This window comes from Ruminococcus sp. RTP21484sp1_RTP21281st1_A8_RTP21281_210402 (assembly GCF_040914025.1).
GTDB classification, from domain to species: Bacteria; Bacillota; Clostridia; order Lachnospirales; family Lachnospiraceae; genus Blautia_A; species Blautia_A faecis.
Genome location: NZ_JBCPGE010000011.1, coordinates 1 through 107,128, shown reverse-complemented (window position 1 = coordinate 107,128; position 107,128 = coordinate 1). Strand labels below are relative to the sequence as shown.

The window sequence follows — 107,128 nt, the reverse complement described above, 5'->3', positions numbered from 1 at the left end:
CACGAAACAAAATCAAAAGACTTAGATATAGACTATACTCCGCCAAAACCAAAGAAGCCCCGCATTCCACCAATGAACCACCCCTGGCGTCGTCAACAGTTTGGAAAATTTGTCAAACAGCAAGAACACCACCAGAATGATCAAGATACAAAAATTGCCTGAGGAATGAAGCACATCAATATAACAAGCCCCAGCAAAAAGCCGGGGCTAATACTTCAATTATTTTAGGACATTTTCAAAAACGCTTGACACCAATTATAGCGACTATAGACTCTTTTTGTCGAATTATACCATAATTTATTCCAAATTCACCTTTTTCCCATTAGTTTTTCAAAGGGATTTTTTCGATATAAAATAATTGCGTGGTCAAATAATTGGTACATACTTATAGAATAAGGAGGCAGCTATGTGCAGAAAAGGTGAAAACATACGCAAACGCAAGGATGGGCGCTGGGAAGCCCGTTATATCAAATACCGCGATCCGGAGGGAAAAATCCACTACGGTTCCCTCTATGGCAAAACATATGGCGAAGTAAAGGACAAACGAAACAAAAAAATTGCAGAAGTGCCAGGCTATGGACATCTGGTGCGAAATCCTGGCATTTTAAATTACCAGGCTATCTTCGAAACAGCCGCAGAACATTGGAAGCAGGAAATCCGCTATACCATCAAGGACAGTACTTTTTCCAATTATGAAGCAATCCTGAAGAACCAGCTTCTTCCGGAGCTTGGCAGCACCCAGATACGGAAAATCAGCAATTCTCAGATCACGCAGCTTATTCATAAGAAAAAAGAGCTGGCATTGTCTGCAGGAACCATTCATGTAATTTTAAGCGTACTCCGCAGCATTTTGAACTTTGCAGCAAAGGGAGGCGTCTATACCAGTGAACCAATCCGCTACCCCCATTTGGCTGGCACCAGCCAGGAGGTGCAGATTATGAAGCTTGCAAACTATAACCAGCTGGAGAAATTTCTTATTGACAATATCAGCGATTTCCATTTCGGTCTGCTGCTTTGCATGCATACCGGCATCCGTGTAGGCGAACTCAGCGGCCTGCGCTGGGAAGATGTGGATTTCACCCAGCACAAAATCCGCATACAGCGTACTGTGATCCGCATCAAAAATCTAGATCAGACCGCTAATCCGGACACTGGAAAAATTCCAAAAACCATTCTGTATATCGGTCCGCCGAAGACAGAGCATTCCAACAGGGAAATTCCATTGCCAGACAAGCTGCTGTTTTATGCGAAACGTTTTCGCAAAGATGGCTCCGCATATATTTTGTCTGGAACTGCCAGATGCATGGAGCCACGGGTAATCCAGCGCAGATATGCAGCACTGCTGAAAACATGTGGAATTCCCCCTATTAAAATCCACGCTCTCCGGCATCAGTTTTCCTGTCGCTGGGTGGAACATGGCTTCGATACCAAGTCCCTGTCCGAAATACTTGGACATACTTCCGTGCGAACCACACTGGATCTGTATGTGCATATCCAAGCGGAAACGAAGCGACAGTATATGAATCAGATGATGGAGCAGGCAATATAACAGAATAAACAATTTCAGAAAAGGCAGTTATGCCAGAGAACTCTCTTTTGAGAGGTCTCTGGTGTGACTGTCTTTTTTTACTGTCTGGAAAAGGTGACCGGATACTGAAAAATTTCAATTTCTAAAATAAGGGGTCTTTATTCATGGTCGATAGTCCAAATTGTACTGATTTTCTGTGCGTTTGCAGCGCAAATACGCATTACTGAAATAATGCGACTTGGAGGTCATCTTCTTTTATTGTTTCCGGTTGGGTGGTGGGTTATGCAAATTTGCTTTTAAACTACCCATTTAACATAGTTAGGGCCGGGAACGATCAGGTAAGTGATGTCCCGGCCAGTTTTTTATTTTATTCCAAGTTCTTTCATGAGTTTTTCACCATACTTTTCATTTCTACACACTTGCAGGAATTCAGAAGTTCTATTTGCAAAATGAAATTTCACATATAACACAGTCATCCTATTCTGGGCTTCTTCAATTCCCATTTTATGTCCTCTGGATTCTCCAATTCTAATTCCATCATCCATCATCATTTGTTCTAATCTCGTCAAAACCATTACCTTATCTAATGCCAAGTTCTTTCATAAGATTATCACGGTAATCAGCATCTTTCGCAGCACGCAAACAATCATCAACTCGATTTGCGGTCAACAAAACATTTATCAAAGAATTCATTTTCTTCTGATTTTCTGCAATTCCTTCTTCACGTCCACGCAACTCTCCAATTCTAATCCCATCGTCCATTATCATCTGTCCCAGTCTCGTCATAACCATCGCCTCCTTAATCTCATCAAGCTCTATTCCATCCAGAAATTTATCTGCCAGAGTATACAACATAGCCATCACTTTATCCGCCATATCATTATGCTCTTCTTTCGCTATTAGAATTCCTTCTTTAATCTTATCCTTACAGCTCATCTGGCCACCCATAAGTGGTGTCATACTAAGCTGTGCGATGTCATCTTCTGTAAAATCCAAGAATGTAAACTCAGATTCACCCGCCTTTCCTTCTTCTATATCAACATTTTATCACAATGTAATATAAAAATCATCTTAAAAGTTTATAAATTCATCAAAAAAAGAAGCAAACCACGTTATATAATGATTTGCTTCTTTCTATATTTAGATTCCTCTCACCAGAGGAATCTCATTCTCTTTACTGCTGTGTAGTAGTATCAGCTGTGCCTTCGGTTGTAGTTCCGTCTGCTGCAGTGGTATCTGTCGCAGCCTGTGTCTCGGCTGCTACTGTACCTGGCTCGGTCACAGTTTCTGTGGAGGTGCTGTCAGTGCTTGTGCTTCCACTAACCGGTGAATCAGCCTCCTCCTGCGTTACCACCTCGCCGTTGCGAACCTTTTCCATAAGGCTCTTAGCCTTATCAACAGTGTTATAATCCGGAACCATAACATATGCCTTCTGGCTCATGGAATATGGCTTCTCAGTAGCACCGGTACCATTTACACTGTAGGAAACGATTGTCCAGTCGCCGCCGTTGGTAAGCTGCTGCTGAAGGATCTGTGCGATCTCTTCATATGTGATGTTAGTACCGAAGCATCCATCCAGACTGGAAAGAATGGAGGAATAGCTGGTAAGGATTTCCGGAGAAAGTGCCTTCTTCACAACACCACGGATAACCTCCATCTGGTTCTTACCACGCTGGCGGTCACCCTCCTGGAATGCGTAACGCTCTCTTGCAAAGATAAGCGCCTGCTCACCATTCACATAATTCTCACCCTTGTTAAAATGATAACCCAGAATATTCTTGGAATCAAAATCATAATCTGAATTAACGGTAATTCCGCCAAGTGCATCGATTACCTTCACAAATCCACCGAAGTTAATTCGGAAGTAATAATTAATGTCAATATCATACAGCATTCCCAGAGTATCCATACACACATCGATTCCATAAATACCGGCATGTGTCAGCTTATCCGGTGCACCTCCGGAAATAGAAAGCGGTACAAAGTAATCACGAGGTGTGGAAACCAGCAGGATCTCATGTGTATCTGTATTCACAGTGGCAATAATATTTACATCGCTTCGGCTCTTAGCTGTCATCTCACCTCTGGTATCAATACCACTGAGATAGATGGTGTAAACCTTACCGCCATTAGCAGTGGTGATCGGCTCTATAGGAGCGGACTCCTCTGCAGACTGAATTGTGGATTCAACATCTACCGTTCCAACCTCTTTTATCTTGGTGCTGAAATCTGTATATCCGTCCATATCCTCGTATACACTGAGATATCCGCTGTTCAGCAGCATGGCATTTACTTCACCGTTCAGGATTCCGTCAGCAAGCTCTGTCAGACCTGCGTATTCCTTAGTCTGTACTTCTGTACCAAACTGACTGTTCAGATGTGCTACAGCGCCATCTGTGTTCTCACGGTCAAGTGAGGAAAGAATACCATAAGTATATCCGGCAGTTGCTTCTACAGAATCAGCGGCATCATCGCTCTTTACGTAAACAGCCATCTGTGTGACCTCTGTAGTCTCACCGGAAATATTGCTGATGGCGGATCTTGTCTTATTAATATAGAAACCGCCGAATGCCAGAATGGCAATCATGATCACTGCCAAAACAGTTCCGCCAATAAAGCGGCCTGTGTATCTGGTATGCCATACCAGCAGCCAGATAATGGCTGCGATCACCGCAAGTACAATGCCGATGATCAGCATATAAATGGTCGGGATCATCTTGGTCATTGCCAGAAGTCCCATAAAAACAACAGAAAGCATAATGACGATGATGGTGATCACCGCGCCTGGTATCCAGTCGTTTCTTCTTCTCCTTCTACTCATCTTTTAGCTCCTTTTTTATTTCTTTTGTCATTAAGGGCTGCTGCTTACTTTATAGCCAGCCCATCAAAAGCATATCTTATATTTTATACGCTGACAACTGGAAAATCAAGTTAAATAGTGTTATAATACGAAAGATTTATAAAAAATTTTTTATGAAAACATTATAGCATGTTATGCAAATATCTTTTGAATGCGGTATTCTGCCAATTTAAGGAGGAATTACAATATGACAAAACAAGAGTTTCAGGAACTGACACAGAATATTGTTCTTCTGGACGGCGCTACAGGTTCCAACCTGATGGCTGCCGGCATGCCGAAGGGGGTATGCACAGAGGAATGGGTGCTGGCGCATAAGGATGTGATCCAGAATCTTCAGAGAGCTTATATCGAAGCGGGAAGCAATATTATCTACGCTCCTACTTTTGGCGGCAACCGTGTAAGCCTTACCATGCATGGTCTGCAGGACCGTATGGAGGAGATCAACCGCATTCTGGTTTCCTATTCAAGAGAAGTCGCTGATGCGGCAGACCATAAGGTTTACGTTGCTGCGGATATTACCACCAGTGGTAAAATGATGGCTCCTGCCGGGGAGATGACCTATGAGGCAGCTTTCGAAATGTATCAGGAGCAGATTGAAATTCTGAAGGATTCCGGCGTGGATCTGATCGTTGCTGAGACCATGATCAATATTGAAGAGACTCTGGCAGCTGTGGATGCGGCTTCTACAGTTTGCGAGCTGCCGATTATGTGTACCATGACGGTAGATGCAGATGGAAGTATTTTCAGCGGTGGAAATGCTATCGAGGCTGCAGTTTCCCTGGAGGCTGCAGGTGCAGATGCTGTGGGCGTGAACTGCTCTGTTGGTCCCGATCAGCTGGTTTCTGTTATCCGCAATATTAAGGAAAATGTCTCCATCCCGGTCATTGCCAAGCCGAATGCCGGTATGCCGTTCATTGATGATAATGGAAACGCCGTTTATTCCATGAAAGCGCCGGATTTTGCCAGACATGTGAAAGCTCTGATTGATGCAGGTGCCGGTATTGTAGGGGGCTGCTGCGGTACCACACCGGAATATATCAGGGAAGTAGCGAAGATGATCGGACGATAAAATACATAAGCCACTGTAGAACGTCACAACTTAGTTGACGCTCGGTAGTGGCTTTTCTTCTTTATCTCCGAAATTACTCTGATGTTTCTCCGATATTTTCTCCGATGTTTCTCCGATATTCCCTTCAGAGTATTTTACACTCACTTCACCTTAATCGCTTTCTTCGGGCACATTTCCTGACAGCAAAAGCATCGAATACACTTCTTATAATCATAAACAGGCGGATTATTTTTGCCATTTTGAAAATCTACCGCCTTGCCAGGCACAGGGCAGCTGTTTACACAGATTCCACAACGGATACATTTGTCAGGCTCAATGTATGGTTTCTTCTGGAAAATATTCAGAGCCTTGGCAAGCTTTGTCCAGACATTGTTTCGTACTTTCGTGCGGTCTACGTTGAAATTGGGATTGCCGTATTTTTCTATTAAGGCTTCCATCGAAATTACATTACAAACCACATCAATACCAATCTGCTTTTTATCTACAGAGACATTTGCATTCTGGTGTTGCTTCTCTCTCCCAGTTATTTCACTTCCTTCATCACGCACTGCTGATGCCGAAGGATTCTCCTCAACTACCACAACCTCAATATTTTCTTCCCTGCAATTTCCCAGTCCCATCTTCTCTCCATGGTAATTGGTAGGAACCATCTCCGGTTTCAGATAAACCAGTCTTGCAAACACACTGTCCAGTGCCACCGGATCTGTGGACATCAGAATCAGGTTCATGGCTACCGGATCTCCGGAGCCCGGTCCATTTCCCTCCATTGCAGTAATTCCATCCATAATATAAAATCTTGGCTTCACATACTGGTTCAGATCAATAAGCATCCGGGCGAAGCTGTCCGCACTGGGGTATTTGGTATGACCAATGGCCTTATTTTTCCCATATACAAATCCATAGCTGTTTTTCACTGCTCCTGTAATTCGCTCCAGAGCGTGGGTTTTCATTTTGGAAAGAGAAATCACACACTCTGCTTCCAGCAGTTCTTTCGGAAGGATAAATTCTTTCGCCTGGACACCATCCGGATTTTCCACACGCACGCCTTTCGTATAATCAATAGCCGGAATCTGGTATTTTTCCAGATAAGTGTCCATTCCGGTGCCCTGGATCACCTGTTTCGTAGTTCCGTGGCCACAGGAATCTGCAAGCACAATATTCTTATAACCTTCCTCACGTAGAATCCTGGCAAAGGCACCCACCACAACCGGATGCGTGATGACCGCTTTCTCCACTTCTGCTTTTTTCAAAAGGTTAGGCTTCAAAAGGATTTTTTCTTCTTTATTTATAAGGTTGTCCAGACCTCCCAGCTGAGACAGACCATTTTTCATAAGTGTATAAATTCGTTCTTCGTCGTAAGCTTCACAGGGAAGCACAATTACTTTGCTTTTTGTGTTCATGTTTCTACCCATATTTTCAAACATACAGCCTGTAATCTGTATCTGCATGTCTGGTGCTCTCGTTTTATTTTGTAATTATTCTGCAATTCTTCACACATACATGCACGCCTCAATACAGTCGCAGAAGATAAGCTAAGATCACATTTCTGCGATGCAAACCGCCCTCAGTGCCTTCCTCACTGGTAATATACATGCCGGTACCACAGACAATGCATCTACCCCCATCTGCAAAAATGTCTCCGTCAATCTGGTATCTGCCGCCAGTTCCCCACAGAGACATACTTTGCAATTCTGCGCGTGTCCTGCATCTACAATCATCTTTATCATTTTCAAAATTGCAGGATGATGATCATCATATTTCTTCTGTAAAAGCGGATTCTGACGATCCATGGCCAAGGTGTACTGAGTCAGGTCATTGGTTCCGATTCCCAGAAAATTCACCCGCTTCGCCAGTTCTTCCCCGATCATCACTGCTGCCGGAGTCTCCATCATAATTCCAGTCCGGATTTCCTTAAATGGTACACCTGCTGCCTTCAGCTCTTCTTTTACTTCCGTCACCAGAGCTTCAACCTCATCCATTTCCTCTTCCGAACAGATCATAGGGTACATCATCCCCAGATTGCCATACCAGCTCGCACGGTAAATGGCACGGATCTGGGTTTTAAACAGGTTCTTCCGATCCAGACTGAGACGGATTCCCCGATTACCCATAAGAGGGTTGGTTTCTACCGGAATTTCAAGATAGGAAGCCTGCTTATCAGCCCCGAGATCGGCGGTGCGGATAACTACCAGGCGGTCGCCCATAGTCTCAGCAGTTTTCTTATATGCCTGAAAAAGTTCTTCTTCCCCGGGATAATTCTCCCTGCCAAGATACTGGAACTCGCTTCGTAGCAGTCCGATTCCCTTTGCCCCATAATAAAGGGCGCTGTTTAAATCATCCAGACTGCCAATATTCGCGTAGATTCCCACTTCACGTCCATCTTTCGTAATATCGCCCTTGTCTTTCAGCTTCAAAAGGGATTCCCGCTCTACCAGATCTGCTTTTCGGCGAATCTCGTATTCTTTTCGTACCTCATTATCCGGTTCCAGATAGATGGTTCCCGTATATCCGTCAATAATGGCAATGCTGTCTTCCCACTCTTCTTCTGACTGTGGAATCCCAATACCTGTAACACAGGGAATATCCATATTTTTCGCAAGGATCGCAGCGTGAGAGGTAGCAGAACCTTTGCGGGTGACAATACCCAGAAGCTTCTCCTTATCCATTTCCATCAGTTCTGCAAGAGAAAGGGCATCTGCTGCCAGAATGATTGGTTCCTCTCCCAGATCAATTTTGTTCTCATCTTCCCCGAGAATTTCCAGAAGGAGACTGGAGATGCGGCTTACATTGTGGATTCGTTCCTTTATGGTCGGATCGTTCAGCCTGGAAAAAGTACTCTGCATCTCATCTCTTGTGGTCTGCACTGCATAAGCAGCAGTCACCTTTTCCCCTGTGATCATACTCTGTACCGCACGGAGAAAGCTGCCAGAGCCCAGAAGCTCTGCCTGCTCCAGGATCTGGTTTGTTCCATTTTCCCCATTCACTTTCACAATTCTATCCAAAGGTTGGGGTTCCATATCCAATTCAGGATCAGCTGTGTCCATTTGCTTTTCTGACATTCTGTCATACTCTTCCTTCAAGGTCTGCATCACATGCCGACGAGCCACATCAAAATTCTTCAGTTCCTTTTTTACATCATCTGCCTGATGCTGTCGGATCTGATATTCACCTTTCCGATAAAACCTGATTTTCCCAATGGCAATCCCCGCAAAGGCGGAAGCTCCCTTGTATATTTCCATTTTGTTTCTCCTCTAAAAAACTCATTTATTTCTGTAAATAATAATCACACACTGGCGAAACTTTGTCAATATCAGTGTTGTTTTCTCTGGCCCCGGAAACATATATGTGCAAGCATTCTCCACCTCCAGCGACCTCTCTCCTTTCTCCGCAGTGCAATCCTGCCCGGTAGGACTTTTCTATTACATAAAAAAAGAGCCTGCACAGTGATTTATCCGTTTTTCTCCCGAATGGTTCACTCACAGGCTCTTTCCTGATGTTATCCTTTTACTGAATTAATTCAATTAATCGCAGGCAGCCTTAAACTCAGTCCAGTTCTTATTATACTGTTCCTCAGCTTCCTGACTTACATTCTTAATACTCTCACCGCTTGTTACACTGTCCGGAACCACCAGGCTCTCGTCTACCAGCTCGTCTGCTGCCTTGTTGGTGCAGTAGTAACCGATATAATTGAAGCACTGTGCAGCAACCTCCGGTCTTAAAATGTAATCTACAAACTGGTAAGCTGCATCTGCATTGGGAGCCTCGCTTGGAATAAACATTCCCATAACACCGAAGCCAAGACCTTCCTCCGGATAAACCACTTTCAGATCCGGGTTCTCTGCCAGAGCTGCAGTTACCTGGGAGGTGTAAAGGAACGCTACAGAAGCCTCTCCGTTCAGCAGTGCATTCTGGGTGTTGTCATCCTGGATCATACGCACATTGGGTGCCAGCTCTACCAGCTTTTCACCAGCTTCTGCAATGGCATCCACATCTTCTTCATTCATACTCTTACCCATGGTGAGAAGAGTAATGCCGTTGATCACACGGTAGTTGCCAATCAGCGCTATGCTGTCCTCCAGAGACGGATCCCACAGATCAGAATAGCCCTTAATGTCAAGATCAACCTCCTCCGGATCGTATACGATCAGCGGAATACCTGCACCATATGGTACGGTGTACTCGTCCTTCTCATCATAAAACTGTCCCTGATAAAGAGGATTGATGTTTCCCCAATTGGAGATTTTGTCTTTGTCAAGCTTGGTGGCAAGACCCTCTTCCACGATTTTCTCGAGAATGTAGTCATCTGCGATTACCACATCATAGTCTCCGCCTTTTGCCATGGAAACTTTCTCCAGCATGGTTTCGTCAGTGTCAAAGTTGGAATATACGATCTTACAGCCGGTTTCTTCCTCAAATCCGTCCAGAACCTCCTGCGGGAACATTCCTTCCCAGGTATAAAGGACCAGCTCGGAGTCAGCTGCGTATACAGGTGACAGGCTGCCACAGATTGCTGCTGCAGCAAGAATTACCGCAAATACCTTTTTCTTCATAATCATTCTCCTCTTCTTCAAAAACACAGCCGGCTTCTGCCAGCCACGTTTCCGTTTTTATAAATTTCCATGTTTACTCTGCCTTGATCTTCGTCCACAGCTCCGCATATTTCTGCTTGATCTTCGGTTCCTGATAACGGAAGATCTCACTGTTTGGATTTTCGAAATCCGGAATGTAGGAGGAAACGCCCTCATACTCTCCGGTGATCATGGTTTCGTAAACACTCTTTACAGGAGAAGTATAACCTACTTCTTCCGTGTTGGAAAGAGCAGATTCTTCATTTAGCATAAAATTAATAAACTGATGGGCAAGCTCTGTCTCATTGCAGTCCCTTGTGATAACCATTGCATCATACCAGTTGTTGGTTCCCTGACTCGGTGTGAAGTAATCCATATTCGGATTTTCGCTTATAATATAAGAAGCATCTCCGGAATAAACAACTGCCATAGCCTTGTTTCCGGAAATCATATTGTCAATGACGTCATCACCTGCGTAAATCGGGTCCATGGTATTTCTCTGGTCAACCAGCCACTGGTAAGCTTCCTGAATCTGATTCTCATCTGTAGTATTCATGGAATATCCAAGAGCCTTCAGTGCTATCATAAAGGAATCCCGCTCAGAATCATACATGTAAATATTTCCTTTATATTTGGTATCCCTGAGAAGATCCCAGCCCTCCTGAAGATCTGCCGGATCAACCACAGTCGTATCATAAAGAATACCAACCGTTCCCCAGAAGTACGGGCAGGAATAACGATTTCCCGGATCATAACTTTTATTCATGACCTCATCCATCAGGCTGCCCTTATTCGGGATCAGATCCCAGTCAATATACTGTAAGTAATCCTCTTTAATCAGACGCTCGATCATGTAATCCGAAGGGATCAGCACGTCATAGGACTCACCGCCGGAAAGCTTGGTGTACATCATTTCGTTGGATTCGAAAGTTTCGTAAACTACAGTACAATTATATTCCTGCTCAAACTGTGTCAGAAGATCCAGATCCATATATTCTCCTGCATTATAAACCTTCAGGACATGGTTCTCCGCTGCACCGCCTCCGCACTTGATCAGTCCGAAGCCAAGAGCGAAAACCAGCAGAAGGGCGATCACACGCTGAATCTTTTTCGCATGCTTGCTGGCATGCTTTTCCAGGAGCTTTGGAAGCACGTTGGCAAAAACCATGACAAGCACAATGACCAGGATTACAATTGTAGACAGGGCGTTGATGGTAGGGTTGATTCGCTTGGTCATATTATAGACCACAATGGAAATATTCTTGACACCGTTTCCGGATACAAAGTACGAAATTACGAAATCGTCAAAGGACATGGTAAACGCCAGCAGCGCACCGGCGAAAATGCCATCCTTGATCATGGGCACGATTACCTTGGTCAATGCCTGGAACGGAGTTGCTCCAAGGTCCATGGCTGCATTTGCCAGGTTCGGATCAAGGCTTCGCACCTTGGGATAAACACTGGTGATCACATATGGCGTACAAAAAGAAATGTGCGCCAGCAGCATGGTAAAGTACCCTTTCCGGAAGCCCAGTGATGAAAACAGAAGCATCAGTCCGATTGCGGTAACAATATCCGGGTTCAAAATGGGCAGGTTGTTGATATTTAAAAGTGTTTCCTTTAACACCTTCCTGGACTTGGAAAGACCAATTGCAGTGATGGTTCCCAGCACTGTGGAGATCACAGTTGCCAGGATGGCGATGGTCACAGACACGTAAACCGCTTTGCTGACTTCTGTATTATGCAGCAGCTCTGTATACCATCTCATGGAAAATCCCGTAAACCTGGTCAGGGATTTGGAGGAATTAAAGGAAAAAATCATGGTCACCAGGATTGGCAGGTAAAAGAATACCAGACAGATGGCCACATAAAATCTCTGAAAAAAGCTTGTTTTTTTCTGCATGATATCCTCCTATTCTCCTTTTTCCTTGTCCATCCGCTTCATCAGACTCATGGAGATCAAAATAATCACCGCCAGAATCATGGAAATGGCACTTCCGAAATTCCAGTCTCCAACTGAGATAAACTGGGACTCGATCAGGTTTCCGATAAGCATGTACTGTCCGCCTCCCAGAAGCTTCGGGATAACGAAGGAGGAAATGGCAAGAAGGAAAACCATCATAATACCATTTACCACCCCTGGCAGGGACAGCTTCCAGATTACCTTCCAGAAGGTCTGGAAACGGTTGGCTCCCAGATCGTAGGCTGCCTCAATCAGGGATTTATCCATTTTATTTAAGGATGTATGGATAGGAATGATCATAAAGGGCATAAAGTTGCAGATCAGGCCTACCATTACGGAAAAATCCGTATACATCATACTGATAGGTCCCAGTCCGATTTTTGCCAGAAGGTTATTGATGATTCCGTTATCTGCAAGAAGATTCATCCACGCATAAGTACGAAGAAGCATGTTGATCCACATTGGAATGGTTACCAGCATAATGAGAAGTCCCTGGACTTTCTCAGAGCATCTCGCAATGATCAGGGCAAGGGGATAGCCAAGCACCAGACAGATAAAGGTGGTGAGAAGTCCCAGCCAGAAGGATTTCAGGATCACATTCAGGTAGGTAGCTTCCAGGAATTTGGCAAAATTCCCCCAGGTAAAGGAAAGTGTCATTACTTCATTTCCTTCTGTGGTGAACGCATACAGGGCAATGAGAAACAGTGGGATCACAAGGATAACAATTGCCCAGATAAAGTAAGGAATGATCAGGCGCTTAAACTGTTTCATCAATAAGCTCCCATTCTGTACATGACGTGAATGTCTTCCGGTCCGAATTTCAGTCCTACCTGGCGGCCCACTTCCGCATAATCGGTGGTCTGAACTTTATAGGTGCGCAGTTCTGTTTCTACGAGAATTTCGTAATGAACTCCCTTGAAGGTGACGTTTCGGACAACACCGTTGATTTTCGCCTGAGATGGTTCCACAATGTCAAGATCCTCAGGACGAAGCACAACCTCAATTTCTTCATTATCCTCAAAGCCTTTGTCCACGCATTCGAATTCAAATCCGTCGAACTGAACCAGATAATCTCTGATCATAATTCCTTCTATAATATTGGACTCTCCAATGAAGCTTGCTACGAAACGGTTTTCGGGCTCGTTGTAAATATCGGTAGGAGAACCGATCTGCTGAATTTCACCGTTATTCATAACGACCACAGTATCAGACATGGAAAGGGCTTCCTCCTGGTCATGGGTAACGTAAATGAAGGTAATTCCAACCTCCTGCTGGATCTTTTTCAGCTCAATCTGCATCTGTTTTCGTATTTTCGCATCCAGGGCGCCAAGAGGCTCGTCAAGAAGAAGGATTTTCGGCTCATTTACCAGCGCGCGGGCAATGGCAACTCGCTGCTGCTGTCCGCCGGAGAGCAGGGTGACATCTCTTTTTTCGAAACCCTCCAGACCTACCATTTTCAGCATTCTGGTGACTTTCTGGGCAATCACGTCCTTGTCCACTTTTTTCAGATTCAGACCGAATCCAATATTCTCTGCCACATTCAGATGGGGAAAAAGGGCATATTTCTGGAAAACGGTATTTACCTCTCTCTTATATGGAGGCAGCTTGGAAATCTCAATTCCGTTAAACAATACTTCGCCGCCGCTTGGCTCCTCGAAGCCTGCAATAATACGAAGGGTTGTGGTCTTTCCACAGCCACTTGGTCCCAGAAGGGTGAGAAACTCGTTCTCATAGATGTCCAGATTGATTCCGCGGAGAACCTGCTGGTCATCAAAATTTTTTGTGAGGTTTTTCAACTCTATGAGTTTGTTCATTCGTGTGCTCCTTTCCGTCCCTAAGTGGAAATATCCATATATTTCCTCATGCCGTGAAAAAACCGGCTTTTATCAGGTGATTTTTTTCGCTGATTCCTGTGAGCAGACTACTTATACTTCCTCTTTAACTTCTTTATAAGAGAGTAAACAAGAATGATCACCACTGTAAAAGCCAGCATAATCGTACACAGGGCATTGCTTTCCGGCGTGACACCGGTTTTGATCTGAGTGTACACCTTAATTGGCAAGGTAGACAATCTCGGACCGTTAATAAAAATACTGATTACCACGTCGTCCATGGACATGGCAAAGGCAAGCAATGAGCCGGACGCAACAGCTGGCATGATCAGTGGCAGCGTAACGTCAAGAAAGGCTCTCATGGAAGTAGCTCCAAGATCCCGGGCAGCTTCCTCAAGGGAAGGATCCAGGCCCACAAGTCTGGCTTTTACTTCCATCAATATATAAGGAATGCAAAATACCGTATGTCCGATCAGCAGAGTAAGCATTCCGAAGGGCAGGTTCAGCATATAGAAAAATGCCATCAGTACCATGCCCAGAATAATTTCCGGTATCATAAGGGGCAAAATGGAAATGTACTCCAATGCGCCTTTTGTTTTCCAGTGAAGCCGTGACAGGCCTACCGCTCCCATCGTTCCGATAACTGCTGAAACCGCGCAGCTGGCCACGCCAAGGATCAGGCTGTTTACCAGTGCTTCCATCATGGCACTGTCTGCGAAAAGCTTTTCGTACCACTGGAGGGAAAATCCGGTGAGACGGACAGGCAGCTTGGACTCATTGAAGGAGAAAATGATGACTACGGCTACTGGGAGGTACATTAAGAAGAAAATGATACCAAGGTATATCTTCTCAAAGCGGGTGCTCCGTTTCATGCCAGAGCCTGTATTTCTCTTCTTTCCAAACTTTTTAACTAATGTACCGTTTTTAGCCTCGGCGCCTTCACCTTGCATTTTCGGATCCAGCACTTCTATTTCATTATTTTGTGTTTTTATCATCCCAGCCCCTCCACTTCTTTCGCATTGGTGACCTTGCGGTATAGCAGGATCATCAAAGTGGTAAGGATCATCATGATCACTGCCAGAGCTGCCGCAAAGGGCCAGTTATTTCCCCGGGTCATCTGATCCTGGATCAGACTACCTACCAGCACAACTTTGTTTCCGCCCAGGATATCTGCTATGAAAAACAGTCCCATAGATGGAATAAAGGTAAGGATCACACCGGACAAAAGTCCTGGCAGGGTCAGCTTAAAGCTGACTGTCCAGAAGGCCTTTGCCTTACCTGCCCCCAGATCACGGGCGGCTTCTACCAGTGACCAGTCCAGTTTTTCCGCACTGGAATATACTGATAAAATCATAAATGGCAGCAGTACATATATCATACCAATGATGATTGCCGGGTAGCTGTACATGATTTTCAGCGACTTCTCGATCAGGCCAAGCTTTTTCAGCACAAAATTCAGAACGCCTTTTTTCTGAAGGATGATGATCCAGCCGTAAAGTCTGATCAGGGAATTTACCCAGAAGGGAAGCATAAGAAGAAGCATAGCTTTCTTTTTACCGCCTGCTGGTAATTTCGCCATAAAATAGCCAAACGGATACCCGATCAGGGTAATAAAAACAGTACTTGTAATGGCCAGCTGGAAGGACTGGACAAAGGTGTCCAGGTACACTGGTTCCAGGAGCTTCCGGTAATTATCCAAGGTAAAGATCCACTGCACGCCGTGGACTTCTCCAGGGGTGGCAAAGCTTAAGGCTACCATGTAGATAAGAGGGCATGCCACGAAGATCAAAGTGAAAATATATAATGGCAGGATCATCCAGATGGTGGCGCGGGTGTGCCTGGTGAATGCAGCGCTCTTGCTATTGCCGCTGATATTCTTTACAGGCGCAGATTCCTGGCTGTTGCCGTGGCTGTTCTTTACAGGTGCAGATTTTCGGCTGTTGCCACGGCTGTTACTGAGACCGCCCATCACTGATTTCCTCCTGACATATCAGCAGGCTCTTTCGTCTTAAACTCCCGATTTACTACAACTGCATTTCGCGGATCAAAATACCATTTTATCTGCTGTCCTGGCTGAATGTTTGCATTCATGCCAAACCGGCTGGCTGTGATTTCTGTGCCGTCAGACAAAGCAAGCAGAACTCGCAGCTGACCTGCAGCGAAATTCTTCTCCTTCACAGTTGCGTGAAGATGTATGCCAGTTCCCTCAGCTTCATTTTGCTCAACTACATTTTCCATTTCAGCTTCATCCAGCAGAATATTTTCGCTTCTCACAGCCAGGGTAAGCTGCTCTCCCACCTTTACAGTCTCTTCTGTATAAACGGAAACAGTGTCATTTCCTATTTCAACCTGTGCATAAGAACCATTTATTTCTGCAACTTTTCCTTTTAAAATATTGGCATTTCCCACAAAGGTTGCCACATAGCTTGTTTTCGGATGGTTGTAAATCTCATCCGGAGTGCCGATCTGCTCAAACTGCCCCTGATTCATTACCACGATCCGATCGGACATATTAATGGCCTCTTCCTGGTCGTGGGTGATATAGATAAAGGTAATTCCAAGCTTCTTCTGCAGTCGCTTCAGTTCCAATTGCATCGTCCGTCGAAGCTGTAGATCCAGAGCTCCGAGAGGCTCGTCCAGAAGCAGTACACGTGGATTATTTGCCAATGCTCTTGCAATGGCTACACGTTGCTTCTGTCCACCGGAGAGCTCCGCAGGTTTTCGTTTCTCGAAACCTTCCAGCTGAACCAGCTCCAGCATTTCCTTAACCTTTTTCTTTATATCCGCTTTTGATACTTTTCGTATTTTCAGACCATACCCGATGTTATCCGCCACGTTCATATGGGGAAAAAGGGCATAATTCTGAAATACCGTGTTCACATCTCTCTGGTTTGGCTCCAGATTCGTCACATCTTTCCCCTCCAGCCATACACTTCCGCTGTCCGGCTGCTCAAGTCCTGCGATGATGCGAAGAGTGGTCGTCTTGCCGCAGCCGGAAGCACCCAGCAAGGTGACGAATTCCCCCTGATCAATTTGCAGATTGATTCCCTGTAGAACATATTCTTCTGATGTAAAACTTTTTTTCAGATTTCTTAATTCAAGAAATGAGTCAGACATTTGTCTCCTCCTTTCTGGAGCGTGTTTGAAAATTATTCCTGCAGGCTTCCACAAATTGTGACACGCATTTTGAAGAAAGCCTTTTTTAACACGCTCTGCTGTAATGTTAAGTGAAGTACGAAAAAAATACGGGATACCCCTATAGCCATACATTCAGAAAATCTCTATATAAACACGGTGCATGTTTATATAGCGCCATTACTGTATATTGCTATATCGGTAACCCGTATTCCCATATAATTCTTCAAAAAAAGGTACAACTTTTCTAAAAAGCCTGGGGCGGAATAACCTGACATGTACCTCATCTCCTTTGTTTGCAATCAAGGTGTATTCTATCATAGAATGAATCATTTGAAAACAGTTATTTTCCCATTGATAACATATTTTTTCATTTTCATTTAACAGATCAGGAGCAGAACCAAATTGGCTCTGCTCCCTTGCAAAATGTTATCCAATATTATATTTTTTACGTATTTCTTCTTTATCTTCTTCAGAAATTTTAAGTGCATCCATAGCCTGATCCACAGACCAGTTCATTGTTTCTGTAAGAGTTTTAATTGAAGAAACCAAACTCTCGCAAACTCCTTTTTCATAATTTCTCTGTGCTACATCGTCAAGAACATGTCCCACATCTGTTACCTCACTTTCTAAATCCATTTCCATTTGGATTCCAAAATCGTCCTGCAAAATCATCCTTTTCTCTGAAGCATTCCGTTTATCTGAAAGTAAAACTTCCAACATTCGCAGGATGCCAGACGCTTCTTTATCATATGCATCCCCAAGGCATATAATCACATTTGTCAGAAGATCGTAATTTTCTTCTTTTTCATGTACATTTCCTATCATATTTTCCTCTTTTAGAGAATACCGATTAATTGTATTTTTTCGGTAATTTGGAGGATTTATACATATGAATACGTTATATACCTTCTTTATCTTTTCGTAATGTGAGTTTGTAAAAACCGTTCCATACTGTGAAGAAACCATCCTACAACAATAATAAATGCTACGCTTAATGATGGGATACCCAGGATAATAATTATTCTGAGGTTCCACATTAATGATCAGACTCAATCGATTGTCAGTGCCTGGTATCAATGCACTAAAGCGAATATCATAGGTTACTGTTCCTTCCGCTATGGTCGTATCTTCAGTAGATAGTCCTTTTATCAATTCGGGAGTTTCTTCATCCGGATATACTGGAATTTCAGAAACATACAAATCTCCTTCTATGTATTTCTCTGCAATTTCCTGTATTGCACACTCCCTGTACTCCTGCAGACAGCTTTTCATAATCCATGCAAGAATAATCTTGTTTGACAATAATTTCTTACATGCGTTATCATACGCTGCCTTTTCTCCTGCGGTAGAAAGCATTTTTGACAATTTGTTTGGTACTTTCATTCACCACAAGCCTTTCTTTATGAACTTTATCTACATTTTTATAATAACACATACTGCGTTCTTAAATCTATAAAACTTTTATTAAAAATATTAACTGCCTTTCTTTATTCACACTATCCATTTAAAGATATTTATTGAGCTTTTTCCAACACCATGATACAATAGCTTCAAGGGTTTTTACTACATTTGAGGAGGTTTACCATGAAAGAAATTACAGCTGTAAAAATTAATCCAACAGATTTTGCGCCCTTTGGCACCTACTGTTCCATGACTGAACCGGAAGGTTATCCTTTACAGGGCGAAATCCACAAATTTTATCCGGATCGTATCTCAGGTACCTGTATGGGAAGTATGGGATTTTCTCCCATTGCCGTACGCAAAGATGAGCGAATCGTTAAGATGGCAGAATACCACACAACCACCTGGGAAGGCATTGTAGCTCTGGATGATGATATGATCATTCATGTTGCTCCTGCATCTGCCGGTACGCCAGTCCCGGAACTTACAAAGGCCTTCCTTGTTCCCAAAGGATGTATGGTAAAGATCAATGCCGCTATCTGGCATTTATGTCCTCTGCCTGTAAACAACGATGTCCTTCATGCAATGATCATTTTACCGGAATGTACTTATGCCAATGACTGTACGGTAGTTGAGTTTGAGGAAAAAGACTGGTTTAAAATCGTATAATCAGAATTTTCACCCACGATAAATCAGAATTTTTACCCAAGATTTTCTTGACAAATGGCTGCTTATAACTTAAAATATCTTTTGTGTCTGATAAGTGTATAAATTTTTATACACTTATCATTCCATAAGCTGGAATAGCTCAGTCGGTAGAGCACTTCACTCGTAATGAAGGGGTCGTGAGTTCGAGTCTCATTTCCAGCTTTTTTTATTTGCATCAATCGGATATTTCTGATCTGCTTCGCTACTTGCTTATTGTAAAAAAATTCAAAAAGACTGCATTCCTCACATCTGAAATTCAGATATGTAAATACAGTCTTTTTTGCTATTTTATTACTTATTGGCTATTTATTTCTCATTTGCTATTTCTGTCTGCTTTGTTATTGTCATTTTTTACTGTGGCTCTTTTCTTCACTGTTTCTGCCTTTTTCTCTGCCTTGACAGCTTCTTCTACTTTCGTAGCTTTTTCTTCCTTTACTGACTTCTTTGCTGGAGTTTTTGCCTTCACAGTCCTTACCAGTTTTCCTGCAGTCTTATCTTTCGCAGTCTTATCTTTCGCAGTTTTCGCTGCGGTCACTTTCTTCCTGGCTGGGGCTTTCCCGGGAGTGCAGCTGTAGATGCTTACACCAAGTGCCGGCAGTTTCACCTTAATAGAGTGCTCACGTTCGTCGCACTCTTCTGCTTTTGCTGTCTTCACACGAGAATTTACTACACCCTCGCCGCCGAATTCTACTGCATCGCTATTAAAGATTTCTTTATATTTTCCTACAAAAGGCACGCCCACCTGGTAATTCTCGTAGGGTATTGCGGCGAAATTACAGATTACAAGCAGCGTTTCCTCTGGTTTCTCTGTCTTACGCAGGAAAGTGATCACATTCTCCTCGTATTTCATCAGCTGAACCCACTCAAATCCGTCATACTCATCATCCATCTGATAAAGAGCAGGCGAACTCTTATAAAGGGTATTCAACGCCTGAATGCATTTGGCAAGTCCCTCCGGCATATCAGTCCCCGGTGCCATCATTTTACAGCCAGGATGCACCATCATATAGGAATAAGCCTCTCTCACCTGTGCCAGCTTCTGCTTCTCATCTCCCGGAAGTTTCGCCATAAACTCATTCAGGCTTCCCACATCTCTGTTTCCAAGAGTCAGAATATAATGCTCAGAATATGCATATAAGGTGGACAAAGTCAGCTGGTCATGATAATTCTTCCGCAAAATCGGATCTACTGACAGATAGAATAGGAAATCTCTTGTCCATCCGCCACTCCACTTATAATCAAACCCAATGTGATCATTCTCCACACTGTCAGTCAGCTCCGGCCACAGACCATCCTCCTGTGCGATCAGAAGTGCTCCTGGATCACGCTTCTTCACAATGGAATTCAGATGCTTCAGAAATTCAATGGCAGGAAGGTTCTCATTGGAGCCATACATATTCGGCGTCCATCCATCCTTTCTTCCATAATCCAGATAAAGCATGGCATCCACATCATCCATACGAAGACCGTCCACATGGAAAACCTCCAGCCAGAAACAGGCATTGGAAATCAGGAAATCCATTACCATAGGGCTGTCATAATTATAAAGCATGGTGCCCCACATCGGGTGGACTGCCATTTCCGGATCTTTCACTTCATAAAGGGGCGTTCCGTCAAATTTCTCCAGACCACCTGCGTATCTCGGGAACTGAGCCGGTGACCAGTCAAGGATCACGCCTATTCCCACCTGATGAAGCTCATCTACCAGCGCTGCAAAATCTGCTGGTGTGCCATAACGTGTGCTGACTGCAAAGTATGCAGATGTAGGGTATCCGTCTGAGCCATCCTCCAGAAATTCCATAACCGGATGAAGTTCCACATGAGTATATCCCTTTTCTTTCGCAAAAGCCACCAGCTCTTTTCCTGATTTCCACTGTCCCAGACTTGTCGCATAAATGGAAACCGGCTGCCTGCGGTCATCGTATTTCTTACGTTCAGCCATCCAGCCGCTGTCGTTCCATGTAAAATCAGAAACATCTGCCACAACAGAATTCCACAACGGTGCAGGCTGGGTTCTGTTTCCATAAGGATCTGCCTTCTGAAGGAGCACATCCCCTTTCGCCTTAATTTCATAACGATAGGCATCTCCCGCCTTTACTCCCGGGATAAAAAGTTCAAAAAGGCCTGACATGGGCATCTTATGCATGGGGAGTGCTCTGCCATCCCAATTATTGAATTCGCCAACCACACTTACCCGAACTGCATTGGGTGCCCACACTGCGAAATGAGTGCCTGCTACCCCATTCATCACCATGGGATGTGCGCCCATTTTCTTATAGGCTTCATAATATACGCCGCCAAGGAAGGCTCTTTCATCCTCTTCTGTGAGAAGTCCGCCAAATGCGTAGGCATCCTTAAAGTTCTTCGTCTCCTTCTCAAACTCTACCTGAAATTCATAATCCGGAATTCTTCTGCCTGGGATCAGCACTGCATAATAGCCAGCCTCGTCCTCCAGCTCCATTTCATATTTCGTGCGCCCTGTAACCACTGCCGCAGCTCTGGCTTCCGGAAAAAAGCCCTGTATCAGCACACCATCCGGTGTCAGTCTCGGTCCCATCACATCTCTTGGCGCTGTCTCTTCCCCGTATACAACCGCTTCAATTTCTGGCCAGTCCATATAATCATATACTGTTTTGCTCATAAGTCTCTCCATTTCCCCGCCAATTTTCACGGACTGTCGGATTTCCGGAAAATATGTTAATATTGTTATAATTTTCCCGTCAATCCGACCATAATTTTGATATTTCTATTTTACCATTTTAAGCGGGAAAAAGAAAGAAATTTGTTTGACAAATACACCCCTCTGCGTTAAATTATTGGTATATGATTTTGAAAACACCTAAGGAGGATTTTTCAATGAGTAATCGAAACTACGACGTAACTGCACTTGGCGAGCTTCTCATCGATTTCACAGAGAATGGAACCAGCGCGCAGGGCAACCCGATCATGGAAGCGAACCCGGGCGGAGCTCCATGTAATGTTCTGGCTATGCTTGAGCGCCTTGGCAAGAAGACCGCTTTTATCGGAAAAGTTGGAAAGGATATGTTCGGAAACCAGCTGAAGGCTGCTGTTGAAGAAGTTGGAATTGATACAAGAGCTCTTATTATGGATGAAGAAGTACATACCACACTGGCATTTGTCCACACCTATCCGGATGGAGACAGAGACTTCTCTTTCTATCGTAATCCAGGTGCTGACATGATGCTGACTATGGATGAGGTTCCGGACGACCTGATCCGCGATTCCCGCATTTTCCATTTCGGAACTCTCTCTTCTACCCATGAGGGCGTACGTGAAGCTACACGTCATGCCATTGAGGTAGCAAAAGAAGCCGGCTGTATCATCACCTTTGACCCGAATCTGCGCCCGCCACTCTGGAAATCCCTTGAGGATGCCCGTGTCGAGATTGAGTACGGTCTTACCAAATGTGACGTTCTGAAGATTTCTGACAACGAAGTGGAATTCCTTTTCGATACCACAGACTACGACAAGGGTGCTGCACTGATCGAAGAGAAATATCACATTCCGCTGGTTCTTATCACCATGGGTAAAGACGGAAGCCGCGCTTATTACAAGGGACGCCGCGTAGAATGCGCTCCATTCCTTCAGGAGCACACCATTGAGACCACAGGTGCCGGAGACACCTTCTGTGCCAGCATCCTGAACTATGTTCTGGAGCACGGTCTTAAGGATCTTACAGATGAGAATCTTATGGAAATGCTTACCTTTGCTAACGCAGGCGCTTCCCTTATTACTACCCGCAAGGGTGCTCTCCGTGTCATGCCAACTCGCGAAGAAGTTAAGGAATTTATTGCAAAGAGCGGCAGATAAATATGTAGCTTTGAATCGCAATTTTTAATTAAAGCAAAAACAGGAATCGCTAATCTGAAATTTAGTGGTTCCTGTTTTATTATTAGAATATTTTATATATTATTGTTAAATTTCTCAGTTGTGTTCTTCTATCATAACTGTTATAATCATCGTATGGGTGTTGCCATAACGGTAGGCGGTTAGTCCTTCAACAGAGGGACTGTGACCCTCTGATTACATAGAAACCCTGAAAGGGAATTCAGTGGAAAGGAGGGCTAGGCCAATGAGTATTATTGACTTTATAGCAGTTGTAAGCTTCGGCTTAACCTGTTTTACAATAGGATACACATTGGGTAAAGATGTAAATAATACACAAAAATAGCCGCCCTGTCTGTAAACTAAGCGGCAATTTTTGCTAACAAGTATATGGACTAACCGTCTATCGGCAACACTCTTTTTCTATACTTATATTAACATTCTGTTGTCTTAATGTCAATTATCTGTATTTGAATTTATTTCACCACGCGAACCTTTGAAACACCTTCAATGGCCTTCAGCGCATCCAGTGCCTCTGCGGAAGCTGCACTCTCCAGATCGATCAGAGTATACGCATACTCACCTTTACTCTTGTTGGTCATGTCTGCAATGTTCAGGCCCTCAGCACCAAGAATCTTGGTCAGCTGGCTGATCATGTTAGGAATGTTCTTATGTGTAATGGCAATACGTCCAACCGCTACGCAGGTACCCATATCACAGTTCGGGAAGTTTACGGAGTTTTTGATATTACCATTCTCAAGGAAATCACGAACCTCCTTCACAGCCATAACTGCACAGTTCTCCTCAGATTCCTCTGTGGAGGCGCCAAGATGAGGAGTTACCAGAATGCCCTCATGACCTGCAACTGTATGGTTGGCAAAGTCTGTTACATACTTTTTCACCTTGCCGCTGTTCAGCGCCTCAATCAGCGCATCCTCGTCAACCAGAAGGTCACGGGCAAAGTTCAGAAGTACAACACCGTCTTTCATCTTATCAAAAGCCTCTTTGTTGATCATCTTCTTTGTGGAATCCAGAAGCGGTACATGTACAGTGATATAATCGCACTTGCTGTAAATCTCATCTAAGCTCTTGCTGTGCTTAATAGTACGGGAAAGGTTCCATGCTGCATCGATGGAAATGTATGGATCATATCCATAAACCTCCATCCCAAGGGAAGCTGCTGCATTTGCCACCATGCTTCCGATAGCACCAAGACCGATGATACCAAGCTTTTTGCCCATGATCTCACAGCCTGCAAACTGTTTCTTCTGTTTCTCAGCAAGCTTATCAATATCTTCCTGGTCTTTTTCTCTCTGTACCCACTCAATACCTCCCACAATGTCACGGGAAGCAAGAAGCATACCGGCAAGAACCAGCTCCTTTACACCATTTGCATTGGCTCCAGGAGTATTAAATACAACGATGCCTTTCTCTGCACACTCTTTCACCGGAATGTTATTGACTCCGGCTCCGGCACGTGCGATCACAGCAACACTCTCCGGCAGCTCCATGTCATGCATCTTGGCACTTCTTACAAGAACTGCCTGGCAGTCATCCAGAGTATCTGCTTTTTTATAATTATCATCAAAAATGTCCAGGCCTTTCTGGGCAATAGGATTCAGGCAATGATACTGAAACATCAGGCATTTTCCTCCTCAAACTTTTTCATGAATGCAACCAGCGCTTCCACACCAGCCTTTGGCATTGCGTTATAAATACTTGCTCTCATACCGCCAACAGTTCTGTGGCCTTTCAGGTTCACAAGACCTGCCTTGGCAGCCTCAGCAACGAATTTCGCATCCATCTCTTTATCTCCTGTTACAAAAGGAACATTCATAAGAGAACGGTCCTTCGGAACAACTGTGCCATGGAAAAGCTTGCTGGAATCAAGGAAATCGTAAAGGATCTTTGCTTTCTCCTCGTTGCGTTTCTTCATCTCTTCCAGACCGCCCATTTTCTTCAGCCATTTGAAAACTTTACCGCATACGTAGATGCAATATGCATTCGGTGTATTATAAAGGGAACCAGCGTCTGCATGTGTCTTATAGGTAAGCATGGTAGGTGTTCCCGGAAGAACATCCTCTGTGATCAGATCCTCGCGGATAATGGCGATTACCATACCTGCAGGTCCGATGTTCTTCTGAACGCCGCCATAAATAATACCGTATTTGCTCACATCAACCGGCTCGGAAAGGAAACAGGAGGATACATCTGCCACAAGTATTTTACCCTTTGTATTTGGAAGCTCTTTGAACTTGGTTCCATAAATGGTGTTGTTCTCACAGATATAAACATAGTCTGCATCCGGGCTGATCGGCAGATCGCTGCAATCCGGAATGTAGGAGAAGGTCTTATCCTCGGAAGAAGCAATCTTGTTCGCTTTTCCGTATTTCTGTGCTTCCTGGTATGCTTTCTTTGCCCACTGACCGGTTACAATGTAGTCAGCCACCTTATTTTTCATAAGGTTCATTGGGATCATGGCAAACTGCTGGGAAGCGCCGCCCTGAAGGAAAAGTACTTTATAGTTGTCCGGAATATTCATCAGCTCACGAAGGTCCTTCTCAGCTGTGTCGATGATTTCCTGGAATGCAGCACTTCTGTGGCTCATTTCCATAACGGACATGCCGGTACCATTGTAATCCATCATTTCATCTGCGACTTCTTTCAACACCTCTTCCGGAAGAACCGCCGGTCCTGCGGAAAAATTGTACACTCTGCTCATTTCTTCACATCCTCCTCATCAAATACCTCGTCTAAACTTGCTCCTGCAGGAACCATAGGATATACGCTTAAATCCTGGTCGATCCAGCAGTCGAGAACTACCGGGCCCTCTGATGAAAGCGCCATCTTAAGTGCAGGCTCTACTTCTTCCATCTTCGTAACGCGGATTGCTTTTGCTCCCATTGCTTCAGAAACTTTCACGAAGTCCACACCATCATTTAAGATGGTCTGAGAATATCTTTGTTCATAGAACAGAGTCTGCCACTGGCGTACCATTCCCAGAACATGATTGTTCAGAATGATCTGGACAAGAGGTTTGCCGCAGCGAACTGCCGTGGCAATCTCGTTCATGTTCATACGGAAACAGCCGTCTCCTGCTATATTTACCACGGTTTTGTCCGGGCAGCCCATCTTTGCTCCGATTGCTGCGCCAAGGCCGTAACCCATAGTACCAAGCCCTCCTGATGTCAGGAAGGTTCTCGGCTCCTTGAATTTGAAATACTGGGCAGCCCACATCTGGTGCTGTCCTACATCTGTGGAAACGATTGCATCTCCACCAGTCAGTTCATAAAGCTTCTGGATCACGTAGGGTCCGGTAAGCTGGGAATGATCGTAATTCAACGGATACTTAGCTTTCATATCCTGAATATGCTGTACCCATTCATCATGGCGCTTCTCCGGGATTTTCACAAGGAGAAGCTTCAGCACTTCCTTCAGATCTCCGATCACGGAAGCATCAACTGCAATATTCTTGTTGATCTCCGCTGCATCTACATCGATCTGCAGGATCTTTGCCTTCGGCGCGAAGGTCTTGGTATCTCCTGTCACACGGTCGCTGAAGCGTGCACCAAGAGTGATCAGAAGGTCACACTCGCACATTGCGTAGTTGGAAGTTTTGGTTCCATGCATTCCAACCGGACCTGTGTAAAGCTCATCCTCTCCGGAAAAAGCCCCTTTTCCCATAAGGCTGTCGCAGACCGGAGCCTGGATCTTGTGGGCAAGTGCACAGACTTCTTCAGATGCATCTGCGATCACAGCACCGCCGCCAACAAAAATAAATGGCTTTTTCGCTGCTGCGATCATCTGGGCTGCTGTATCCACATCCTTCGGACGGATGGTGTCAACCTTCGGCTCTACGGCTGTGATGGTGTGACGGATATATTCACATTTTGCTGCGGTTACGTCCTTTGGCACATCTACGAGTACCGGACCAGGACGACCGCTTTTGGCGATGATAAAAGCTTTGCGGATGGTGTCTGCAAGCTTTGTTACATCTTTGACAATATAGCTGTGTTTTGTCACAGGCATTACAATGCCTGCGATATCAACTTCCTGGAAGGAATCTTTTCCAAGAAGGGCAGTTCCAACATTACAGGTAATTGCTACCACAGGAACAGAGTCCATACACGCGGTGGCAATTCCGGTTACCAGGTTGGTTGCACCTGGGCCGGAAGTTGCCAGACACACTCCGACCTTTCCTGTCGCACGGGCGTAACCGTCTGCCGCGTGGGAAGCTCCCTGCTCATGGGAAGTAAGTACATGTTTAATTTTATCACTGTATCGGTAAAGGGCGTCATAAACGTTCAGAATAGCTCCGCCTGGATATCCGAAAACGGTATCCACACTTTGCTCCAGCAAACATTCTATGATGATCTCCGCTCCTGTAAGCTGCAATTTCATTTCCTCCTGGTATATTATACTGTAAAAATCCCGGACATTTGCTATGAAAGAACCATGCTTTCATGAACCATAATTCCATTCACATGTCCGGATAAGAATCTTATTATTTTGCTTTCGGAACCTCGAGGATCGCACCGCGGTTTCCGGAAGTAACCATTGCTGCATATCTTGCCAGGTATCCGGTTGTAACCTTCGGCTCTCTCGGCTGCCATTTTGTTTTTCTTGCTGCAAGCTCTTCATCCGAAACCTTCAGTTCCAGTTTCAGTTCCGGAATATTGATGCTGATGATATCCCCTTCCTCAACAAGGGCGATGGGACCGCCTACTGCTGCCTCCGGTGAAACATGTCCAATGGAAGCGCCTCTGGACGCACCGCTGAAACGTCCGTCTGTAATAAGTGCTACAGAAGAACCAAGTCCCATACCTGCGATTGCAGAAGTAGGATTCAGCATTTCTCTCATTCCAGGACCCCCCTTCGGTCCCTCATAACGGATGACAACAACGTCACCTTCTACGATCTTTCCGCCTTTGATTGCCGCAATCGCGTCTTCCTCGCAGTCAAATACTCTTGCAGGTCCTTCATGAACCATCATCTCAGCAACAACTGCGGAACGTTTCACAACACTTCCATCTGGTGCAAGGTTGCCCCGAAGTACAGCAAGTCCGCCTGTGGTGCTGTATGGATTGTCGATCGGGCGGATTACTTCCGGGTTCAGGTTTACACAGTCCTTGATATTCTCGCCTACTGTTTTTCCGGTTACAGTCATGCACTCTGTGTGAAGGAGTCCCTTCTTATTCAGCTCGTTCATAACTGCGTATACGCCGCCTGCTTCGTTCAGGTCTTCCATGTAGGTAGGGCCTGCAGGTGCAAGGTGGCAGATGTTCGGAGTCTTTGCACTGATTTCATTTGCAAAGCTGATATCGAAATCCCAGCCAATCTCATGTGCAATTGCCGGAAGATGAAGCATACTGTTGGTAGAACAGCCAAGTGCCATATCTACGGTAAGGGCATTTAAAATTGCCTCTTTGGTCATGATATCTCTTGGACGGATGTTGCGGCGGTACATTTCCATAACCTGCATTCCTGCATGCTTTGCAAGACGGATACGCTCGGAATATACAGCCGGGATGGTTCCGTTTCCTTTCAGTCCCATACCAAGAACCTCAGTAAGGCAGTTCATACTGTTTGCAGTGTACATACCGGAACAGGAACCGCAGGTCGGACATGTTTTGTTCTCACACTCAGTCAGGCCTTCCTCTGTAAGCTTGCCTGCTGCGTAAGCACCAACAGCCTCAAACATGCTGGAAAGACTTGTCTTGTGTCCGTTTAAGTGACCAGCCAGCATCGGGCCTCCGCTTACGAATACGGTAGGAACGTTGATTCTGGCTGCTGCCATCAGAAGTCCCGGTACGTTCTTGTCACAGTTCGGGATCATAACAAGAGCGTCAAACTGGTGAGCCAGTGCCATGGCCTCTGTAGAATCTGCGATCAGGTCTCTTGTTACAAGGGAATATTTCATACCGATATGTCCCATTGCAATACCATCACAGACAGCGATTGCAGGGAACATGACCGGAGTTCCTCCAGCCATTGCCACGCCAAGCTTTACAGCCTGTGCGATTTTATCCAGGTTCATGTGGCCTGGTACAATCTCATTGTAGGAACAAACGATTCCTACTAATGGACGCTCCATTTCTTCTTTTGTCATTCCAAGGGCATTGAACAGGGAACGGTGAGGTGCCTGCTGTGTGCCTGTTTTTACTGCGTCACTTCTCATAACTTGTATCTCCTTTTTGCTTCATAGCCGGGAAAAATGATCCATTTGCTTTTTGTTTATTTCGAATTCTAAATTTCCTTAGCGATCAGGTCACCCATCTCTTTCGTTCCAACCAGAGTGCATCCCTCAGACATAATGTCACCGGTACGGTATCCGGCAGTCAGAACCTTCTGTACAGCAGCCTCAACTGCATTTGCTTCCTCATCCAGATCCAGGGAAAAACGAAGCATCATGGCTGCGGAAAGGATGGTTGCGATCGGGTTGGCCTTATTCTGACCTGCAATATCAGGTGCAGAGCCATGGCTTGGCTCGTAAAGACCAAATCTGGTCTCGTTCAGGCTGGCAGAGGAAAGCATTCCGATAGAACCGGTAACCATACTTGCCTCATCAGAAAGAATATCACCGAACATATTCTCAGTGAGAATAACATCGAACTGCTTGGGATCTCTCACCAGCTGCATTGCACAGTTGTCAACCAGCATATGCTCAAGAGTAACTTCCGGGTAATCCTTCGCTACTTCTTCTACCACTTTTCTCCAAAGTCTGGAGGAATCCAGAACATTCGCCTTGTCAACGCTTGTTACTTTTTTGCGGCGTTTCATGGCAATGTCAAATGCTTTGATGGCAATTCTGCGAATCTCGTTTTCGTTGTAGGAAAGGGTATCGATGGCTTTCTTTACACCGTTCTCTTCTACTGTTTTTCTCTCGCCAAAATAAAGACCACCTGTAAGCTCTCGTACGATGATCATGTCAAATCCGTCTCCAATGATCTCATCGCGAAGAGGGCATGCTGCACGAAGTTCGTTGTATAAATATGCAGGGCGAAGGTTTGCAAAAAGATTCAGTGCCTTACGAATGGCAAGAAGTCCTGCCTCCGGGCGTTTGGATGGCTCCAGCTTATACCATGGGGATGTCTTGGCATCTCCACCGATAGAGCCCATAAGAACTGCATCAGAAGCTTTCGCTGTAGCGATTGCCTCGTCTGTAAGCGGTACTCCATGTACATCAATGGAAGCTCCGCCTAAAAGTACTTCAGAATAAGAAAAAGTATGTCCATATTTCTCACATACTTTGTCCAGAACTTTTTTTGCTTCTGCAACGATTTCCGGACCGATTCCGTCTCCAGGAATCAGTGAAATGTTGTAATTCATAATAATTTCCTCTCCTTCGTTTCTGAATGCCAGCGGAAAATCACCTCTCGCCTGACACCAATGGATAATTGTTATTATAATAACGCACTTTCTTTAATATTTCAACATGTTAAAGTAAAAAACTGTCAAAAAACTGCCTTTTTCCCATTCTCAAAACATTCACGGAAGAAAAAAGGCCCCATCCCTTTCTGGAATGAAGCCTGTTCTTAGTTTCTGTCATATTCGGATGAATCTGATTATGCAGAAGCCTGCTCTGCTTTCTCAACTTCGGCAATTGCCTGTTTCCTCATTGGGATACGGCAGTTCTTATTGTTACCGAACTCTACGATCACGTCTTCTTCTGTCATGTCGATGATGACACCGTAGAAGCCGCTTGTAGTTACAATACTGTCACCTACAGCCATATCGCTGAGCATCGCCTGTACTCTCTTCTGCTCTTTCTTCTGAGGTCTGATCATCAGAAAATACATAATACCGAAAAGTACAACCAGCCATACGATGGTAAATCCCATACTCATTCCGCTTGATGCGTCCATTTGCTATTCCTCCTGTATCTTACTATCACGCCCTGTCTTTTCACCAGCGCATTATAGTATATAATACACAAAATAATTTGATTCTTCAAGTATTTTTCCGATTTTTTATATTAATTTCATTTACTGTATCTGCTGTTAATTTTTCCCTCTTCAAAACCAGCCAGACGCATTTCTTTATATTCTGCAAAATTGCCCTGATCCAGTGCATCCCGGATTTCCTCCATCAGGTGATTGTAGAAGTAAAGATTGTGAAGCACGCAAAGGCGCATTCCCAGCATTTCTTTCGCTTTCAGAAGGTGGCGGATATAGGCTCTGCTATAATGCTGACAGGCAGGACACTGGCATCCCTCTTCGATTGGGGACGGATCCAATTCATATTTCGCATTAAACAGATTCAGCTTGCCGCGATTGGTGTAAACATGTCCATGACGTCCGTTACGGCTTGGATATACGCAGTCAAAGAAGTCGATTCCTCTTGCGACTCCTTCCAGAATATTGGCAGGAGTACCTACTCCCATCAGATAGGTAGGTTTGTTCTGCGGAAGGTGAGGCACGACTTCGTCCAAAATATGATACATCTGCTCATGAGTTTCCCCAACTGCAAGACCGCCAACTGCGTAGCCGTCCAGATCCAGTTTGGAAATGGTATCTGCATGTGCAATACGGATATCTGCATAGATAGCCCCCTGATTGATTCCAAAAAGCAGCTGTTCTTTATTCACTGTATCCGGCAGACCGTTCAATCTGGCCATCTCTGCCTTGCAGCGCTCCAGCCATCTGGTAGTGCGATCTACAGAAGCTTGTACATATTCTCTGCTTGCCACACTGCTTGGACATTCGTCAAATGCCATGGCAATGGTAGAGCCCAGATTAGACTGGATCTGCATACTCTCCTCCGGTCCCATAAAAATCTTATGACCGTCAATATGGGACTGGAAATAAACGCCCTCTTCCTTGATCTTACGAAGTCCTGCCAGGGAAAACACCTGAAAGCCGCCGGAATCAGTGAGAATCGGTCTGTCCCAGACCATAAATTTGTGAAGTCCGCCAAATTCCTTGATCAGCTTGTCTCCTGTTCTTACATGGAGATGATAGGTATTGGAAAGCTCAACCTGAGTTCCGATATCCTTCAGATCCATGGTGGATACTGCACCCTTGATGGCTCCAACAGTTCCTACGTTCATAAACACAGGTGTCTGGATGGTTCCATGTACTGTCTCAAACTGGGCACGCTTGGCACGGCCTTCTGTTTTCATAAGTGTATATTTTGCCATATGTGAATCCTTTCTTTTTTAAGTCTTTATCTTCAAAAAAATTTCTGTTTCTGCTGCCCTGCAAAGATATTTTTCTTTTTACACTTACAAAAGAGTGTAAAACCACGGCAGAAAACTTCATATATTATAGCCCGAAATAACCGAAAATTCAACACTTGTGCGAAGAATCCTTGTTAAACTTTTACATTGTCATTTAAGCCGGGGTATCGTATAATATTACGGAATATTTGCATTTGAATTTTTCACATATAAATAAGAAGATTTAAGGTTACTGTTCACTGGTAACATTCCGCGAGGTGTTTTTTGTGAACAAAGTTCACAGAAAACCCGAGAGTTGCGGCGCGAAATCATGCAAAGCATGATTTCTGTGCATCGCGAAGCGTGTTACTGTAAACGGAGTGAACAGTAACGATTTAAACACATATGCAACAGATGAGGAGGCATATTCTTTACATGAGCAACAAATATACATTAGGAATTGACATTGGTTCCACCACTGTCAAAATTGCAATACTTGATGAAAACGACACCCTACTTTTCGCAGATTACCAGCGTCATTTCGCCAACATCCAGGAAACACTGGCAGAGCTTCTGACGAAAGCTTATGGCAAACTTGGAGAGCTTACCCTTCATCCGGTGATCACAGGCTCCGGCGGACTTACCCTCGCCAACCACCTTGGCGTTCCTTTTGTACAGGAGGTAATTGCGGTATCCACTTCTCTTCAGAAGATTGCGCCCCAGACGGATGTTGCCATCGAGCTTGGCGGTGAGGATGCCAAGATCATCTACTTCGAAGGCGGCAATATTGAACAGCGTATGAATGGTATCTGTGCAGGAGGTACCGGTTCTTTCATCGATCAGATGGCATCCTTGCTTCAGACTGATGCTACCGGACTGAACGAATACGCGAAGAATTACAAAGCGCTTTACCCCATCGCAGCCCGCTGCGGCGTATTTGCCAAGACTGACATCCAGCCTCTGATCAACGATGGTGCCACCAAGGAGGATCTTTCCGCTTCCATTTTCCAGGCAGTTGTAAACCAGACCATTTCCGGTCTTGCCTGCGGCAAGCCGATCCGCGGTCATGTTGCATTTCTCGGCGGTCCCCTTCACTTTCTGGATCAGCTGAAGGCTGCCTTTATCCGTACCCTGAAGCTGGATGACGAGCACGCTATCACACCTGAGAATTCCCATCTTTTCGCAGCTATGGGTTCTGCTATGAATGCGAAGGATGAGGTAACCGTTTCCCTTACAGATATGACAAACCGCCTGAAGAACTCCATCAAACTGGATTTCGAGGTGGAACGTATGGAGCCTCTGTTTGCCACGGAGGAAGACTATGAGGCATTTAACAAGCGTCAGAGTGCCTATCAGGTAAAGAAGGGTGACCTTTCCCAGTATCACGGCAACTGCTATCTGGGTATTGATGCAGGTTCCACCACCACCAAGACTGCTCTTGTAGGTGAGGACGGAACCCTGCTTTACTCCTTCTACAGCAATAATAACGGAAGCCCGCTTAAGACAGCCATCCGTTCTATCCAGGAGATCTACAGCATTCTTCCGGAGGATGCACACATTACATTTTCCTGTTCCACAGGCTACGGCGAGGCTCTGATGAAGGCCGCTCTTCTGCTGGATGAGGGGGAAGTTGAGACCGTTTCCCATTACTATGCAGCAGCTTTCTTCGACCCGGAGGTTGACTGTATCGTCGATATCGGCGGACAGGATATGAAATGCATCAAGATCCGTAATCAGACCGTAGACAGCGTACAGCTGAACGAGGCATGTTCCTCCGGATGCGGTTCCTTTATCGAAACTTTCGCCAAGTCTCTGAACTACTCCGTACAGGACTTTGCTAAGGCCGCTCTTTTTGCGGAGCACCCCATTGACCTTGGAACAAGATGTACCGTATTTATGAACTCCAAGGTAAAGCAGGCCCAGAAGGAAGGTGCATCCGTAGCTGATATTTCCGCAGGTCTTGCATACTCTGTTATCAAGAATGCGCTTTACAAGGTTATCAAGGTTTCCGATGCCAAAGAGCTGGGACGTCATATTGTAGTACAGGGTGGAACCTTCTACAACGACGGTGTTCTTCGAAGCTTTGAGCGCATTGCAGGCTGTGAAGCTATTCGTCCTGACATTGCCGGTATTATGGGCGCTTTCGGTGCTGCCCTCATTGCCAAGGAGCGCTACCATGCAGAAGGCCGTGAGACCACCATGCTTTCCATTGAAAAGATCAACGAGCTGAAATATACCACCTCCATGGCCAACTGCCACGGATGTACCAATAACTGCCGTCTTACCATCAACAAATTCACTGGCGGGCGTCAGTTTGTAAGCGGCAACCGCTGTGAGCGCGGTATTGGTAAGGAGAAGAATAAGGATCATATCCCCAACCTTTACGAATACAAGTACAAACGGCTTTTCTCCTATCCTCCTCTTTCACCGGATAAGGCTACCCGGGGAAAAGTTGGTATTCCGCGAGTTTTAAATATGTTTGAGAATTATCCTTTCTGGTATACCTTCTTTACTGAGCTGAAATATCAGGTAGTGCTTTCTCCTACCTCCACCAGAAAGATTTATGAACTGGGCATTGAATCCATTCCAAGTGAATCCGAGTGCTATCCGGCCAAGCTTGCCCACGGACATGTGACCTGGCTGATCAAAAATGGTGTGAAATTCATTTTCTACCCGTGTATCCCTTACGAGCGAAATGAATTCCCGGATGCAGTCAACCACTACAACTGCCCTATCGTTACCTCTTATGCAGAGAATATTAAGAACAATGTGGACGAGCTTCACGATCCGTCCATTACCTTTATGAATCCGTTCCTGGCCCTGACCTCTGAAGAGATCGTTACAAAGAGACTGACTGAGATTTTCCCGGATATCCCGGAATCTGAGGTGAAGGAAGCCGCTCACAAGGCATGGGAGGAAATGGCTGCCGTACATAAGGACATTGAGAAAAAAGGTGAGGAGACACTTCAGTACCTGAAGGAGACAGGCCGCCGGGGCATCGTTCTGGCTGGTCGTCCTTACCATATTGACCCTGAAATCCATCACGGTATCCCGGATCTGATCAACAGCTATGGTGTGGCAGTCCTCACTGAGGATTCTGTTTCCCATCTGGTACCTGTTGAGCGCCCGATTCGTGTCAATGACCAGTGGATGTACCACTCCAGACTGTATGCAGCAGCAAACTTTGTGAAAACCCGTGATGATCTGGATCTGATCCAGCTGAACTCCTTTGGCTGCGGACTTGACGCGGTCACCACCGATGAGGTTTATGAAATTCTGGATGGCAGCGGCAAGATTTATACTTGCCTGAAAATTGATGAGGTTAACAACCTTGGTGCCGCAAGAATCCGTGTCAGATCCCTTCTTGCAGCCCTCCGTGCAAAGGATGCACAGAAAAGGGAGCGCACCATTAAACCGTCCTCTATTGAAAAGGTTGCGTTTACCAAGGAGATGCGCAAGGATTACACCATCCTCTGCCCGCAGATGTCACCGGTGCACTTCTCCTTACTTGAGGCTGCTTTTAATGCAAACGGTTATCATCTGGAGGTGCTTCCAAATGACAACAAGCACGCCGTAGACGTAGGTCTGAAATATGTAAATAATGATGCCTGCTATCCTTCCCTGATCGTTGTGGGACAGATTATGGACGCTCTTTTATCAGGTAAATACGACCTGAACAAGACTGCCGTTATCATGTCCCAGACAGGCGGCGGATGCCGTGCATCCAACTATATTGCTTTTATCCGCCGTGCCCTTAAGAAAGCGGGAATGGAACAGGTTCCGGTTATCTCCCTTAACCTTAGCGGTCTGGAGAGCAACCCTGGATTTAAGCTTACTCTTCCGCTGGTGAAGGCTGTTGTGTATGCCGCTGTGTTTGGTGATATTCTTATGAAATGTATTTACCGCATGCGCCCATATGAACTGGAGAAGGGCATTGTAAACCGTAAGCACAAGATCTGGGAAAAACGTGTGATTGCATTTCTTACCGGCAGCTCATTAAGCCACAGCCAGTTTAAGAAAATGTGCCGGGAAATGGTTCACGATTTTGATACCATCCCGATCAGTGATGAGAAGAAGCCTCGTGTTGGTATTGTAGGTGAGATCCTGGTTAAATTCCTTCCGGCTGCAAACAATCACCTTGCAGAGCTTCTGGAAGCGGAAGGAGCTGAGCCTGTGGTGCCGGATCTGATCGACTTTATGTCCTACTGCTTCTACAATCAGAATTTCAAGGTCGACAATCTTGGATTTAAGAAATCCAAGGCATTCTTTGGAAATATAGGTATTAAGGCAATCGACTGGGTTCGTAAGACTGCAAATGAGGCACTTGCGGAAAGCCGTCATTTCCATCCAACCGCCGATATTCGCGATCTGGCGAAGATGGCACGCCCCATTGTTTCCGAGGGTAACCAGACTGGTGAGGGATGGTTCCTGACCGGTGAAATGATGGAGCTGATCCATGATGATGTTCCGAATATTGTTTGTATCCAGCCGTTCGGCTGCCTGCCGAACCACATTGTTGGCAAAGGTGTTATCAAAGAAATCCGCCGTCAGTATCCGAAGGCGAATATTGCAGCCATCGACTACGACCCGGGTGCAAGTGAGGTAAACCAGCTGAACCGAATTAAATTAATGCTTTCTACTGCACAGAAGAATTTGAAGACAGAAGAGGCGAAAAATAACAACTAGCCTCGGTTCGTATTCCGAAAAAATACAAAAAGAAAGCCCTCAGAGTTGCCGCTCTGAGGGCTTTCGTGCTACATACATTGAACATATCGCTTCTTTCTTGCCGAATGGCATTATAACCTATGCATATCTAAAAGTCAATATATTATAATTTTAATAGCATATTTAAAAACCATGTTCTAAAACGGCAGTTTCCCTGCAATTTTCTTCAGGTAGGCTCCGCCTGGCATCATGGCAAACTGCTCATCAGATGGCTTGCTTACTGCCAGATATACAATAAAATAGGCAGCCATTCCAAGAACCACTGCGATTCCAAGGCTGATGAAATTGGAATGGATCAGCTTATAAATTCCATAATAGGAAAAGCCTGCCACTACAGCCATAGGCACGGATGCCAGAAGCGGATTCAGGTATGCGCTTCTCCATGGATTTTTGTACTGCATATACTGTTTCATCGCCCGCTCGTTCAGCAGACACATGACTACCGCATAAATAATCATTGCCACTACAATAGCGTATACACCAAGGTCAGTTGCAAACAGCAGGATTGCCATGGCGATCACATCCACCACCAGGGCAATTGCCGCATTGATCATGGGGATATTGGGCTTTCCGATTCCCTGAAGCACACCATTGGAAATATTGGAATTTCCATTGAGAATGATGGTAATGACACCAAGCATCATCAGCTGAGCTGCTGCTCCCTCTGTTCGCGGAAACAAAAGTCTTGTAATCGGGCCGGCAAGAACTGCAAGCCCAACTGCACATGGAATGGAAATAAACATACTGATCCAGGTTGCGCGGTCGATCTTATCTCTGGCACTGTCCATATTCCTCTTGGCATACTGGGCAGAAACCTCCGGAATCATGGATGTGGGTGCTGTACTTGCAAGCGTAAGGGGAATATTGATCAGGGTCATATAATAGCCATATTCCGCGTAGAGACTTGTAATGGTATCATGGTCAATTCCCTTAAAGCCCTGAATGCCGGAATACATATAACTGTTAATAAAGCCGTTTACATTGTAAATAAAAGAGCTGAGGATGATCGGCATTACGATGAGAACGATATTCTTCATAACCTCACCGGTGGCCTCATCACGAGAATGGGTATCCCTTGCCAGTCTCTTTTTGATATTCTTTCGGTTTACCCAATATACAAAAAGCATGAAAAGTAATGCTGATGCAACTCCGGCACCGGTTCCCATAGTAGCTCCGGCAGCCCCCCAGGCATTTCGTACAGATTCTTCCGCACTACTGAATTTATTCAGCATGACAGTCGACATCAGGATTGCAAAAACCGCTACAAAACACTGTTCCACAATCTGTGACAATGAGGTAGGGAGCATGTTTCGATATGCCTGAAAATAACCTCGGAAGGTACCAAGAATTCCTGACAGGAAAATGGTTGGTGCCAGCATTTTCAGTGCAAGTCTGGCTCCGGACATGGATTCCGGCACCAGAATGGACGAACCAAAGAGACAGAAAAGCGCTACTACGCCCCCCATAATGATGACATATAAAAGTGCACAGTGAAATACCTTCTGGGCGTCTCTGTAACGTTTAAAAGCCAGCTTTTCTGCCATAATCTTGGATACTGCCTGCGGAATGCTGAAGGAAGCGATCATCAGCAGGATAAAGTAAACATTCTGGGCATAATTGAAAAGGCCCATACTGTTGTTTCCAAGAGTATTGGAAAGCGGACTTTTATAAAGCATTCCGATGATCTTGGAGATCAATGCCGCGATCATCAGGAATGAAGCATTTTTTACAAGTGTGTTATCGTTCTTTTTCCCCATTTCTTATTGTTCCTTTTTGATATTTTCAATCTGCCAGTCAATGGGGGCAAGCCCGTTTTTCTCCAGAAATTCATTGGTCTGGCTGAAATGCCTGCATCCGAAAAATCCTCTTGACGCAGACAGCGGGCTTGGATGTGCAGCTGTGAGTACCAGCTGCTTCGGATTGTTCAGCATTGCTTTTTTCATCTGGGCAGGTCTTCCCCAGAGAAGATATACGATCGGGCGGTCCTGATCATTCAGGGTCTGGATAACCGCATCGGTAAACTGTTCCCAGCCGATTCCTCTGTGTGAAAACGCCTGGTGGGCGCGGACGGTCAATACTGTGTTCAGAAGAAATACGCCTTGTTTTGCCCATTTTTCCAGGCAGCCGTTGTCAGGAATATAGCAGCCCAGGTCGCTGTGGAGTTCTTTATAAATGTTTACCAGAGACGGGGGAATGTCTATATCTTCTCTTACAGAGAAGCAAAGGCCATTGGCCTGTCCATCGTTATGATAGGGATCCTGACCCAGAATAACTACTTTTACATCGTTTAACGGTGTGTATTCGAAAGCATTAAACATATCCTGGGGCGGTGGGAATACTTTTCTGGTGCGGTATTCTTCCATTATTGTTTTATATAGTTTGGCATAATAGGGCTGATGAAATTCATTCTTCAGCGCGACCTGCCAGTCTCCTGATATCTGGCCCATTTTAATTACCACCTCATCTTGCGTATTTTATCGTAACTAGAGCCTTTTTCAAACACGCTCTAGTGAACTACCTTCGCAGCTGCATCGCAAAATAACACCTGCTGAATAGTTATTTTCTATCGTCTTACCGGAACACCTTTTTCAGCCAGGTAATCCTTCACCTGAGAAATTTCCAGTTCTTTATAGTGGAACAGGGAAGCTGCCAGAACTGCATCGGCACCGCCGTCGGTAAGGCCTTCGTAGAAGTGTTCCAGGGTACCGGCACCACCGGAAGCGATAACCGGGATGGATACGGCATCAGATACTGCGCGGGTTAATGGGATGTCGTAGCCAGCCTTGGTACCATCACAGTCCATGCTGGTAAGGAGGATTTCTCCTGCACCAAGGGCTTCTGCTTGCTTCGCCCACTCAATGGCATCAATGCCTGTATCCAAACGACCGCCATGCTTATAGATGTTCCAGCCGCCGTCAGGACGACGCTTAGCGTCAATGGCAACTACTACACACTGGCTGCCGAATTTATCTGCTGCCTCACGGATTAATTCCGGACGGTCAATGGCTGCGGAGTTTACAGAAATCTTGTCTGCACCTTCGCGGAGCAGCTTCCGGAAATCATCTACAGTACGGATCCCGCCGCCAACTGTAAATGGAATGAATACGTTGGCTGCAACTTTTCGCACCATATCTACTACTGTGTCACGCTGTTCACAGGAGGCTGTAATGTCAAGAAATACCACTTCATCTGCTCCTGCTGCGTCGTATGCTTTCGCAATTTCCACAGGATCTCCTGCATCCTTCAGGTCTACGAAATTAACACCTTTCACTACTCGTCCATTATTTACATCCAGACAGGGAATAATTCGCTTTGTAAACATAATTATGCCTCCTTCCCAAGCTTCGCAAAATTCTCCAGTATTTTCAGACCGTACTTGCTGCTCTTCTCCGGGTGGAACTGGCAGGCAAATATGTTGTCCTTTTCAACGGAGGCATGAATAGTTACGCCATACTGCGCAGTCGCCTTCACGATTTCAGGTTCTTTTGCCTGAAGGTAGTAGGAATGAACAAAGTAGACGTAAGTCTCTTCCGGAATTCCTTTAAACAGGCGGCCATCATTCTGAAGGTGAAGAGAATTCCATCCCATGTGAGGAATTTTAAGTCCAGGAGCCGGGGGAATCTTCACGATCTTACCTTTCAAAATTCCAAGTCCCTCCACTCCCGGAGTTTCGTCACTGGATTCGAAAAGGAGCTGCAGACCCAGACAGATTCCAAGGAATGGAGTTCCTTTCTCTGTAAGCTCCCGGATCACAGGAACAAGTCCGAATTTATTCAGATTATTCATGGCATCTCCAAAGCTTCCAACACCTGGAAGAATTACTTTATCTGCACTCAGTAATACCTGAGGATCTCTGGAAACTACAGTTTCCTCTCCAAGGTAATGAAGGGCTTTTTCCACACTTTTTATATTGCCTGCATCATAGTCAATTATTGCTATCATTCGGGCTCCTCCTGTTGTCTGTTTTTCGTCAATACTGCGTCTATTGTGTGCAGCATTTTCTGCCATCATATAAATGCTTTTAATCAGCAAATACTGCCTTCCCAAAGCACAATATTGCTGAACATACACTTTCATATTCTTACAGTATAACGCAAAAACAGGCGGTTGCAAAGAGCTAATTCCATGCTGCCGCCTGTTTTGTTAGTTTGTATTGTCTTTCCAGATTAACACTGTTTTTTTTATGAAAAATTACAATTATCTTCTCTTTCAAGCACCAGATTTCCAGCCTGAAGATTGACTATTTTTACTTTATTTCCGATCCAGGGTAAACCAGAATTCCACCCCGTTATCAAAGTTCTGAACACCGTACTGCTGATTCATACCTTCCATAATAGCCTTTACAATAGAAAGTCCGATTCCGCTTCCGCCATACTCTCTGGTGCGGGCTTTGTCTACCTTGTAGAACTTGTTCCACAGATTCGGGAGATCGGCTTCCGGGATTGGGGTTCCGGTATTAAATACCGTTACTTTCACTCTGTTTTCCTGTTTCTGGACTTTGATCTCCACAATTTTTTCTCCATCCAGATGATGCAAGGCATTGCTTACATAATTCGTCACAACTTCTTCTGTCTTAAACTCATCTGCCCAGACATAAAGAGGCTCTGTCTCATTAAAAATCACCCGGGCTTCTTTCTGCCTGATCATGATATCCATGGTGGAAAGAACGCCTTTGATCAATGCAGTCAGGTCAAAACGCTCCATAACAGCTGCGTCTTTTCCGGATTCCAGCTGATTCAGCGTAAGAAGATTCTTTACCAGCTTATTCATCTTGGCAGCTTCATCAATAATGACGTCACAGTAAAAATCCATGCTTTCCGGATCATCATTAATGTTCTCCTTCAGACCTTCTGCATACCCCTGCACAAGAGCAATGGGTGTCTTCAGCTCATGGGAAACATTATCCAGAAACTCTTTTCGCATTTCATCGATTTTCACCTTATTCTCAATATCCTTCTGCAGCTCATTGTTTGCAGATTTCAGCTCGGAAATAGTATGCTCCAGCTGACTGGACATCTTGTTAAAATTATCTCCCAGCACATCAATTTCATTGCCGGCCTTGCTTTTATATCTGGCTTCAAAATCAAGATCTGTCATCTTACGGGAAAGCTCCGTCAGCTCGGAAATAGGTCTGGTCAGCTTTCTGGTTACTGCCATAATACACATTCCACTTATAACAATAATGACAATTCCTACAAAGAAATAAAACTTATTGGAAATATTTGCGCTTTCCTGGATACTTTCCAGAGGGCTTCGGATCAGGAAATAATTGCCATTGTCAAATTTCCCCCAGCACTCTACATAATCCATGCCCACGAAACGGTCATATACCTGCTGAACCACACAGTTATCCGTCTGTTTCAGAATTGTGCCTTTTCCGTTATCCATGTCAAGATCACTGGCATAACCAAAAAACAGCTTGCTTCTCAGCTGATCTTCATTCTCCGGCCAGCACAGATATTTCGTATTATCCTCATTGACAACCACCCAGGTCAGATTATTCCTGGAGCTTTCCTGAATGATCTCAGAAGACAATTCTTCCTGCTCGCTTTCCACATCGTCCTCTGTCATAGAATCCGTGTTGATCTGACTCAGCACTTCCCTTGCTTCCAGAAGAGTTTCCGTCTTTTTTGACACATAATATTTTTCCAGAAATGCTCCGTTGATCATGGAAATCGTGAGAATGGAAAGGAATAAAAGACCTATAAATGTAAACGTGATCTGGTGCTTTATGGAGCGGATTTTCTTTGGCTTCTTTGATTTCTTCATCACTCTACCTCAAACTTGTAACCCATTCCCCATACGGTCTTGATGTACTCACCTTTATCCCCCATTTTACTTCTTAATTTCTTCACATGTGTGTCAATGGTTCTGGCATCTCCGAAATAATCATAATTCCAAACAGAATTAAGGATTTTTTCCCTGGAAAGAGCAATTCCCTGATTTTCCAAAAAGTAAGTAAGAAGCTCAAATTCCTTAAAGCTAAGATCCATAGGCTTGTCATCGACTGTTGCAAGATGGGCAGCCTTATCGATCACAATTCCCCCTGCGCTGAGCACATCTTCCGCTCCGGTCTGTCCGGTACGGCGAAGGATAGCTTCTACTCTGGCTACCAAGATCTTCGGGCTGAATGGCTTGGAAATATACTCATCCACACCCAGGTCAAAACCAAGAAGCTCATCACGCTCATCTCCTCTTGCTGTCAGCATGATGATCGGTACTTTAGAATTCTTGCGCACCTCACGGCATACTTCCCAGCCGTCCATCTTTGGCATCATTACATCCAGGATGATCAGGGCAATATCTTTTTCCTTATAAAAGATATCCATGGCTTCCTCGCCATCTCCTGCTTCCAGCACCTGAAAATTCTTCTTTGTTAAAAAGTCTTTTACAAGCTTTCTCATTCGGCTTTCATCATCCACTACAAGGATTTTTAATGTATCCATATCTTGTCCTCCCTTTTTGGTCAACCTCATTTATCGCATGGTTTTTATACCTTTTTGTACGATTTACCTGTATCTTAACACAGGGGTATGATGATTTTGTGAACGCCAGCACATTTTCTTACAGATGACTTTTTTTCTGTTTTGTGCTATGCTAGAGCGTGTTTAAAAAAGGCTTTCTGCAAGATGTGCGTCACAATTTGTGGGAGATTTCGCTCGGATGAGGGCGCCGTAGCGGGCTACGGCAACCGAATTCGGGTGAAATCTCCCGCAAAGTGGGGCGTGCAGGTTGCGGGAATGATTTTTCAAACACGCTCTAAGTACAGTGTAAAATATAAATCAATTTTTGAAAAGAGGGAATTCACATGCGTCAGGAAAGTTTTAAAATGGAGCGTCCGGGACTGGTGAAACCGGGAGATAAGATTCAGATCACGGAATATCAGTCCTACATGAACTACAGCTATATCATTGAGCCTGCTGTAGCCATGTCCGGCTGCTATCCGAACTCACAGAGAATCAAGGCAAAGGAAGGAACCATTGTCAGTGTGGAAAAGGCACCGCTTAGTGGGTATGTGGTGATTGCGGAATTTGAGGAATAGCTACATTTAGTCAGGGACTCCCCAAAGGGGGCCCTGACTGATTTTCACTTTTTCTGAAATTTCTCAATCACACACTCCACACTCATGCGTCTTTGTTTACATCATATTTATTTAAATATTCTCTGTAAGAAAAATCCTCGACTACTTTTCAGTAGCCGGAGCACCTTGACAATTCACATATGATTGATTTGATTCGTTTGCACGACGTTCGATCTCAGCTTTGACAGTTTCGTTCCATGGCGCCAGAAGTTCTAATTCATCATCACTCATCCAATCATCAGGCAGTTTTTCCAGCAGATAGGTAAGATAATGATAGACGTTTACTCCATTGGCTTTTGCCATTTCTACCATTGTGTACACAATAGCGCTGGCCTGGGCTCCGCTTGGTGTGTCACAGAACAGCCAGTTTTTACGGTTATGTGCTTAAGAACATAACCGTAATTATGTGCCGAACTTAGTTATGTGCTCTTAACATATTTCAAGAAAAATGTCATAGTTAAAAGAAACTGTCGAAGAGCTGCATAAACAGTATTCACAGACTCAAGACACATGCTCACCTGTTGAAGAAGGTACTGATAATTCCAAATCGACCGAAGACACTGATAACCAAAAATAACCGTCATTACGATCGTTGTCACCTCCTTTCTCTCTTGGTTCGTTGTCAGTTGCAAACATCATTGACTTGTCTGCCATCTGCTGATTTGTATAACCAAATCTGGCTTGTTCCGCTTCTAAATTTCTAAACATCTCATTTCCTCCTTTCGCTTATTTGCGTTTTGCAAACTGAAATTATACTATAATTTCTATTTGCAAATTTATCAATACTTTTCTTTTCATTTTGCAAACTTTTCTGTTGACAGTTTTTTCAATATGCAACTATAATCGAATTATCAGGAGGTACCAATTATGGGTGACAATTTTAATGACAATTTAAAAGAAGCTCGCTTAAGATCTGGATTATCCCAGAAAGAAGTGGCAGAAAATATTGGCGTAGCAAAATCTACATATTCATTATATGAGAGTGGAAATAGAGAACCAAACGTAAATACAATAAAGAAAATTGCTGATTGCTTAAATGTTTCTGCTGATACTCTCCTCGGACTTAATGACGAACTTACCACTCTTGCCGCTCATTTTGATGGCAAAGAATACACCGAAGACGAATTGAATGAAATTCGCCAGTTTGCTGAATTTGTGAAAAACAAAAGGAAATAATCGGCATATCTGCCAGAATGTACATTGACAATATAATATATTTACCCAGGGAACTGTTGGGGTGTTATGTCAGCCGCCGGACACTTTTGTGAAAGGAGGCTGGTGCTGATGGTTACATACAGTGATTTATTTACTTTTGTAATTATGCTTTGTGCAGTCATAACTCTTGTTATTACTTTTTCGCATAAAAAATAGCGCCCCTGCTCTGGTAAAGTAAGGCGCTATTTTTAGCTGATGCTTTATCCGGCGGTCAGGTGTGCACTGACCAACGGTTCTCTTGTTAAATATATTATATGTCACTCCGAAATATTTGTCAATTTTCTTTTTGTGGAAGCAACTGTACAGATTTTTGTACACGTATTGAGATATACTAAAGCGGGAGGTGTTTACATGAGCACATATGAGGAATTACAAGACCAGACCTGCGCGGACGGTATAGACGTAATGGACTATAAATTTAATAGTCCAAACATAAAAGGCTTATATTGTAACAGCACTGTAACAATCAATAAGTCCATTTGAAGGAATGGTTATACCATTCCGTTTTCATGATCTCCGACACCCGTATGTCAAGCCCAAGACAAAAAATATAATTCTGAAAAGCAGAAATCCAAGCTACCAACATAGATTTGATAGCTTGAAATCGCTACTTTTTACTCACTATCTATACGAGTAGAACATAATAGGCAGAAACATTATTCTTCAAACAAAACACATATATTTTAATGAGAAAAATCAAAAAACAAATGATGTATGGTTATTTCCTGATTATCAAGATTCCGCATATGCTGTGAAGAGTACTGCGGTTCCATATAGCGTAACTCGCGGGACAAATTGCTTACTGGCGTAACTTTTGCAATTTCAGAAACAAGTTCGTTTACAATTTCTGGAATCTTGCCACTTAACACATACCCAATAATTGAAGATTCTGATGACTGTGAACCATACCGTCCTGAGATATAATTTTTAACTCCTGTCTCAACATATCTTTTGATTTTATCTTTCTTATGATTATATAGATTCTTGCATTCTGCGCCAAAATAACTGTTTGAAGTATCCCAATCACGAAAACAAAAATCAATGGTGGGCTTATATCCACGCTTCTTTTTTAATGTAGGATCTTGATATTGATGTACTGGGCCAATGCTGTTTATTCGTAGAATAGTAGCTCTATTTTCACTGGTCCATCGTAGCGATATTTTCCCATACCATTCCTGTGTAATATCATCTTCTTCAGTGTTTTCAGTGATGGTAATGCTTGTATCGGCAATCATGTCATGATACCCCTGCCATAGAGTCAATAATATTTCGTTGATACCAGCAGGACCAAGTCGCTTTGCCAAATCGTCCGGCACAGCTGAAGATGCTGTTATATTTCTTATACTGCTCATAAAATCACCTCCATGCTTTGGAAATATCTTCGAATATTTCATCTGCATCTCTGCAGGCAGCAGAATATGTCCAATATTTGCGTTGCGCTGGTTTAACAATGAAAATCTTTTCTCTCTGATAAATACGGAGGTTTCTTCTCACGAAAACCATTTGTTGATTATCGACCAATGAACGGTCCAAGTTTAGGAGTATTTCATTAAGCTGATCATTGTTGGTTATAACATTTAGATCCTTTGTGGTGGAATGCTCAACATTTAACACAAGAACAGATAGTGGAGCATTGCCAAAATATAGGTCGCCAGAAAAGCCCATGCCAGTTCCAAATGTCCTAGTCAGTATCCCTTTTAGAGAAGCGTAATATAGTTTGTAGTTATCAATGCTCGGTCTGAAAAAAGATACTGAACGATTTTTATTTTTAAAATAGTCGTAAACATAGTCAATAACATCATCTATTTGGTAGCACTCATATTCCTTTAAACGATACATATTTCGTGCAAACTGTTCCAACAGGTAATTCTCTTTTGGTGAGTTTACTAATTTATCAAAGATGTTACAAGCTTCTGTGAGTTCAGCATCGTTGGGTTTGGGGATTGGCGTCTGCCAAATGTCCCCGGCCTCTAACTCGTCCCGTTCTACTAGCCACTTTCTATTTGTAAGTATATGATAATACGAAAATACTCTTGAACCTATTATCACGCTCAAGTACTTAAGCTGTTCAATTTCACCGTGAATTCCCAAAAGGCTATGGTTAAACACAGCATCATAATCCAACACTTCTGAAAGAAATGTTCCATTTTTATGGCTCTGTTTAATTATCAAATGTGGAGCAGCAAAAATCTCTCTAGCATTTTTGACAACGCACTCAAAGTCATGGAAATCAACTATCGGAAGTTCGTCGGATGAAACATAATATGGTTTAAAGGATTTTGCTTCTATCAATGGAAGACCTGTGAAGTCATAACATTGATGTTTCCGATTTCCTCTTTTGAACCCTTCAGCAGTTGTCATGTGATTTTCTTCAATAAATGATGCCATAGGTGCAAAAGTACTTTGCATTTTTCCTATTAATTCAAGATCTCTAGGTGCTCCCCACATTGCAATTTTCCAGATTCTATCGTCATCAATAATGTCATGCGGAATTCTACATATATCGGTAGGATCAATAGAAAACTTCCTGGTATCTTCAATTGTATAAATTGGCTTTGGTGTACAATAAATTATTGGTTGCTTGAGCTCTTCCCTTTTGGGAGTATAGATAATGGCAGCAGCGGGTCCACTAGCGTGATCAAATAAAAATTTTCTATATACTGATAAATTTATAATCGCTAGAACATTGTTATCCGAAAAAAGATTTGCTCTATACATCCTACTTTTATCAGACCTATTAAAAAGCAATCCCTTACTAGGCATAAGGAGACAGATAATTCCGTTTTGTTTGCACAACTCTGAACACTTGATAGAAAATGCCTGTGCAATTTGCTTATCACCTATAACACGATTTACTTTCTTCAAGTACTCTTTCGTTTTTTCGGTAATGTTACTCTGCCAAGGTGGATTACCAACAATGACATCATATCTTTCTTTATTAAAAGACTTATCCTCATCGAAAAAATCACTTGAAATCAAGTTCTTACCTAATAGAGAAGGAAATGAAAGCTTATCCCAGATGCTTCGTGGGTCTAGGAAGTCACACATTGCTAAACTAAGGCTAAACGAGGCGACTCGAATTGCCTCTTCATTAATATCTACACCAAAAATACTATTTTTCAAGAGAAGATTTAGTCGATCACAGGTGATTGCTTGAACAGCGTTTTGTGACATCCATCTACAAACCAGTCTTCTATATGCTTCAACTAAAAAAATGCCCGAACCGCATGATGGATCAAAAAATGATATATCTTTATATTCGCCTTCCCAAGGATACACTTCATCCATGACCAAGTTGACAAGATGGAGAGGTGTATAATATGTTCCTTTCTCATCCTCTTCGTCTGACAAATGAAAAAATAACTCGTAGATACTACTGATTAACTGAATGGGGATAATGTCAAAACTATAAAGCGGCCATAAGGTAAGTTGTCTGCTCTCCAATTCGCTGTTACCTAAAATAAATGTGCGAAGCTCATCCAAATCATCTTGAGTAATGATCTCTGTTTCAATTTCTGAGACTTGCAGCGTATCACCATTAAATTTGTCTTTAAGTGTTAAAAATAAGTTATAAGTTGCTTCTTTACTGTTCAGCACATCAGTATACCATTTCGCTGACTCCATAAAATTGCAATAAAAATCTTGTGGAAATACGGTTTCTCCGTTTGAATCTTTTCGTTCTTCCAGATATTTAATAAAAATCGACCGGCTGAGCAAAGCGTGAACTACACCCGTAATTATTTCTTTGCTCTTATCGCATCTTTTACTGATTTGATTGATCAATGTTCTGCGCATTATTCTCAAATTTGATATTAGTGTGGCATCAACTCGATTTTGAGCATTAAACCTCGTCATGCTTTGACGCCAGTATTCGCCACTTTCAAGCAAGGAACGATGATACTTCTTTAAGGCAAGTTGCTGTGAAACCAATCCATCTGTTAAACTTAACGTTTCAATTATCCCTGCAGTAGGATCAAGATTTCCATTCTCAATGACTTGCGGTGTTTCATAGTTGTTATAAATCAAAATTTCATCTGGAGTCACCACGAATAACAACGGAGCCTCTCCGAGATTCCAAGAAAGACGATGTAACTCTGCGACTTGTTTCGCATCATATTTTTGAATAACGGAAAAATAGATAAGCGGAACTTTAGCAATTCCGTTTACATCGCGAAGAAAATATACAGCGTCAATTCCTATCTTTTCATGAACTTGTGTATAAAATAGTCTTTGAAAGGAAGTCATGCTCTGCAAATTGTCTTCTGTAGCCAAACCAGTACCGCTATTTATATCAAGGCATTCGAATATGCCATTTAGTAATTCACTCATATTTCTGCCTCCACATTATTTTTCCAACTAGTTACATGTTACTTGATTGATACTTGGTAAAGTAAATATAAAATCAAGACAAGTATATTCCCATATTCGATTTCTCGTGCTATTGTTTCTTTGCATAATTATATTATATTTTTTCAATGTAGCAAATGCCTTAGAAACTGAATTATATGATAAGTTTAAATGCTCTGCTGTAATAGGAATACTGGTAACAGGAGATACTTTAAGGTATTCATACACACTCCAAACACTTTTTGTTTTCGGTACTTTGGCTCTTAACTTTTCCTCATCTAGTTTAATTGTTTCTTCGTATTTTTTGAGCAGATCTACACTAGTTTGAGTTGCTTCATTGATAATCCGTATGAAATACTTGATCCAACGCACGTAACCGCCGCTGTATTGCGTTGAACTGAGTATATCAAAATACTCGTTTTTATTAAAGAATAGGTGCTCAGATAGACACAGCCCAGATAACGCTTTGCCTGCAATTTTTTTCAGTACCATGAATATTAGAATACGTCCAACAATTCCATTATATTTCTCAAATGGATGTATCATTTCAAATTGATAGTGTACTAACGCAGCTTGAATCAAAGGATCATCCTCACTGTCATAGAGGTAAGCAGAAATATCGGCCAATGATGGCAAAACATCTTCTGGAGCTGTTGGGTTATAGGTTTTTAAGTTTGATATTGCGCGTTGTAAAAATGTTTGGGTGTTGCGTATACTTATTTGTTGTTCTGCTTTATCACCATATAAAGCGAGGCTACATATTTTGCTATATTCCTGAGCTGCAAACTGCATATCTACGGCTGATTTATAAGCTGACATTAAATTTTTTATAGACTCTATATTACCCTTTCCAGCCTCTCTTTTAACTAATATATTTCTAAAATCTAATGCACCATAATAATCTATCATTTTGGAATAAGTGCATTCCTTTAAGAGCATCAATTCACAAAATGAGTTTTTATTTGGTGCATACTGAAGCAACCCTTCTAATAATCCAAGAGTGTGATATGTCTCAATCAAAAGCGCCATCAGTTCATCATCTATTTTGAAAAATGTATTACCTTTCAATGGACGCGGTGTGAAAGTATAGTATATAAAATTCAACTTTCCATTTTTTCTTTGTTCGGTGTAATCTCCTGTATATGGATGCATTTTTATCCCTCAGTATCTATTTTATTTATTTCAATTATAGCAGATAACTAAAAACAATAAAAGTGACATCACAGTATTAATTTCAATAATGCGCTAAAAAAATGAAATAAAATAACTAATTTAACTTTCATGACTTAGGCATTACTCTGCTTCGATCATGCACGCGATTGGTATTCTGGATCAGTACATTATGGCAAGAGGTGGATGGAAAACAGATACCGTTCTAAAGGCTGTATACAGAAATGTGATCAACGATGAGCAAAAGAAATTTACAGATAAAATTAATTCGCATTTCACAACTATGCAACACGAAAAAGAAAAAACGCCGTAAATACGGCGTTTTCACTATGGACCTGGCGGGAATTGAACCCGCGTCCGAAAGTCTATCCCTTGCGGCATCTCCCATCACAGTCGCTGTATTAACATTCCCTCCACAGCACGCCCACCGACAGGCTTACTGCTTCAGTAGCTTCATGATACATCTACCGGGGCAAAGCTTACCCGGCAAGGTTTCTCACAAGGTCGACACCAGACTCCTGAAGTGTGAGTGCAACAGGACTGACGGGCAGCACTTAGGCTGCCATTACTAACTGATCGTCAGCGTTTATATTTAGAATTTCCCGTTATTACGCAGTTCGGGAGACTGCGGATGGCTTCCACAACTTCAAAACCCCCGTCGAAACCAGTACAAGCCCTAATCGTATATAATAGGTATTGCTGGTGCGCAGACGAAGTTTGTGTAATTGTGCTTTCGCTGAGATATTATTATATGCATTTTTTGCAAAGTTGTCAAGATGGTGTTTTGCTATTTAGTGTGTTGGTCGTTATTCCGGACGCGATTTCACAATGTATATTCACCGCCGCGCGTCGCAACGTTCCGGCAAGCTAATGACTAACTACGACTAAGACGCTCAGGAAAGCCTTCGCGCCTAAGTCTCCGTAAGTCATGGATCTCGCCTCCACTAAAACCGCTCCTAAAATGCGCGGCTTGCGAATATACATTGCAAAATCGCTGGTTACTGGAAAGGGAAGAAAGAAACAGTAACGACAACAACGGGGGTGGGGTGAAGTAGTTGGTATCCCGCAACTATATTGTTTTTTCTAATCTATCGTTGTCAAGAAAGTGTAGGGAAACCAATCACTCCCCCTCCCCCTTCGTTAAAAGTTCTTACTAACCAGCAAGTCCCAGCCAGTACACAGCATTTGGGCAATGTGTATTACTCCAGCGAGCCATTTCAGGCGCGTTCTTAGCGTAAGCGAAATCCAGCGCTTACGAAGACTTATGCGTGAGGGCTCTCCCGAACGCATTAGTCGCAGTTAGCGATTAGTTCGCTGGAGCGTTGCGCCGGCGAGTGAGTAATACACATTGTCCAAATGCGTCCCTACTGAAGAACTTTTCAACACATTAAATAGCAAATTTCTAAAATTCCTGCTCCAACAGCTCCCCATCAATATATCTGGCCTTAATATTCCGGTCATCTCCGATGTAGCAGAAACGCTCCAGTTTCTCCTCTGCAGTCATTTTTGTCCATGGATCTTCCATATTATCAATCACAAGGGCATTAAATGCATACCCTTTTTCGAAAGAACCAACCTTACCGAATACACTTCCAGACTCTTTGGTTGCATGGTAGAATGCCTGTGTAATAGTAATGGTCTTACTCTCCTGTGGCTCGTAGAATTCTTTCAGCTTGGATAACTGTACGGCTCTTGCAACCTGGCGGTAGATGCCGATTCCATGGCCACCGGCAATGTCAGTTCCCATGGCAATTTTCAGTCCCTCAGCCTCCATATGCTGCAGCGGCATAATTCCTGCAATAATATTCACAGTGGCATCCGGGCAGTGAACAGAAAAGCTTCCATGTTTTTTCAGAATCCGCTTATCTTCCTCAGTTGGGAAAATAACATGGGCGAAAATAGACGGACCGTGATCCATCAGACCTGCGCGCTCATAAATTTCTGCGTCAGAACTATAGCCCGGAAACAGATTCAGAGCTTCCTGTGCCTCCCACAGAGACTCTACCAGATGAGTGTGCACACCACAATGATATTTTGCTGCCAGCTTGCCAAGACCATCGATCAGCGGCTTGCTGCAGGTCGGGGCAAAACGGGGAGCCAGAATGGTTTTCACCTTTTTGCTGCCCTCATGTTCTGCCAGATACTTCTCTGTTTCCTTCAGGGAATCCTCTGTGGTCTCGGTGAGAAATTCCGGAGAATTGCAGTCCATGTTCACCTTTCCCACATAACCATACATGCCTTTCTCTTCCATTTTATCAAAGAGATAGTTTGTGGCCTCACGGTGAATGGTTGCAAAAACATTGGCATGGAAGGTACCATGGCGGAGCATATCATCTACAAATGCATCGTAGCAGTTTTTTGCATACTCCATATTCTGGAAACGGGATTCCTGCGGAAATGTATAATGATTCAGCCAGTCGGAAAGCAGACAGTCCATACCGATTCCGCGCTGTACATACTGTGCTCCGTGTACATGAAGATCAGAAAAAGCCGGAATGATCAGCTTATCATCGTAATCTATAACCTCTGCGCCCTGATACTGCTCCGGAATCTTTTCACAGATCTGTGAAACCACTCCATCTTCTACAATTATATAACTGTTTTCGTGAATCTCTAACCTGTCTGCTGACGGTGTAAACAAAATATCTCCGTGGTAAATCTTTACTGCCATTTTTTGTCCCTCACATTCTTAATCATTGCATTTTTTCTCTTTCTCGCATCGCTTTTCCTCTATTTTGTATCTGCAATCCTGACCTCGATCCTGGTAGAATAATTATCATTATCCTGTTCCACAAACTGGTCGATGATATTCAGCGCCAGAATGGTATCCTCCAGATTCAGATTCCGTCCCCATTCCTTTATCCTTTTAAAGCTGTCCTGAATCTCTTCATATGCCCCTTTGTGATACCCCACAACATAGGTTCCTGCAGGAATCGTGCGTATCTCCGCATTTTCCTCTGGAACGGCATCTGTAAGAAGCGCTCCAAATTCCTTGCTATTTTCCCCATAAAATACAATGGTTGGATAAAAGTAGAAGGATTCGCCTGCATAAAGCTCCTCTTCTGCTCCGATGGGAATATATTTTCGCTCTGGATATTTCACCACCTGGATATTTTCGTAATCAATTCCTGCTTTCGAATCTTCAATAAACTGTATTTTTCGCAAAATCGCATGGTCGATCCGCATCATCTCTTCCCACTGGGCATGAATGGCTGCGGAACGCTCCTTCAGTCTTTTAAGCGCCTCATCAGGACTTTTTGTGTCCTGAAAATCCCGGACTGCCTCAATGGAATAACCCAGTTTTCGCATATAGCGGATGGATGCAAGCTTATAAGTCTGATCAAAACGATATTTCCGATATCCGTTTTTCGGGTCTCTGTAGCTGGGCTTCAGAATTCCGATTTTGTCATAATAATGCAGGGTCTGCACGTTCAATCCGAATAAGGTCGCCAGCTCATTTACATTCAGATACTCTTTATTTGCCATAGATACTCCTATCTTGAGCCTTTTACATAAGGCTTAGCAAGAGCTTCTGGTTCACTGTTCTTTCCGGCAGCCCCAAGCATTGCAATAAGGGTCAGCGCATATGGCAAAATTGCCAGAAGGAACGGGGAGATGGATACACCTATGGTCTGGAGACGAATCTGCAGGGCATTGGCTGCTCCGAACAAAAGAGCTGCTCCAAACATTCCAAAAGGTGTATATCGTCCAAGAATAACAGTTGCAAGAGCAATATAGCCACGGCCGGAAATCATATTTTCCGTAAAAACGCCAAGCTGTACCAGTACCAGATATGCACCGCCGATTCCTCCTAGGATTCCGTTGAACACCATCACGATCCAGCGGTATTTTTTCACCTGGATGCCGGCGGATTCTGCTGCACGCGGGTGCTCTCCCACTGCCATAAAAGACAGCCCCAGATTGGTTTTTTTGTAAAAAATCCAGGTAAGGATCAGGAGTACATAAAGGATATAGGTCAGAAAATCGCAGTTAAAAAATGCATCTCCGATCAGCGGAATCTTTGACAATCCTGGAATGGCAATGTTTGGGAAGGTCTCGATCTGCTGATAGCCCTGTCCATTTGACATTAATTTAAACAAAAAGCTGGTGACGCCAAGCATAAGCATGTTGATGGCAAGACCGGAAACAGACTGGTTCTGGATCAGTGTAATGGAAAGAAGTCCGTGAAGCAGACTGACTACAAGTCCTCCTGCCATACCGCACAGAAGTCCCACAAACAGATTGCCGGAATACCAGGCACCTGCAAAGGAAAAGAATGCACCGCTGAGCATAACACCTTCCATTCCGATATTCAGAATACCGGATTTTTCCGCAATGGTCTCACCAATTCCGCCATACATAAGCGGCACTGCCAGACGAACTGCTGCGGCCAGAAAAGCCGTCATAAAGCTTAAACTGAAAATCTGCTGAAGCATTACGCATTTCCTCCTTTTCCAACTTTTGCCTGTCTCTTTTTGAAATGGAACAGTTCTCTTCCCAGGATCAAAACAACAACCAGACCGATTAGAATGTTAACGATTGCAGACGGTACTCCAAGCTGTCTTTGCATGGAGCTTGCACCTACCTGCATTGCTGCATAAAGCACTGCCACAAAGAATACGCCAATAGGGTTGTTAAATGCCACAAGTGCGATCAAAACAGCCGTATAGCCACAGTTTGAGGAGATTCCCTCCAGAAGCTTTTTCTGAATGGCAAGAACCTCGATTCCACCTGCCACTGCAGAAAGTCCGCCGCTTAAAAAGGCAGAAAGCACAATATTTTTCATAACAGAAATACCGTTGCAGGTGCTTCCACGTTTGTTCAGTCCAACTGCCTTCAATTCGTATCCCATAGTTGTTTTTTCCAGGAAAAACCATACTACAAGTACACAGATGATTGCGATCAGAATACCTGCATGAAAACGGGTTGCCCGGATCAGGGTTCCAAGCTGTACGGCTTTGTCAATTTTCGCAGACTGCGGAACATTTCCTTCCGGGTCCATCAAAAAAGAACGGACTGCATAGCCAAGAAAATTAATTGCAATATAATTCAGCATAATAGTGACAATAATTTCGGAAATATTGAATTTCGCTTTGCACACTGCTGCAATCAGCGCCCACACGCCACCTGCCAGAAATCCGATTACCAGGGAAAGGATAATTCTTGGTATTCCCGGAACAGCCGTCCAGTTCAGAGCTACCATGGTAGTTGCCATTGCCCCTACATAAAACTGTCCTTCTGCACCAATGTTGAAAAAGCCGGTACGATATGCTACTGCGCAGCCAAGACCTGTAAGGATCAGCGGGCATGCTTTTACAAAAATTTCTGCAAATCCTGCAGGTGTTCCAAAGATTCCACGGAAGAAAAGACCGTATGCTTCCATCGGGCTTGCGCCGCATGCAAGGATCAAAACCGTACCTGCCAGAATTGTAATCACAAGAATCAGAAGTACATCTGTAATCCCTCTTGTTCTTTTTTCCTTCTCCATTATCTTGCCTCCTCTTCTGAAATTCCGCCCATGAGAAGGCCGATTTTCTGTACAGTAGCTTCTTCTCTATTCAGGATTCCCACGATTTTTCCACCAAAAAGCACTGCGATCCTGTCACTTAACGCCATAATTTCTTCCAGGTCTGCGGATATCAGCATAACACCTTTTCCTGCATTTCTCTGATCTATAAGCTGCTGACGGACAAATTCTGTAGCACCGATGTCAAGACCTCTGGTAGGCTGACTTGCCACGATCACTTTTGCATGATCGTTCAGCTCTCTGGCTATGATCAGCTTCTGCTGGTTTCCACCTGACAAAAGCTTTACAAGCGTATCAATCCCCGACTTTCCGGATGCGCGCACCTGATATTGTTTCATTTTTTCTGCTGCATTTTTACGAATAGCTGCTTTGTTTATAATAGAATGGTTTGCAAATGGAGGCTTCCCATATTCCCGGAGAACAAGGTTTTCTGAAATGTTCATTCCGGTGATCAGACTGTCTGACAATCTGTCCTCTGAAATATAGGAAACACCTGCTTCATAACGTCCGCGGATATTGATTCCTGCCAGATTCTGTCCGTCCAGAAGAATTTCGCCCTCACCGGTTTTCTGAATTCCGGTGATCACCTCTGCAAGCTCTTTTTGTCCGTTTCCTTCCACACCGGCAATTCCAAGGATTTCCCCTTTGTGAATGGTAAGGCTGATATTCTCAAGCTTATGACGGCTGTGTTTTCTGTGATGATTGGACACATTTTTCAATTCCAGCATAATATCTTTTTTGGGAGAACCTTCTATATGATAGTCATCATTCAGCTCTCGTCCGATCATATAGGCAGACAGCTCTTCCGGATTGGTGTCTGCAGTCACAAGATCTGCCACCTGTCTGCCATCCCGAAGAATGGTAACCTTGTCACTGATTGCCATAATCTCGCTCATACGATGGGTGATGATAATGATTCCATAGCCTTCTTTTTTCAGATTGCGGAGAACATCGAAAAACTGTGTGGTTTCCTGAGGGGTGAGTACGCCAGTAGGCTCATCCAGAATCAGAAGTTCTACATTTCTGTATAATGCTTTCAGGATTTCCACGCGCTGCTGTTCTCCCACTGACAGATCACTGATCACAGCATCCGGGTTCACGTAGAGTCCGTATTTTTCTGCCAGATCAGTCAGCTTCTTTTTTGCAGCAGCTCTGTCCAGGAAAAAGGAGTTGTCCTTCAGATTCAGAACAATGTTATCCAGAACTGTCATTTTATTTACCAGGGAAAAATGCTGCTGGACCATTCCAATGCCTGCATCGATAGCTTCCCTTGGAGAGGCAAAATCCGCTGGCTTGTCTTTCCACAAAATTTCACCGCTGTCTGCAGTGTACAGACCAAATATAATATTAACAAGTGTGGTCTTTCCGGCTCCGTTCTCACCAAGGAGAGCATGGATCTCACCTTTTTCTACCGTCAGGTTGATATCCTCATTTGCATATACGCCGGAAAATGATTTACAGATATGTTTCATTTGAAGAAGAGACATGGTTTTCTCCTTTTTCTCGTATAATGATATGAGTGTCAAAAGGTCTTTTGACACTGGTATCGAATAATTAAAGTGTTTTAAAAAGCTGAAACTTCGGAAGGTTATCTCCACTGACTGATTGATAACTTTCCTCCATTTCAGCTTCATTTGTCTTTGAACAATCAGTTGCCGGATTTCAGATTGCGAGCCATTTTTATAAAAACAGATATCTCAATCCGCGGTTACAAATCCGATTTCTTACTGTCTCATTGTGTAGTCGCGCTCAACTTCAAGCTCGCCGGAAACGATCTTATCAATTGCATCCTGTGCAGTTGCTTTCACATCATCGGAAAGATTGTCGGAAAGGAGAACTTCTACTGCGCCATCTGCCATACCAAGGTTGTAAACATCTCCCTCAAAGCTTCCGTCTGCAACGCTGCCAAGGGCAGTATCAATTACAACATCAAGATTGTAAATTGCAGAATCAAGAATATTGTCAGGTGCTAAAGAGCTCTGATCGTAAGAATCGCCCTGGCACCAGATTCCAGCCTCAACAGCTGCTGTCATTGCACCGTTTCCGCAAGCATTTGCACAATGCTTGATTACGTCTACGCCATTGTCGATCATAGCTTTTGCAGCTTCCTGTGCAAGCTGTGTATCAACAAAAGAGTTTGTCCAGGCTGTCTGAACTTCGATATCAGGATTTACGGATTTTGCTCCGTCTTCATATCCGTTAATGATCTTTACAAGGGAATCTCCAGGGATCGGTCCGATGGCGCCAAGTTTACCAGACTCAGAAGTAGAAGCAGCAATGATTCCTTCTACATAAGCGGTCTGCTCACATGCCATAACGTAGGAAGCTACGTTGTCAGCGGAAGCGTCAGCCTCTGTGCAGATGAATTTGGTGTCTGGGTAGGTCTCTGCAACTTCCAGTGCAGGATCACCGAACTCATATCCGTGACCAATTACCACATCATAACCTGCACTTGCATAGTCAGCAAAAGCGGCGGAAATATCAGCAACTTCCAGGTTCTCTGTGTAAGCCAGTTCGTATCCGTATTTCTCACAGGCTTTCTGTGCTCCTTCGTATGCTGTCTGATTCCAGCCCTGGTCATTTGCTGCTCCGGAAAGTAAAAGTGCTACCTTCAGTCCTTCTCCATCAGCTGCCTGTACCGGCTGAGCACATACACCATTTACCATAGCCGCTGTCATTGCCATTGCTAATCCCATAACCACCAGTTTTTTCATCATAATCCTCCTTGATCAGATCCTGTTTTCGTGTATTCGATACTGTTCACTCCGTGGTCAGTATCACTTATTTTTCTTATCCGCAACTTTGTAGTTGCTATAAGGTTTTCTTAAGGCTTCTTTATAGTAAACTATATAGTTACTATAGAGTCAATACATTTTTTCTTTTTTTTGCAAAATTATCTGAAAAACCATTAGAGTCGCACAGGGCAGTTTTTATTATTCTCCAAATTCTTCTGCAACCTTCTTCAGCATTTCCCGGATTGGCAGATGATATGGGCATCTTGTCTCGCACTTGCCGCATCCCACACATGCAGAAGCTTTCACTGCCATGCTGCCGTAGCGGTCTTTCGCCCAGTCAGCCAGATTGTAGCGTTCCAGATATCCTGCGAAAAGGAATGCGCTTGGGATGCTGATTCCAACCGTACATGGCGCACAGTAATTGCAGCGACGGCAGAAATTGGTGCCCAGCTGATGGCGGATCTGTTCCATTTCTGCAAGCTCTGCCTCTGTAAGAGGTGCTGTGTCAGAGCATGCCTTAATGTTCTCTTCCAGTTCAGATACTTCTGCCATTCCCGGGATTACCACAATAACAGCCGGGTTAGAACAGACATAACGAAGTGCAAGAGTGCCATTCTCAATTGCACCACCTGCTAATGGCTTCATGGCAATAAAGCCCACATTTTTCTCCTGACATTTGCGGATCAGCTCGTCGCCCTGGTTTTCTACGATATTATATGGAAACATGATTGTCTCCACCCAGTCCAGATTCAGTGCGCGCTCAAAAACAGCTGTAGAATGTGCAGTCAGACCGATATGACCAATTTTACCGGCTGCTTTCGCCTCCAATAAAGCCTCCAAGGCACCGCCCTCACCTATAACAGTGTCCAGCTGTTCCATGCTTGGGTTGTGTACCTGATACAGGTCAATGTGATTGGTTCGAAGATTGCCAAGGCTCTTCTCAATGTCTGCTTCCATGGCTTCTCTGGTTCTTGCCATACTCTTGGTGGCAATTACAAATTTGTCACGAATTCCTTCAAGGGCATAACCAAGATACTCCTCGCTGACCGTATAGCCTCTGGCTGTATCGATATAATTCACACCCTCTTCTGCCAGCTGCTTCATTAATTTCTTAGTACCTTCCGCGTCAATTCTCTGGATGGGGATTCCGCCAAATCCCATACGGGAAATCTTAAGACCGGTTTTTCCAAGTGTTGTATATTTCATTTGTGCTCCTCCTTATTTTTGATATATAATAATTTATGATACCAGTGTCAAAAAGGTCAAAAAGCCGTTCGTGCTTGCACGATAAGGCGTTTGAACTTGGGACACGCCAAATATGAGAAAGTAGCGATTTACGCAGTAAATCAGCGGATTTCAAATATTGGGAGGATTGCGGGAGCAGCGTAGCTGCGGAGCAATCCGGGGTATCAAATGAGTGGCAAAAGACCTTTTGACACTCATATCATAATTTATAAAATGTGTCTGCAATTAAACAAAATATGCCACCGGCATACGCCGATGGCACATAAATAAACAGCTTATGCTATTTAGAACGGAATATTCGCAATCCGCTACTTGCTCATAAATAACTGCTCTGTAGTTATTTATACTCGTGACAGGTACTCGCCTGTTCTGGTGTCGATTTTCAGCTTGTCGCCCTGGTTAACGAACAGCGGAACCATTACCTGTGCTCCTGTCTCAACGATAGCCGGTTTGGTAGCACCCTGAGCTGTATTTCCAGCGAATCCTGGCTCTGTCTCTGTAACTACAAGCTCAACGAATAACGGAGGCTCAATAGCGAATACATTGCCATTGTGAGAACAGATCTTAACCATCTCATTCTCTTTTACAAATTTAAGAGAATCGCCAACCTGCTCTTCTGTAAGACCAACCTGGTCAAATGTCTCTACGTTCATGAAGTAATATAATCCGCCATCGCTGTAGAGATACTGCATATCAACACGCTCGATACGTGCTGTAGGGAATTTCTCTGTAGGACGGAAAGATTTCTCTAACACGGATCCTGTAATAATATTTTTGTATTTGGTTCTAACGAAAGCAGCTCCCTTACCCGGTTTAACGTGCTGGAATTCTACGATCTGACAAACGTTGCCATCAATTTCTACTGTGACACCGTTTCTGAAATCACCTGCTGAAATCATAATTAATTTTTCCTCCTTATAGTGCTTATGACTAGAAATATTTTATTATATATGTACCATTTTTTCAACTACTTTTTTTCATATGCAGCCAAATTTTCCTGTTTTTCCCATATATTATGGCAAAATACTTTTGTATTCACGGAAGCTGTCCTTCAATTTCCTTGATTAGTTCCTCAAAAGGCTTCACTCCTGTCACAACTTCAATATCTGCAAATTTATGATAAATCGGATCACGCTGTTTCAGAAGCTTTTTGATCTTTTCATCCTGATTTTCGCCTTCCAGAAGAGGATTGCTATTTCCCTCAAGCCTCTTGCGGAGAGTCTCAGCAGACCCCTTCAGGTAAACAACTGTACCCAGCTGCTTAATATACTGCTCATTCTGCTCCTGAACCGGAAGACCTGCGCCAAGAGAAATCACTTTTCTTTCTTTATCTTCAATCAGAGCTTTCACAGTCATAGTTTCCAGAGCACGGTAATATGGCTCTCCAAATTTCTGTAAAATCTCCTTTACGGACATGTTCATCTTCTTAACGATCACCTTGTCCACATCCACAAATGTCAGTCCCAGGTCACTGGACAGACGTTTCCCCACTCTTGTCTTGCCAGACCCCATAAATCCGATCACCACAATATGGTTCATGAATTCTTCTCCTCCTTGGTATAAAAATGTAATACAATTTTCTCCAGATAGCGCTTCAGCACGATCTGGATCTCTTCCTTGGGATTGATCGGCTTTACCAGAATATTGCGAAGGCCAGCATTCTTAGCCCCCCATATATCGGTAAAAAGCTGGTCTCCGATAAAGACCGTATTCCCTGTATTCGTTCCAAGTCTCTCCATGGCTCTTTCATAGCCTTTTCTGGACGGCTTGGCAGCCATTTCAATAAACTGAGCGCCTACTGAAGCGGCAAAGGGTTCTACCCTTTTTTTCCTGTTGTTTGACACCAAGCAGCAGGAAAAGCCAATGTCACGAAGCTTCTGAAAAAGCCGGACAGCTTCCGGATCTGCCGGTGCCCCATGAGGAACCAGGGTATTGTCGATATCAAACAAAATTCCCCTGTATCCCTCCTGGTATAGTTTTTCATAGTTAACTACATATGCTGAATCCAGATATTCATCTGGAAAAAAGCGTTCAAACATTCTGTTACATCCTTTAATTCTTTTATTTTCTATGGTAATGCAGATTGCGGGGATGATTTTTCAAACAGACTCCGGCAACGCGCTTTGCAATGCACAGAAATCATGTATTCACATGATTTCGCGCCTGTTTCCCAAGAGGTTCTGTCAAGATCCCGTCACCTGCTTAGGTACGCCTGCAGTTCCTCATAATGGTCTTTCATCACATCATAACCATGCTGATAAAACGCCATCAGCTTCTCTTTGTTCGCCTCCGCACGCCCCACAGTGGGAATTTCCGGGCGGATGACAAAAATATGTCCTTCCCTCTCCCATTTTTCCAGAAGCTCCAAAGTCCGGTTGTAGCTGCGGTAACGATTATATAAAGTGTTCAAAAATTCCGGATAATGACGAAATGCAGCCACATAAAGCGGAGTGCTCTTTCCCGGTTTCTTCTTGCGGTAACCCATATTTCGGGTAAGGATCACCACGTTCTTTCGATATCCCTTCTCCATGGCATGGATCAGGGGAATCGAATCTGCAATGCCGCCATCCAGATAAGGAACACCGTCAATCTCTACCATGGGACTTACAACGGGAATACTGGAAGAAGCCCTTCCAATATCCATCAGGCGACGTCTGTCATGCTTCTCAGTCATATATTCCGCATCACCAGTCTGGCAGTTGGTCACTACCAGCTCACACTCCGTATCTGACTGAAAAAAAGTATCAAAATCAAACGGAAACAATTCATTTGGATATTTGTCAAACAGCATATCCATGTCAAAAAGCTCATGCTTCTTAAGAGCTTCCTTAGTAGCAATATAGCTGTTTGCCTTATCCTCTATGATCATGCAGTCTCTGGTCCTTCCAGGCTGCCAGGATACATAATCAAGAGCATTGCAGGAACCAGCGGAAACACCCACCACATATGGGAATTTCACCTCTTTTTCCATAAGATAATCCAGAACCCCTGCTGTAAATACTCCCCTGCTTCCCCCGCCCTCCAGGACCAGGGAAGACTGATGCTTCACTGTCATTCTTATTCACGCTCCTTAAGCGGTACGTATACAGCCGGAGCCAGAACGTTCTTGTAAGCCGGACGGATGATTTTGTCTGTATTGATCAGTTCTTCCATTCGGTGGGCGCTCCAGCCCACAATACGTGCCACTGCAAAAATCGGTGTATACAGCTCAAGAGGCAGATCCAACATGCTGTAAACAAAACCGCTGTAAAAATCCACGTTTGCGCTGACACCCTTGTAAATATGGCGCTCCTCGGCGATAACCTCCGGAGCCATTTGCTCTACCATCGCGTAGAGATTGTATTCTTTCATACGGCCTTTTTCTCTGGCCAGAGTCTCAACAAAGCCTTTCAGTACCTGGGCACGGGGATCCGATACCGAATAGATCGCGTGTCCCATACCATAAATAAGACCTCTCTTATCAAAAGCTTCTTTGCGAAGCAGTTTCTTCAGATACTCTCTTACTTCCTTTTCGTCAGAAATATCCTTCACATTCTTCTTCAAATCCTGGAACATACTTACAACCTTAATATTGGCACCACCGTGCTTCGGACCTTTCAGAGAACCGAGAGCTGCTGCGATTGCAGAATAGGTGTCTGTTCCGGATGAGGAAACAACGTGTGTAGTAAATGTAGAGTTATTACCACCGCCGTGCTCCATATGAAGGATCAGGGCAAGATCCAGGATCTTCGCCTCCAGATGAGAATATTTCTTATCCGGGCGAAGCATACGGAGGATATTCTCCGCTGTGGAAAGTTCTTTCTTCGGATTGTGAATATAAAGGCTCTTGCCGCATACATAGTGATTGTAAGCCTGATATCCATAAACAGATAAAAGAGGAAATACACTGATCAGATTCAGGCACTGTCTCAGTACATTCGGAAGGGAAATATCATCCGGCTCCTTGTCATAGCAATAAAGTGTAAGCACACTTCTGGACAGGGCATTCATAATGTCCTTGGACGGTGCTTTCATGATAACGTCCCTTACGAAATTCGTAGGAAGGGAGCGCTGGTTCGCCAGAAGCTTGGTGAAATCCTCCAGTTCCTCCCCATTCGGAAGCTTGCCGAACAGTAAAAGATAGGTAGTTTCTTCGAAGCCATATCTGTCATCTTCAATAAATCCCCTGGTCAACTCCTTGATGTCATATCCCCTGTAGGAAAGACTGCCCGCACAGGGCACTTCCTTGCCGTCAACCACCTTCGTGGCGCATACATTGGAAATCTGCGTCAGACCCGCCAGGACGCCCTTACCATTGATATCGCGAAGCCCTCGCTTTACATCGTATTTCTGATAAAGAGACAGATCCAGGCTGGAATGCTCCTTGCAAACCTCTGTCAGGTTCTCTATTTCCGGTGTTACTTTCATCTTAAATCCTGTCATTCAAATAAACTCCTTTCTTTTTAATCCGTCCGATAATCCGTTCCTCCCTCAATTATTAATGCTGTCAGAGTCAGAAGCGGATGCTTCTGCTCCGGCATTGTAAATGGATAATCTGTGACTGCCATTGTTTTATTATCTTCTTATCGCTGTTTATAGGTGGACAAGAAATCCTTCAGCTTGTCCATAGCCTTCTCCAGCTGACGCACATTCGGCAGATATACTACGCGGAAGTGGTCAGGACAATTCCAGTTAAAGCCCTTTCCCGGCACCAGAAGCACCTGTTTCTCATGTAAGAAATCAAGAGCAAACTGCTCGTCATTGTGAATATTGAATTTTTCTGTATCGATCTTCGGAAAAATATAGAACGCAGCCTTGGGCTTTACGGCTGTGATTCCCGGAATGTCATTGAGTGCCTTGTAGATAAAATCTCTCTGCTCATAAACTCTTCCGCCTGGCTGAATGTACTCATTTACACTCTGGTATCCACCAAGTGCAGTCTGTACAATGGACTGGGCCGGAACATTGGAGCAAAGACGCATGGAGGAAAGCATGTTAATACCTTCAATATACCCCTTCGCCTTATTCTTGGCACCACTTAAGATCATCCATCCAATACGGAAACCAGCGATCATATGGGACTTGGAAAGTCCGGAAAAAGTAACGCAGAATACGTCTGGTGCAAGGGATGCAATAGAAGTATGCTTATAGCCATCCATGATCAGACGGTCGTATATCTCATCTGAAAAAATGATCAGCTCGTGCTCTCTTGCGATCTGCACGATCTGCTCCAGGATCTCCTTGGGATAAACTGCTCCTGTAGGGTTATTCGGATTAATGATAACAATCGCTTTGGTCTTGTCTGTGATCTTGCTCTTAATATCATCAATGTCCGGATACCATTCAGACTGCTCATCACAAATATAATGAACTACATTTCCACCTGCCAGAGTCGCAGTAGCTGTCCACAAAGGATAATCCGGTGCAGGGATCAGAATCTCATCCCCGTTATCCAGAAGTGCCTGCATACAGAGATTGATCAGCTCACTGACACCATTACCTGTATAAATATCACTCATGGTAACCCCGGGAATTCCTCGAAGCTGGGCATACTGCATAATGGCCTTTCTTGCGGAAAAGATTCCTTTGGAATCGGAATATCCCTGAGAGGTACGAATATTGCTCAGCATGTCCAGAATTACTTCCTGCGGTGCAGAAAATCCAAATGGATATGGATTGCCGATATTCAGCTTCAGAATCTCCATTCCATCCTCTTCCATTCTGGCCGCTTCATCCACTACCGGTCCTCGCACATCATAAAGTACGTTATCCAGTTTACTGGACTTCTCGAATGTTTTCATTTATTTCACTCCTCATCTTACTACTTATGGCCGGCATATCTAATATGGAAAAAAATCTATATCTGTCTTTTTCCTACTCCGGCATAATGTATTTCTTGCTATCTATCATCTCATATTTGGCTCATTTTCGCAAGCCTTAATGAAATTTTTGGAAATATGAAAAAAACTCTTTTCATTTTTAGCACTTTAGTGTATAATAGCGTCGTTAAAAAATTTTACACCTATCTGGATGAGGAGGAATTACAATGTCTTACACAGAAGAAGTATACGAAAGAGTCGTAGCACAGAATCCAGGTGAGCCTGAATTTCACCAGGCAGTAAAGGAAGTTCTGGATTCCCTGAAGGTCGTAATTGACAAAAATGAAGAAGAATACCGCAGCATGTCCCTTCTGGAGCGTCTTGTAGAGCCGGAAAGAATCATTTCCTTCCGCGTTCCGTGGGTAGATGACAAGGGCGTTGTTCAGGTAAACAAGGGATATCGTGTACAGTTTAACAGCGCTATCGGACCTTATAAGGGTGGTCTTCGTTTCCATCCGTCAGTAAACCAGGGTATCTTAAAATTCCTTGGATTTGAGCAGACATTTAAGAACTCCCTTACCGGACTTCCAATCGGTGGTGGTAAAGGTGGTTCCAACTTTGACCCGAAAGGCAAATCTGACAGAGAGGTTATGGCATTCTGCCAGAGCTTCATGACAGAGCTTTCCAAATATATCGGTGCTGACACTGATGTTCCGGCTGGTGATATCGGTGTAGGCGGACGTGAGATCGGTTATTTATTCGGACAGTACAAGAGAATCCGCGGATTATACGAGGGTGTTCTCACAGGTAAAGGACTTACCTACGGCGGATCTCTGATCCGTACACAGGCTACCGGATATGGTGTTGTTTATATGCTTGATGAGATCATGAAAGCACATAACGATTCTATTGATGGAAAGACATTCATCGTAACAGGATCCGGAAACGTTGCAATCTATGCTGTAGAGAAAGCTCAGCAGCTTGGCGGCAAGGTTGTTGCTATGTGTGACTCCAACGGATATATTTATGATCCGGAAGGAATCAAGCTTGACATTGTGAAAGATATCAAAGAAGTAAAACGTGGACGTATCAAAGAGTACGCAGACCGTGTTGAGGGTGCTTCTTACACAGAAGGTACCGGAATCTGGAACATCAAATGTGATGTATACCTTCCATGTGCTACCCAGAACGAGCTTGCTCTTGATGGTGCTAAGACACTTGTTGCAAACGGCTGCAAATATGTAGTTGAGGGTGCGAACATGCCTACTACTCTTGATGCTACAACTTATCTCCAAGAGAACGGTGTTCTGTTCATGCCTGGTAAAGCAGCTAACGCTGGTGGTGTTGCTACTTCTGCTCTTGAGATGAGCCAGAACTCCATGAGACTTTCCTGGACAGCAGAGGAAGTTGATGCGAAGCTTCATGGAATCATGGTAGACATCTTCCACAAAGCTGATGACGCTGCTAAGCGTTATGGTATGAAAGACAACTATGTTGCCGGTGCTAACATCGCCGGATTTGAGAAAGTTGTAGATGCTATGAAAGCTCAGGGCATCTGCTGATTCTCTGTCATCTGAAGTTTCAAAAAGACAGGTCCGCTGCGGCCTGTCTTTTTTATTCCATTTAATACTTGTTTATACAGAAAAAAATCCCCGCTCTCTGGCGAGGATTTCAGACTGTAGACAAAGCCCTGCTTTTGCAGGGTTTTGCTATTGTTGGAACCGCTTTTCTGCTATAATGAATATCAGAAGGGCGGTGTTTTTTATGATGACGAAAAATACTGTCCGGATAACGGTCGTCCCAGTATGGATACCGTCATGCTGATAAAGATACCATTCATTCAGTATCTCTATGGGATAAAAAGCATGCGTCAGACCATGAAAGAGATCGAGGTAAACGTTGCATACCGCTGGTTTCTCGGACTAGACATGTTAGATCCAGTACCTCATTTCTCTACATTTGGAAAGAATTATACCCGCCGTTTCAAAGATACAGACCTTTTTGAGCAGATCTTTTCAAAGATTCTGGAAAAAAGCACGGATGGAAATGAAAGCCGGGCTTACCTTTGCATGCATGAATCTGAAAAAACTGGCAAAGATTCTGGAAAAACGAGGTTGGAACACAGCCAGATTTTTGTTGATTTTGAAGAAAATAAAAAGAAAAGAAGTTTTAAAAGAAAAATGGTGCTGGCCATAATCCCCAACACCAAGTTTGTCTACAGTCTGAGCCGGTGTTTTTAAACACCGGCTTCATTTGTTATATGGCAGCTGCTTCATAAAGAAAAATGGCTTATTTACTGATTTTTGCTTTTGCAGAAAGTCCCTTACTCTTGAAGAGCTTTTTGTAGGCGGAAAGCTTGCTTGCTGGTACTTTTACTTTCAGCTTCTTGTAGTTGTTTCTGCCGGCTTTGGTGAAAGCACTTTTTCCTACGGTACCGGAGGTAAGCTTCTTGGACTGAATGCTGACAGAAGTAAGGGCCTTGCAGTCGTAGAATGCTTTTTTGCCAATGGAAGAAACTTTGGAGCCAATCTTTACAGTCCGTAAAGCACTGCAGCCCTGGAAAGCACTGGTGCCGATGGAAGAAATATTCCTGGCAATGGTTACTTGTCTTAGCTTCCGGCAGTTTTTGAAAGCTCCGGAAGCAATGGCTGTGACTTTATAGGTCCGACCGTTTGCCTTCACAGAGGAAGGAATTGCTGCAGTCGTGATGGCTTTGGACTTTGACCGCTTTAAAGTAACAGAGGTACCATTTTTATTAACTGTGTAGACATTGTAAGAATCACTGAAGGATTTCACTACTGTAGTCTGAGGTTTATCATCTTTGTTATTTGAACTTGAGGTAATCTGGAAATCTAAGGTAATAGTTCCAAAATAGTTGTTCTGGCCTGCAATGGTTACAGTGGCAGTTCCGACTTTTTTGTTATTGCTGTAGGTAACTTTATAATCCTGTCCTTCTATAAGTTTTTGCTTTCCAAGAGTAATAGTTGGAACTGGTTTTAGAGCTTTTCCAGTATAAGCATAAGTCGCTTTAACTCCGGTTACAGATGCCTGAGAAAGGTCGCAGGCATAACCAATGTTGTTCTTACGTGCATATGTGATGGCAGCTGAGTTAGGGGAGGCATAAATGGTAGCGTAGTATACATGACCGCCGGAATACCAGTAGGAGCCTTCCCATACAATGTCATCCCCGATGTTGATTACGCTGTCTGGCAGAGTGACTGTTTCAAGATTAGAGCAGAAAGCAAAAGCTTCCTTTCCAATAGTGTGGACACCGTTTTCAATTACGACTTCCTTCAGATTGGGCAGATAATTAAATGCATTTTCTGAAATACTGGTAATCCCGGATTTTATAACTATTTTTTTTACCTAATTTTTCATGGACTTCCATGCCGTGCCGCTCCAGAAACTGTAGCCGCCCTGAGTGGAAGAAACGGGGAAACGATCGTTTTCATCCGTGGAGATATTAAGTGCACCCTGACCGGAAATGGTGAGAACACCATTTGCAAAATCCCAGGTAGCATTTTCACCTGCAGTACGGTAAATCTTTTTGGAGGCTGTGCCGTCATTTGCATCAATAGAGTAAAAATTAACAGTATTGGCATTGGAGGCGTAGTAAACAACCTTGGAATCTTTAACGACAGGCTGGCAGTCGGATACGGGCGCAGCAGTGGTGTATTCCCTGCTAAGTACATTTCCCTTACCATCAACAAAGAGGTAATGAAGAGTACTGGAAGAAAGCGAATCATCAGCAGCTGCGTAATTTTCTGACGAAGAATCGTCTGTATTTTCATATTCTTCCCAGGAAATCATGAAACGGTTTTCTGTGATTGGAGTGATCTTTACCCCCATAAAACTCTTTCCATTGCCAGTGTAGTTGGTAAGGTATTTTACAGAGGTTGCTTCTTTTGAAAAATCGGAAACAGGAGTAATTGTAAGGTAAATATTATGAGGAGTGTCACTTGTCACATTGTCATACTGGGACTGGTCGATGGTCGTTCCGATACACAGTACACTGTCAGCAGAAACAGCCATACCATCTACGCTTGCGTAGCAGTTCAGTGCCCATACGGAAGTACGGGAACCACCATAAGGAAGAAGCTCGATAGTTTTTTTATCAAGGGTGGAACTGTCGTATCTGGAAAGTTGGGTACAGCGGGAACCCTCGCTTTGCTCCAGAACATACAGATAAGAGGACTGCGATTTGATATACTGGGCAAAGGAGTGCCACAGATCACAGCTTACGATCTTTCCGGTCATGGAAGCCTGGTCAACGGCAATCATAAGGAATCCCTGATGTCCCTGTCCAACAGATTCATCTACATAGCCTTCATGACCGGTTACAATATAGAGAGTTCCGTTGGTTTCTGTCATTTCCACACATCCGTAATCGAATGGATAACGAACCTCTCCTCCAAATAAATCCGGATTGCTTGTAATGGAAGCCGCACCGCTGCGATTCCAGTTTGTATCATATCGGATGACACGGATAACCTCGGCGGAATTATCTTCGGCGGTGTTATTTTGTCCCTCTACCAGGTAATATCCATCAGATCCTGCATAAAAACCACCCCATAAAGGAAGCTCCATGGGAATTTCTCTTTTGTCTGTAATCTGCAGGCTGTTGTCATAGTATTCAATACCGACGCTGTTTGTTTTGCGGAATACTCGCATATAGCCGTTGGAAATAGAAATAAGGTCAGAAGAACGCCTTAATTTAACACTAAGGTTATCTTGCGCAGTAGGGGTGAGAGAGGCTGCCTGTACCTGTCCTGGAAATGCCAGCAGATATAAAAACAGACAGCAAAATAATAGGGATGTCAGTTTTTTGATCTTTTTCATAAGTTTCTCCTTGCTGTGTTGCTTTTCATGATTCTTATTATAATAAGTTTTGGGTAGAGTTGCAATCATAATGATAATGTTTACAGCAGAAAAAGTGAAAAGCTGTAAAAAACAGCAATTCTACATTTTTTATGGAGATTTCTGACATGGCACCTACCTGTGGAACTGTTTTGTGAGACTCATCAATAATAAGAAGGAAATCATCACCAAAGTAGTCCAGAAGTGTATAGGGCGGCTGTCCTGGTTCAAGACCGGAAAGATGCCTAGAATAATTTTCGATTCCGGAGCAGAAGCCGGTTTCCCCGCTCTCTGGCGAGGATTTTTCTAATTTAAAAATTTCTTCAGTTCATCCATAAAGGTGCTGACATCTTTAAACTCCCGATACACAGAAGCAAATCGCACATACGCCACCGAATCCAGATCTTTTAAATGGCTCATCACGATCTCTCCGATTTTCGTGCTGGAGATTTCTTTATCTTCGGCATTGAAGATGTCGCCTTCTATGGCATCGATCATGGCTTCCAGCTTATCGCTGGCAATGGGACGTTTATAGCAGGCGCGGCGGACGCCGTTGATCAGTTTATTGCGGTCGTACTGCTCACGGTTCAGATTCTTCTTGATTACGGTTAACGGGATTGTCTCCACGTTCTCATAAGTGGTAAATCTTCTTCCACAGGAATCGCACAGTCTTCTGCGTCTTATGGAATTGGTCTCTTCCACTGGTCTTGAATCTACTACTCTTGTATTATCCTGATTACAGTATGGACATCTCATGTATGTATTTCCCCTTCCTCATGGCTCCCCTTCTGCCATACAATCCGGGCAGCAGACTTTCCTCTTTTCTGTTCGCTCAGTAACATAAAACGGACTGAATTACCTATTTCTTATTATACTTTAATCATAGAAAGTATGTCAATAAACTCCATACATATTTTCAGACTTTTTGCATAATATCATAAAAAACAGGTGCTTTTCATGCGTATTTGCGAATTAAAGCAAAAAGAAGTGATCAATATCTGTACCTGCCGTACACTTGGCTGTCCGGTGGATGTGGAATTTAACTGTGAAACCGGATGTATTACTTCCCTTGTGGTTCCCGGACCTGGCAGTTTCTGCTTTTGTTTCTGGGGAGCCGGAAGTGAATATATAATTCCATGGAATTGTATCCGGCAGATCGGAGATGACATTATCCTGGTAGAAATTGATGAAAAGTATTGCTGTAAAAAAGATTAATGCTATTTTCCCAATTGTCAAGGGGCAATAATTTTTATATTTTCCCGAAAAAAGAATATTTATCCTCCCACGTGAGAATCATTGTTACTGTTCACTTCGTTCTCAGCAGCACGCTTCGCGATGCACAAAAGGAGGATTCAAATAATGGCACTTAACAAAGTTGAAATTTGCGGAGTCAATACATCGAAGCTTCCGGTACTGAAGGCAGAAGAAAAAGAAGAGCTTTTTCGCAGGATCAAGGAGGGTGATGAAGAAGCCAGGGAACTTTACATTAAAGGAAATCTGCGACTGGTTCTCAGCGTGATCAAGCGTTTTTCCAACAGCAGCGAAAATATGGACGATCTTTTTCAGATTGGCTGCATTGGGCTTATAAAAGCAATTGATAATTTTGACACTACATTGAATGTAAAATTTTCTACTTATGCAGTGCCTATGATCATTGGGGAGATACGAAGGTATCTTCGTGACAATAACAGTATCCGGGTGAGCCGGTCTCTGCGGGATATTGCTTATCGTGCAATTTATGCAAAAGAAACCTATATGAAAACAAATCTGAGGGAGCCTACCATTGCGGAAATTGCCAGCGAAATAGGGATAAATAAAGAGATGATCGTATATGCTATGGATGCGATACAGAATCCGGTGTCACTTTTTGAACCGGTTTATACGGAAGGCGGGGATACGCTTTATGTGATGGACCAGATCAGCGATAAGAAAAACAAGGAGGAGACCTGGGTAGAAAATCTGTCCCTCCGGGAAGCTATAAACCGGCTGAATAAGCGGGAACGGCATATTATTGATCTGCGTTTTTACGAGGGCAAAACCCAGATGGAGGTGGCCCAGGAAATCGGGATTTCCCAGGCACAGGTCAGCCGGTTGGAAAAGAATGCACTTAAAACCATGCGGAATTATCTGAGAGCGTGACGGAAATCATGGATCCCGGCATTACGAAATTCGCTCCTTAAATGGTCTGCTGCATGAATATATATTGCAAAATCGCTGGTTGTTGACCAGCGATTTTGCTTATTATGCTGCTATTCCAGAATACGTTTAAAAAAGGCTTTCTGAAGGATGTACATCATAATTTGTAATAATGATTTTTCAAACACGCTCTAATGCCTTTTCCAATTCTTTTATTACAATCTTAAGAGCTTTAATTCTCGCATACTTCTTGTCTACAGATTCCAGGATATGCCATGGTGCATAGGTGGTGCTTGTCTTGGCAAGCATTTCATCTACAGCACCTTCATAAGCATCCCATTTTTCGCGGTTGCGCCAGTCTTCGTCGGTGATCTTCCACTGTTTTTCAGGATTGTTCTGACGGTCGGTGAAGCGGGCCAGCTGGGTGTCTTTGTCGATCTGGACCCAGAATTTGATAATCACGGCACCCCAGTCGGACAGTTCCTTCTCGAATTCATTAATCTCGTTGTAAGCACGTTTCCAGTCGTTCTCGCTGCAGAAGCCTTCCAGACGCTCTACCATTACGCGGCCGTACCAGGTGCGGTCGAAGATGGCAATGTGACCGTCTTTGGGCAATCTGGTCCAGAAGCGCCAGAGGTAGTGACGCGCCTTTTCGTGAGGTTCCGGGCTGGCGATTGGATGGACCTCAAAGCCACGGGGATCAAGGGCTTCTGTGATCCGCTTAATATTGCCTCCTTTTCCGGCTGCGTCCCAGCCTTCATAAGTAATGATCACCGGCACACGCTTACGGTACAGACGGTTATGCAGTTCGCCCAGCTTCTTCTGGAGATGCTTCAGCTCTTTCTTGTATTCTTCATCCTCGATCACCTTGTCTGTCAGTTCGATTTCCGAAAGCTTCGGCATTTTCTCAAGCGGAAAAATGTTTGGGAGAAGCGGTGCGCTGTGTGTGCTGTTCTGCAAGGCTACCTCAATGTTATTTACCATTATTTCAAGAACCTGAAGTTCTACGAAGTTGCGGTCTTTTGCATCAATAATATACCATGGTGCAATAGAAGTATTCGTATCTGTCAGATAGCGGTCGAAAACCTTCTGGCAATGTTTGTAATGTTCGTTCTGCCACTTGTCAAAGGCATCCACACGCCATTTTGTATCCTGCTCTTTGTTAAGCTTCTCAATACGTCTGGTCTGCTCTTTTTTGTCAATCTGCATGAAAAATTTCAGAACCAGATAACCGTTGTCTGTGAGCTGTCGCTCGAAATGTTTGATGCTGTCGATCCGCTTTGCATACTCCTCTTCTTCCAGACCGTTCAGACAGTCTTTGCAGGTCTGCTCCATCCAGCCAGAATCCAGAAAGGTAAATTTGCCGGCTTCCGGAATCTGATTGAAATACCGGTACAGAAATGGTCTGCGCAGTTCATCCTCTGTAGGCTTTGACATGGTTGCTACTTTAAAGAAACGGGGATCAATGTATTTGATTACTCTGCCGATTGTGGTACCTTTGCCAGAGGCACCCCAGCCTTCAAAAAGTACCAGCACAGGCAGCTTGTGTTCTTTCAGCTTCATCTGCTGCTGATACAGCTTCTCGCCAGCTTCTTTAATCCGTTTCTTCAGCTCCTCTTTTTCCGGAATCTCCTCCGGAATCCAGGTTTTCAGCATAAACACGTCCTCCTCATATACTATTATTTTCAAACACAAATCAATCTTTCCTGTTAAAAGTAAATTCTATTTTTTTCATAGCCACCTTATTTTCTGCATTATAACATAATCGTTCCCATTTTGCACAAATTTAACAAACATTTAACCGAATTTCGATTACAATAGTTACCGGTCACTGGGAATGTTACCAGTAAACAGTAACCTGGGAAGTTCTGCCTCCCCTTATATACAATCCGATATTTTTGTGTTATTATTAAAAATCATATTTTGTATAGGGTTTACGAACACATAGCGTTTTGTATATTGCACCTTTCTTTTCGTAGCTCAGATGTTTAAACTTACCTAAGGAGGAAGTCCCATGCCTTTATCTGTCTTCATAGAAATGACCCTGTCTGCCATCCTTACCGTCTGGTCGCCTGGCCCCAATAATATTCTTTTGCTGTCCACAGCCAGCAAATATGGCATTTCCGGTAATATCCGCTTTATGACTGGAATCTGGAGCGGATCTCTCACTTTGATGTGTCTTTCCGGACTGTTCTGCAGTACTCTTGGAAAAATCATTCCAGGGATCCAGCCGGTTATGAAATATTTTGGCGCAGCTTATGTACTCTATCTTGCCTGGCAGACCTGGCGCAGGATTCCGCCCGCTGGCAATGTCCAGGACAAAAAGCCAACCTGGCTGATGGGATTTTTCCTGCAGCTGATAAATGTAAAGATCATCATCTATGGGCTGACCATGTTTTCCGCTTATATTCTGCCCTATGAAGCAAGGATTCCTATGCTGTTTTGCTTCGCTGTATATCTGATGTTTCTTGGAGCCCTTGGAAATCTGATCTGGGCATTTGCGGGAAATGTACTGAAAAGATTTTACAGCAGCCATTATAAGCTGATGAATGGAATCATGGCCCTGCTGCTTGTGTGGTGCTCTCTCAGGATCACCGGATTACTGTAAGACAAACAAAAAAACACCTCCCGGAATATGTTGGTTACTCACATTTCGGGAGGTGTTTTCTATAAGGCACTGTTCAATTTATTGAGGCACATGTATCAAATTGATACACGCTTATGCTGTCTTACTTAAATGCATCCACCAGTTCCTGACCATCGTCATATCCCTGGTTTTTCAGTTCTTCTACAAACCACTGGTCTACGCCTTCTACCGCCTCTTTAAAGGAATCAATATCCATATCCTCTTTTGCTGTAAAGGTAACGCCATTTTTCTCTTCCCAGCGATTCATGATCTCATTGGCCCCGGAGCGGTTAATGTAACGCTCATACTCAACAGCCATTCTTCCGGCCTTGTCTACAACAGCCTGCTGCTCTGGTGTAAGGCCATCATAGATATCCTGATTGATACAGAAGAACAGACAGTCATAGATGGCATCCCACATGGAGCAGTATGGCTGAACCTCCTGTACACTGGCTGCGTCGATTGCAGGAAGCGGATTCTCCTCTCCCTCTACGGTGTTCTGCTGAAGAGCTGTGTAAGTCTCAGACCAGTTCAGGTTGGTTGCATCTGCCCCCCATCTCTTATAGCATTCCATAAGAAGATTGGAGCCTGCAACACGGACTTTCAGGTTCTTCATATCGTCCACAGATTTTACTTCACGCACACTGTTGGTCAATTCACGGAAGCCGTTCTCCGCAATACCCATGCAATGCAGTCCATACTCACTGAGGATTTCCTTCATCTTCTCTCCTGCTTCACCGTCAAACTTGGCATCTGCGTCTTCCACAGAATCATAAATAAACGGCAGGGAGACTACGTTAAATCTCGGATCAAATGCAGAATAAATCAGGTTGGAATGCATGGAAATCTGTACTGGGTCTCCGTTCATCAGTGCCTGGATTCCCTCGGACTGGTTTCCGTTTGTCAGCTGGTCTGCTGCATATATGTTTACTTTTACTTTTCCACCTGTAGCTTTTTCCATCAGCTCTCCGAACTTGCGGCCTCCATCAGCCCAGGTAGAAGTCTCAGTTGTGGAGCATGCAAAATTCCAGGTAGTCTCCTCCCAGCCAAGGTCACTGTAATCGCCAATTCCGGTAAATGCCTCTACCAGCTCTTCTGCATCCTCGTATCCCTGGGATTTCAGTTCCTCAATGAACCACTCATCTACACCGTCAACAGCTTCCTTAAAGGACTCAATGTCCATATCCTCTTTTGCAGTGAAGGTAACGCCGTTTTTGTCTTTCCAGCGGTTCATGATCTCTTCATCACCGGAGCGGTTGATGTAACGTTCGTACTCTACGGCTTTCTGTCCTGCCTCGTCTACAACAGCCTGCTGTTCCGGTGTAAGACCATCATAAATCTCCTGGTTGATACAGAAGAACAGGCAGTCATAGATGGCATCCCACATGGAGCAGTATGGCTGAACCTCCTGTACACTGGCTGCGTCAATTGCAGGAAGCGGATTCTCCTGTCCCTCAACTGTGTTCTGCTGAAGGGCTGTGTAAGTCTCAGACCAGTTCAGGTTGGTTGCATCTGCGCCCCATCTCTTATAGCATTCCATAAGAAGGTTGGAGCCGGCAACACGGATTTTCAGGTTTTTCATATCATCCACAGATTTTACTTCACGGACACTGTTGGTCAGTTCACGGAAACCGTTCTCTGCAATACCCATGCAATGGAGTCCGTACTCACCAAGAATTTCTTTTAATTTCTCACCAGCCTCACCGTCAAATTTGGCATCTGCATCTTCTACAGAGTCATAAATGAACGGCAGGGAAACTACGTTAAATCTTGGATCAAATGCAGAATAGATCAGATTAGAATGCATAGAAATCTGTACCGGGTCTCCGTTCATCAGTGCCTGAATTCCCTCGGACTGGTTTCCGTTTGTCAGCTGGTCTGCTGCATATATGTTTACTTTTACTTTTCCTCCTGTGGCCTTTTCCATCAGCTCGCCAAACTTGCGGCCGCCGTCCGCCCAGGTAGAAGTCTCAGTTGTAGAGCATGCAAAATTCCAGGTGGTTTCCTCCCAGTCAAGATCACTGTAGTCTGCGATCTCATTGAAGGAATAATCCCCGTCTCCGGCTGCAGAAGCTGCAGATGAGCCGCCGTCACCAGAGGAAGAATCTCCGGAATATGCACCATTTTTAGCAAGTGCTCTCGGAAGAGCCGTTGAAGTTACCGGAATATAGGTAACCACAAGAAGCACGGCCACACAGGCTGCCAGCATGGGCATAACTGCTTTTGAAATTTCCTGAAGGGTAACCTCCATGCCTTTTTTGATCTTGATTCCGATTGCCACAAACAGGTTGACACCAACCGGCGGAGTTACCTGTCCAATTGCAAGGTTTACAGTTGCCATCACACCAAATGCAACCACATCATAGCCAAGTGCTTTGCATACCGGAAGCATAACCGGAATAAAAATGTACATAGCAGAGTTTGCATCGATGAAGCAGCCTGCAATCAGGAAAATAATGTTTACGATCAGAAGGAAGGTAAACTGGTTATGTGCAATACTTCCAAGGAGCGCTGAAGCTGCGTCTGCGATACCGAATTTGGTACATACATAGGAAAACAGGGAAGCACTTGCTACGATCAGCATGATTCCACCAGTTGTTTTCGCAGAATCCACGCAAATGTCAAACAGGTCTTTTAATTTAACCTCACGATAAATCACCATACCTACAAACAGACCGTATACAACAGATACAGCCGCTGCCTCAGTAGGAGTAAAAATACCGCCATAAATACCACCCAGAATAATAACCGGCATTAAGAATCCCCAGAAAGCATCCTTAAATGCATCCCAGCGCTCTTTTGCAGTCGCTTTCTTCTGGGCTGGCTGAATGCCTTTTTTTCTGGCTTCCACCATAACCACGATCACAAGGGCAACGCCCATCAGAATTCCAGGTACGATTCCTGCCATGAACATATCTGCAATAGATACGCCTGTGATAGAAGCATATACAACAAATGCAATACTTGGCGGGATGACAATGGCGATGGAGCTTGATGTTGCCATCAGGGCTGTGGAAAACGGTGCGCTGAAGCCTCCCCGCTCTACCATTGCCGGAATCAGAACTGCTCCAAGTGCTGCTACAGTTGCAGGTCCGGATCCGGAAATTGCGCCGAAGAAGCAGGCTACAATAACGCATACAATGGCGATGCCGCCTCTTTTATGTCCCACGCAGGTATCTACGAATCTGACAAGTCTTTTGGAAATTCCGGCTTTTGCCATGATATTTCCGGAAAGTACGAAAAACGGGATAGCCAGAAGGAGAAATTTACTGATTCCGGCATACATATTGGTTGCAACGATGGTAAGGGAGGTTCCGGAGTACAGGATTGCACAGACGGAGGACAGTCCCAGACAGATTGCAATGGGAACTCCCATGATCAGGAAAACAAAAAATGAAATAAAAAGAACTGCACTTATCATTTATTTATCCTCCTTTTTCAGATTGCCTGTACAATAGTCAAGACAGTATTCAATAAAATGTAAGATCATACATCCGGATCCGATTGGCACGAAGGACCAGAATATCCACTCCGGCCAGTTCAGAACGAAGGTACGTTTTCCGTTTTCCAGCTGTGTGATTACTTTTTCCATACCGAACCAGAATAAGATTGCGGTAAAAATAATGCACAGAACAGTGGTAAGGATAACAGATGGTTTTTTCAGTTTCTCAGGGAGACGGTCTGTAACCAGTGACAGGTTAACCAGTTCTCCTTCGCGGCATGCAAGTGCTGCAGCCATTAAGGTAATCAGTACAAAGACTGCGACCACAAGTTCCTCGGTAAAGGACCAGGAACGATGGATCACTTTTCGGGAAAAAACATTTCCCACGGTCAGAACCAGTATCAGCAGGGTAGACACTACCAGAATACAATTTTCTACTGCTGCTACTGCATTCATGATTTTTTTGAAGACTTTCATGATCTCTCCTCCTCTTAATTTACTTGTCAGGTTTTCGTCTTTCGTAAAATGGAACTATCTGTTATGCAGCCGCAGTACGATCCTGCCCGGCAGAGCTTTTGTGTAACAGGAAGTTCCAACGGAATTTCCTGTTACACAAAAAAAATCCGCCCCTGAACTAGGGACGGACCATATTAGACCGCAACCACCCTGTTTCCCCTTTGAAACAAGTACGAAAAGACAACGTACCGACATACGCGATTCCGATAACGGGGAACAACCGTGGAAACCTACTTGATGCAGTTCTTCACTTCGTATCTGGTTCCTGTTTGAAAAAACGGATACTTATGAAGCGTTCGGCTTCCCTTCTCGGGGATGATCTTCAAAACAGACCTGACGCTGCTTTCCACCGACACAGCTCTCTGTAGACAAGGTGCTTCTGTTTCTACTTCTTCCCTTCAAGGAATTTAATCCTTTTTTAATTTAGTTGTTTAACGAACTGAAGTAATTTTACTACTAAAATTCGGGGAAGTCAAGTATAATTATGCAATTGCTATTTAGTGTGTTGAAAGTTGTTCAAGGCGGACGCATTCGGACAATGGTGATTGCTCACTCGCCGGCGCAACGCTCCAGCGAACTAACTGCTAACTGCGACTAAATCGTTCAGGAGAGCCTTCACGATTAAGTCTCCGTAAGCAGTGGATTTCGCCTACGCTAAAACCGCGCCTGAAATGGCTCGCTAGAGCAATCACCATTGCCCGAATACTGTGTACTGGCTGGGACTTATTTGTACGTAGGAACTTTCAACAGGTGGGGAGGGGGAGTGACTGGTTTCCCTATACTGTATCACAAACGAAAGTTTATAAGGATTTTGCCGAAATTAGCGGCTTTTACAATTTCGATGAAGTATTTGCACATTTTTAGGGCTGTTTTGCAAGTAAAAAACTTGACATATTATTTTATGTGCCTTCGATATCCCATTTAGATGGTTGATACTTCGCAGCTTTATTAGTTTTACCTAATCTATCATTGCCAAGAAAGTATCGGGAAACCAATCACTCCCACCACCTCCTTGTTAAAAGTTCCTAAACAGCATCAGTTTCAGCCGACACACAGCATTTGGGCAATGTGTATTACTCCAGCGAGCCATTTCAGGCGCGCTCTTAGCGTAAGCGAAATCCAGCGCTTACGAAGACTTATGCGTGAGGGCTCTCCCGAACGCATTAGTCGCAGTTAGCGATTAGTTCGCTGGAGCGTTGCGCCGGCGAGTGAGTAATACACATTGTCCAAATGCGTCCCTCCTAAAGAACTTTTCAACCAATTAAATAGCAACTTAGCTAAGCACCTTCCTGGACTCCTCATCCGCAAATTGCTGCCGTACCAACTGGTAATAGTAGCCTTTCTTCGCCAACAGTTCCTTGTGTTTTCCCTGCTCTACGATCTTACCGTCACGGACTACCAGAATCAGGTCGGCATTTCGGATGGTGGACAAGCGGTGGGCGATCAGGAAGGAAGTGCGGCCTTTCAATAGTTTGTCTGTAGCCTGCTGGATCAACTGCTCTGTTTTGGTGTCGATAGAGGAGGTTGCTTCGTCCAGAACGAAAATGGCGGGATCTGCCAGTACTGCGCGGGCAAAGGAAATAAGCTGCTTTTCTCCGGTGGAGAGACGGTCGCCGCCTTCACCTACGTCACTGTCATAACCTTTGTCAAGCTTTTCGGCTACCTCATCGGCATGAACTGCCCTCGCAGCAGCCTTTACTTCTTCATCAGTGGCATCCAGTCTTCCATAACGGATATTCTCCATCACAGTCCCGGAGAACAGATGGGGATTCTGAAGCACATACCCGATGTTGCTGTGCAGCCACAACTGACTTCGCTCACGGTAATCTCTGCCGTCGATGAGGATTCTTCCCTTAGTGGGCTCAAAGAAACGGCAGGCCAGGTTCACCAACGTACTTTTTCCTGCACCGGTCTCTCCGACGATTGCCACATTGGTACCAGCCGGAATTTTCAGGTTGAAGTTGCTGAGCACCTCTTCTTTTCCATCGGGATACTGGAATGAAACATTTTCAAACTCAATGTCGCCTTTAATAGGTTCCCAGTTCTCCTTGTGGGGATCAAAGAAATCTCCATACTTTTCCAGAACCTCTGGGAAGTCTACCACCTGGGGCTTCTCTTCCAGAAGGGAGGTCACCCGCTCAATATTTGCCTGAGCAGAAATGCACTGGGACAAAATTCCTGCAAGCCTCTGAATTGGTTCAAAAATTCCAACTGCATATGCAGTAAATGCAGCAAGTGTTCCTATGTCCATACTTCCATTCAGAACCATAATGCCGCCACGCTCCAGTACAAGGGCAGTTGCCAGAGCTCCAAAGAAAACTACCAGCGGAATATAAATTGCATTTAATCTGGCAGCCTTGATAGACGCACTTCTCATCTCCTCAGTGACAGAGGCAAACTCCCGGAAGTTTTTCTCCTCCACAACCAGGGATTTCACAGTTTTCGCACCCATAATTCCTTCGTTATAGCCACTTGTGATCTTGGAATTGATTTTTCTCACCTGACGGTTCCATGTGAGGATCTTATTCTGGAAATACCAGGTAAGAACTGCAATAGCTGGAACGATCAGCATGATCACCAGAGCCAGTTTCCAGTTCAGAAACAGCATTGCCACAAACACACCCACTACATAAAAGATAGCCCACAGCATATCGATCACATCCCAGGCGATTAACTCTGTGATCCTGGCTACGTCGTTCATTACCCTGGACAGGATATATCCAACCGGAGTTGCATTGTAGTAGGAAAAAGACAACTTCTGAAGATGAACAAACAATGCCCTTTTCATATCACGGCCTGTTTCCACATCAAGTGTCATGCAGCCTCTGGTGAAACAGATGACGGACCACATCTGAAAGACGATCACTGCAATATACAGCGCAATAAATCCTCCAAGTCCTGCCAGAGTATTTTTCTCGATAAAGGAATCAATGGCCTGTCGCTGAAATAACGGCATGATAATATCCACTACTGAGCAGAGAATATTCATCACAATTACCATAATCAGCACATTTTTCCGGGGTGCAAGGAATGGAAAAACCTTTTTCCAGATGGAAATGTCAATGGACTTTGTATATTCTTTTTCTTCTATTCGCATGCTGCACCTCCTTCCATGAGACGGATGTCGCTGTTCATCTGGATCTCATAAATGTCTTTGTATGGTCCCTCCTGGTGGATCAGTTCCTCATGGGTACCCATCTGCTGGATTACTCCCTTGTCCATCACAATAATACAGTCAGCCTGCATAAGAGATGTGATCCGATGGGAAATCATAATAACCGTTGCTTTCTCCATCTCTTTTTTCAGTTCTTTGCGGATCTTGTTGTCTGTCTCCGTATCTACTGCGGATAGGGAATCGTCAAATACCAGGATCGGAGCTTCTTTCATCAGCATTCTGGCAATTGCAACACGCTGCTTCTGTCCACCGGACAAAGTGACGCCACGCTCACCTACGATGGTGTCATATCCGTCTGCAAAATGAAGAATTGACTCATCTACACAGGCAATCTCCGCTGCATGGCGGATTTCTTCATCCAGAAGCTTCTCCTTTGTGATGCCAATATTCTCACGGATGGTTCTGGAGAAAAGGAACGGTTCCTGGAGTACCATTCCGATGTTCTGGCGCAGGTACTGACGGTCAATGTCACGAATGTCTGTACCACCAATGGTAATACTGCCGCAGTCTTCCGGCAGATCATATAAACGGTTCAGTAAATGAACCAGAGTTGATTTTCCACTTCCGGTTGTGCCAAGGATTGCAAAGGTGCTTCCGGATGGGATTGTAAAATTGATATTTTTCAGGACCGGGTGGTCTGGGGAATAACTGAAAGATACATCGCGGAAGCAGATATCGCCATCCATGGCAGGTTTCATTCCAATGATATGTCCCAAAGTCTGCTTTTCTCCACAGCCTTTATTTTCGGAATCCTCACTCGTTCGCTCTGCTGTCCGCGCAGGAATCTTATAATCCAGAGTTGCCTCACTCTGTCCTGCCTTCTTCTTTTTCACAATATTCTCTGCATTTTCATTTCTGTCTGTAGACTTAGCTTCACACTTTACAGCAGCATCCTCTTCCTCAGCCTCCAGAATATAAGCCACACGCTCCATGGAAACCCCAGCCTTACTCATATCTGAAATAATCCTTCCCAGGCTTCGCACCGGCCAGGTCAGAGACGCATTGTAGGAAATAAATGCCATAAACTCGCCCAATGTGATCCGTCCATTCACGGCAAAAACAACACCAGTCACCATAACCACCAGCACCTGCAGGTTGGTGATCAAATCTCCCGATGCCCAGTAAACGCTCATCAGTTTTCCAAGATATACCCACAAATTGGAGTAGGCATTATTTTTCTCATCAAACCGATCGATCTCATACTTTTCTCTACCAAAAGCACGCACTACACGAACTCCAGTCAGATTCTCCTGCACGGTACTGGAAAGTGCCCCCTCCGCCTCATCAGCATCCTGAAAACGTTTCCCGATCCTGGAATAGAAATAGCAGGAATAACCGATGATCACCGGGAAAAAAGCTGCCGCAGCCAGTGTGATCTGCACATTCATGGAAAACATGATTCCCAGATACAGTACGATCAGGAAACAGATTCGAAACACCTCAGGCAGCTGCCTGCACACAAAATTACGGATCACTTCCACGTCAGAGGTACATCTCTGGATGATCTCCCCGGTCTGGTGCTTTACATGCCAGGAAAAAGGCAGATACTGGGTGTGGTGATACAAGGTGTCACGGATGGATTTCAGGAAATTCTCTGAGCCTTTTGCCAGGCACATTTTACTTAAGTAATTAAAAACTCCCGAAAGAACTGCCGAAGCAGCTACCAGAAGTGCTGACAAAAGCAGTGTCTGCCGCACATTCAGACCATCCGGGATTCCATCCAGCACCAGAATATGGTCTGCTGTGTATTTCACGATCTGTGGGATCAACGCATTACATGCTGTAAACAGCACCGAAAATAATAGCGTCCCCACAAAGAACCGGATATTTCCTTTCAGGAAACGGAAAATGATCCGGAATTTCCCGGTTTTATTCTTCGTATTCATACTTTCCCCCCATTTTATAGAAAAAGGACACTCCCTGAACGAATCAAGGAATGTCCTCCTTCACTCCAAAAGTTTTACATATTCTTTCCAATGCATCATATTCCAAGGCCTTGTTTCCTACATAACTCTCAAAGGCTCCAAAAAATTCCCAGGCCGCAGGCTGCAGATACAGTTCTTTTTTCACATATCCATCCAGGATCACTGCTTCTGGCAAAAAGCTTTTATAGGCGGCGCTCTGTGCCCCCAGCACATAAATCCTGTGCACCTTCGACAGCTGCTCCAATGCTTTTTTCTGCTCTGCAGTTGGTGCAAGCTCACCATTTACCAGAATACTTCCCGGAACCGGCTTTTGTACCAGCTTCATGGAAATACGCTCTCCCTGCAGGTTCCATTTCCCACACACAAGGTAAGTCTCACCATTGTAGGAAACCGTTTCCACCTGGTTTTCTTCTGGTCTGGCTGCAGCAAGTACCGGAAGGCGCATTATCCGAAGGCGGTTTTCCTTTCCGTAGTCTCCCAGCTGCTGGCAATCTGCCGGAGCATATATCCGGTCAAATACAGTAAGGGCTTTTCGCCATCTTGCCGGATATTTTTCATGGATGTAAGGCAGAAAATCAAGATCCACCAGAACTTTCATTTTTGCCGGTGCCTCTGCTGCCAGATAATATGGCAGATACCCGGTACTTCCAGCCATGATTACCACATCCCAGGAACTGCTGCCGAACAGCCTGCCCCACTCTCTTCTGGCAAGCATTCGCATATATCTTCGTATTTCCGGATTTTCCAGATAAAGAGCCGGATTTTTCTCAATCATACGGTAATTCAGGAAATCTTCCTCACTCAAAGTCATCCTTCCTGCGCCCATCACTTTTGGAAGCTCTTTTTCAAAGGCGAGAAATTCTTTCACATCTCCCCTGCTTCCAAGCCAGCCACTATAAATAACCGTATCATATTTTTCCCTATCCATACTGTCTGCAAGCTTTCGGACAACAAGCTTAGCCTCCCGCTCGGCTTTCCAGCTGCTAAGGATCAGGACTTTCTTCCTTTCCTCCTGATTTCGAAGGGAGAAAAACTCCATTCCAGGCACTGCATTCTGCCTTCGGATACACTCCAGAAGACTGCCTCTGCCTTCTTTTAATCCTTCCTTTTTCTCTATGATCACTTTTCCATCATAGACTTTTCCCAGGGTGCATTTTTCCAGCCATGCTTCCTTCGCTTTGCTCTTAGACGGAGCGTAGATATAATCTGTTTTCAGAATCTCCCTTGCCGTAACTGATAGAAATTCTGCAGTCTCCACAGACTTCCTATCATAAATTTCCAGCATGGGATTAAAATAAACCTGTGCTTCTTTTTTCACAAAAGAGCCTGGCAGAACCATATTACCGATAATGTAACCTGCCTGGGAAAGCGCCTCCAGATATTCACGACTTTCCTCTTTTACATAGTCCACACCTGTTTTTTTCACCAGATGAAAACCGCCTTTTATGCAGGCCGTAACACTCGCCTTCTCAGAGGAAACATAATTCTTCAGCGCATAGTCCAGCATTTCCAGAAGCAGGTCACTGCCAGGCTTTTTTTCATCTATAAGGAAGAAAAAATGGGAAGCATCCACCGGATTCCCGCATACCTCTGCGTAGGCATAGTTTTTGGAAAGTTCTTTCTTATTCTCATGAATGAATTTCAGAGCCTGACGTTTCACGCTCTCATAATCCTCCATATTATCTTTCAAAATCTTCTCTATCTCATTCATCTGAAGTCCTCTTACCTTCTATCAGCTCATCCAGCTTCTCACTCTGTTCCTGATTCCAGGACCTGGCCTGAAAGCTGTAAGGCATCTCTGTTGTGCAGTCTTCTGCCAGCAGCTTCATATTCATGGTTTTTGCAGCAAGGGTACCCAGGCTTTCTTCTTCCCCTTCCGGGCAGATAAAATAATCGCACAGATTCATAAATGCAAAGGGTTTCTCAAGCCATCCGGTAAGAATCACCCTTCCCTCCAGGTGAAGCTCTGAAACCATAGCTTTCAGCTTCTGATACCCTTTCCCTTTTCCGGTAATGTAAAGACAGGTATTTTTCTCCAGACGGCAAAAGGCTTTCAGAACGTTCTGGGCTTTCTGCTGGTACATACAGATATAATTGACTTTCTCTGTATCCGGTGCCGGAATGGCTTCCACGGTAATAACAGCTGGATTGTTTCCCTGGTATCTGGCAATAAAGTAGCTTTCTGTGGCAGATACGATTACCTGCTGGCCTGCCAGCTCCTTTGCAATCTGTTTTTCCCGGACAAAACGTGCATTGTATTGGAAAAACCGAACGCCATCCATCTCCTTTGCCACCACTGAAAACAGGCTCTTTTTCCCGGTAAGGTCAATTGCACAGTCGAATTTCGCCTCTCCAAACAGGCGCCTTGCCTCTCTCTTGTAAAAAGCATGTGGAATATCTTTTATTTTTCCCTTCAAAAACAGCTCATTCTGCGCGATTTCCTCCGCTTTTCCGTTAAAAGGCTGACCACGGTAAAGGATCCGAAGCCCGGCAGGAAGACCTATGATCTGTTCTTCTGCAAAATCGTCTCCACCACCGCACACAAGCAGGGTAACATCGTATTTCTGAAAATCCAGGTTCTCTGCAAGTCCAAGAAATGCTTCGGTGTCATCCCCCTCCGAAAAATCACCGGCATACATCAGAAGCTTTTTCTTTGGTGACTGCGCCTCATCCTGACAGGCTATACACCGGGAATCTTCTTTTCCGTGGAACACAATGTCTGCAAGGCGGCGGCAGACCTCTCCGTCATCTTGCGGACACGCCCAGGCTGCTTCCCTTTCGTAAACCTTCCGGTATGGCTCCATGGCTCTTTCGGCATCCTTCACATAATCTCCAAGCTGCTCATAAGTTTCTGCAACAGGACCCGGCAGCTTATCAATTCCGAAGTATAAGCCTCTGTAATTTTTATATTCTGCAAGATCCTGGATAAAGAACAAAATGGGCTTTTTCGATACCAGATAGTCAAAATAAATACTGGAATAATCGGAAATCAGAACATCTGTAGCACGAAGAAGCTCATTGGTATCTACGGTTGCAGGAATATACTGGCCGGTTATCCCCACTGTGTCTTTAATGTGGTAATATACAATCTGATGAGGCTTCACCAGCACCTGGTACTCCCTGGTATCCACATTCTCCTCGATAGTGCGGATCATCTTCTCATAGGCATCCAGGCTGGTATCAGGGCTGGAATACCTGCTGCCCTTCCAGGTAGGCGCATAAAGGATCAGCTTCTTCTTTGGATCTGCCTCCACGCCTGCCATCTGCAGCTTCTTAAATATGGCCTCCCGGTCTGTGTGAAAATAGCTGTCATTACGGGGCTGCCCGATTTCCAGGATTTTTCCGGGATAAAGATTTTTCATTTTGAACGCATTCTCATAAATCTCTGTCATAAAATGATTGGGCGCGATCAGATAGTCTGCTGCAAGGAAATTCCTTACTGTATTTCCTGCACTCACCTTGCCTGCCGGAATGTCAAATCCAATGGTTTTTAACGGGATTCCGTGCCAGGTATCCACAAAGATCTGCTCCTTGCGTTTGGTAAAATATCCGGGAAAGCTTACATTATTGATCAGATATTTGGCTGTAGCCAGATATTCCCTGTATTCTACAGACTGGAATTTAATAAATTTCACATTTGGATCATCCCTGTAAAGTCCCATCCATGGTTCATTATCCGAAAAATCGTCAATGACCCAGACATGGAGATACTCCTGAAATTCTGTCTGGGTCAGCAAATACTTGAAAATGGCATGAGGGCTGCAGGTCATGCCTCTACCCCCAAATGCCTCGTATAGTATACATTTTTCTTTTATGGGACTGTCAAGAAAATCCGCGTACTTCTCCCGAAGCTCCTCCGTAAGATTGTATTTTGCCTCATCCCGGGCTCTCTTTAAGGCAGCCTCAAAAGTGTCCTTTTCTTTACCGGAATTTTCATCCGGGCGGACCAGCTTTTTCACCAGCTTCTTCAGGTTGTTCACGGTGATCTTCATGTTACTTCCCCCTCTTCTTCGCAACTACACGTTCAAAAAGTCCGTCCCATTCCTTCACAGCCTTGTCGATAGAAAAATCATCAGACTTGGCAATGGCGTTCGCAGACATCCGGGCACGAAGCTCTTCGTCATGTGCCAGTTTCAGCATGGCCTGGGCAAATTTGTGGGGATCAAACGCTTCAGGAAGGAAACCGGTCTTTCCGTCATCAATGATCAGATCCATGGCGCCCATATGATAAGCGATCACCGGAAGGCCAAACTCAAAGGCTTCCATAATCACCATAGGCCAGCCCTCCCATCTGGATGGAAGAAGGAAAACAGAAGAATTCAGATAATACTTCTCAGGCTCATTGGTATATCCTACAAAATGGACACGCTTCTCCAGATGACGCTTCTTCGCATCTGCCCTGATCTGGTCAAAAAGATCTCCGTCTCCGATGATATCAAGCTCCCACTCCGAATCCTCTTTGCAGAACTCTTCAAAGGATTCCATCATCAGATCCAGTCCTTTGGCATATACGAAACGGGTCGCCATGAGAAAACGTTTGGATTTCACATCGCACTTCTTTTCACTGACAAAGCTTCTGGGATTGATTTTTACTTCACAATCTATTCCAAGCTTCTCCATATAGTCCCGCTTATCATAATCACTCAACACAATGTAGCGGTCCAGATTTGGCAGATACTGCTGAAGAAGGTTCTCCTGCTGCCAGAAGACGACAGGCTTCACATGAAGATATCCGTCATAGCAGTTATGCTGCCAGCCGATGGTTGCGGCTTTTAGCCGGGGCGCGATCATGGCAAGTCTCAGGCTTAAGGATGCTGTGGTAAGGATCACGTCATAATCCTGGGAATTGAAATATTCCACCCATTTCTCTCTTGTTTTTTTAGGAAAAATTGCTTCTGCAAGAATGGGATTCAAGCTTTTTTTATTAAACAGACCAGATCTGTCATTGAGCTTCTTCACCAGATAGCGGGCGCAGAAAGCCGGGGTATGATGCTTATTCACGAACTGGCTGTTGTCAATGAAATCCACATTGATATCTTCACTTAAATGATACATGGTGCGGTCTTCACGAAAGCGGTCTTCATAAGTCATGATCGTCACTTCATGCTCTTTCACCAGCTCGTTGGCCAACAGGGAAACCACTCTCTTGGTTCCGCCAAGATCAAAGATTTTTGTTATCCAGATACATATTTTCATGTTATATACCACCCCTGCAGGGGCTTCCTCCTTTTGCGGGATAAATCCTGAAGCATGTAAAAAAGGCTTTCGTATTTTCTCTGTTATACCGTAATTTTGAAATAATCCAGAACACGTTTGCAGTAATTATCTGTTACATTATGAGTCTTTGCAAGAATTGCCTTACGCTGATTCTCATAGTCATCTTTTCCATTTTTGACATCCAGAACAAACTGTTCAAACTGCTGTACATTGTAAATATGTTCTCCTGGCATGTATTCCAGTGGATTTTCAAATACCCATCCTCTGGACTCCGTATAGGCATCATAGTCATCCAGAGTAAATCCAATAGGTCTGTTGAGAAGCAGATAATCAATTGCCACAGAAGAATAGTCAGAAATCAGGGCATCCGAACAGTTGATAAACTCATAAAGCTGCAAGCCATTGTCTTCCAGATCCTGATTTTCCAGGTAAACAATGTTTGTCAGCACATTTTCTCCAAAGTCATATGGAATCTGGAGATAATGCTTCTTAATTACCACAAGTACATGATTATCACGACAGAAATTATTAAAATCAAGAAGCCGCTCCTTATCGTCCAGGATCGGGATATTAAATTCATTGTTCAGCGTTTCCTCATTCAGTCTCTCGCTGCTTGCATGACGGTAGGTAGGCATCCACAGGATCAGCCTGTCACTGTCAGCTGCTTTCAGAAGCTTTTCCTTATATGCTCTTGCGGCGTCGCTTCCCTTCATCATCTGATCGTAACGCGGATAGCCAAGTGCAAGAAGCTTCCTGGAACTGCAGCCAAAGAACTCTTTCTTCGTCTCAATAAACACATCTCCTGGCACCAGACAGTAGTCGAAAAATACCTTGCGGTTGTTCTTGTTCGCCTTGTAGCCGCAGCCATGCCAGAGATTTACAAAAGTCTGACCCTTTCTTGCCATTCCGATCCAGTTAAACGCCTGGGTGTAAAAAATAAAGGCTGAGGTCAATGCATAGCGGTAAGCTGCTGCCCTGCGGATCGTCGTGTTCTTCTTAAAATTGCGAACAAACTTCACATTCTCCGCCTGGTATTTCTTATACTTCTCCGGCTCATGAACAAGCCAGACAAGCTCATATTTTTTATTATATCCATTTGCAACCATATAATCAAAAAGAGCCCGGCAATTGTCTGTAAAATCATCATTTGTCTCAAACAGGATTCTGTTTTTCACCATACGCGGGGGGAATTTACGAAGTCGTCTCACTTTCCAGCGGTCATATAAAGCATAAGTCACATAGCCTTTGAATGTGGTGAACAAAGGTCCTGCGCCCTGCTCTTTCAGGATTTTTGAAAATTTCTTTAGAATTCTCTGTGCTCTTTCCATGGATTTTACCTTTCTTAATATATTACAATCCAGAGCCTGTTTAAAAAAGGCTCTAAATCAGTCCGCATTAATACTCTTTCAGTTTCTCACGAAGCATTGTAGAAGAAGTATCTTTGGTGTAGGGAAGATAAACCAGCCTGGCTCCCAGGGCTTCCATCTCTTTCCCGGTGCGCTCCCAGCGCTCATTTCCCTTCCAGTCATCTCCGATATAAATTTCATCGAAACGGATCTTATCCCAGATTTCTTTTTTATCAAGGGTATTCGTGATGATCACCTCGTCCACATATTTAATAGACCGGACGATCTCAGCCCGCTCTTCCAATGGCACGATAGGTCTTTTATTCTTATAGCTTTCCACAAGTTCATCTGTATTTACGCCTACGATCAGATAATCACATCTTCTCTTAGCATTTTTGATCAGGTTCAGATGACCGATATGAAACATATCGTAAGTTCCCTGTGTGTATCCGATTACCTTTCCCATTTATCCCTCTCCTGTATCTGTTTTTTTCGAAAAAATAATCATAGCACATTGTTTTCTAAATAACTATACCACTCACTTGTCTGTGAATCCGATTGATATAATTATTTACGAAATGATGTACTAGAACCTTTTTGGATGGGTAACTTCTGCTTTTATTTTACTTTATATTCAAATACTCTGCAAGTGCCTCGCAGTAACCTGACTTCTTTGGCATAGTGTGCATTGCAGGCAATAATCTTCTTCTCTCTTCTTTAAAAGGATCCTCTCCCACTGCGATATGGGAAAAATAGTCCTTCAGATCCTCTAAATTGTAAATCTTCTCACCTGGCATATATGCTTCCGGATTTTCAAATACAAATCCTCTTGTATTTCGATAGCTTTCCAGGTCTGTGAGCACATAGCCCAGAGGTCGGTCAAGAAGCATATAGTCTACTGCAATGGAGGAATAATCCGAAATCAGTCCATCCATAAGTCCCACCAGTTCATACAGCTGAATGCCCGATTTCTGAAGCATTTCTTCTGTCACATAACGGATATTGGTATACGCACCTTCATCCAGGGACCAGCCAGACTGAAGGGGATGTTTTTTGATGATCAGAAATATTCCGCATTCCCTTAAATGAACATCCAGTGCTTTCAGCTCCGCCTCGCTCTCCAATGCAGGAAGCTGAAAGGGAAGTTCAATTTCATTCTCTGCGCTGATCAGCACCTCACTTTTTCGGAAAGTAGGCATCCAGATCACGGTTTTCATATCCTTATGGGAAAAAAGCTTCTCCAGTGCCTCCCCACGGCTGACAGATGGATGGAGCATCCAGTCATATCTTGGATAGCCAAGGGCAAGAATCTTCTCTTTCTCACAGTTCCAGTAACGGGATTTTGTTTCCACAAACACAGGTCCCGGCACCATGGCATGGTCAAAATGCATCATGCTTTTTCCTGCAGGCGGCTTGTTGTCTTTGGCTGCATCCTTATAGCCGCAGCCATGCCACATGTTCACTGTGGTCTGCCCTTTACAATGGTAAAAATTCAGGTAAGCTGTATTGTTTGTATAGAAAAAAAATCCTGCAACAGCACCATAATAATAAGAAAGGGGGCTGGACCAGCCATATTTATTCTCTGCCGTTACAAATTTAACATTCTTGCATTTCAGTTTCTCACATTTTTTCTTATCGGAAACCATCCAGATAATCTGATAGTTCTCATTTATTTTATTCTGAATCAGATATTCATAAAAGGCCCTGGGATTGTCTGTCATGTCCTGCATGGTACGGTTTTTCAGCACAATGCAGTTCTGACGGAGCTTCCCGTGATTCCCGAACCATTTTCCCACCATGGCAAGCTCCGCTTTTGAACAAAAGCGGCCCAGATAATAAAGAACACTTCCAGCCAGACCCTCTTCTTTTATTTTCCTTTTAAGGGAATCCTTTGTCATCTCTTACCCTCGTTTCTATAATTTGCCTGACAAAAATTACGATACACCAGAGCCTGTATGAAAAAGGCTTTCTGCAATTACATCTCAAAAGACGATTTCTCTGGAAAAATCACTTCAAAGCTTCTCTGAATTTCTTTCTTCTGCTTCTCAAAATCACCCACATTCACATCATCATTAAGGCAGATCATCTTACACGCCTGTCTGCGAATGGTATGGTGGATCTGCTGATCATGTTTTCCTATGGTATAAAATCTTCCAAGCTTCGGTGACTGGGGCGTAAATTTCCCTTCCATGTACTGCCAATATTTCATCACGTACTGGTTCACATCGAATACTGTGCGGAAACGATTCTTACAAACCTCATCCAGAACAGCACCCTCTTCGTCCCATACTTTCCAATAGGTTGCTTTCAAAAAAGGACTTGGAAGATGTGAATATTTAAAACTGGAAAATTCACGATAAGGCAGCATCAGCACATTGCGGAAGAGCATTGCTCCATAAGCCGGACTGAACCATTTATTTGCCTGCTTTTTGATCACTTCTTTTTTATTATAATGCATATTGACAAGAGCTGCATCATTCATAAGAATATTGGCAAAAGGATTGCGGATATTGTCCTGCACAAGGGCGGTCTCAATACAGCAGTCACAGGGAAATCCATTTTTGAAAAAATCTTCCGGTCTCACGGAATCAATGAGAAACATATCATCATTAAAAAAGACGAAATGCTCTGACAATCCTTTTATTCGGTGAAGATTCAGTTCTATGGAATTAATATTAAAGGTAGGAAGATAAGCAGGCGCCATAAAATCCTCATGCTTTACAATCTGAATCTTTTCATGCGCTGTGTTCAGCCACTTTGGAACATGTCCCCATGTAACAAAATATATTTTATTTACCCAGGGAGCAAATTTCTCCACACCGCGGAACCAGTACTGGAGATTGTCCCAATCGCGGTATCTGCTCTCCCCGGCGTCAGTTCCCCTGCCAGGCTGATATTCCCTGCGCTGTGCAAGCCAGTCAGGGTCACTGCCGTCCACCCAGGTGAGCACAAAATCTATTTTTTCCATTTACGTTCTCCTGCTCTTTAAATGATTGCGGGCTAGAGCGTGTCTGAAAAAGGCTTTCTGCAAGATGTGCGTCACAATTTGTGGGAGATTTCGCCCTGATGAGGGCGCCGTAGCGGGCTACGGCAACCGAATTCGGGTGAAATATACCGCAAAGTGGGGCGTGCAGATTGCGGGAATGATTTTTCAAACACGCTCTAGAGCCTTCTCAGTCAGCTTATCTGCCATACAGAAGCATCAGCTTCTGCCCTTCCTTATGGATGTCAAATCCTGCTTCTGCCAGCCTTCTGGCTGCTTCTTCTCTTTCAATTCTCCCGGCTTCCTTCATCTTAAACACAGCTTTGGCCCATTTCTCCGGGCTTTCTGCCAGGGAAATCATTGTCACATTTTCCCGGGAGAGTACTGCTTCTCCTGTGATCTGGTCTGAAATCACACAGGGCAGGCCATTGGCCTGAGCTTCCAGAAGAGTAAATGGAAGTCCTTCAAATAAAGAAGGAAACAGGAAAACATCCATGGCGCTTAAGTACCGCTCCACGTCCTGACATACTCCCGTAAATATGATTTTATCCAGGACACCCGCCTTTTTAGCCTGCTCCTGGATCTGTTCCTTTAATTCGCCGTCACCAATAAGGCAAAGCCTTGCAGCTGGCTCTTTTCGTTGGATTTCATGGAAAATACGGAGAATGGCCTCATGATTCTTCTGAACCTGAAACCTGCCTACATGCCCTACTACCAGGGCATCCCCGGAAATCCCCAGCTTCTCTCTGATTTTCCGCCTGTTTGACTCTGAAAAGCCATATTTATCTGTCTCAATTGCGTTTGCAACCAAAGTTACCTCGCCCCGTTCAAAAGCCTTATCTCCGAACAGCCATCTGCCTGCTTTTTCGGAACAGGCAAACTTCTCATTCACATAATGCTTCATTCTGGGACGATTCACGCCATCCATCAGCTTACGCACAATTCCCGGTGCTGAAGCGTTATGGGAATGTGCGATCACCTTTCTCACTCCTGCCTGCTTCGCCAGGCGAAGTGGTACGATATTGGCTGCTGAAAGCATATTCACATGCACGACATCGTACTTCTCCCGGGAAAGGAGCTTCCGAAAGGCCTTTATATAGCCAAAGTAATCTTTTTTTATATTGGGAACATAAAAAACCCGTCCACCAAGCTCCAGGATTTCTTTCTCATAAGCAATCGTTCCATACATGGATACAAAATCAAAGGATACTCCCTGTCTGGCCAGTTCCCTGAAATAATTCATTACAAATGCTTCCATACCGCCAGGATTATTTCCCAGCCCTACCTGCAGGATTTTCATTTTTCACCTTCTAAACGCTTTATCAGCTTGTCATATCTGGAAACTTCCCGGGTTAATTCCTTTTTCATAATCAGCCACCTATCATTTTACTGTATTGCTCAGAGATCGGACCAATGTCGCCGTATGCGATCAGCTTGCCTTTTTCCAGAATCATGGCCTTATTGCAAAGGCGCTGTACCTGTTCCAGAGAGTGGGATACAAAAAGGACGGTAACACCTGAGTCAAACATACTCATGATCTTCTTTTCACTTTTTTTACGGAACTTGGCGTCACCTACGGAAAGGACCTCGTCCAGGATCAGGATCTTCGGTTCTACTACTGTGGCAATGGAAAAGCCAAGTCTGGATTTCATACCGGAGGAATAATTTTTCACCGGAACATCCATGAATTTCTGAAGTTCAGAGAATTCTACAATCTCATCATATTTGCTGTCAATAAATTTCTTGGTATATCCAAGCATGGCACCATACAGGTAAATATTCTCTTTTCCTGTATACTGCGGGTCAAAACCAGCGCCAAGTTCCAGAAGGGGAACCATTTTCCCATGTTTGTCCACATGACCCTCTGTAGGCTTGAATACACCGGAAATCACCTTCAGAAGAGTACTTTTTCCAGCTCCGTTAAGACCAAGGATACCTACACGGTCTCCCTTTTCCACGCTGAAGCTTACATTCTTCAAAGCCCAGAATTCATTGTACTGGATTTCTCTCTTAATGGTTTTAAATATATAATCTTTTAAGCTGTCAACCTTCTCACGGCTCAGGTTGAACTTCATGCTTACGTTATCGACTTCAATGGCTGTCTTGCTCATATTTTCTCCTTAACATGTTCCTGTAAATGGTAGTTTAGAGCGTGTTTGAAAAATACTTTCTGCAGGGAATGATTTTTCAAACAGGTTCTAGATGTACAGAATAAAATTATCCTGTTTTTTCTTGAAGCATACAAGTCCGATGATGGTAATCACTACGCTGAATGCAGCTGCATAAATTACATATGGCGCATACATAGGCTCTCCGAAGATTGCAGATCGGAAAATCTGAATGGTACAGTACAGAGGATTGAACTTCAGGATCCATGCCCAGCCACTCTTCAGCAGCTTGCTTGGATAATAGAAGATGGCACATGTATACATGATCAGCATCAGGGCAACAGACCAGAGGTACTCAATATCTCTGAAAAATACACCGATAGTTGCAAGGAACATTCCACTTCCGTAGGAAAGGATCAGAATGATGATCAAGGCAACCGGTGCCTGAAGCAGATAAATAGTCGGTTTCACACCCAGGATCACGCCTACAATGGCAAGCACAACCAGGGAGATCAGAAAAATAATATAATTATAAATTACAGTTGAAAGTGGATACAGATATTTCGGTACATACACTTTCTTGATCATTGCTGCATTGGATCGGATGGATTTCAGCGCAGCTTTGGTTGCAGAGGAATAAAAGCTGTACAGAAGACGTCCGGAAAGAATGTATACAGGGAATGTTTTGTCCGTGTTTCCATACAGGGTTCCGAAGACAATTGTCAGTACCACCATGGAAAGCAGTGGTTCTAGCATGGACCACAAAATACCAAGGTAGGAACGACGATATTTCAGCTTGATTCCTTTTTTGACCAATTCACTTAACAGGAACTGATACTGTCTGAGATTATCTAAATATTTCTTCATATTCACTCCATTATATTTTGAAAAATTTGGCTTTCTGTTTTATCCAAAGCATTCGTATATAAACTTCTTTTTGGAAAAAAGCCAAACTGTATTGTAACATACTCTTTCCCAGGTTGCAATATTGCGATTTAACCTGGAAGCGATCAATCAGTTACTGTGTTACTCCGTGACCAATAACATCAATCATTCCAGATTCTTACTTGCATCTACTGCCATCTGGTAGGCTTCTGCATAAGAAATTCCAGTCTTTCTGCAGATTTTCGCCAGGCTTTCATACTCTGGATAGCATTTCTCTGCTCCTTCTGAACCGCATATTTTCACTTCCACCTCGCCGAAGGGAATCATTACTTTCCGTTTTCTCCGGGGCAAAATCGTGCGCTCCATCCTGGCCCTGCGGATACCAATACTGGTAGTTTCTGCAAAAATCAGCGCTTCCATTCCCGGAACATCTTCTTCCTTACAAATTACAGTAAGAAGCCATGCAGGACGGTTTTTCTTCATATATACAGGAGTATAATGCACATCCCTTGCACCGGCCTCAAAAAGCTTCTCCATGACAAAGCCAAGTACTTCACCGCTGCAGTCATCGATGTTTGTTTCCAGCTTGTAGATGTAATCTGCACAATCCGCGCTTTCCGTAACACCGGTCTGAATTTTGGCAGTTTCATTTGCCGCACTTTCATTTCCTGCCGGAATTCCCACCGCTTTTTCCGGTTTATGGGATTCTTCCGGGTGAATCAGCATTGCACGCAGGATTCCCGGGCACTCATACGTCCTCTTGCCAGCTCCGATACCTGTTTTCTCAATTGCAAAGGTCTCCGGTAATTTGCAGGAAGTACGTACTGCTGCCACAATTGCCGCACCTGTAGGAGTTACCAGTTCACCCTGTACCGGAGTGATCCGCAGATTCAGGCCACACTGCTGTACAATATGGGTTACCGCTGGAACCGGAACTGGTAAAATGCCATGCTGGCAGCGGACCGTACCCATTCCTTCACATAATACAGGTACAATGACCTCTGTAATTCCAAGATTGTCCAGGCAGACTGCCACGGACAAAATATCTACAATGGAATCCACAGCTCCAACTTCGTGGAAATGCACCTCCTCCACCGGAACATTGTGGGCTTTTGCTTCTGCCCTTGCCAGGATCTGAAAAATTTTAAGGGCAATACCTCTGGCACTGTCAGTCATCTTTGTGTCAGCAAGTATCTGACAGATTTCGTTCATACCGCGATGTTTGTGATGACGATGGGGCTCGTGAGTATGTGCTGCTATCTCATCTCCATGATCATGTCCATGTGCTGCCACATTCTTTGCAGCTGCCTCATGGCTATGCTCATACTGGTGATTATGTTCTTCTGCCATATGCGTATGACTGTGATTATGTTCTTCTGCCTCATGCGTATGACTGTGATTATGTTCTTCTGCCCCATGCGTATGACTATGATCATGTCCATGCAGATACTCCATATCATGGTCATGTCCGTCTATCTCTGCATCCAGGATTACATCGAAATCACAGGCATCAATCCCGGATTTCGTCACCCTGCTTACTTTTATCTCAAATCCCTGCACCGGAATACTTTCAAGTACATCCTCCAGCACCTTCTGATCTGCTCCCAGATCCAGCAGTGCTGCCACTGTCATATCACCACTGATTCCGGAATAACACTCCAGATATAATGATTTTCCCATAATTCTCCTCGTTACAAATTTATCAAATTGCTTTTCAATTTGTGTCTCTTACTTACCAAGCGCCAGCCGGTTCATCTGCGTTGCCAGATATCCGGCTCCATATCCATTGTCAATATTCACGGTGGCAATTCCATTGGCACAGGAATTGATCATGGTCAGAAGTGCTGATAATCCATGGAAATTCGCTCCATATCCCACAGACGTAGGCACCGCGATCACCGGTCGGCTTACAAGACCGCCCATAACACTGGCAAGAGCACCCTCCATGCCAGCCACAGCCACAACACAATTCGCGTCCTGAATGATCTCCAGCCTGGAAAACAGCCTGTGCATTCCACTTACACCAACATCATAAATCCGTTCCACGTGAGTTCCAAAATATTCTGCAGTCTGTGCTGCTTCCTCGGCCACTGGAATATCTGCAGTGCCTGCAGTACAGACAGCCACCTTTCCCTCATGAATCTTATCTGGTTTCTCTATTTTCAGGATTCTGGAAACAGGGTCATACTGAACTTCCGGAAACTTCTCCTTCACCAGCTCATACTGTGCCTGGGAAGCCCTTGTTCCAAGTACTTCTCCCTCTTCCATATATAAACGCTCAAATATTTTCAGCAAATGGGCATCTGCCTTATTGCTGCAGTAAATCACCTCTGCGAAACCAGTACGGGCTTTTCTCCCCGTATCCAGCTTGGCATAATCCATTTCCTTGTAACCATCCTGTCGAATCAGCTTCCCTGCTGCTTCCGGAGAAAGTCCTCCCATTTGCACCTGGGCAAGGATTTCTTCTAGTGTCATGTACAAATCACTCCATTTCCTAAAACGTGTTTGAAAAAGGCATTCTGCAAAATGTACGTCACAATTTGCGGGAATCTTTTTTCAAACAGGCTCTAAAATGCAACACAATTATAACGTTTTCTTCTCTTTTATTCAACAAAAAAATCCTGCCTCATTTTGCTGAAGCAGGATTTCTATGCATCGCGAAGCGTGTTACTTGTCACGGAGCGAACCGTAACGGATTTCTTCCAAAGCCGGCTGTTCTGAGCGTAATCAGCGCTCCCAGGACGTCTGATTATGTTTTATTTCGCTTTGGCTGCCTTTTTATCTCCAAGGAAACCAATAGATGTAACACAGATCAGTTTATCGAAGATCATAAACATAGCTGGTAAGATAAACAGTACAACTACCATACTGATGATCGCACCACGGGCAAGCAATGTACAGATAGAACCGATCATCTCAACCTGTGAATAACAGGAAACACCGAAGGTTGCTGCGAAAAAGCTGAGACCACTGCTGATAATGGACGGCATGCTGGTCTTATGGGCAATGCTGATGGCTTCCATCTTATTCTTACCGTGCTGTCTCTCTCTCTGATAACGGGTAGTCATCAGGATCGCATAGTCAACGGTTGCACCCAGCTGGATGGCACCAATAACAATACTTGCAACGAACGGAAGGCTGATTCCCTGATAGTACGGAATGGCCATATTGACAAAAATCGCAAACTCAATAACCGCAACCAGAATGATCGGAAGGGAAATTGATTTAAAGATAATCATAATGATCAGGAAAATGGCACCGATGGAGATTACATTTACACGAACCAGATCGGCATCTGTGGTATCCTGAAGATCTTTCATAAGCGGTGCCTCACCGATTACCATTGCAGTATTATCGTATTTCTTTACTATTTTATCAATTTCTGCAAGCTGGGCATTTACCTCATCTGTAGCAGAACCATATTCAGAGCATACAAATGCAAGCTCATATTGATCTCCTTTGAAAATCTTCTTCAGATCATCCGGGATCATAGACTCCGGAACGGTAGGTCCGATCAGGGAATTCATACCCAGACTCCACTTCACACCCTCAACCTTATCAATATCATTTAACATCTGCTGTTTCTGCTTGGAGTCCATATTCTTATCCATCATAATCATATGGATATTGCCTACTGCGAAAGTTTTCTCCAGCTCATCATTGGCAATGTTGCAATCCAAAGTGGATGGAAGGGATTCTGCAATATTATAGTAAATCTTTGTATGATTGTTTCCATAAATAGCCGGAAGCAGAAGCACCAGGAAAATCACAGTCCAAAGCTTATAATGCTTCGTAATAAATGCAGACGGTTTATCCATTCTGGCAAGAAGCAGCTTATGCTGTGTCTTCTCAATAGGCTTGTCAAAAAACAGAACCAGTGCCGGAAGAATGGTTACACAGCAGATAACACCAATAATAACGCCCTTTGCCATAACAATACCAAGGTCACGTCCAAGAGCAAAGGTCATAACACAAAGTGCAACGAAGCCGGCTACTGTGGTAACAGAGCTTCCAGCTACAGACTTAAAAGTATTTGCAATGGCATGCCCCATGGCACGGTCCTTTTCACCAGGGAAACGCTTCTTATTTTCCTCGTAGCTGTTCAGAAGGAAAATGGAATAATCCATGGTAACACCAAGCTGAAGCACTGCGGTAAGTGCCTGTGTAATATAAGAGGTTTCGCCCAGAATAATATTGCTTCCCAGGTTGTAAAGGATAGCAAGTCCGATACTGAGCAGGAACAAAAACGGAACAACAAAGGATCCGCTTGTCAGCTCCAGAATGATCAGACTGAGTACTGCTGCGATCACAACGTAAATCGGCAGCTCCTGCATGGCAATGTTCTTAATATCTGTAACAACTCCTGTCATGCCACTGAGGAAGCACTGCTCGTTGGCAATCTTACGTAGTTCTGTGATAGCTTCCATGGAAGTATCTGAAGATGTAGTATTATCGAACAGAACCAACATCATGGTTGCATCGCCATTTATAAATACCTTTCTGTACTTCTCAGGAATCATCTCTACCGGAAGAGTGATATCCGCCACATCATCATACCAGAGAACATCCTTTACATGCTCTACTTCACTGAATTTCTCTTCCAGCTTCTGGACATCCTTCATATCCATATTCTCCACAATTACCATGGAAAAGGCGCCCATACCAAACTCATCCACCAGAATATCCTGACCTTTTACCGTCTCAAGGGTATCCGGCAGGTAACTTAACAGATCATAATTTACTCTCGTCTCTGCGATTCCGATCACAGACGGGATTACCAGCAAAAGTCCGATCAAAAGCACCAGGACCTTATGCTTGGCTATCCATTTTCCTACTTTGACCATTGATGTCATCTCCTTAAATTCATTTCTTTCGTACTATAGTATAACCCAAAATGACCAATAGTCAATATTATTTTTAACAAAAATGAAAAATAGTCATTTTTCTCAAAATCCGATCAAAACGCCGACGATTTTTACCAAAAATGCCGCAATCCAGGCGATCACACATTGTCCGATCACCACTCCAGCTGCCCATTTTCCGCCAAGCTCACGTTTCACAGAAGCAATCGCGGCTACACAAGGCGTATATAAAAGGCAGAAGGTAAGAAGGCACACTGCTGCCAGCGGAGAAAGCACCTCCACCAGTGCCGCTGTGCTTCCAAATAATATGGACAATGTGGAAACCACGCTCTCCTTTGCCATGAAACCTGTTACAAGAGCTGTGGAAAATCTCCAGTCTCCAAAGCCAAGAGGCTTAAATACCGGTGCAATAAATCCGGCAAGTACTGCAAGAATACTGTCTTTGGAATCTGTCACAATATTCAAATGCAGATCAAAGGTCTGTAAAAACCAGATCACAATGGTTGCCACAAAAATAACAGTAAAGGCTCTCTGAAGAAAATCCTTTGCTTTTTCCCAAAGAAGCTGGCCAACGTTTTTTGCACCTGGAAGACGATAATTAGGAAGCTCCATTACAAAGGGAACCGCTTCTCCCTTAAACATGGTTTTTCCAAAAATCAGTGCCATCAGGATTCCCATAATAATTCCGCCGAAATAAAGTGCTATCATTACCAGTGCACCGTATTTCGGGAAAAAGGCAGCTGTAAAGAAAGCATAAATAGGAAGCTTTGCCGAACAGCTCATAAAAGGAGTAAGGAGGATCGTCATCTTACGGTCACGCTCTGAGGGCAGGGTTCTGCTTGCCATAACGCCAGGAACTGTGCATCCAAAGCCTACAAGCATTGGGACAATGCTTCGTCCGGAAAGTCCAATCTTTCGAAGCAGCTTATCCATTACAAAAGCAACTCTGGCCATATATCCACTGTCTTCCAGAAGTGACAGGAAGAAAAACAGGGTGACGATAATCGGCAGAAAGCTGAGCACACTTCCAACTCCATTGAAAATACCGTCAATTACAAGAGAATGAAGCACATTATTTACGTTCCATGCAGTCATGGCCTGATCCACCACTGCAGTCAGCCAGGTAATTCCCATATCCAGAAGATCTGAAAGTCCCTTTCCGATCACACCAAAGGTCAGCCAGAAAACCAGAGCCATAATTCCTGCGAAGCATGGAATGGCTGTATATTTGCCTGTAAGTATTTTATCCATCTTCTGACTGCGCAGATGCTCCTTGCTTTCATGAGGCTTAATCACGGTCTCAGCGCAGACTTTTTCAATAAAGTCAAAGCGCATATGGGCAATCGCCGCGGACCGGTCAAGCCCACGCTCCGTCTCCATCTGCTTTACAATATGCTCCAGGGTTTCTTTTTCATTCTGATCCAGCCCAAGCTTTTCCAGGATCAGTTCATCCCCTTCCGCAAGCTTACTGGCTGCAAAACGTACCGGGATATCTGCCTGCTGAGCATGATCCTCAATGAGATGCATAATTCCATGAAGACATCTGTGAACAGCACCGCCATCATCGTTTGCATCGCAGAAATCCAGACGCTTTGGTTTTTCCTGATATTTTGCCACATGGATCGCATGGGCTACCAGTTCATCGATTCCCTCATTTTTCGCTGCTGAAATAGGTACTACAGGAATTCCAAGCGCCTCTTCCATCTGGTTCACACGTACAGAACCGCCATTCTGCCTTACCTCGTCCATCATATTCAATGCCAGGACCATAGGAACATCCAGTTCCATCAGCTGCATGGTAAGATATAGATTTCTTTCAATATTGGTTGCATCCACAATATTGATAATTCCTTTTGGATGCTGTTCCAGAATAAAGCTTCTGGTTACGATTTCCTCGCTGGTATAGGGGGACATGGAATAAATTCCCGGCAGGTCTGTCACCAGAGTATTCTTTTTCCCACGGATAATACCATCCTTGCGGTCTACAGTAACTCCCGGAAAGTTGCCTACATGCTGACTGGAGCCGGTTAACTGATTAAACAGGGTTGTTTTACCGCAGTTCTGGTTTCCTGCCAGCGCAAAGGTAAGAAGCTCACTGTCAGGAAGGGGATGCTCATCTGCTTTTTCATGATATTTACCTCCCTCGCCCAGACCTGGATGAGGAATCGCCCTGACACGGCTTCCTCGTTTCTGTTCTTTTTCATCCCTTACATTATCAATCTGAATCTGGGCAGCATCTGCAAGACGCAGGGTCAGCTCATAGCTATGTATCCTGACTTCAACAGGGTCACCCATAGGTGCATATTTTACCATGGTCACGTCCGCCATGGGAATGATTCCCATATCCAGGAAATGCTGCCGCAGGGCACCCTCTCCTCCTACTACTGTAACTGTGGCGGTTTTCCCGATGGGAAGGTCTTTTAATGTCATATGTACTTGTCCTCTTTTCCCATATGTAAGATTTTTGTTGCTGTTCAAAACTAAGCAGCAACCATTTTTGATAAAATTCGTCTGCTAATGATAAATTTTATCATTAATGTTACAGGAGTTAGTTTATTCTAATATCATCAGGATGTCAATATTATTGAGAAAAATTATTGACAATTTTATCATTATCTGATAAAGTTACGAAACAAGGTTTCCCTGTGAGGGAGTAGCAAGCGTGTCCACAGACGCGTGGCAAGTCAACATACCGACCGTATGAATCTGTTTGTATAGATTGCTGTTCACTGAATAAACAGCAGATTTCAGAGCAGTGTTTCGATCTGGCTTGCATTAAATTGCGAGACTCATGTATAACGTTATGCTATACATGGAGTCTGTCCTTTTATAAGAATGCAGATGACCCATATATAGCCTGTGGTTATATATCGGGTCTTTTTTCATGCTGTAAAAAGCTTCGCCGAGAGATCTGTTTCCACAGCAAATAAAAAAATGGAAACCAGTAATAAAATACATTACGGAGGAACGTAAAAATGAACTACAGTTTTGTGTTTTTTCTGAACAGCGCCCTGCTTGGAGTCGGACTTGCAATGGATGCTTTTTCTGTGTCCCTGGCAAACGGCCTTCACGAGCCTAAGATGCGCATGAAAAAAATGTGCGGCATTGCAGGCACATTCGGTGCTTTCCAGGCCATCATGCCAATGACCGGATGGTTATGTGTCCACACCATTGTAGAATACTTCAGGACATTTGAGAAATTTATTCCATGGATTGCGCTGATCCTTCTTTGCTATATCGGAGGCTCCATGCTGATCAATGGTATCCGGGGAACCGATGAGGGTGATGAAATTCCGGGAGTTGGTCCCAAATCCCTTTTCGTTCAGGGCATTGCAACCTCCATTGACGCCCTGTCCGTAGGATTCACCATCTCAGAGTATGACTGGCTGATGGCTCTTGTCTGTTCCCTGATCATTGCCATAGTCACATTCTTTATCTGCATGACCGGACTTTCCCTTGGAAAACGCTTCGGAACCAGACTTTCCAACAAGGCGGATATTCTCGGTGGCGTCATTCTAATTGCAATTGGTCTGGAAATTTTTATCAGCAATATGTTTTAATTATTTCAACATGTTTACCACTATTCAGCAAGTACTGTTCCGCCAGGTGTTTTACTATACAAGCGTTAATTTTCACCTGTTTTCCAATCAAAAAAGCTTTCATCTCTCCCTTTACGGGATGGATGAAAGCTTTTTCTGCTTTTATTAGCGGGCAATAATATATGCGCAATAAACCAGATATACCACCACCATTATAATACCCTCTTTGCGCTCAATTTTTTTCCTGGTTCCTGCAAAGATCCAGACCATAACCGAAAATACCATAAGAAGCACTATATCGATTATGTTTTCCCGGATCAAAGCTACCGGACTGATAGCAGATGAGATTCCAAGGACCATCAGAATATTGAAAATATTGGATCCGACTGCATTTCCAACTGCCATATCAACTTCATTTTTTCTTGCTGCAACTACAGAGGTTACAAGCTCCGGAAGTGAAGTTCCGATAGACACAATGGTAAGCCCGACCAGAGTCTGGCTCATTCCAAGCTCTATTGCAATCCTGCTGGCTGTATCAACGGTAAGGTCACCGCCAAAAGCAATTGCAGCTGCACCCACGATCAGAAAGAGGATACTTTTGCCATATGACAGCTCTTTCATATTATCACATTCTTCAACACCTTCTATTTCAACCTTCTGTCCTGCAGCACGGGCTTTCATTGCGCTTCGTACCATTGTGAAAATATATCCGGCAAACACGATCAAGAAAATAACTCCATCTGCATGACCCAGCGTCATTCCCGCCTTATCTCCCAGTCCTGAAATTCCCAGTACAAGCAGAAATAGTGCACAGCCTAAAGACAAGGGAATATCTCTTACCACAGTTGCTTTCTGGACCATAATTGGCGTCAGAATTGAACAGACACCAATTACAAACATCAGATTAAAAATATTGGATCCTACTACATTGCTGACAGCAAGTTCATTATTCTGTACCAGAGAAGCAGTCACACTCACGGCTGTTTCTGGCAGTGAAGTTCCCATAGCCACAATCGTAAGACCAATGATGATGGGCGGAACCTTTAACTTCTTCGCAATGCTGGAACTTCCCTCCACAAAAAAGTCAGCCCCTTTTACCAGAAAGGCAAATCCCACTGCCAGCAGCAGGATAACAGCTGCAATCGGCAATCCATTAATAATATTTTGCATAATATTCTCCTTTTGTTATCCGCATATTTTTACCTTTACAGATTCTCCAGAGTGTGTTTGAAAAAGGCTTTCTGCAAAATGTGTGTTACAAAACAGCATTTACTTCATAAGCCTGCTTCTTTGGAATTACATCTGCCCAAAATGTAAAAAGACTCATGTATGCCATAACATGCATACATGAGTCTCATTCTTTAAGATTTGCCAGGCCTGAATCAGATCTGATCAAAGCCGCGACTGTTGACAAACCACGTTTTCACGCAAACTACTCCCTCACAGAATCCATATGTGTAGTTAATATACCAAATTGCCGTTAAGAAGTCAACCTTTAATCTTCCTCTATATGCTCTCTTATATGAACCATTTATGATAATGTCCTAATATACCACAAAGGAAAATGTCCCAATGTAGTATAATGCTTCCATCAACAG

83 protein-coding genes, 1 tRNA gene, 1 other RNA gene and 6 pseudogenes are annotated in these 107,128 nt (G+C 44.0%); 17 read left to right on the top strand and 74 right to left on the bottom strand.

Going from position 1 to position 107,128, the window contains the following annotated elements; translation table 11 throughout:
- Positions 1-406 precede the first annotated feature (406 nt).
- Complete coding sequence (locus tag AB5170_RS07465) at positions 407-1,549, top strand: site-specific integrase (RefSeq protein ID WP_195699153.1); 1,143 nt, start codon at positions 407-409, stop codon at positions 1,547-1,549.
- Between the two features lie 341 nt (positions 1,550-1,890).
- On the opposite strand, the gene AB5170_RS07460 is transcribed toward AB5170_RS07465, so the two are convergent.
- The 3 genes from AB5170_RS07460 to AB5170_RS07450 form a co-directional block, all read right to left on the bottom strand.
- A complete protein-coding gene (locus AB5170_RS07460) occupies positions 1,891-2,079 on the bottom strand; it encodes a hypothetical protein (protein WP_294429476.1) in 189 nt (62 codons plus the stop codon).
- Between the two features lie 28 nt (positions 2,080-2,107).
- A complete protein-coding gene (locus AB5170_RS07455; protein ID WP_368361755.1) occupies positions 2,108-2,524 on the bottom strand; it encodes a hypothetical protein in 417 nt (138 codons plus the stop codon).
- A gap of 178 nt (positions 2,525-2,702) precedes the next feature.
- On the bottom strand, positions 2,703-4,349 hold the full coding sequence (locus AB5170_RS07450) for an LCP family protein (protein WP_294429479.1): 1,647 nt from the start codon (positions 4,347-4,349) through the stop codon (positions 2,703-2,705).
- A 226-nt stretch (positions 4,350-4,575) separates the two neighbouring features.
- Here AB5170_RS07450 and AB5170_RS07445 point away from each other — a divergent pair, with 226 nt between their 5' ends.
- Positions 4,576-5,457, top strand: coding sequence for a homocysteine S-methyltransferase family protein (locus AB5170_RS07445; RefSeq protein WP_294429481.1), 882 nt, complete (start codon positions 4,576-4,578; stop codon positions 5,455-5,457).
- Positions 5,458-5,597: 140 nt separating this feature from the next.
- Here AB5170_RS07445 and AB5170_RS07440 read toward each other — a convergent pair whose 3' ends face one another.
- The 11 genes from AB5170_RS07440 to AB5170_RS07390 all read right to left on the bottom strand — a co-directional run bounded on the left by AB5170_RS07440 (position 5,598) and on the right by AB5170_RS07390 (position 18,341).
- On the bottom strand, positions 5,598-6,905 hold the full coding sequence (locus AB5170_RS07440) for a DUF362 domain-containing protein (protein WP_368361754.1): 1,308 nt from the start codon (positions 6,903-6,905) through the stop codon (positions 5,598-5,600).
- Between the two features lie 90 nt (positions 6,906-6,995).
- A complete protein-coding gene (gene ptsP / locus AB5170_RS07435) occupies positions 6,996-8,696 on the bottom strand; it encodes a phosphoenolpyruvate--protein phosphotransferase (protein WP_368361753.1) in 1,701 nt (566 codons plus the stop codon).
- A gap of 25 nt (positions 8,697-8,721) precedes the next feature.
- Positions 8,722-8,937: a hypothetical protein gene (locus AB5170_RS07430; RefSeq protein ID WP_118578947.1), complete on the bottom strand. Its 216-nt coding sequence runs from the start codon at positions 8,935-8,937 to the stop codon at positions 8,722-8,724.
- Positions 8,938-8,978: 41 nt separating this feature from the next.
- Positions 8,979-10,007 carry a spermidine/putrescine ABC transporter substrate-binding protein gene (locus AB5170_RS07425; RefSeq protein ID WP_173716826.1) on the bottom strand — a complete coding sequence of 343 codons (1,029 nt, stop codon included), beginning with the start codon at positions 10,005-10,007 and terminating at the stop codon, positions 8,979-8,981.
- A gap of 73 nt (positions 10,008-10,080) precedes the next feature.
- Positions 10,081-11,928: an extracellular solute-binding protein gene (locus tag AB5170_RS07420; protein WP_195478415.1), complete on the bottom strand. Its 1,848-nt coding sequence runs from the start codon at positions 11,926-11,928 to the stop codon at positions 10,081-10,083.
- A 9-nt stretch (positions 11,929-11,937) separates the two neighbouring features.
- The gene (locus tag AB5170_RS07415) at positions 11,938-12,759 is read right to left on the bottom strand and encodes an ABC transporter permease (protein ID WP_148461825.1); all 822 of its coding nucleotides are present in this window, start codon (positions 12,757-12,759) and stop codon (positions 11,938-11,940) included.
- Positions 12,759-13,802 (bottom strand): spermidine/putrescine ABC transporter ATP-binding protein, encoded by a 1,044-nt coding sequence (gene potA, locus AB5170_RS07410; protein WP_148461826.1) that lies wholly within the window; start codon positions 13,800-13,802, stop codon positions 12,759-12,761. Before potA ends, AB5170_RS07415 begins: the two co-directional genes overlap by 1 nt.
- 107 nt (positions 13,803-13,909) lie before the next feature.
- Entirely contained in the window at positions 13,910-14,815 is a 906-nt protein-coding gene (locus tag AB5170_RS07405) for an ABC transporter permease (protein WP_368365056.1), read from the bottom strand.
- Positions 14,812-15,789, bottom strand: a complete 978-nt coding sequence (locus AB5170_RS07400; RefSeq protein ID WP_368361751.1) for an ABC transporter permease — start codon at positions 15,787-15,789, stop codon at positions 14,812-14,814. The genes AB5170_RS07405 and AB5170_RS07400 overlap by 4 nt, the downstream gene beginning before the upstream one ends.
- Positions 15,789-16,937: an ABC transporter ATP-binding protein gene (locus AB5170_RS07395; protein WP_368361750.1), complete on the bottom strand. Its 1,149-nt coding sequence runs from the start codon at positions 16,935-16,937 to the stop codon at positions 15,789-15,791. Before AB5170_RS07395 ends, AB5170_RS07400 begins: the two co-directional genes overlap by 1 nt.
- 447 nt (positions 16,938-17,384) lie before the next feature.
- The gene (locus tag AB5170_RS07390) at positions 17,385-18,341 is read right to left on the bottom strand and encodes a hypothetical protein (protein WP_173718979.1); all 957 of its coding nucleotides are present in this window, start codon (positions 18,339-18,341) and stop codon (positions 17,385-17,387) included.
- Between the two features lie 201 nt (positions 18,342-18,542).
- On the opposite strand from AB5170_RS07390, the gene AB5170_RS07385 reads away from it, so the two are divergent.
- On the top strand, positions 18,543-19,028 hold the full coding sequence (locus tag AB5170_RS07385; RefSeq protein ID WP_118578965.1) for an ureidoglycolate lyase: 486 nt from the start codon (positions 18,543-18,545) through the stop codon (positions 19,026-19,028).
- Positions 19,029-19,156: 128 nt separating this feature from the next.
- A tRNA-Thr gene (locus AB5170_RS07380) sits at positions 19,157-19,229 on the top strand.
- Positions 19,230-19,380: 151 nt separating this feature from the next.
- On the opposite strand, the gene glgB is transcribed toward AB5170_RS07380, so the two are convergent.
- Positions 19,381-21,708 (bottom strand): 1,4-alpha-glucan branching enzyme, encoded by a 2,328-nt coding sequence (gene glgB, locus AB5170_RS07375; RefSeq protein ID WP_368361749.1) that lies wholly within the window; start codon positions 21,706-21,708, stop codon positions 19,381-19,383.
- A gap of 215 nt (positions 21,709-21,923) precedes the next feature.
- On the opposite strand from glgB, the gene AB5170_RS07370 reads away from it, so the two are divergent.
- Positions 21,924-22,898 carry a carbohydrate kinase gene (locus tag AB5170_RS07370; protein ID WP_195699143.1) on the top strand — a complete coding sequence of 325 codons (975 nt, stop codon included), beginning with the start codon at positions 21,924-21,926 and terminating at the stop codon, positions 22,896-22,898.
- Positions 22,899-23,389: 491 nt separating this feature from the next.
- On the opposite strand, the gene AB5170_RS07365 is transcribed toward AB5170_RS07370, so the two are convergent.
- From AB5170_RS07365 to tgt, 7 genes are all read right to left on the bottom strand, one after another.
- Positions 23,390-24,553: a phosphoglycerate dehydrogenase gene (locus tag AB5170_RS07365; protein ID WP_173717452.1), complete on the bottom strand. Its 1,164-nt coding sequence runs from the start codon at positions 24,551-24,553 to the stop codon at positions 23,390-23,392.
- Complete coding sequence (serC, locus tag AB5170_RS07360; RefSeq protein WP_368361748.1) at positions 24,553-25,635, bottom strand: 3-phosphoserine/phosphohydroxythreonine transaminase; 1,083 nt, start codon at positions 25,633-25,635, stop codon at positions 24,553-24,555. Before serC ends, AB5170_RS07365 begins: the two co-directional genes overlap by 1 nt.
- Positions 25,632-27,314 (bottom strand): biosynthetic-type acetolactate synthase large subunit, encoded by a 1,683-nt coding sequence (gene ilvB, locus AB5170_RS07355; RefSeq protein ID WP_368361747.1) that lies wholly within the window; start codon positions 27,312-27,314, stop codon positions 25,632-25,634. The genes serC and ilvB overlap by 4 nt, the downstream gene beginning before the upstream one ends.
- A 103-nt stretch (positions 27,315-27,417) precedes the next feature.
- Positions 27,418-29,091, bottom strand: coding sequence for a dihydroxy-acid dehydratase (gene ilvD, locus AB5170_RS07350; protein WP_368361746.1), 1,674 nt, complete (start codon positions 29,089-29,091; stop codon positions 27,418-27,420).
- 68 nt (positions 29,092-29,159) lie between these two features.
- On the bottom strand, positions 29,160-30,242 hold the full coding sequence (gene leuB, locus AB5170_RS07345; RefSeq protein ID WP_173717454.1) for a 3-isopropylmalate dehydrogenase: 1,083 nt from the start codon (positions 30,240-30,242) through the stop codon (positions 29,160-29,162).
- A gap of 236 nt (positions 30,243-30,478) precedes the next feature.
- Positions 30,479-30,778 (bottom strand): preprotein translocase subunit YajC, encoded by a 300-nt coding sequence (gene yajC, locus AB5170_RS07340; protein ID WP_118584184.1) that lies wholly within the window; start codon positions 30,776-30,778, stop codon positions 30,479-30,481.
- Positions 30,779-30,894: 116 nt separating this feature from the next.
- Entirely contained in the window at positions 30,895-32,052 is a 1,158-nt protein-coding gene (gene tgt, locus AB5170_RS07335; protein ID WP_148461836.1) for a tRNA guanosine(34) transglycosylase Tgt, read from the bottom strand.
- A 453-nt stretch (positions 32,053-32,505) separates the two neighbouring features.
- Here tgt and AB5170_RS07330 point away from each other — a divergent pair, with 453 nt between their 5' ends.
- On the top strand, positions 32,506-36,756 hold the full coding sequence (locus AB5170_RS07330) for an acyl-CoA dehydratase activase-related protein (protein ID WP_368361745.1): 4,251 nt from the start codon (positions 32,506-32,508) through the stop codon (positions 36,754-36,756).
- 176 nt (positions 36,757-36,932) lie between these two features.
- Here AB5170_RS07330 and AB5170_RS07325 read toward each other — a convergent pair whose 3' ends face one another.
- From AB5170_RS07325 to AB5170_RS07300, 6 genes are all read right to left on the bottom strand, one after another.
- Entirely contained in the window at positions 36,933-38,552 is a 1,620-nt protein-coding gene (locus AB5170_RS07325; protein WP_173717457.1) for a polysaccharide biosynthesis protein, read from the bottom strand.
- 3 nt (positions 38,553-38,555) lie between these two features.
- Complete coding sequence (gene ung, locus AB5170_RS07320; RefSeq protein ID WP_195379442.1) at positions 38,556-39,242, bottom strand: uracil-DNA glycosylase; 687 nt, start codon at positions 39,240-39,242, stop codon at positions 38,556-38,558.
- 116 nt (positions 39,243-39,358) lie between these two features.
- Positions 39,359-40,117, bottom strand: a complete 759-nt coding sequence (hisF, locus tag AB5170_RS07315) for an imidazole glycerol phosphate synthase subunit HisF (RefSeq protein WP_173719447.1) — start codon at positions 40,115-40,117, stop codon at positions 39,359-39,361.
- A 2-nt stretch (positions 40,118-40,119) separates the two neighbouring features.
- A complete protein-coding gene (hisH, locus tag AB5170_RS07310; RefSeq protein WP_118584280.1) occupies positions 40,120-40,737 on the bottom strand; it encodes an imidazole glycerol phosphate synthase subunit HisH in 618 nt (205 codons plus the stop codon).
- A 309-nt stretch (positions 40,738-41,046) separates the two neighbouring features.
- Positions 41,047-42,564, bottom strand: coding sequence for a cell wall metabolism sensor histidine kinase WalK (locus tag AB5170_RS07305; protein ID WP_118584278.1), 1,518 nt, complete (start codon positions 42,562-42,564; stop codon positions 41,047-41,049).
- The gene (locus AB5170_RS07300; RefSeq protein WP_118584277.1) at positions 42,564-43,241 is read right to left on the bottom strand and encodes a response regulator transcription factor; all 678 of its coding nucleotides are present in this window, start codon (positions 43,239-43,241) and stop codon (positions 42,564-42,566) included. The genes AB5170_RS07305 and AB5170_RS07300 overlap by 1 nt, the downstream gene beginning before the upstream one ends.
- 183 nt (positions 43,242-43,424) lie before the next feature.
- Between AB5170_RS07300 and AB5170_RS07295 the strand changes: the two are divergent.
- Positions 43,425-43,502 (top strand): annotated as a pseudogene (locus tag AB5170_RS07295) (DUF6783 domain-containing protein); the annotation flags it as partial.
- On the opposite strand, the pseudogene AB5170_RS07290 reads toward AB5170_RS07295, so the two are convergent.
- A pseudogene (locus AB5170_RS07290) lies at positions 43,467-43,547 on the bottom strand (DUF6783 domain-containing protein); the annotation flags it as partial. The pseudogenes AB5170_RS07295 and AB5170_RS07290 sit on opposite strands and share 36 nt — an antisense overlap.
- Before the next feature lie 56 nt (positions 43,548-43,603).
- Between AB5170_RS07290 and AB5170_RS07285 the strand changes: the two are divergent.
- The gene (locus AB5170_RS07285; protein ID WP_118584275.1) at positions 43,604-43,837 is read left to right on the top strand and encodes a hypothetical protein; all 234 of its coding nucleotides are present in this window, start codon (positions 43,604-43,606) and stop codon (positions 43,835-43,837) included.
- A gap of 141 nt (positions 43,838-43,978) precedes the next feature.
- On the opposite strand, the pseudogene AB5170_RS07280 reads toward AB5170_RS07285, so the two are convergent.
- Together AB5170_RS07280 and AB5170_RS07275 are read right to left on the bottom strand one after the other, a co-directional pair.
- Positions 43,979-44,251, bottom strand: a pseudogene (locus AB5170_RS07280) (transposase domain-containing protein); the annotation flags it as partial.
- A 126-nt stretch (positions 44,252-44,377) separates the two neighbouring features.
- On the bottom strand, positions 44,378-44,584 hold the full coding sequence (locus tag AB5170_RS07275; protein ID WP_118584274.1) for a hypothetical protein: 207 nt from the start codon (positions 44,582-44,584) through the stop codon (positions 44,378-44,380).
- Positions 44,585-44,743: 159 nt separating this feature from the next.
- Here AB5170_RS07275 and AB5170_RS07270 point away from each other — a divergent pair, with 159 nt between their 5' ends.
- On the top strand, positions 44,744-45,052 hold the full coding sequence (locus AB5170_RS07270; RefSeq protein WP_148461842.1) for a helix-turn-helix domain-containing protein: 309 nt from the start codon (positions 44,744-44,746) through the stop codon (positions 45,050-45,052).
- A 390-nt stretch (positions 45,053-45,442) separates the two neighbouring features.
- Positions 45,443-45,574 (top strand): hypothetical protein, encoded by a 132-nt coding sequence (locus AB5170_RS07265; RefSeq protein ID WP_255610623.1) that lies wholly within the window; start codon positions 45,443-45,445, stop codon positions 45,572-45,574.
- Between the two features lie 200 nt (positions 45,575-45,774).
- Here AB5170_RS07265 and AB5170_RS07260 read toward each other — a convergent pair whose 3' ends face one another.
- From AB5170_RS07260 to AB5170_RS07250, 3 genes are read right to left on the bottom strand one after another with little or no spacing between them, the layout of a single operon-like run.
- On the bottom strand, positions 45,775-46,443 hold the full coding sequence (locus AB5170_RS07260; protein ID WP_118700149.1) for a hypothetical protein: 669 nt from the start codon (positions 46,441-46,443) through the stop codon (positions 45,775-45,777).
- Positions 46,444-46,447: 4 nt separating this feature from the next.
- Complete coding sequence (locus AB5170_RS07255) at positions 46,448-49,420, bottom strand: class I SAM-dependent DNA methyltransferase (RefSeq protein ID WP_118700150.1); 2,973 nt, start codon at positions 49,418-49,420, stop codon at positions 46,448-46,450.
- Between the two features lie 27 nt (positions 49,421-49,447).
- Positions 49,448-50,590, bottom strand: a complete 1,143-nt coding sequence (locus tag AB5170_RS07250; RefSeq protein WP_368361744.1) for a Fic family protein — start codon at positions 50,588-50,590, stop codon at positions 49,448-49,450.
- A 190-nt stretch (positions 50,591-50,780) separates the two neighbouring features.
- On the opposite strand from AB5170_RS07250, the gene AB5170_RS07245 reads away from it, so the two are divergent.
- On the top strand, positions 50,781-50,921 hold the full coding sequence (locus AB5170_RS07245) for a hypothetical protein (RefSeq protein ID WP_195983318.1): 141 nt from the start codon (positions 50,781-50,783) through the stop codon (positions 50,919-50,921).
- A gap of 14 nt (positions 50,922-50,935) precedes the next feature.
- On the opposite strand, the gene ssrA is transcribed toward AB5170_RS07245, so the two are convergent.
- From ssrA to AB5170_RS07175, 14 genes are all read right to left on the bottom strand, one after another.
- Positions 50,936-51,285: a transfer-messenger RNA gene (gene ssrA, locus AB5170_RS07240) on the bottom strand.
- Between the two features lie 725 nt (positions 51,286-52,010).
- The gene (locus tag AB5170_RS07235) at positions 52,011-53,279 is read right to left on the bottom strand and encodes an amidohydrolase family protein (RefSeq protein WP_148461843.1); all 1,269 of its coding nucleotides are present in this window, start codon (positions 53,277-53,279) and stop codon (positions 52,011-52,013) included.
- Positions 53,280-53,338: 59 nt separating this feature from the next.
- Positions 53,339-54,094 (bottom strand): MerR family transcriptional regulator, encoded by a 756-nt coding sequence (locus AB5170_RS07230; RefSeq protein ID WP_148461844.1) that lies wholly within the window; start codon positions 54,092-54,094, stop codon positions 53,339-53,341.
- Between the two features lie 8 nt (positions 54,095-54,102).
- Complete coding sequence (locus AB5170_RS07225) at positions 54,103-55,044, bottom strand: ABC transporter permease (RefSeq protein WP_148461845.1); 942 nt, start codon at positions 55,042-55,044, stop codon at positions 54,103-54,105.
- Positions 55,044-56,096 carry an ABC transporter permease gene (locus AB5170_RS07220; protein ID WP_187566159.1) on the bottom strand — a complete coding sequence of 351 codons (1,053 nt, stop codon included), beginning with the start codon at positions 56,094-56,096 and terminating at the stop codon, positions 55,044-55,046. Before AB5170_RS07220 ends, AB5170_RS07225 begins: the two co-directional genes overlap by 1 nt.
- A complete protein-coding gene (locus tag AB5170_RS07215; RefSeq protein WP_173770261.1) occupies positions 56,096-57,622 on the bottom strand; it encodes an ABC transporter ATP-binding protein in 1,527 nt (508 codons plus the stop codon). Before AB5170_RS07215 ends, AB5170_RS07220 begins: the two co-directional genes overlap by 1 nt.
- Positions 57,623-57,859: 237 nt before the next feature.
- A complete protein-coding gene (locus AB5170_RS07210) occupies positions 57,860-58,852 on the bottom strand; it encodes a BMP family protein (RefSeq protein WP_226855395.1) in 993 nt (330 codons plus the stop codon).
- A 216-nt stretch (positions 58,853-59,068) separates the two neighbouring features.
- A complete protein-coding gene (locus tag AB5170_RS07205) occupies positions 59,069-60,076 on the bottom strand; it encodes an aldo/keto reductase (protein WP_195478674.1) in 1,008 nt (335 codons plus the stop codon).
- A gap of 380 nt (positions 60,077-60,456) precedes the next feature.
- Complete coding sequence (efp, locus tag AB5170_RS07200) at positions 60,457-61,014, bottom strand: elongation factor P (RefSeq protein WP_118583940.1); 558 nt, start codon at positions 61,012-61,014, stop codon at positions 60,457-60,459.
- A gap of 136 nt (positions 61,015-61,150) precedes the next feature.
- Positions 61,151-61,654 carry a shikimate kinase gene (locus tag AB5170_RS07195; RefSeq protein WP_148461849.1) on the bottom strand — a complete coding sequence of 168 codons (504 nt, stop codon included), beginning with the start codon at positions 61,652-61,654 and terminating at the stop codon, positions 61,151-61,153.
- Positions 61,651-62,154, bottom strand: coding sequence for a YqeG family HAD IIIA-type phosphatase (locus AB5170_RS07190; protein WP_118583936.1), 504 nt, complete (start codon positions 62,152-62,154; stop codon positions 61,651-61,653). The genes AB5170_RS07195 and AB5170_RS07190 overlap by 4 nt, the downstream gene beginning before the upstream one ends.
- Positions 62,155-62,309: 155 nt before the next feature.
- Positions 62,310-63,170: a patatin family protein gene (locus tag AB5170_RS07185; protein WP_148461851.1), complete on the bottom strand. Its 861-nt coding sequence runs from the start codon at positions 63,168-63,170 to the stop codon at positions 62,310-62,312.
- Between the two features lie 2 nt (positions 63,171-63,172).
- Positions 63,173-64,537: a citrate/2-methylcitrate synthase gene (locus AB5170_RS07180; RefSeq protein WP_368361929.1), complete on the bottom strand. Its 1,365-nt coding sequence runs from the start codon at positions 64,535-64,537 to the stop codon at positions 63,173-63,175.
- A gap of 140 nt (positions 64,538-64,677) precedes the next feature.
- Positions 64,678-65,895, bottom strand: coding sequence for an aminotransferase class I/II-fold pyridoxal phosphate-dependent enzyme (locus tag AB5170_RS07175; RefSeq protein ID WP_148461853.1), 1,218 nt, complete (start codon positions 65,893-65,895; stop codon positions 64,678-64,680).
- A gap of 245 nt (positions 65,896-66,140) precedes the next feature.
- Here AB5170_RS07175 and gdhA point away from each other — a divergent pair, with 245 nt between their 5' ends.
- Together gdhA and AB5170_RS07165 are read left to right on the top strand one after the other, a co-directional pair.
- Entirely contained in the window at positions 66,141-67,475 is a 1,335-nt protein-coding gene (gene gdhA / locus AB5170_RS07170) for an NADP-specific glutamate dehydrogenase (protein WP_118583930.1), read from the top strand.
- Between the two features lie 201 nt (positions 67,476-67,676).
- Positions 67,677-67,943 (top strand): annotated as a pseudogene (locus tag AB5170_RS07165) (transposase); the annotation flags it as partial.
- A 259-nt stretch (positions 67,944-68,202) separates the two neighbouring features.
- Here the strand turns inward: AB5170_RS07165 and AB5170_RS07160 are convergent.
- The 4 genes and pseudogenes from AB5170_RS07160 to nrdR form a co-directional block, all read right to left on the bottom strand.
- Positions 68,203-68,709: a leucine-rich repeat domain-containing protein gene (locus AB5170_RS07160; RefSeq protein WP_368361953.1), complete on the bottom strand. Its 507-nt coding sequence runs from the start codon at positions 68,707-68,709 to the stop codon at positions 68,203-68,205.
- 399 nt (positions 68,710-69,108) lie between these two features.
- Positions 69,109-69,264, bottom strand: a pseudogene (locus AB5170_RS07155) (leucine-rich repeat protein); the annotation flags it as partial.
- A gap of 15 nt (positions 69,265-69,279) precedes the next feature.
- Complete coding sequence (locus AB5170_RS07150; RefSeq protein ID WP_368361954.1) at positions 69,280-70,752, bottom strand: hypothetical protein; 1,473 nt, start codon at positions 70,750-70,752, stop codon at positions 69,280-69,282.
- A 324-nt stretch (positions 70,753-71,076) separates the two neighbouring features.
- Complete coding sequence (gene nrdR, locus AB5170_RS07145) at positions 71,077-71,526, bottom strand: transcriptional regulator NrdR (protein ID WP_118583928.1); 450 nt, start codon at positions 71,524-71,526, stop codon at positions 71,077-71,079.
- Positions 71,527-71,727: 201 nt separating this feature from the next.
- Between nrdR and AB5170_RS07140 the strand changes: the two genes are divergently transcribed.
- On the top strand, positions 71,728-71,985 hold the full coding sequence (locus tag AB5170_RS07140; protein WP_368361955.1) for a PRC-barrel domain-containing protein: 258 nt from the start codon (positions 71,728-71,730) through the stop codon (positions 71,983-71,985).
- Between the two features lie 144 nt (positions 71,986-72,129).
- Positions 72,130-72,909, top strand: coding sequence for an RNA polymerase sporulation sigma factor SigG (gene sigG, locus AB5170_RS07135; protein WP_148461856.1), 780 nt, complete (start codon positions 72,130-72,132; stop codon positions 72,907-72,909).
- Positions 72,910-73,086: 177 nt separating this feature from the next.
- Here sigG and pap read toward each other — a convergent pair whose 3' ends face one another.
- A complete protein-coding gene (gene pap, locus AB5170_RS07130) occupies positions 73,087-74,562 on the bottom strand; it encodes a polyphosphate:AMP phosphotransferase (RefSeq protein ID WP_313721955.1) in 1,476 nt (491 codons plus the stop codon).
- A gap of 358 nt (positions 74,563-74,920) precedes the next feature.
- On the opposite strand from pap, the gene AB5170_RS07125 reads away from it, so the two are divergent.
- On the top strand, positions 74,921-75,514 hold the full coding sequence (locus AB5170_RS07125) for a LysE family transporter (RefSeq protein ID WP_368361956.1): 594 nt from the start codon (positions 74,921-74,923) through the stop codon (positions 75,512-75,514).
- Positions 75,515-75,635: 121 nt separating this feature from the next.
- On the opposite strand, the gene AB5170_RS07120 is transcribed toward AB5170_RS07125, so the two are convergent.
- The 20 genes and pseudogenes from AB5170_RS07120 to feoB all read right to left on the bottom strand — a co-directional run bounded on the left by AB5170_RS07120 (position 75,636) and on the right by feoB (position 104,421).
- Entirely contained in the window at positions 75,636-78,953 is a 3,318-nt protein-coding gene (locus AB5170_RS07120) for a TRAP transporter large permease subunit (RefSeq protein WP_368361957.1), read from the bottom strand.
- A complete protein-coding gene (locus AB5170_RS07115) occupies positions 78,954-79,451 on the bottom strand; it encodes a TRAP transporter small permease (protein WP_118583920.1) in 498 nt (165 codons plus the stop codon). It abuts the gene before it with no gap.
- A gap of 1,312 nt (positions 79,452-80,763) precedes the next feature.
- The gene (locus AB5170_RS07110) at positions 80,764-82,587 is read right to left on the bottom strand and encodes an ABC transporter ATP-binding protein (protein ID WP_368361881.1); all 1,824 of its coding nucleotides are present in this window, start codon (positions 82,585-82,587) and stop codon (positions 80,764-80,766) included.
- The gene (locus tag AB5170_RS07105; RefSeq protein ID WP_227199084.1) at positions 82,578-84,551 is read right to left on the bottom strand and encodes an ABC transporter ATP-binding protein; all 1,974 of its coding nucleotides are present in this window, start codon (positions 84,549-84,551) and stop codon (positions 82,578-82,580) included. The genes AB5170_RS07110 and AB5170_RS07105 overlap by 10 nt, the downstream gene beginning before the upstream one ends.
- A 43-nt stretch (positions 84,552-84,594) precedes the next feature.
- Entirely contained in the window at positions 84,595-86,301 is a 1,707-nt protein-coding gene (locus AB5170_RS07100) for a hypothetical protein (RefSeq protein WP_368361880.1), read from the bottom strand.
- Positions 86,294-88,582, bottom strand: a complete 2,289-nt coding sequence (locus AB5170_RS07095; protein ID WP_368361879.1) for a CDP-glycerol glycerophosphotransferase family protein — start codon at positions 88,580-88,582, stop codon at positions 86,294-86,296. The genes AB5170_RS07100 and AB5170_RS07095 overlap by 8 nt, the downstream gene beginning before the upstream one ends.
- Before the next feature lies 1 nt (position 88,583).
- The gene (locus tag AB5170_RS07090) at positions 88,584-89,786 is read right to left on the bottom strand and encodes a glycosyltransferase (protein ID WP_187566084.1); all 1,203 of its coding nucleotides are present in this window, start codon (positions 89,784-89,786) and stop codon (positions 88,584-88,586) included.
- An 83-nt stretch (positions 89,787-89,869) separates the two neighbouring features.
- Positions 89,870-91,135 carry a CDP-glycerol glycerophosphotransferase family protein gene (locus AB5170_RS07085; protein WP_148461864.1) on the bottom strand — a complete coding sequence of 422 codons (1,266 nt, stop codon included), beginning with the start codon at positions 91,133-91,135 and terminating at the stop codon, positions 89,870-89,872.
- Between the two features lie 67 nt (positions 91,136-91,202).
- On the bottom strand, positions 91,203-91,619 hold the full coding sequence (locus AB5170_RS07080; RefSeq protein ID WP_118579597.1) for an adenylyltransferase/cytidyltransferase family protein: 417 nt from the start codon (positions 91,617-91,619) through the stop codon (positions 91,203-91,205).
- Between the two features lie 157 nt (positions 91,620-91,776).
- Positions 91,777-93,051: a CDP-glycerol glycerophosphotransferase family protein gene (locus AB5170_RS07075; protein ID WP_195380254.1), complete on the bottom strand. Its 1,275-nt coding sequence runs from the start codon at positions 93,049-93,051 to the stop codon at positions 91,777-91,779.
- 77 nt (positions 93,052-93,128) lie between these two features.
- A complete protein-coding gene (locus AB5170_RS07070) occupies positions 93,129-94,121 on the bottom strand; it encodes a Stealth CR1 domain-containing protein (RefSeq protein ID WP_195983233.1) in 993 nt (330 codons plus the stop codon).
- Positions 94,078-94,308: a DUF6783 domain-containing protein gene (locus tag AB5170_RS07065; protein WP_368361878.1), complete on the bottom strand. Its 231-nt coding sequence runs from the start codon at positions 94,306-94,308 to the stop codon at positions 94,078-94,080. Before AB5170_RS07065 ends, AB5170_RS07070 begins: the two co-directional genes overlap by 44 nt.
- A 27-nt stretch (positions 94,309-94,335) precedes the next feature.
- Positions 94,336-95,436: a glycosyltransferase family 1 protein gene (locus AB5170_RS07060; RefSeq protein ID WP_195983232.1), complete on the bottom strand. Its 1,101-nt coding sequence runs from the start codon at positions 95,434-95,436 to the stop codon at positions 94,336-94,338.
- A 70-nt stretch (positions 95,437-95,506) separates the two neighbouring features.
- Entirely contained in the window at positions 95,507-96,247 is a 741-nt protein-coding gene (locus tag AB5170_RS07055; protein ID WP_173772721.1) for an ABC transporter ATP-binding protein, read from the bottom strand.
- An 87-nt stretch (positions 96,248-96,334) separates the two neighbouring features.
- Entirely contained in the window at positions 96,335-97,111 is a 777-nt protein-coding gene (locus tag AB5170_RS07050; RefSeq protein ID WP_118579579.1) for an ABC transporter permease, read from the bottom strand.
- A 183-nt stretch (positions 97,112-97,294) separates the two neighbouring features.
- Complete coding sequence (gene larC, locus AB5170_RS07045; protein WP_195983231.1) at positions 97,295-98,809, bottom strand: nickel pincer cofactor biosynthesis protein LarC; 1,515 nt, start codon at positions 98,807-98,809, stop codon at positions 97,295-97,297.
- 48 nt (positions 98,810-98,857) lie between these two features.
- Complete coding sequence (larB, locus tag AB5170_RS07040) at positions 98,858-99,604, bottom strand: nickel pincer cofactor biosynthesis protein LarB (RefSeq protein WP_173774229.1); 747 nt, start codon at positions 99,602-99,604, stop codon at positions 98,858-98,860.
- 15 nt (positions 99,605-99,619) lie between these two features.
- Positions 99,620-99,679, bottom strand: a pseudogene (locus AB5170_RS07035) (DUF6783 domain-containing protein); the annotation flags it as partial.
- A 206-nt stretch (positions 99,680-99,885) separates the two neighbouring features.
- Positions 99,886-101,973, bottom strand: a complete 2,088-nt coding sequence (locus AB5170_RS07030) for an RND family transporter (protein WP_270432608.1) — start codon at positions 101,971-101,973, stop codon at positions 99,886-99,888.
- Between the two features lie 102 nt (positions 101,974-102,075).
- On the bottom strand, positions 102,076-104,421 hold the full coding sequence (gene feoB / locus AB5170_RS07025) for a ferrous iron transport protein B (protein WP_173774227.1): 2,346 nt from the start codon (positions 104,419-104,421) through the stop codon (positions 102,076-102,078).
- Between the two features lie 545 nt (positions 104,422-104,966).
- On the opposite strand from feoB, the gene AB5170_RS07020 reads away from it, so the two are divergent.
- Positions 104,967-105,551, top strand: coding sequence for a manganese efflux pump MntP family protein (locus tag AB5170_RS07020; protein WP_368362029.1), 585 nt, complete (start codon positions 104,967-104,969; stop codon positions 105,549-105,551).
- A 144-nt stretch (positions 105,552-105,695) separates the two neighbouring features.
- Here the strand turns inward: AB5170_RS07020 and AB5170_RS07015 are convergent, their stop codons facing one another.
- Positions 105,696-106,700 carry a calcium/sodium antiporter gene (locus AB5170_RS07015; protein ID WP_195591159.1) on the bottom strand — a complete coding sequence of 335 codons (1,005 nt, stop codon included), beginning with the start codon at positions 106,698-106,700 and terminating at the stop codon, positions 105,696-105,698.
- Positions 106,701-107,128 lie beyond the last annotated feature (428 nt).

What these genes read in the sequence shown, in the direction of transcription:
- AB5170_RS07465 (WP_195699153.1), top strand. Translation starts at nt 407, where the DNA reads ATGTGCAGAAAAGGTGAAAACATACGCAAACGCAAGGATGGGCGCTGG.
- AB5170_RS07460 (WP_294429476.1), bottom strand. Translation starts at nt 2,079, where the DNA reads ATGATGATGGATGATGGAATTAGAATTGGAGAATCCAGAGGACATAAA.
- AB5170_RS07450 (WP_294429479.1), bottom strand. Translation starts at nt 4,349, where the DNA reads ATGAGTAGAAGGAGAAGAAGAAACGACTGGATACCAGGCGCGGTGATC.
- AB5170_RS07445 (WP_294429481.1), top strand. Translation starts at nt 4,576, where the DNA reads ATGACAAAACAAGAGTTTCAGGAACTGACACAGAATATTGTTCTTCTG.
- AB5170_RS07440 (WP_368361754.1), bottom strand. Translation starts at nt 6,905, where the DNA reads ATGCAGATACAGATTACAGGCTGTATGTTTGAAAATATGGGTAGAAAC.
- ptsP (WP_368361753.1), bottom strand. Translation starts at nt 8,696, where the DNA reads ATGGAAATATACAAGGGAGCTTCCGCCTTTGCGGGGATTGCCATTGGG.
- AB5170_RS07425 (WP_173716826.1), bottom strand. Translation starts at nt 10,007, where the DNA reads ATGAAGAAAAAGGTATTTGCGGTAATTCTTGCTGCAGCAGCAATCTGT.
- AB5170_RS07420 (WP_195478415.1), bottom strand. Translation starts at nt 11,928, where the DNA reads ATGCAGAAAAAAACAAGCTTTTTTCAGAGATTTTATGTGGCCATCTGT.
- AB5170_RS07415 (WP_148461825.1), bottom strand. Translation starts at nt 12,759, where the DNA reads ATGAAACAGTTTAAGCGCCTGATCATTCCTTACTTTATCTGGGCAATT.
- potA (WP_148461826.1), bottom strand. Translation starts at nt 13,802, where the DNA reads ATGAACAAACTCATAGAGTTGAAAAACCTCACAAAAAATTTTGATGAC.
- AB5170_RS07405 (WP_368365056.1), bottom strand. Translation starts at nt 14,815, where the DNA reads ATGATAAAAACACAAAATAATGAAATAGAAGTGCTGGATCCGAAAATG.
- AB5170_RS07400 (WP_368361751.1), bottom strand. Translation starts at nt 15,789, where the DNA reads ATGGGCGGTCTCAGTAACAGCCGTGGCAACAGCCGAAAATCTGCACCT.
- AB5170_RS07395 (WP_368361750.1), bottom strand. Translation starts at nt 16,937, where the DNA reads ATGTCTGACTCATTTCTTGAATTAAGAAATCTGAAAAAAAGTTTTACA.
- AB5170_RS07390 (WP_173718979.1), bottom strand. Translation starts at nt 18,341, where the DNA reads ATGAAAGTACCAAACAAATTGTCAAAAATGCTTTCTACCGCAGGAGAA.
- AB5170_RS07385 (WP_118578965.1), top strand. Translation starts at nt 18,543, where the DNA reads ATGAAAGAAATTACAGCTGTAAAAATTAATCCAACAGATTTTGCGCCC.
- glgB (WP_368361749.1), bottom strand. Translation starts at nt 21,708, where the DNA reads ATGAGCAAAACAGTATATGATTATATGGACTGGCCAGAAATTGAAGCG.
- AB5170_RS07370 (WP_195699143.1), top strand. Translation starts at nt 21,924, where the DNA reads ATGAGTAATCGAAACTACGACGTAACTGCACTTGGCGAGCTTCTCATC.
- AB5170_RS07365 (WP_173717452.1), bottom strand. Translation starts at nt 24,553, where the DNA reads ATGTTTCAGTATCATTGCCTGAATCCTATTGCCCAGAAAGGCCTGGAC.
- serC (WP_368361748.1), bottom strand. Translation starts at nt 25,635, where the DNA reads ATGAGCAGAGTGTACAATTTTTCCGCAGGACCGGCGGTTCTTCCGGAA.
- ilvB (WP_368361747.1), bottom strand. Translation starts at nt 27,314, where the DNA reads ATGAAATTGCAGCTTACAGGAGCGGAGATCATCATAGAATGTTTGCTG.
- ilvD (WP_368361746.1), bottom strand. Translation starts at nt 29,091, where the DNA reads ATGAGAAGTGACGCAGTAAAAACAGGCACACAGCAGGCACCTCACCGT.
- leuB (WP_173717454.1), bottom strand. Translation starts at nt 30,242, where the DNA reads ATGAATTACAACATTTCACTGATTCCTGGAGACGGAATCGGTCCGGAA.
- yajC (WP_118584184.1), bottom strand. Translation starts at nt 30,778, where the DNA reads ATGGACGCATCAAGCGGAATGAGTATGGGATTTACCATCGTATGGCTG.
- tgt (WP_148461836.1), bottom strand. Translation starts at nt 32,052, where the DNA reads ATGGCAAAATATACACTTATGAAAACAGAAGGCCGTGCCAAGCGTGCC.
- AB5170_RS07330 (WP_368361745.1), top strand. Translation starts at nt 32,506, where the DNA reads ATGAGCAACAAATATACATTAGGAATTGACATTGGTTCCACCACTGTC.
- AB5170_RS07325 (WP_173717457.1), bottom strand. Translation starts at nt 38,552, where the DNA reads ATGGGGAAAAAGAACGATAACACACTTGTAAAAAATGCTTCATTCCTG.
- ung (WP_195379442.1), bottom strand. Translation starts at nt 39,242, where the DNA reads ATGGGCCAGATATCAGGAGACTGGCAGGTCGCGCTGAAGAATGAATTT.
- hisF (WP_173719447.1), bottom strand. Translation starts at nt 40,117, where the DNA reads ATGTTTACAAAGCGAATTATTCCCTGTCTGGATGTAAATAATGGACGA.
- hisH (WP_118584280.1), bottom strand. Translation starts at nt 40,737, where the DNA reads ATGATAGCAATAATTGACTATGATGCAGGCAATATAAAAAGTGTGGAA.
- AB5170_RS07305 (WP_118584278.1), bottom strand. Translation starts at nt 42,564, where the DNA reads ATGAAGAAATCAAAGAAGCCAAAGAAAATCCGCTCCATAAAGCACCAG.
- AB5170_RS07300 (WP_118584277.1), bottom strand. Translation starts at nt 43,241, where the DNA reads ATGGATACATTAAAAATCCTTGTAGTGGATGATGAAAGCCGAATGAGA.
- AB5170_RS07285 (WP_118584275.1), top strand. Translation starts at nt 43,604, where the DNA reads ATGCGTCAGGAAAGTTTTAAAATGGAGCGTCCGGGACTGGTGAAACCG.
- AB5170_RS07275 (WP_118584274.1), bottom strand. Translation starts at nt 44,584, where the DNA reads ATGTTTAGAAATTTAGAAGCGGAACAAGCCAGATTTGGTTATACAAAT.
- AB5170_RS07270 (WP_148461842.1), top strand. Translation starts at nt 44,744, where the DNA reads ATGGGTGACAATTTTAATGACAATTTAAAAGAAGCTCGCTTAAGATCT.
- AB5170_RS07265 (WP_255610623.1), top strand. Translation starts at nt 45,443, where the DNA reads ATGAGCACATATGAGGAATTACAAGACCAGACCTGCGCGGACGGTATA.
- AB5170_RS07260 (WP_118700149.1), bottom strand. Translation starts at nt 46,443, where the DNA reads ATGAGCAGTATAAGAAATATAACAGCATCTTCAGCTGTGCCGGACGAT.
- AB5170_RS07255 (WP_118700150.1), bottom strand. Translation starts at nt 49,420, where the DNA reads ATGAGTGAATTACTAAATGGCATATTCGAATGCCTTGATATAAATAGC.
- AB5170_RS07250 (WP_368361744.1), bottom strand. Translation starts at nt 50,590, where the DNA reads ATGCATCCATATACAGGAGATTACACCGAACAAAGAAAAAATGGAAAG.
- AB5170_RS07245 (WP_195983318.1), top strand. Translation starts at nt 50,781, where the DNA reads ATGGCAAGAGGTGGATGGAAAACAGATACCGTTCTAAAGGCTGTATAC.
- AB5170_RS07235 (WP_148461843.1), bottom strand. Translation starts at nt 53,279, where the DNA reads ATGGCAGTAAAGATTTACCACGGAGATATTTTGTTTACACCGTCAGCA.
- AB5170_RS07230 (WP_148461844.1), bottom strand. Translation starts at nt 54,094, where the DNA reads ATGGCAAATAAAGAGTATCTGAATGTAAATGAGCTGGCGACCTTATTC.
- AB5170_RS07225 (WP_148461845.1), bottom strand. Translation starts at nt 55,044, where the DNA reads ATGCTTCAGCAGATTTTCAGTTTAAGCTTTATGACGGCTTTTCTGGCC.
- AB5170_RS07220 (WP_187566159.1), bottom strand. Translation starts at nt 56,096, where the DNA reads ATGGAGAAGGAAAAAAGAACAAGAGGGATTACAGATGTACTTCTGATT.
- AB5170_RS07215 (WP_173770261.1), bottom strand. Translation starts at nt 57,622, where the DNA reads ATGTCTCTTCTTCAAATGAAACATATCTGTAAATCATTTTCCGGCGTA.
- AB5170_RS07210 (WP_226855395.1), bottom strand. Translation starts at nt 58,852, where the DNA reads ATGATGAAAAAACTGGTGGTTATGGGATTAGCAATGGCAATGACAGCG.
- AB5170_RS07205 (WP_195478674.1), bottom strand. Translation starts at nt 60,076, where the DNA reads ATGAAATATACAACACTTGGAAAAACCGGTCTTAAGATTTCCCGTATG.
- efp (WP_118583940.1), bottom strand. Translation starts at nt 61,014, where the DNA reads ATGATTTCAGCAGGTGATTTCAGAAACGGTGTCACAGTAGAAATTGAT.
- AB5170_RS07195 (WP_148461849.1), bottom strand. Translation starts at nt 61,654, where the DNA reads ATGAACCATATTGTGGTGATCGGATTTATGGGGTCTGGCAAGACAAGA.
- AB5170_RS07190 (WP_118583936.1), bottom strand. Translation starts at nt 62,154, where the DNA reads ATGTTTGAACGCTTTTTTCCAGATGAATATCTGGATTCAGCATATGTA.
- AB5170_RS07185 (WP_148461851.1), bottom strand. Translation starts at nt 63,170, where the DNA reads ATGACAGTGAAGCATCAGTCTTCCCTGGTCCTGGAGGGCGGGGGAAGC.
- AB5170_RS07180 (WP_368361929.1), bottom strand. Translation starts at nt 64,537, where the DNA reads ATGACAGGATTTAAGATGAAAGTAACACCGGAAATAGAGAACCTGACA.
- AB5170_RS07175 (WP_148461853.1), bottom strand. Translation starts at nt 65,895, where the DNA reads ATGAAAACATTCGAGAAGTCCAGTAAACTGGATAACGTACTTTATGAT.
- gdhA (WP_118583930.1), top strand. Translation starts at nt 66,141, where the DNA reads ATGTCTTACACAGAAGAAGTATACGAAAGAGTCGTAGCACAGAATCCA.
- AB5170_RS07150 (WP_368361954.1), bottom strand. Translation starts at nt 70,752, where the DNA reads ATGAAAAAGATCAAAAAACTGACATCCCTATTATTTTGCTGTCTGTTT.
- nrdR (WP_118583928.1), bottom strand. Translation starts at nt 71,526, where the DNA reads ATGAGATGTCCATACTGTAATCAGGATAATACAAGAGTAGTAGATTCA.
- AB5170_RS07140 (WP_368361955.1), top strand. Translation starts at nt 71,728, where the DNA reads ATGCGTATTTGCGAATTAAAGCAAAAAGAAGTGATCAATATCTGTACC.
- sigG (WP_148461856.1), top strand. Translation starts at nt 72,130, where the DNA reads ATGGCACTTAACAAAGTTGAAATTTGCGGAGTCAATACATCGAAGCTT.
- pap (WP_313721955.1), bottom strand. Translation starts at nt 74,562, where the DNA reads ATGCTGAAAACCTGGATTCCGGAGGAGATTCCGGAAAAAGAGGAGCTG.
- AB5170_RS07125 (WP_368361956.1), top strand. Translation starts at nt 74,921, where the DNA reads ATGCCTTTATCTGTCTTCATAGAAATGACCCTGTCTGCCATCCTTACC.
- AB5170_RS07120 (WP_368361957.1), bottom strand. Translation starts at nt 78,953, where the DNA reads ATGATAAGTGCAGTTCTTTTTATTTCATTTTTTGTTTTCCTGATCATG.
- AB5170_RS07115 (WP_118583920.1), bottom strand. Translation starts at nt 79,451, where the DNA reads ATGAAAGTCTTCAAAAAAATCATGAATGCAGTAGCAGCAGTAGAAAAT.
- AB5170_RS07110 (WP_368361881.1), bottom strand. Translation starts at nt 82,587, where the DNA reads ATGCGAATAGAAGAAAAAGAATATACAAAGTCCATTGACATTTCCATC.
- AB5170_RS07105 (WP_227199084.1), bottom strand. Translation starts at nt 84,551, where the DNA reads ATGAATACGAAGAATAAAACCGGGAAATTCCGGATCATTTTCCGTTTC.
- AB5170_RS07100 (WP_368361880.1), bottom strand. Translation starts at nt 86,301, where the DNA reads ATGAATGAGATAGAGAAGATTTTGAAAGATAATATGGAGGATTATGAG.
- AB5170_RS07095 (WP_368361879.1), bottom strand. Translation starts at nt 88,582, where the DNA reads ATGAAGATCACCGTGAACAACCTGAAGAAGCTGGTGAAAAAGCTGGTC.
- AB5170_RS07090 (WP_187566084.1), bottom strand. Translation starts at nt 89,786, where the DNA reads ATGAAAATATGTATCTGGATAACAAAAATCTTTGATCTTGGCGGAACC.
- AB5170_RS07085 (WP_148461864.1), bottom strand. Translation starts at nt 91,135, where the DNA reads ATGGAAAGAGCACAGAGAATTCTAAAGAAATTTTCAAAAATCCTGAAA.
- AB5170_RS07080 (WP_118579597.1), bottom strand. Translation starts at nt 91,619, where the DNA reads ATGGGAAAGGTAATCGGATACACACAGGGAACTTACGATATGTTTCAT.
- AB5170_RS07075 (WP_195380254.1), bottom strand. Translation starts at nt 93,051, where the DNA reads ATGACAAAGGATTCCCTTAAAAGGAAAATAAAAGAAGAGGGTCTGGCT.
- AB5170_RS07070 (WP_195983233.1), bottom strand. Translation starts at nt 94,121, where the DNA reads ATGGAAAAAATAGATTTTGTGCTCACCTGGGTGGACGGCAGTGACCCT.
- AB5170_RS07060 (WP_195983232.1), bottom strand. Translation starts at nt 95,436, where the DNA reads ATGAAAATCCTGCAGGTAGGGCTGGGAAATAATCCTGGCGGTATGGAA.
- AB5170_RS07055 (WP_173772721.1), bottom strand. Translation starts at nt 96,247, where the DNA reads ATGAGCAAGACAGCCATTGAAGTCGATAACGTAAGCATGAAGTTCAAC.
- AB5170_RS07050 (WP_118579579.1), bottom strand. Translation starts at nt 97,111, where the DNA reads ATGAAGAAATATTTAGATAATCTCAGACAGTATCAGTTCCTGTTAAGT.
- larC (WP_195983231.1), bottom strand. Translation starts at nt 98,809, where the DNA reads ATGGGAAAATCATTATATCTGGAGTGTTATTCCGGAATCAGTGGTGAT.
- larB (WP_173774229.1), bottom strand. Translation starts at nt 99,604, where the DNA reads ATGACACTAGAAGAAATCCTTGCCCAGGTGCAAATGGGAGGACTTTCT.
- AB5170_RS07030 (WP_270432608.1), bottom strand. Translation starts at nt 101,973, where the DNA reads ATGGTCAAAGTAGGAAAATGGATAGCCAAGCATAAGGTCCTGGTGCTT.
- feoB (WP_173774227.1), bottom strand. Translation starts at nt 104,421, where the DNA reads ATGACATTAAAAGACCTTCCCATCGGGAAAACCGCCACAGTTACAGTA.
- AB5170_RS07020 (WP_368362029.1), top strand. Translation starts at nt 104,967, where the DNA reads ATGAACTACAGTTTTGTGTTTTTTCTGAACAGCGCCCTGCTTGGAGTC.
- AB5170_RS07015 (WP_195591159.1), bottom strand. Translation starts at nt 106,700, where the DNA reads ATGCAAAATATTATTAATGGATTGCCGATTGCAGCTGTTATCCTGCTG.